Source organism: Pseudomonas sp. FIP_A4 (assembly GCF_036701605.1).
In the GTDB taxonomy this organism is placed as follows: Bacteria; Pseudomonadota; Gammaproteobacteria; order Pseudomonadales; family Pseudomonadaceae; genus Stutzerimonas; species Stutzerimonas phenolilytica.
Window position 1 is genome coordinate 220,644 of sequence record NZ_JAYDXP010000122.1, and the last position, 110,888, is coordinate 331,531.

115 protein-coding genes, 1 tRNA gene, 3 pseudogenes and 1 riboswitch (2 of these 120 cut by a window edge) are annotated in these 110,888 nt (G+C 65.0%); of the genes and pseudogenes, 54 read left to right on the forward strand and 65 right to left on the reverse strand.

The features are described from left to right. Positions 1-388, reverse strand: partial view of a TonB-dependent vitamin B12 receptor gene (gene btuB, locus U8L64_RS11080; protein WP_333397272.1) — the start only. It extends 1,475 nt beyond the left edge of the window; 388 of the gene's 1,863 nt are visible here — the first part of the coding sequence; it begins with the start codon at positions 386-388; the stop codon falls past the left edge of the window. Between the two features lie 117 nt (positions 389-505). Continuing rightward, a riboswitch (cobalamin riboswitch) is annotated at positions 506-719 on the reverse strand. 150 nt (positions 720-869) lie between these two features. On the opposite strand from btuB, the gene U8L64_RS11085 reads away from it, so the two are divergent. Further along, complete coding sequence (locus tag U8L64_RS11085) at positions 870-1,673, forward strand: metallophosphoesterase family protein (protein WP_054093750.1); 804 nt, start codon at positions 870-872, stop codon at positions 1,671-1,673. A 6-nt stretch (positions 1,674-1,679) separates the two neighbouring features. Here U8L64_RS11085 and U8L64_RS11090 read toward each other — a convergent pair whose 3' ends face one another. The 12 genes from U8L64_RS11090 to U8L64_RS11145 form a co-directional block, all read right to left on the reverse strand. Continuing rightward, entirely contained in the window at positions 1,680-2,195 is a 516-nt protein-coding gene (locus tag U8L64_RS11090) for a C40 family peptidase (RefSeq protein ID WP_043296011.1), read from the reverse strand. Between the two features lie 79 nt (positions 2,196-2,274). Continuing rightward, positions 2,275-2,901 (reverse strand): C40 family peptidase, encoded by a 627-nt coding sequence (locus U8L64_RS11095; RefSeq protein ID WP_043296382.1) that lies wholly within the window; start codon positions 2,899-2,901, stop codon positions 2,275-2,277. A gap of 210 nt (positions 2,902-3,111) precedes the next feature. Next, complete coding sequence (locus U8L64_RS11100) at positions 3,112-3,408, reverse strand: cyd operon YbgE family protein (protein ID WP_008568189.1); 297 nt, start codon at positions 3,406-3,408, stop codon at positions 3,112-3,114. Beyond that, positions 3,405-3,509: a cytochrome bd-I oxidase subunit CydX gene (gene cydX / locus U8L64_RS11105; RefSeq protein ID WP_003292563.1), complete on the reverse strand. Its 105-nt coding sequence runs from the start codon at positions 3,507-3,509 to the stop codon at positions 3,405-3,407. The genes U8L64_RS11100 and cydX overlap by 4 nt, the downstream gene beginning before the upstream one ends. Before the next feature lie 47 nt (positions 3,510-3,556). Beyond that, positions 3,557-4,699: a cytochrome d ubiquinol oxidase subunit II gene (gene cydB / locus U8L64_RS11110; RefSeq protein ID WP_333397287.1), complete on the reverse strand. Its 1,143-nt coding sequence runs from the start codon at positions 4,697-4,699 to the stop codon at positions 3,557-3,559. Positions 4,700-4,709: 10 nt separating this feature from the next. Beyond that, positions 4,710-6,293 carry a cytochrome ubiquinol oxidase subunit I gene (locus U8L64_RS11115; protein ID WP_043296008.1) on the reverse strand — a complete coding sequence of 528 codons (1,584 nt, stop codon included), beginning with the start codon at positions 6,291-6,293 and terminating at the stop codon, positions 4,710-4,712. Beyond that, entirely contained in the window at positions 6,290-6,469 is a 180-nt protein-coding gene (gene cydP / locus U8L64_RS11120; protein ID WP_138299437.1) for a cytochrome oxidase putative small subunit CydP, read from the reverse strand. The genes U8L64_RS11115 and cydP overlap by 4 nt, the downstream gene beginning before the upstream one ends. A gap of 294 nt (positions 6,470-6,763) precedes the next feature. After that, positions 6,764-7,318 carry a putative natural product biosynthesis protein gene (locus U8L64_RS11125; RefSeq protein WP_054093746.1) on the reverse strand — a complete coding sequence of 185 codons (555 nt, stop codon included), beginning with the start codon at positions 7,316-7,318 and terminating at the stop codon, positions 6,764-6,766. A gap of 106 nt (positions 7,319-7,424) precedes the next feature. Further along, positions 7,425-7,790 (reverse strand): DUF2946 domain-containing protein, encoded by a 366-nt coding sequence (locus tag U8L64_RS11130; RefSeq protein ID WP_333397295.1) that lies wholly within the window; start codon positions 7,788-7,790, stop codon positions 7,425-7,427. 58 nt (positions 7,791-7,848) lie between these two features. Then, complete coding sequence (locus U8L64_RS11135; protein WP_333397297.1) at positions 7,849-8,520, reverse strand: DNA-3-methyladenine glycosylase I; 672 nt, start codon at positions 8,518-8,520, stop codon at positions 7,849-7,851. Between the two features lie 214 nt (positions 8,521-8,734). Continuing rightward, the gene (locus tag U8L64_RS11140) at positions 8,735-9,826 is read right to left on the reverse strand and encodes a 3-deoxy-7-phosphoheptulonate synthase (RefSeq protein WP_234301994.1); all 1,092 of its coding nucleotides are present in this window, start codon (positions 9,824-9,826) and stop codon (positions 8,735-8,737) included. Positions 9,827-10,092: 266 nt separating this feature from the next. Next, positions 10,093-10,221 carry a hypothetical protein gene (locus U8L64_RS11145; protein ID WP_256203191.1) on the reverse strand — a complete coding sequence of 43 codons (129 nt, stop codon included), beginning with the start codon at positions 10,219-10,221 and terminating at the stop codon, positions 10,093-10,095. Between the two features lie 128 nt (positions 10,222-10,349). Here U8L64_RS11145 and U8L64_RS11150 point away from each other — a divergent pair, with 128 nt between their 5' ends. The 4 genes from U8L64_RS11150 (at position 10,350) to U8L64_RS11165 (ending at position 13,173) form a co-directional block, all read left to right on the forward strand. Continuing rightward, positions 10,350-10,904, forward strand: a complete 555-nt coding sequence (locus tag U8L64_RS11150) for a hypothetical protein (RefSeq protein WP_333397306.1) — start codon at positions 10,350-10,352, stop codon at positions 10,902-10,904. Between the two features lie 170 nt (positions 10,905-11,074). Beyond that, positions 11,075-11,497, forward strand: a complete 423-nt coding sequence (locus U8L64_RS11155) for a VOC family protein (RefSeq protein ID WP_003286946.1) — start codon at positions 11,075-11,077, stop codon at positions 11,495-11,497. Between the two features lie 116 nt (positions 11,498-11,613). Further along, the gene (locus U8L64_RS11160; RefSeq protein WP_333397311.1) at positions 11,614-12,579 is read left to right on the forward strand and encodes a ribonuclease Z; all 966 of its coding nucleotides are present in this window, start codon (positions 11,614-11,616) and stop codon (positions 12,577-12,579) included. 114 nt (positions 12,580-12,693) lie between these two features. Beyond that, entirely contained in the window at positions 12,694-13,173 is a 480-nt protein-coding gene (locus U8L64_RS11165) for a VOC family protein (RefSeq protein WP_003286949.1), read from the forward strand. A 17-nt stretch (positions 13,174-13,190) separates the two neighbouring features. Here the strand turns inward: U8L64_RS11165 and U8L64_RS11170 are convergent, their stop codons facing one another. Then, positions 13,191-13,580, reverse strand: a complete 390-nt coding sequence (locus U8L64_RS11170; RefSeq protein WP_003286950.1) for a GFA family protein — start codon at positions 13,578-13,580, stop codon at positions 13,191-13,193. Positions 13,581-13,731: 151 nt separating this feature from the next. On the opposite strand from U8L64_RS11170, the gene U8L64_RS11175 reads away from it, so the two are divergent. Then, a complete protein-coding gene (locus tag U8L64_RS11175) occupies positions 13,732-14,316 on the forward strand; it encodes a nitroreductase family protein (protein ID WP_333397317.1) in 585 nt (194 codons plus the stop codon). 16 nt (positions 14,317-14,332) lie between these two features. Here U8L64_RS11175 and rarD read toward each other — a convergent pair whose 3' ends face one another. The 7 genes and pseudogenes from rarD to fadD2 all read right to left on the reverse strand — a co-directional run bounded on the left by rarD (position 14,333) and on the right by fadD2 (position 27,002). Continuing rightward, entirely contained in the window at positions 14,333-15,235 is a 903-nt protein-coding gene (gene rarD / locus U8L64_RS11180; protein ID WP_333397320.1) for an EamA family transporter RarD, read from the reverse strand. A 39-nt stretch (positions 15,236-15,274) separates the two neighbouring features. Further along, positions 15,275-19,390, reverse strand: a complete 4,116-nt coding sequence (gene hrpA, locus U8L64_RS11185; RefSeq protein WP_333397323.1) for an ATP-dependent RNA helicase HrpA — start codon at positions 19,388-19,390, stop codon at positions 15,275-15,277. Positions 19,391-19,518: 128 nt separating this feature from the next. After that, positions 19,519-21,126, reverse strand: a complete 1,608-nt coding sequence (locus U8L64_RS11190; RefSeq protein ID WP_333397325.1) for a M28 family metallopeptidase — start codon at positions 21,124-21,126, stop codon at positions 19,519-19,521. 311 nt (positions 21,127-21,437) lie between these two features. After that, positions 21,438-22,238 carry a methyl-accepting chemotaxis protein gene (locus tag U8L64_RS20370; protein WP_442965287.1) on the reverse strand — a complete coding sequence of 267 codons (801 nt, stop codon included), beginning with the start codon at positions 22,236-22,238 and terminating at the stop codon, positions 21,438-21,440. Between the two features lie 57 nt (positions 22,239-22,295). Next, positions 22,296-23,132: pseudogene (locus U8L64_RS20375) on the reverse strand (cache domain-containing protein); the annotation flags it as partial. Between the two features lie 263 nt (positions 23,133-23,395). After that, complete coding sequence (gene fadD1 / locus U8L64_RS11200) at positions 23,396-25,087, reverse strand: long-chain-fatty-acid--CoA ligase FadD1 (protein ID WP_333397330.1); 1,692 nt, start codon at positions 25,085-25,087, stop codon at positions 23,396-23,398. A 226-nt stretch (positions 25,088-25,313) separates the two neighbouring features. Beyond that, positions 25,314-27,002 (reverse strand): long-chain-fatty-acid--CoA ligase FadD2, encoded by a 1,689-nt coding sequence (gene fadD2, locus U8L64_RS11205; RefSeq protein WP_043295993.1) that lies wholly within the window; start codon positions 27,000-27,002, stop codon positions 25,314-25,316. 269 nt (positions 27,003-27,271) lie between these two features. Here fadD2 and U8L64_RS11210 point away from each other — a divergent pair, with 269 nt between their 5' ends. Then, positions 27,272-27,742 carry a MaoC family dehydratase gene (locus U8L64_RS11210; protein WP_008568211.1) on the forward strand — a complete coding sequence of 157 codons (471 nt, stop codon included), beginning with the start codon at positions 27,272-27,274 and terminating at the stop codon, positions 27,740-27,742. Between the two features lie 145 nt (positions 27,743-27,887). Here the strand turns inward: U8L64_RS11210 and ccoM are convergent, their stop codons facing one another. The 4 genes from ccoM to U8L64_RS11230 form a co-directional block, all read right to left on the reverse strand. Continuing rightward, on the reverse strand, positions 27,888-28,004 hold the full coding sequence (gene ccoM / locus U8L64_RS11215; protein ID WP_008568212.1) for a cytochrome c oxidase subunit CcoM: 117 nt from the start codon (positions 28,002-28,004) through the stop codon (positions 27,888-27,890). 270 nt (positions 28,005-28,274) lie between these two features. Continuing rightward, the gene (locus U8L64_RS11220; protein ID WP_165595268.1) at positions 28,275-28,442 is read right to left on the reverse strand and encodes a hypothetical protein; all 168 of its coding nucleotides are present in this window, start codon (positions 28,440-28,442) and stop codon (positions 28,275-28,277) included. Next, positions 28,439-29,035, reverse strand: coding sequence for an alpha-ketoglutarate-dependent dioxygenase AlkB family protein (locus U8L64_RS11225; RefSeq protein ID WP_273526156.1), 597 nt, complete (start codon positions 29,033-29,035; stop codon positions 28,439-28,441). The genes U8L64_RS11220 and U8L64_RS11225 overlap by 4 nt, the downstream gene beginning before the upstream one ends. A gap of 39 nt (positions 29,036-29,074) precedes the next feature. Further along, positions 29,075-29,374 (reverse strand): aspartate-semialdehyde dehydrogenase, encoded by a 300-nt coding sequence (locus U8L64_RS11230; protein WP_234301990.1) that lies wholly within the window; start codon positions 29,372-29,374, stop codon positions 29,075-29,077. Positions 29,375-29,522: 148 nt separating this feature from the next. On the opposite strand from U8L64_RS11230, the gene rapA reads away from it, so the two are divergent. Continuing rightward, complete coding sequence (rapA, locus tag U8L64_RS11235) at positions 29,523-32,372, forward strand: RNA polymerase-associated protein RapA (protein WP_043295990.1); 2,850 nt, start codon at positions 29,523-29,525, stop codon at positions 32,370-32,372. A 47-nt stretch (positions 32,373-32,419) separates the two neighbouring features. Here rapA and U8L64_RS11240 read toward each other — a convergent pair whose 3' ends face one another. The 5 genes from U8L64_RS11240 to U8L64_RS11260 all read right to left on the reverse strand — a co-directional run bounded on the left by U8L64_RS11240 (position 32,420) and on the right by U8L64_RS11260 (position 37,869). Continuing rightward, positions 32,420-33,328: a CHAD domain-containing protein gene (locus U8L64_RS11240; RefSeq protein ID WP_156716381.1), complete on the reverse strand. Its 909-nt coding sequence runs from the start codon at positions 33,326-33,328 to the stop codon at positions 32,420-32,422. Positions 33,329-33,383: 55 nt separating this feature from the next. Then, positions 33,384-34,649 carry an Hsp70 family protein gene (locus U8L64_RS11245; protein ID WP_043295988.1) on the reverse strand — a complete coding sequence of 422 codons (1,266 nt, stop codon included), beginning with the start codon at positions 34,647-34,649 and terminating at the stop codon, positions 33,384-33,386. A gap of 89 nt (positions 34,650-34,738) precedes the next feature. Then, positions 34,739-36,085, reverse strand: a complete 1,347-nt coding sequence (locus U8L64_RS11250; RefSeq protein ID WP_333397344.1) for a spinster family MFS transporter — start codon at positions 36,083-36,085, stop codon at positions 34,739-34,741. A 120-nt stretch (positions 36,086-36,205) separates the two neighbouring features. Next, on the reverse strand, positions 36,206-36,988 hold the full coding sequence (locus U8L64_RS11255) for a hydroxypyruvate isomerase family protein (protein ID WP_102827382.1): 783 nt from the start codon (positions 36,986-36,988) through the stop codon (positions 36,206-36,208). Further along, positions 36,985-37,869: an NAD(P)-dependent oxidoreductase gene (locus U8L64_RS11260; RefSeq protein ID WP_054093731.1), complete on the reverse strand. Its 885-nt coding sequence runs from the start codon at positions 37,867-37,869 to the stop codon at positions 36,985-36,987. Before U8L64_RS11260 ends, U8L64_RS11255 begins: the two co-directional genes overlap by 4 nt. Before the next feature lie 124 nt (positions 37,870-37,993). Between U8L64_RS11260 and U8L64_RS11265 the strand changes: the two genes are divergently transcribed. From U8L64_RS11265 to phnE, 4 genes are read left to right on the forward strand one after another with little or no spacing between them, the layout of a single operon-like run. Continuing rightward, the gene (locus tag U8L64_RS11265) at positions 37,994-38,845 is read left to right on the forward strand and encodes a putative selenate ABC transporter substrate-binding protein (RefSeq protein ID WP_333397349.1); all 852 of its coding nucleotides are present in this window, start codon (positions 37,994-37,996) and stop codon (positions 38,843-38,845) included. Then, positions 38,842-39,645 (forward strand): phosphonate ABC transporter ATP-binding protein, encoded by an 804-nt coding sequence (locus U8L64_RS11270; protein WP_333397352.1) that lies wholly within the window; start codon positions 38,842-38,844, stop codon positions 39,643-39,645. The genes U8L64_RS11265 and U8L64_RS11270 overlap by 4 nt, the downstream gene beginning before the upstream one ends. Next, positions 39,639-40,469 (forward strand): PhnE/PtxC family ABC transporter permease, encoded by an 831-nt coding sequence (locus U8L64_RS11275; protein ID WP_043295982.1) that lies wholly within the window; start codon positions 39,639-39,641, stop codon positions 40,467-40,469. The genes U8L64_RS11270 and U8L64_RS11275 overlap by 7 nt, the downstream gene beginning before the upstream one ends. Then, positions 40,466-41,233, forward strand: coding sequence for a phosphonate ABC transporter, permease protein PhnE (phnE, locus tag U8L64_RS11280; protein ID WP_043295981.1), 768 nt, complete (start codon positions 40,466-40,468; stop codon positions 41,231-41,233). Before U8L64_RS11275 ends, phnE begins: the two co-directional genes overlap by 4 nt. A gap of 28 nt (positions 41,234-41,261) precedes the next feature. Here phnE and U8L64_RS11285 read toward each other — a convergent pair whose 3' ends face one another. Next, positions 41,262-41,579, reverse strand: a complete 318-nt coding sequence (locus U8L64_RS11285; RefSeq protein WP_008566728.1) for a DUF2288 domain-containing protein — start codon at positions 41,577-41,579, stop codon at positions 41,262-41,264. 198 nt (positions 41,580-41,777) lie between these two features. On the opposite strand from U8L64_RS11285, the gene U8L64_RS11290 reads away from it, so the two are divergent. The 5 genes from U8L64_RS11290 (at position 41,778) to U8L64_RS11310 (ending at position 46,791) form a co-directional block, all read left to right on the forward strand. Next, positions 41,778-42,896, forward strand: coding sequence for a branched-chain amino acid ABC transporter substrate-binding protein (locus tag U8L64_RS11290; RefSeq protein WP_043295980.1), 1,119 nt, complete (start codon positions 41,778-41,780; stop codon positions 42,894-42,896). 250 nt (positions 42,897-43,146) lie between these two features. Continuing rightward, positions 43,147-44,070, forward strand: a complete 924-nt coding sequence (livH, locus tag U8L64_RS11295; RefSeq protein ID WP_043295979.1) for a high-affinity branched-chain amino acid ABC transporter permease LivH — start codon at positions 43,147-43,149, stop codon at positions 44,068-44,070. Continuing rightward, positions 44,067-45,323, forward strand: coding sequence for a high-affinity branched-chain amino acid ABC transporter permease LivM (locus U8L64_RS11300; RefSeq protein ID WP_043295978.1), 1,257 nt, complete (start codon positions 44,067-44,069; stop codon positions 45,321-45,323). Before livH ends, U8L64_RS11300 begins: the two co-directional genes overlap by 4 nt. Next, the gene (livG, locus tag U8L64_RS11305) at positions 45,320-46,087 is read left to right on the forward strand and encodes a high-affinity branched-chain amino acid ABC transporter ATP-binding protein LivG (protein ID WP_102827390.1); all 768 of its coding nucleotides are present in this window, start codon (positions 45,320-45,322) and stop codon (positions 46,085-46,087) included. Before U8L64_RS11300 ends, livG begins: the two co-directional genes overlap by 4 nt. 2 nt (positions 46,088-46,089) lie before the next feature. Then, positions 46,090-46,791 (forward strand): ABC transporter ATP-binding protein, encoded by a 702-nt coding sequence (locus U8L64_RS11310; RefSeq protein WP_043295976.1) that lies wholly within the window; start codon positions 46,090-46,092, stop codon positions 46,789-46,791. Between the two features lie 57 nt (positions 46,792-46,848). On the opposite strand, the gene dcd is transcribed toward U8L64_RS11310, so the two are convergent. Then, complete coding sequence (gene dcd, locus U8L64_RS11315; protein ID WP_043295975.1) at positions 46,849-47,415, reverse strand: dCTP deaminase; 567 nt, start codon at positions 47,413-47,415, stop codon at positions 46,849-46,851. Positions 47,416-47,742: 327 nt separating this feature from the next. On the opposite strand from dcd, the gene U8L64_RS11320 reads away from it, so the two are divergent. Further along, positions 47,743-47,952, forward strand: a complete 210-nt coding sequence (locus U8L64_RS11320; protein WP_003282211.1) for a cold-shock protein — start codon at positions 47,743-47,745, stop codon at positions 47,950-47,952. A gap of 107 nt (positions 47,953-48,059) precedes the next feature. Here U8L64_RS11320 and apbC read toward each other — a convergent pair whose 3' ends face one another. Further along, positions 48,060-49,154, reverse strand: a complete 1,095-nt coding sequence (gene apbC / locus U8L64_RS11325) for an iron-sulfur cluster carrier protein ApbC (protein WP_333397387.1) — start codon at positions 49,152-49,154, stop codon at positions 48,060-48,062. A 182-nt stretch (positions 49,155-49,336) separates the two neighbouring features. On the opposite strand from apbC, the gene metG reads away from it, so the two are divergent. The 4 genes from metG to U8L64_RS11345 all read left to right on the forward strand — a co-directional run bounded on the left by metG (position 49,337) and on the right by U8L64_RS11345 (position 52,492). Further along, complete coding sequence (gene metG / locus U8L64_RS11330; RefSeq protein ID WP_333397390.1) at positions 49,337-51,376, forward strand: methionine--tRNA ligase; 2,040 nt, start codon at positions 49,337-49,339, stop codon at positions 51,374-51,376. 61 nt (positions 51,377-51,437) lie between these two features. Further along, complete coding sequence (locus tag U8L64_RS11335; protein WP_077683583.1) at positions 51,438-51,644, forward strand: cysteine-rich CWC family protein; 207 nt, start codon at positions 51,438-51,440, stop codon at positions 51,642-51,644. Next, a complete protein-coding gene (locus U8L64_RS11340) occupies positions 51,644-52,336 on the forward strand; it encodes a pseudouridine synthase (RefSeq protein ID WP_077683584.1) in 693 nt (230 codons plus the stop codon). The genes U8L64_RS11335 and U8L64_RS11340 overlap by 1 nt, the downstream gene beginning before the upstream one ends. An 82-nt stretch (positions 52,337-52,418) precedes the next feature. Continuing rightward, positions 52,419-52,492, forward strand: a tRNA-Gly gene (locus U8L64_RS11345). Positions 52,493-52,563: 71 nt separating this feature from the next. Here U8L64_RS11345 and pcaD read toward each other — a convergent pair. From pcaD to U8L64_RS11390, 9 genes are all read right to left on the reverse strand, one after another. Next, positions 52,564-53,352: a 3-oxoadipate enol-lactonase gene (gene pcaD / locus U8L64_RS11350; protein WP_043295971.1), complete on the reverse strand. Its 789-nt coding sequence runs from the start codon at positions 53,350-53,352 to the stop codon at positions 52,564-52,566. Between the two features lie 156 nt (positions 53,353-53,508). Beyond that, on the reverse strand, positions 53,509-54,714 hold the full coding sequence (gene pcaF / locus U8L64_RS11355) for a 3-oxoadipyl-CoA thiolase (protein ID WP_333397397.1): 1,206 nt from the start codon (positions 54,712-54,714) through the stop codon (positions 53,509-53,511). Beyond that, positions 54,711-55,499 (reverse strand): CoA-transferase subunit beta, encoded by a 789-nt coding sequence (locus tag U8L64_RS11360; RefSeq protein WP_273527785.1) that lies wholly within the window; start codon positions 55,497-55,499, stop codon positions 54,711-54,713. Before U8L64_RS11360 ends, pcaF begins: the two co-directional genes overlap by 4 nt. Next, positions 55,496-56,350, reverse strand: coding sequence for a CoA transferase subunit A (locus U8L64_RS11365; RefSeq protein WP_043295968.1), 855 nt, complete (start codon positions 56,348-56,350; stop codon positions 55,496-55,498). Before U8L64_RS11365 ends, U8L64_RS11360 begins: the two co-directional genes overlap by 4 nt. Positions 56,351-56,530: 180 nt before the next feature. After that, entirely contained in the window at positions 56,531-57,373 is an 843-nt protein-coding gene (gene pcaR / locus U8L64_RS11370; RefSeq protein ID WP_077683599.1) for a pca regulon transcriptional regulator PcaR, read from the reverse strand. Between the two features lie 122 nt (positions 57,374-57,495). Beyond that, on the reverse strand, positions 57,496-57,930 hold the full coding sequence (locus U8L64_RS11375) for a hypothetical protein (RefSeq protein WP_043295966.1): 435 nt from the start codon (positions 57,928-57,930) through the stop codon (positions 57,496-57,498). A 79-nt stretch (positions 57,931-58,009) separates the two neighbouring features. Beyond that, on the reverse strand, positions 58,010-58,162 hold the full coding sequence (locus tag U8L64_RS11380; RefSeq protein ID WP_333397406.1) for a hypothetical protein: 153 nt from the start codon (positions 58,160-58,162) through the stop codon (positions 58,010-58,012). Further along, positions 58,163-58,345, reverse strand: a complete 183-nt coding sequence (locus tag U8L64_RS11385) for a hypothetical protein (RefSeq protein ID WP_008566751.1) — start codon at positions 58,343-58,345, stop codon at positions 58,163-58,165. It abuts the gene before it with no gap. Between the two features lie 351 nt (positions 58,346-58,696). After that, complete coding sequence (locus U8L64_RS11390) at positions 58,697-59,452, reverse strand: GntR family transcriptional regulator (RefSeq protein WP_333397411.1); 756 nt, start codon at positions 59,450-59,452, stop codon at positions 58,697-58,699. A 422-nt stretch (positions 59,453-59,874) separates the two neighbouring features. On the opposite strand from U8L64_RS11390, the gene U8L64_RS11395 reads away from it, so the two are divergent. Both U8L64_RS11395 and U8L64_RS11400 read left to right on the forward strand, forming a co-directional pair. Next, the gene (locus U8L64_RS11395; RefSeq protein WP_442965285.1) at positions 59,875-61,236 is read left to right on the forward strand and encodes an NCS2 family permease; all 1,362 of its coding nucleotides are present in this window, start codon (positions 59,875-59,877) and stop codon (positions 61,234-61,236) included. A gap of 63 nt (positions 61,237-61,299) precedes the next feature. Further along, complete coding sequence (locus tag U8L64_RS11400; RefSeq protein ID WP_043295962.1) at positions 61,300-61,926, forward strand: LysE family translocator; 627 nt, start codon at positions 61,300-61,302, stop codon at positions 61,924-61,926. A 207-nt stretch (positions 61,927-62,133) separates the two neighbouring features. On the opposite strand, the gene uraH is transcribed toward U8L64_RS11400, so the two are convergent. Further along, the gene (gene uraH, locus U8L64_RS11405; RefSeq protein WP_333397417.1) at positions 62,134-62,487 is read right to left on the reverse strand and encodes a hydroxyisourate hydrolase; all 354 of its coding nucleotides are present in this window, start codon (positions 62,485-62,487) and stop codon (positions 62,134-62,136) included. Between the two features lie 289 nt (positions 62,488-62,776). On the opposite strand from uraH, the gene puuE reads away from it, so the two are divergent. From puuE to U8L64_RS11445, 8 genes are all read left to right on the forward strand, one after another. Next, entirely contained in the window at positions 62,777-63,709 is a 933-nt protein-coding gene (gene puuE / locus U8L64_RS11410; RefSeq protein ID WP_273527795.1) for an allantoinase PuuE, read from the forward strand. After that, entirely contained in the window at positions 63,706-64,221 is a 516-nt protein-coding gene (gene uraD, locus U8L64_RS11415) for a 2-oxo-4-hydroxy-4-carboxy-5-ureidoimidazoline decarboxylase (RefSeq protein WP_333397421.1), read from the forward strand. The genes puuE and uraD overlap by 4 nt, the downstream gene beginning before the upstream one ends. Before the next feature lie 64 nt (positions 64,222-64,285). After that, on the forward strand, positions 64,286-65,281 hold the full coding sequence (gene alc, locus U8L64_RS11420) for an allantoicase (protein ID WP_156716365.1): 996 nt from the start codon (positions 64,286-64,288) through the stop codon (positions 65,279-65,281). A gap of 59 nt (positions 65,282-65,340) precedes the next feature. Next, complete coding sequence (locus U8L64_RS11425) at positions 65,341-65,844, forward strand: ureidoglycolate lyase (RefSeq protein WP_077683605.1); 504 nt, start codon at positions 65,341-65,343, stop codon at positions 65,842-65,844. A gap of 48 nt (positions 65,845-65,892) precedes the next feature. Further along, a complete protein-coding gene (locus U8L64_RS11430; protein WP_077683606.1) occupies positions 65,893-67,122 on the forward strand; it encodes a urate hydroxylase PuuD in 1,230 nt (409 codons plus the stop codon). 134 nt (positions 67,123-67,256) lie between these two features. Then, positions 67,257-68,588, forward strand: coding sequence for a nucleobase:cation symporter-2 family protein (locus tag U8L64_RS11435; RefSeq protein ID WP_333397426.1), 1,332 nt, complete (start codon positions 67,257-67,259; stop codon positions 68,586-68,588). 139 nt (positions 68,589-68,727) lie between these two features. Then, complete coding sequence (locus U8L64_RS11440) at positions 68,728-70,308, forward strand: cation:proton antiporter family protein (protein ID WP_333397429.1); 1,581 nt, start codon at positions 68,728-68,730, stop codon at positions 70,306-70,308. A 381-nt stretch (positions 70,309-70,689) separates the two neighbouring features. Then, on the forward strand, positions 70,690-71,514 hold the full coding sequence (locus U8L64_RS11445; protein WP_054093696.1) for an outer membrane protein OmpK: 825 nt from the start codon (positions 70,690-70,692) through the stop codon (positions 71,512-71,514). A 208-nt stretch (positions 71,515-71,722) separates the two neighbouring features. Here U8L64_RS11445 and U8L64_RS20380 read toward each other — a convergent pair. Both U8L64_RS20380 and U8L64_RS20385 read right to left on the reverse strand, forming a co-directional pair. Beyond that, positions 71,723-72,268, reverse strand: a pseudogene (locus U8L64_RS20380) (methyl-accepting chemotaxis protein); the annotation flags it as partial. A gap of 309 nt (positions 72,269-72,577) precedes the next feature. Then, positions 72,578-73,654: pseudogene (locus U8L64_RS20385) on the reverse strand (HAMP domain-containing protein); the annotation flags it as partial. Positions 73,655-73,952: 298 nt separating this feature from the next. Between U8L64_RS20385 and U8L64_RS11455 the strand changes: the two are divergent. After that, on the forward strand, positions 73,953-74,402 hold the full coding sequence (locus U8L64_RS11455; protein WP_054093695.1) for a DMT family transporter: 450 nt from the start codon (positions 73,953-73,955) through the stop codon (positions 74,400-74,402). A 276-nt stretch (positions 74,403-74,678) separates the two neighbouring features. After that, complete coding sequence (locus tag U8L64_RS11460; protein ID WP_167136249.1) at positions 74,679-75,305, forward strand: TetR/AcrR family transcriptional regulator; 627 nt, start codon at positions 74,679-74,681, stop codon at positions 75,303-75,305. Positions 75,306-75,315: 10 nt separating this feature from the next. Here U8L64_RS11460 and U8L64_RS11465 read toward each other — a convergent pair whose 3' ends face one another. Further along, on the reverse strand, positions 75,316-77,331 hold the full coding sequence (locus U8L64_RS11465) for a TonB-dependent receptor (RefSeq protein WP_333397439.1): 2,016 nt from the start codon (positions 77,329-77,331) through the stop codon (positions 75,316-75,318). Positions 77,332-77,554: 223 nt separating this feature from the next. Here U8L64_RS11465 and U8L64_RS11470 point away from each other — a divergent pair, with 223 nt between their 5' ends. The 5 genes from U8L64_RS11470 to cmoB all read left to right on the forward strand — a co-directional run bounded on the left by U8L64_RS11470 (position 77,555) and on the right by cmoB (position 80,703). Then, positions 77,555-77,779 (forward strand): DUF3203 family protein, encoded by a 225-nt coding sequence (locus U8L64_RS11470; RefSeq protein WP_043295949.1) that lies wholly within the window; start codon positions 77,555-77,557, stop codon positions 77,777-77,779. 73 nt (positions 77,780-77,852) lie between these two features. Further along, a complete protein-coding gene (locus tag U8L64_RS11475) occupies positions 77,853-78,257 on the forward strand; it encodes a protease inhibitor I42 family protein (RefSeq protein WP_043295948.1) in 405 nt (134 codons plus the stop codon). Positions 78,258-78,368: 111 nt separating this feature from the next. Beyond that, on the forward strand, positions 78,369-78,938 hold the full coding sequence (locus U8L64_RS11480; protein ID WP_008566773.1) for a hypothetical protein: 570 nt from the start codon (positions 78,369-78,371) through the stop codon (positions 78,936-78,938). A 62-nt stretch (positions 78,939-79,000) separates the two neighbouring features. Beyond that, positions 79,001-79,744 (forward strand): carboxy-S-adenosyl-L-methionine synthase CmoA, encoded by a 744-nt coding sequence (gene cmoA, locus U8L64_RS11485; protein WP_043295947.1) that lies wholly within the window; start codon positions 79,001-79,003, stop codon positions 79,742-79,744. Next, positions 79,741-80,703, forward strand: a complete 963-nt coding sequence (gene cmoB, locus U8L64_RS11490) for a tRNA 5-methoxyuridine(34)/uridine 5-oxyacetic acid(34) synthase CmoB (protein WP_043295946.1) — start codon at positions 79,741-79,743, stop codon at positions 80,701-80,703. Before cmoA ends, cmoB begins: the two co-directional genes overlap by 4 nt. Positions 80,704-80,745: 42 nt before the next feature. Here the strand turns inward: cmoB and pdxJ are convergent, their stop codons facing one another. The 12 genes from pdxJ to rpoE form a co-directional block, all read right to left on the reverse strand. After that, positions 80,746-81,492 (reverse strand): pyridoxine 5'-phosphate synthase, encoded by a 747-nt coding sequence (gene pdxJ / locus U8L64_RS11495; protein ID WP_043295945.1) that lies wholly within the window; start codon positions 81,490-81,492, stop codon positions 80,746-80,748. Then, entirely contained in the window at positions 81,485-82,186 is a 702-nt protein-coding gene (gene recO, locus U8L64_RS11500; protein WP_333397450.1) for a DNA repair protein RecO, read from the reverse strand. Before recO ends, pdxJ begins: the two co-directional genes overlap by 8 nt. Positions 82,187-82,255: 69 nt before the next feature. Then, positions 82,256-83,167 (reverse strand): GTPase Era, encoded by a 912-nt coding sequence (gene era, locus U8L64_RS11505; protein WP_043295943.1) that lies wholly within the window; start codon positions 83,165-83,167, stop codon positions 82,256-82,258. Then, the gene (rnc, locus tag U8L64_RS11510) at positions 83,160-83,849 is read right to left on the reverse strand and encodes a ribonuclease III (RefSeq protein WP_043295942.1); all 690 of its coding nucleotides are present in this window, start codon (positions 83,847-83,849) and stop codon (positions 83,160-83,162) included. Before rnc ends, era begins: the two co-directional genes overlap by 8 nt. Continuing rightward, entirely contained in the window at positions 83,846-84,223 is a 378-nt protein-coding gene (locus U8L64_RS11515; protein WP_054093690.1) for a DUF4845 domain-containing protein, read from the reverse strand. The genes rnc and U8L64_RS11515 overlap by 4 nt, the downstream gene beginning before the upstream one ends. Before the next feature lie 90 nt (positions 84,224-84,313). Continuing rightward, positions 84,314-85,168 carry a signal peptidase I gene (gene lepB, locus U8L64_RS11520; RefSeq protein WP_043295940.1) on the reverse strand — a complete coding sequence of 285 codons (855 nt, stop codon included), beginning with the start codon at positions 85,166-85,168 and terminating at the stop codon, positions 84,314-84,316. 1 nt (position 85,169) lies between these two features. Then, the gene (lepA, locus tag U8L64_RS11525) at positions 85,170-86,969 is read right to left on the reverse strand and encodes a translation elongation factor 4 (RefSeq protein WP_043295939.1); all 1,800 of its coding nucleotides are present in this window, start codon (positions 86,967-86,969) and stop codon (positions 85,170-85,172) included. Positions 86,970-87,144: 175 nt separating this feature from the next. Next, a complete protein-coding gene (locus tag U8L64_RS11530; RefSeq protein WP_333397457.1) occupies positions 87,145-88,554 on the reverse strand; it encodes a DegQ family serine endoprotease in 1,410 nt (469 codons plus the stop codon). Positions 88,555-88,588: 34 nt separating this feature from the next. Further along, positions 88,589-89,044, reverse strand: a complete 456-nt coding sequence (locus U8L64_RS11535; RefSeq protein ID WP_043295937.1) for a SoxR reducing system RseC family protein — start codon at positions 89,042-89,044, stop codon at positions 88,589-88,591. After that, positions 89,041-89,973 carry a MucB/RseB C-terminal domain-containing protein gene (locus tag U8L64_RS11540; RefSeq protein ID WP_054093688.1) on the reverse strand — a complete coding sequence of 311 codons (933 nt, stop codon included), beginning with the start codon at positions 89,971-89,973 and terminating at the stop codon, positions 89,041-89,043. Before U8L64_RS11540 ends, U8L64_RS11535 begins: the two co-directional genes overlap by 4 nt. A gap of 8 nt (positions 89,974-89,981) precedes the next feature. Then, entirely contained in the window at positions 89,982-90,578 is a 597-nt protein-coding gene (locus U8L64_RS11545) for a sigma-E factor negative regulatory protein (RefSeq protein WP_043295935.1), read from the reverse strand. Positions 90,579-90,609: 31 nt separating this feature from the next. Beyond that, complete coding sequence (gene rpoE / locus U8L64_RS11550) at positions 90,610-91,191, reverse strand: RNA polymerase sigma factor RpoE (RefSeq protein ID WP_008566789.1); 582 nt, start codon at positions 91,189-91,191, stop codon at positions 90,610-90,612. Positions 91,192-91,541: 350 nt separating this feature from the next. Between rpoE and nadB the strand changes: the two genes are divergently transcribed. Further along, positions 91,542-93,158 carry an L-aspartate oxidase gene (nadB, locus tag U8L64_RS11555; RefSeq protein ID WP_333397466.1) on the forward strand — a complete coding sequence of 539 codons (1,617 nt, stop codon included), beginning with the start codon at positions 91,542-91,544 and terminating at the stop codon, positions 93,156-93,158. Here nadB and U8L64_RS11560 read toward each other — a convergent pair. Next, positions 93,127-93,582: a protein YgfX gene (locus U8L64_RS11560; RefSeq protein WP_138299397.1), complete on the reverse strand. Its 456-nt coding sequence runs from the start codon at positions 93,580-93,582 to the stop codon at positions 93,127-93,129. The two genes, nadB and U8L64_RS11560, sit on opposite strands and share 32 nt — an antisense overlap. Beyond that, positions 93,566-93,820 (reverse strand): FAD assembly factor SdhE, encoded by a 255-nt coding sequence (locus tag U8L64_RS11565; RefSeq protein ID WP_003287075.1) that lies wholly within the window; start codon positions 93,818-93,820, stop codon positions 93,566-93,568. The genes U8L64_RS11560 and U8L64_RS11565 overlap by 17 nt, the downstream gene beginning before the upstream one ends. Positions 93,821-93,978: 158 nt before the next feature. Between U8L64_RS11565 and ygfZ the strand changes: the two genes are divergently transcribed. Beyond that, positions 93,979-94,926, forward strand: a complete 948-nt coding sequence (gene ygfZ / locus U8L64_RS11570) for a CAF17-like 4Fe-4S cluster assembly/insertion protein YgfZ (RefSeq protein WP_333397473.1) — start codon at positions 93,979-93,981, stop codon at positions 94,924-94,926. Positions 94,927-95,007: 81 nt separating this feature from the next. Beyond that, positions 95,008-95,844 (forward strand): HDOD domain-containing protein, encoded by an 837-nt coding sequence (locus U8L64_RS11575; protein WP_333397476.1) that lies wholly within the window; start codon positions 95,008-95,010, stop codon positions 95,842-95,844. A 20-nt stretch (positions 95,845-95,864) separates the two neighbouring features. On the opposite strand, the gene ung is transcribed toward U8L64_RS11575, so the two are convergent. Beyond that, positions 95,865-96,560 carry a uracil-DNA glycosylase gene (gene ung / locus U8L64_RS11580; RefSeq protein WP_043295930.1) on the reverse strand — a complete coding sequence of 232 codons (696 nt, stop codon included), beginning with the start codon at positions 96,558-96,560 and terminating at the stop codon, positions 95,865-95,867. Between the two features lie 254 nt (positions 96,561-96,814). On the opposite strand from ung, the gene U8L64_RS11585 reads away from it, so the two are divergent. Beyond that, positions 96,815-98,059, forward strand: coding sequence for an ABC transporter substrate-binding protein (locus U8L64_RS11585; RefSeq protein ID WP_333397481.1), 1,245 nt, complete (start codon positions 96,815-96,817; stop codon positions 98,057-98,059). A gap of 133 nt (positions 98,060-98,192) precedes the next feature. Then, positions 98,193-99,011: an enoyl-CoA hydratase gene (locus tag U8L64_RS11590; RefSeq protein WP_333397484.1), complete on the forward strand. Its 819-nt coding sequence runs from the start codon at positions 98,193-98,195 to the stop codon at positions 99,009-99,011. Positions 99,012-99,027: 16 nt separating this feature from the next. Here the strand turns inward: U8L64_RS11590 and U8L64_RS11595 are convergent, their stop codons facing one another. Continuing rightward, entirely contained in the window at positions 99,028-99,390 is a 363-nt protein-coding gene (locus U8L64_RS11595) for a hypothetical protein (RefSeq protein ID WP_043295928.1), read from the reverse strand. 203 nt (positions 99,391-99,593) lie between these two features. Between U8L64_RS11595 and rsxA the strand changes: the two genes are divergently transcribed. The 8 genes from rsxA to U8L64_RS11635 all read left to right on the forward strand — a co-directional run bounded on the left by rsxA (position 99,594) and on the right by U8L64_RS11635 (position 106,962). Further along, a complete protein-coding gene (gene rsxA / locus U8L64_RS11600; protein ID WP_043295927.1) occupies positions 99,594-100,178 on the forward strand; it encodes an electron transport complex subunit RsxA in 585 nt (194 codons plus the stop codon). Then, complete coding sequence (gene rsxB / locus U8L64_RS11605) at positions 100,175-100,750, forward strand: electron transport complex subunit RsxB (RefSeq protein ID WP_043295926.1); 576 nt, start codon at positions 100,175-100,177, stop codon at positions 100,748-100,750. Before rsxA ends, rsxB begins: the two co-directional genes overlap by 4 nt. Further along, positions 100,747-103,449, forward strand: a complete 2,703-nt coding sequence (rsxC, locus tag U8L64_RS11610; RefSeq protein ID WP_333397488.1) for an electron transport complex subunit RsxC — start codon at positions 100,747-100,749, stop codon at positions 103,447-103,449. Before rsxB ends, rsxC begins: the two co-directional genes overlap by 4 nt. A gap of 78 nt (positions 103,450-103,527) precedes the next feature. After that, the gene (locus tag U8L64_RS11615) at positions 103,528-104,556 is read left to right on the forward strand and encodes an RnfABCDGE type electron transport complex subunit D (RefSeq protein ID WP_156716355.1); all 1,029 of its coding nucleotides are present in this window, start codon (positions 103,528-103,530) and stop codon (positions 104,554-104,556) included. A 1-nt stretch (position 104,557) separates the two neighbouring features. Continuing rightward, positions 104,558-105,316 carry an electron transport complex subunit RsxG gene (rsxG, locus tag U8L64_RS11620; RefSeq protein ID WP_333397492.1) on the forward strand — a complete coding sequence of 253 codons (759 nt, stop codon included), beginning with the start codon at positions 104,558-104,560 and terminating at the stop codon, positions 105,314-105,316. Then, positions 105,313-106,026, forward strand: a complete 714-nt coding sequence (locus tag U8L64_RS11625) for an electron transport complex subunit E (protein WP_043295923.1) — start codon at positions 105,313-105,315, stop codon at positions 106,024-106,026. The genes rsxG and U8L64_RS11625 overlap by 4 nt, the downstream gene beginning before the upstream one ends. Before the next feature lie 10 nt (positions 106,027-106,036). Beyond that, complete coding sequence (nth, locus tag U8L64_RS11630) at positions 106,037-106,675, forward strand: endonuclease III (RefSeq protein ID WP_333397496.1); 639 nt, start codon at positions 106,037-106,039, stop codon at positions 106,673-106,675. Positions 106,676-106,782: 107 nt separating this feature from the next. Continuing rightward, the gene (locus U8L64_RS11635) at positions 106,783-106,962 is read left to right on the forward strand and encodes a PA3496 family putative envelope integrity protein (protein ID WP_003287094.1); all 180 of its coding nucleotides are present in this window, start codon (positions 106,783-106,785) and stop codon (positions 106,960-106,962) included. 4 nt (positions 106,963-106,966) lie between these two features. Here the strand turns inward: U8L64_RS11635 and gloA are convergent, their stop codons facing one another. The 3 genes from gloA to U8L64_RS11650 all read right to left on the reverse strand — a co-directional run bounded on the left by gloA (position 106,967) and on the right by U8L64_RS11650 (position 109,636). Next, positions 106,967-107,359 carry a lactoylglutathione lyase gene (gene gloA / locus U8L64_RS11640; protein WP_003287095.1) on the reverse strand — a complete coding sequence of 131 codons (393 nt, stop codon included), beginning with the start codon at positions 107,357-107,359 and terminating at the stop codon, positions 106,967-106,969. Positions 107,360-107,446: 87 nt separating this feature from the next. Next, positions 107,447-108,667, reverse strand: a complete 1,221-nt coding sequence (locus U8L64_RS11645; protein WP_333397500.1) for an argininosuccinate synthase — start codon at positions 108,665-108,667, stop codon at positions 107,447-107,449. Positions 108,668-108,742: 75 nt separating this feature from the next. After that, on the reverse strand, positions 108,743-109,636 hold the full coding sequence (locus tag U8L64_RS11650) for a flagellar protein MotY (protein ID WP_054093674.1): 894 nt from the start codon (positions 109,634-109,636) through the stop codon (positions 108,743-108,745). Positions 109,637-109,798: 162 nt separating this feature from the next. Between U8L64_RS11650 and pyrC the strand changes: the two genes are divergently transcribed. Beyond that, positions 109,799-110,842 (forward strand): dihydroorotase, encoded by a 1,044-nt coding sequence (gene pyrC / locus U8L64_RS11655; protein ID WP_333397503.1) that lies wholly within the window; start codon positions 109,799-109,801, stop codon positions 110,840-110,842. Then, positions 110,839-110,888: the 5' portion of a ribonuclease T gene (gene rnt / locus U8L64_RS11660; RefSeq protein WP_009867781.1), read on the forward strand. Its footprint extends 625 nt past the window's final position; 50 of the gene's 675 nt are visible here — the first part of the coding sequence; it begins with the start codon at positions 110,839-110,841; its stop codon lies off the right edge, out of view. Before pyrC ends, rnt begins: the two co-directional genes overlap by 4 nt.

Here is a 110,888-nt window from a genome sequence, read left to right on the forward strand (position 1 = left end):
CGATCTCGATGCGCTCGATCTGCTCGACCGGGATGCTTTGCAGCGCGGCACTGCCAGACGTCGCCGAGCCGACGCGGATACCGTCGATCAGCACCAGCACGTGCTTGTCGCTGGTGCCACGAATGGACACCGAAGTGCTCTTGCCACGGCCGCCATTGCTGGTGACGCTGACGCCGGCCAGGCGCTGCAGCAGCTCCGGCACGCTGCCGGCCTGCTGGCGCTCGATCTCCTCGCGGGTGATGACGCTGCTCGCAGCGATGGCAACCGGCGAAGCGCCGGTCCGGCTGGCGGTGATCACCTGCTGGCCGAGCAACAGGGCGCCCTCGTGGGCCAGAGCAACGGAAGGCACGCCCAGCAGGACGGCAGCCAGGGAAAGGGAGTTGCGCATTGGATCAGGGTTCTCCGTCGTGCCCACCCGCACGACCAAAAGTCGCTGGAGACAGACGGCAGAACCCGCAGGAAGGAGGCACCCGAAGGTACGCACCCGCTCAGCGCCCGCCGCACTGTCAGTGAAATGCGACAGGCCGGTCTCCGGGCTTGCGAGCGGATGCCTGGCATCCCGAAACCGCGCCTTCCCGTGCGTGAGCACAGTGGCCGTTGCGGTTTCTCGACTCGCCTACCGTTGCGGGGGCAGCGCCGGAATCGTCATTGCGACTGGACCGGCTTCCCTGTTTCACCTCCTGACCAAGTCAGGGGGCACCTGAAGCGACGCGCAGGTTAGTCCAAGGCCGGAAGGGACGCAATCGCGAACATGTCGCAGTCAGCGGCAAACTCCGCTTGCAGTTTGGACGCACCGGCCCGGAACGGCGGACGGCGAACGGCTTCGAATGCCACAATGCCCCCTTCGCCAGGACCGACGACAGCGCCCCATGACCAGCATCGTGCAGATCTCCGACACCCACTTCGGCACCGAACAGCCCGCGGTAGTCGAGGCCCTCGAACAGCATGTCCGCGAGCATCGCGCCGATCTGCTGGTGTTCTCCGGCGACATCACCCAGCGCGCACGCCGCGCCCAGTTCGCCGCGGCGCAGGCCATGGTGCGGCGGCTGGAGGCCGATGGCGTGGGCCGCAGCCTGGTGATTCCGGGCAATCACGACATCCCGCTGTACAACCTCGCGGCGCGCCTGTTCAGCCCCTACGGCAATTACCGCCGCTACTTCGGCGAGCAGCTGGAGCCGGTGTTCGAGAACGAGCGGATGCTGGTAATCGGGCTGAACACCACTCATCCGCGGCGGCACAAGGACGGTCGCGTCACCCCGCGTCAGGTGGACGCCGTGGCGCGACGGCTGGCCGCCAGCGACCCGGCCAAGCTGCGCATCGTGGTGGCGCATCAGCCGTTCGGCGCGATGGTGGAGAGCGATCTGCGCAATCTGCAGCACGGCGCCACACCCGCGCTGCAATGCTGGGCCGAACACGGGCTGGATCTGGTAATGGGCGGGCACATCCACCTGCCCTACGTGCTACCGCTGTCGCGGCAGTATCCGGACCTGGCCCGGGAAATCTGGATGGTGCAGGCCGGCACCACGCTGTCGACGCGCCTGCGCGGCACCTCGCCGAACTCGCTGAACCGGCTGAAGCTGCAGTCGGGAGCCGAGAAAGGGGTCTGCGTCGAACGCTGGGATTTTTCCGACGGGCGCTTCGTACCCGCTTCGCACTTCACCCTCGGCTGGTGAGCCCCGTCACGGATTGCGCGCCAGTCGCTCATCCTCGAGAACGCGCTTGGCACCGAGATACGTCTTGGCCCAGTAGCGATTGCCCAGGCTGTCGAGGCGGACCGTACCGCCGGACGACGGCGCATGGACGAAGCGCCCTTCGCCGACGTAGATAGCGGCATGACTGACGCGGCGCCCGCCATCGGTGGCGAAGAACAGCAGATCGCCGGCCTGCAGCGCGTCACGTCCTACATTGGCCGAGCGCATGCGGCTCATCTCCACGGTGGTTCGCGGCAGCGCCACGCCCGCCGCGCCACGGTAGACGTAGCCGATCAGGCCGCTGCAATCGAAGCCGCTATCGGGTGTGTTGCCACCGTAGCGATAAGGCGTACCCACCAACCCGAGTGCACTGAACAGCACATCCTCGGCCATCGGCGAGGCAGCTTGGGACGGCGCGGTGATTTCGGGAGTGGGCGTACGACCGGCGCAGGCAGTCAGCAGCGCGGTCAGGACAAGCAGCGAGAGGCGAGCCGGAAAGGGCATGGCAGAGCGATCCTGGCGGTCGAAGTGTCACTCTGCCGGCACGCGGGGCGTTGCGCAACCCCGCGGCAAGGTCGGTCGATCAGTTATGTGCGGTGGTATGTTCCGCCGGCGCGAGTGCCAATACCCGCTTGGCCTCCATGTAGCTGGCCCGCCAGTACTTGTCGTCCAGGCTGTCGACCCGCACGCCGCCGCTGCGGCTGCTGGAGGAATGGATGAAGCGGTCGTCGCCGATGTAGATGCCCGCGTGGGTGACGCGGCCGCGGCCCCGGTTGTTGAAGAACACCACGTCGCCCGGCTCCAGCTCGCTGCGCTTGACCACTGGCGCGTCGAGGTTGATCAGTTCGCGGGTCGAACGCGGCAGCTCGAGTCCGGCTTCCTTGCGGAACAGGAAACCGACGAAGCCGCTGCAATCGAAGCCGGTCTTCGCCGAATTGCCGCCATAACGATACGGCGTGCCAACCAGGGTGAAACCGCGTTCGAGGATGCTGTCGGCCAGTTGCGGCAGCTGGTAGGCGGTGTCGTCGGAGAATTCGCGCAGCTCCTGCTCGCCCGCTTCGGCGGTGTCGAAGTCGATGGCAGTCTGATCGAAAACCTGGCCGCTCGGGGCAGAGGTGTACGCGGTGTCCGGCTGGGTCTGCTGACCGGCGCAGGCCGTCAGCAGGGCGATGAGTGCGAGGGGCACGAGGGGTGCGAAGCGTTTGCGCATGGGCACGACCGTGTCGGGGAAATTGAAAGTGCCGGCGACTATGCCTTCAATCACCTCGATGCGCAAATTCAATTGACCGAAATGTGACGAATCCGCTGCGGCAAAACGTCTGACCGCCCCTCGCCGAGAGACCGGCCGCCCGCCGTTGGAAAACGCGCCGTTTTCCGCCGTTGCAAGCGCCGCGGTTGCATGGCACGCCCGCATCCGAGTTCAGCCCAGAGCGGGCGCCAGCAGAATGGAATACCCCAGCGCCAGCAACGGCCAACCGACCAACGGCCCCAGCAGCCAGCGCCACAGCCACAGGCGCGGCACGAAACCGACCCCATGCACGAAACCGGCGCTGACGCCCCACATCACCAGCATCAGCTGCGGATGGCTATAACCGCCCTGCCCGTCCAGCATCGCGGCCGGGTGAATCAACAGCACCAGCGCCAGCGGCGCGGCCAGCAGCAGCGACAGCGTGCGACTGGCCGTCCCGTAAAGCCGTCCGGCGCCTACGTTGGTCACGGTTCGGCGTCCAGGTCCTGCGTGGCTTCCAGCCAGAGCGCATTGATGATGCCGAAGCTGCACGCCAGCAGCACACCGAGAATCCAGGTGAAGTACCACATCGTCATTCTCCCAGGCGAAGCGGGCGCGACGGCCCGCTCGCGCATGTTCAGTACAGGCCGTGAGGGTTCGCTTCGATCGTCTTCTGATTGATCCGGCCCCACATGCGGATATAGCTCCACAGCGTGTAGCAAAGGATCAGCGGCACGAAGATGCAGGCCACGACAAACATGATGCCCAGCGTCTTGCGGCTCGACACGGCGTCCCACATGGTCAGGCTCGATGCCGGATCCAGGCTCGACGGAAAGACGAAGGGAAACAGCGCGAAGCCCGCGGTGCAGATGGCTCCGACGATCATCAGGCTGGTGCCGAGGAAGCTCAGCCCGCCACTGTTGCGGCTCGCACCGAACAGCGCCAGCAGCGCACCGAGGATGCCCGCCAGCGGCGCGATCAGCGTGATCGGATAGCGACCGTAGTTGCCCAGCCAGCCGGCATTGTCCTGCGCCACCTGCTTGTGCAACAGCGGATTGAGCGCCGCGCCGGGATCGGTGACCGACACCTGAGTGAAGCCCTGGATGCCCAGCGCCAGCCACAGTCCGGCGGCGACGAAGCCGAGCAGGAACACCAGCGCACACCGGCGCGTCGCCTGGCGCGCACGCTCGCCCAGCGCGCCATCGGTGCGCAGCATCAGCCAGGCCCCGCCATGGGCGCAGAGCATGCTCAGACTGACGACGCCGCACAGCAGCGCGAAGGGGTTGAGCAGCGCGAAGAATGAACCGTGGTAGCTGGAGCGCATCAGCTCGTCGAGCTGGAACGGCAGGCCGAGGAACAGGTTGCCGAATGCCACACCGAACACCAGCGCCGGCACCGCGCCGCCGACGAACAGCGCCCAGTCCCAGGCACTGCGCCAGCGTGGATCCTCGACCTTGCTGCGGTAGTCGAAGCCCACCGGCCGACAGAACAGCGCGAACAGCACCAGCAACATCGCCCAGTACAGCCCGGAGAACGCCACCGCATAGACCATCGGCCAGGCCGCGAACAGTGCGCCGCCAGCGGTGATGAACCACACCTGATTGCCATCCCAGTGCGGGGCGATGGTGTTGATCGCCGCGCGCCGCTCGTGGTCGGTCTTGCCGACGAAGGGCATCAGCGCCATGGCGCCCATATCGAAGCCGTCGGTGAGCGCGAAGCCGATCAGCAGCACGCCGATCAGCACCCACCAGACCAGCTTGAGTACTTCGTAATCGAACATGGTGGTTTCCTCAGACGTGCGACGGGACGTGAGCCGCTGCGGCCGCGCCCCGCTCGAAGTGATAACGACCGGTGTGCAGGCTGCTCGGGCCGAGCCGTGCGAAGCGAATCATCAGGAACATCTCCACCACCAGCAGCAGGCTGTAGAAGGCCACCAGGGCGATCAGCGAACCCCAGATGTCACCGGCGGCCAGCGTCGAGGTGGACAGGTGTGTCGGCAGCACCTCGGCGATCGACCACGGCTGCCGGCCATGCTCGGCGACGTACCAGCCGGTCTGCGCGGCGATCCACGGCAGCGGCAGGCTGAACAGCGCGAATTTCAGCAGCCACGGCTTGCGCTCGGCATTGCGCTTGATCGAGGCCCAGCTCGCCAGGGCGAACAGCAGCAGCATCAGGAAGCCCGAGGCGACCATCACGCGGAACGTCCAGAACAGGCTGAACACGTCGGGAATGGTATCCAGCGCCGCCTGCCTGATCTGCTCGTCGCTGGCGTCCACCACGTCGGATGTGTACTTCTTCAGCAGCAGGCCATAGCCCAGATCGTCCTTGACCTCGTTGAAGGCGGCCTTGGCCTGCTCCGAGGTGTCGCCAGCGCGCAGCACCTGCAACCGCTCATAGGCGAGCATGCCGTTGCGGATGCGCAGCTCATGTTCGGCGATCAGATCCTTGATGCCCTTGACCTGCTCGTCCACCGAGCGGGTGGCGATCAGCCCCAGCACGTAGGGAATCTTCACCGCGTAGTCGGTGCGCTGCGCCTCCTGGTCCGGCAGACCGAACAGGGTGAAGCCGGCCGGCGCGGGATGGGTTTCCCACTCGGCCTCGATGGCGGCAAGCTTGGTCTTCTGCACATCGCCGATCTCGTAGCCGGACTCGTCGCCGAGGATGATCACCGAAATCGTCGAGGCCAGGCCGAACACCGCGGCGATGGCGAACGAACGGCGGGCGAAGCCGAGGTCACGCTTCTTCAGCAGATAGAAGGACGAGATCGCCAGTACGAAGATTGCCCCGGTGACGTAGCCGGCCGACACGGTGTGGACGAACTTGACCTGCGCCACCGGGTTGAACAGCAGCGCCCCGAAATCCACCAGCTCCATGCGCATGGTCTCGAAGTTGAACTCGGAGCCCACCGGATTCTGCATCCAGCCGTTGGCGATGAGAATCCACAGCGCCGACAGGTTCGAGCCCAGCGCCACCAGCCAGGTTACGGCCAGGTGCTGCACCTTGCTGAGGCGGTCCCAGCCGAAGAAGAACAGGCCGATGAAGGTGGATTCGAGGAAGAACGCCATCAGCCCTTCGATGGCCAGCGGCGCACCGAAGATGTCGCCGACGTAATGGCTGTAGTAGGCCCAGTTGGTACCGAACTGAAACTCCATGGTCAGCCCGGTGGTGACGCCCAGGGCGAAGTTGATGCCGAACAGCTTGCCCCAGAACTTCACCATGTCCTGGTAGACCTGCTTGCCGGTCATCACGTAGACCGACTCCATGATCGCCAGCAGGAACGCCAGCCCCAGGGTCAGTGGCACGAAGAGAAAGTGATACATCGCCGTCATGGCGAACTGCAGGCGTGACAGATCTACAACGCTTTCCGAGATCATCTCGGCCCTCCCTCGGGATTGGCATCCCGCGTATCAAGCAAATGCTCGGCGACCCGCGCCGAACCGTTCTCGGGAATGCTGGGAGCATCGAACCAGATGTTTTTTATGCTTATGAGGATCGCGACCTTGACCAGCAGCACCAGCACGATGTCTCGCGTGAGCGATGACTTGAACATGCGTTCCTCCCTGCTTATGCACCGACTGTCTCGATGACGGCGGGCAGCGGCACAGCCGCAAACCCAACGCGAGAGAGTCGGAAGAAGTGTCCCGCTCCGCCGGAGCCCTCACAACTGCGACGGCTTGCCTCAGCCCCCGGGTGTTGCGGCGCCTAGGCGCTTGCCGTCTCGCTTGTTCAGCGTAGCCCTTGGCGCATAACGCGCAGCGCTGCTGGCCGGCTCGGCGGGCGACGATTTCCCTGCGAGCCTCGGTTTCCGCATCGCACGGACGGCCCGCGCGGCAGACTGTCGCGCTCACGGCACCCGCAACCAGCGGCGAAAACCGTTGCCGGCGGTACTCGAAAGCGGGCTCCAGGCGAAATCCCAAGGCGGCGGCGGCAGTTCTTCCCGCTCGGCCGGCAGGAGGTGGGCGCTGCGTTGCACGCGCGGCTTCCAGTCGAACACCTTGTCGGCACTGCCCTGCCAGCCCAGCACGATGCCCAGCGCGGCGCTGTCATCGGTACCGGCCCAGCGCGCCGCCGCGGCCAGCATCATCGCCTCGATATCCTCAGCGCCGATCTGCGCGTGGTAGCGCGAGTTCAGCAGCCAGCGGCAGGCGCTCAGATGGAAGGTCCAGTTGAGCGCGAGCTGGCGCCGATAGGCCCAGGTCATGAAGTCCCGAAACAGCGTCAGGCCGTCCGGCGGGTCGAGCTTGAGCAGCCGCGGGCAGACGTCGAACAACGCGTGCCAGTACGGCAGCAGCTTGGCATCCAGGTGCACGAAGTTGCGTGCATTGCTGGGATAGTCCGGGAACGGCAGCCAGGGGGTGGCGCGGTTCTCGGTGCGGGTGAAGCGTTCCATCACGGTCATGCTGAATGGTCCTGAGCTGAGGTGCCGCCAGCTCGCGCCGGCAGAGGCCCGCCCCGCAGCGCACAGAAGGCTGCGGCCGGGCGGTTCGGTGGTCAGTCAGGAGGATTCAGGGCGCGCGGGGGTTGAGCGTGGGCCAGTGATGCCGTGGCCCGAGCCGCTCGGCGCGCCGCAGCGGAATACAGCGCGGCGTGCGCCGACCGGGCCAGATCAGCCCGAACAGCGCAACGAGCGCGACGAACAGCGAGCTGCACAGCGGGCAATCGAACGGCAGTGCCAGGGCAGCGACGGGATCGCCTGCAAGGTCGCCAGGCACGAAGTCACCATCGTCGCTGAGGCAGAACATCCCCTGCCCCATCGCCAGCTCGAAGCCGACGTGCGAGGCATGCTGCAGGCTGCAGGCGAAGCCGTTGAACAGCAGGCTGACCAGCAGCAGACAGCCGATCAACTGGCGGGAATTCTTGACGATGGTCATGTTTCGACTTTAGCACCGCAGCCCGCCGGCCCGGCTGCGCCAAACCGTCGCAACAGCCTCAGTGATTGACGGTGTACGCCAGCATTGCCGAGAGATGGCACAGCGGCCGGCCGCTTTCGGCCTGCCACTGGTTGAAGGCCGCCTGCATCGCGGCCTGGTCGCGCTGGCTGCTGGGTGCCTTGTCGATGACGCCCTGCGCCTTGAGCGCGGCCACCACATCGGTACTCGGCACGAAGGTGTCCTTGCCGGCCATGCGCAACAGACGCGGCGCGGAAACCCCGCCGAGCTGGCTGCCGTGCCGCGCCAGGTAGCGCCACAGACCGACGATGTTGCCGCCCGGCCAGTCGGCAAGCAGGTTGCCGAAACTGCCCTTCTCCTTCGCCACGTCGAGGACGAACTGGGCATTGCGCGGCACGCTCTTGAGCTTGCCCAGATGACGAATCAGCTGGGTGTTCTGCATCAACCGCTCGATGTGCTCGCCGCCCATCAGCACCACCTTGTGCGGATCGAAGCCGAAGAACGCCTGCTCGAAAGCGGGCCACTTGGCGTCCACCAGGCTGTGCTTGAGCCCCGCGCGGAAGATGCGCAGCGCGATCAGCGACAGGTAGCGGTCATCGGCTAGCGCACGTAACGCCTCGGCACTGCTCGGTTGCGGCAGGCGCGCTTCCAGCGCCGCCGCCGAACCGAAGCGGTTGAGGCAGTATTCGTGCAGCCATTTGTAGTCATGCATGGATGGGCCTTTCGGTTGCGCAAGCGACGGCAAAGGGTGCCGAGGATGGCGAGCGGCTGCAAGCTGGAGCATTCAGCTCCGGGGGGAACAATGCGTGGCGCGCTTGCCCGCCGACGTGGCATCCGCTGCGCCAGCGCGGTGGATGGCTGCGGCCATCCACCCTACGACCGATAGGCACTGCGTAGGGTGGAAAGCACGCGACGCCCGCCAGCCCTCAGCTGTGCAGCCGCCTGGCAGCCTCGCGCAACAGCTGCTCGGTACCGCTCCAGCCGAGGCAGCCATCGGTGATCGAGACACCGTAGCGCAGCTCGCCGGCAAGCGGCTGGCAGCCGTCGAACAGATGGCTTTCCAGCATCACCCCACGCAGGCTGGTATCGCCGGCCAGGCACTGGCTCAGCACGCTGTCGAGCACCGCCGGCTGACGCAGCGGATCTTTGCCGCTGTTGGCGTGGCTGCAGTCGACCAGAATGCGCGGCACGATGCCCTGCTTTTGCAGTGCGCGGCGAGCTGCGCCGACACTGTCCGCGTCGTAGTTGGGCGCACCGTGACCGCCGCGCAGCACCAGATGGGTGTCCGGATTGCCGCGCGTCTGCAGCAGCGCCGGATGACCGAGATCGTCGATGCCGAAGTGCTGATGCGGATGTTCCGCTGAACGCATGGCGTCACAGGCGATGCCCAGGCTGCCATCGGTGCCGTTCTTGAAGCCCACCGGCAGATCCAGACCGCTGACCAGCTCGCGGTGGATCTGCGACTCGCTGGTGCGCGCACCGATGGCGGCCCAGCCCAGCAGGTCGTCGAAGTAGCTGGCGGCCAGCGGTTGCAGCAGTTCGCTGGCGATCGGCAGGCCGCAGGCCAGGATGTCCAGCATCAGCCGGCGCGACAGCCGCAGGCCTTCGGCCATGTCGCCGCTACCATCCAGATGCGGATCGTAGACCAGCCCTTTCCAGCCGACCGTGGTGCGCGGCTTTTCCACGTAGGTGCGCATCACCAGCAGCAACTGGTCGTCGAGCTCGCGTGCCAGCTCGGCCAGGCGTTCGGCGTATTCCAGTGCCGCGACCGGATCGTGCAGCGAGCAGGGGCCGACCACCACCAGCAGGCGCGGGTCACGGCCATCGAGGACCGCGCGGATGGCGTTGCGATCGGTGTGGATACGGGCGGCGAGCGTATCGCTCAGCGGCAGGCGCTGGCGCAGTACGGCCGGACTGGGCAACGGCTGGGCGCTGCGACGGGGAGGGAGTGGATCGGCCGCGGATTTGCAAAGGGCGAGTGGCAGGGCGGCGTTCTGGGCAGTGGCGGATGCATTCATGATCGGGCGATTCCTTCTGCCGGCGCGGCAAGGCCGCGACGGCGCTAGTCGTGTGTTCGTTCGAGTGGTGTCAGGCAGGCGTCGAAGCGGCTAAATCGCCAGTCGTAGCGGTAATAACGATCGGTGCGGTAGTAAGTGGTCATGCTGCATTCCTCGTGACGTTGGGCCGTTGGCGGCCGGAAAAACAAAACCCCCGGTCGGGTGGCCGACCGGGGGTTCGAAAACTGTCTGGTGGCGACCCTGCTTGCTAGGGCGCCTGTGGGGTATCAGGCGCGCCCGTGGCTAAACCAGTACCCAAAGTAATAACCGGCAGCGACGACCAGCCGGGCACGCAGCACCGCGACGCGAGCGGCGGCGGTATGAGCGAGGGCGGAACGGTCGAGGCTGAACGGCATGCTGATCTCCAGAAGTGTCCGAACCATACTCCAGCGCCGCGGCAGGTTTCAACCTGCGTGTTGCGGTAGGCGAAACCGCGCGTGATCGGTATCTTCGCCACCTCCGTCACGCCAGGAACGCCCGTCACATGCTCCGTCCCGCCCTGCTCTACGCCTTCGCCCTGTATGCCGGCTGCGTTTCGGCGCAGGTGGAGGTCATGCCCGTGGAGCATCAGACCCAGGGCAAGATCCTCGTCGCGCGCGTCACCGAGCAGGTCGCTCCCGGCGACTATCAGGCGCTGCTGCGTGGTATCGCTGCACACCCCGGCAAGTACGCGCGCAAGCTGCTGATCCTCGACAACATCGGCGGCAGCACGCCCGAGGCGATGCGCATGGGCTACCTGCTGCGCGAAACCGGCTTCGACGCGCTGGTGCCGCCCGATGCGATCTGCCAGGGCAGTTGCATCTACCTGCTGGCCGCGGGCCGGCAGCGCACCGTGCGTGGCCACGTCGCGCTGCAGCGGCCCTATCTACCCAGCGGCGAATCGGCGCTGGCGGTCGGCCAGCTGCCGCGCCGCACGCCGCAGAACTACCTGCGCGACATGGGCGTCGACCCGCTGCTGGCGCTCGACATACAACTGCTCAACCCCGGGCAGCTGCGCATGCTCAAACCGCACGATCTGGCGCGCTACTGCCTCAAGTGATCCGTCGTCTCCAGCCGAAAACCCCGCCAGGCTGCCGCTGCGCAGGGCCAGCGTTCGACCGGTGATCGGAGCCGGCGGCAATCGCCGCAGGTCCGTCTAGGCTTTTTCCAGTCCCACGAACGAGCCCGCGCGAACCGGCTCCTCCGAACGATTGCGCCAAGGAGCGTGACATGAAACTTTCCACCTACCTCACCTTCGACGGTCAGGCCCGCGAAGCCTTCACCTTCTACCAGCAGGTGCTGGGCGGCACGCTGGAGATGATGACCTTCGCCCAGGCACCCGAAGCCGAGCACTTTCCCGCCGAGCATCGCGAACGGATCATGCACGTCTGTCTGACGCTCGATGACTACCGGCTGATGGCGTCCGACACCATGCCCGGCATGGACTGCGGCAGCGGCACGTACGAGGGCATCAAGGGCTGCTCGATCAGCCTGCATCCCGACAGCGTGGCCGAGGGCGAGCGCCTGTTCGCTGGGCTGTCTGCCGGCGGCCAGGTCGTCATGCCGATGGAAAAGACCTTCTGGGCCGAACGCTTCGGCATGTTCACCGATCGCTTCGGCGTGTCCTGGATGGTCAACTGCGAACACCCCTAAGGCCGACATGCCGGTGAGACTTGCGTCACCGGCGCAGGCGCATAGACTGCGCGTCGCGATGGCCCCTGTCCGTCGCCGGCCTCCGGCCGCCCCGTGAATCGAGGAGCGCACGCGCTGTGGATCTGGTCTTTCTCGGCACCTCCTCCGGCACGCCCACCCGGGCGCGCAACGTCACCGGCCTGGCCCTGCAGGAGGACGCCGGCAAGGCCTGGTACCTGATCGACTGCGGCGAAGGCACGCAGCACCGCCTGCTGCGCACGCCGCTGTCGCTGCACGACCTGCGCGCGATCTTCATCACCCATGTCCATGGCGACCATTGCTACGGCCTGCCCGGCCTGCTCGCCAGCGCCGGCATGATGGGCCGCCGGCATCCGCTGGAGATCATCGCCCCGGCGGGTATCGCCGACTGGCTGCAGGCGACGCTGCGCATGAGCCACGCCTGGCTGGGCTATGAGCTGGCCTTCCATGCCGTCGAAAGCCTCGGCGAGTGGCGCAGCCTGAACATGCGCGTCGCGGCAACCGCGCTGTCCCATCGCGTGCCCTGCTACGGCTACAGCTTCACCGAGGCACGCCCGGACCCGCGCTTGAACATCGAGCGGCTGGAGCGCGACGGCGTTCCGCGCGGCCCGCTCTGGGGGCAGCTGGCACGCGGCTTCGACCTCGAATATGAAGGTCGAACGCTGCGCAGTGAGGACTACCTGAGCTTCACCCGCGCGCCGCGGCGCGTCGTCATTGGCGGCGACAACGACCGTCCGCCGCTGCTTGCCGAGGCCTGCCGCGGCGCTCAGGTGCTGGTGCACGAAGCGACGTATAGCCAGACGCTGGTCGAAACCAGCGGCAATACCTTCGGCCACAGCAGCGCCGCTCAGGTAGCGGCCTTCGCGCAGCAGGCCGAGGTGCCGAACCTGGTGCTGACGCACTTCAGCGCGCGCTACCAGCCCGGCTCGCAGCGCGGACATTCCATCGAGGAGATCCGCCAGGAAGCGGCCACGGCGTATCACGGCCAGCTGTTTCTGGCGCGGGACTTCCTGCGGCTGCGCCTGGGCAAGGACGGCGTCCTGCACGAGGTGGAGCCGACCTGACCGGTACCGAATCCGGTGGCTCGTTCATCGGGTTCATGCTCGCCGTCGCACTCTGCGCTCGATGTCGGTCTAGGCTGTGGCGAGGCATCGATAACGCCTTCCCGGAGAACCCGCATGAGCAGCAAGAACCGGATCTGCCTGTGGTACGACGGCGCCGCGCTGGAGGCGGCGACCTTCTATGCCAGGACGTTTCCCGACAGCGCTGTCGGCACCGTCTATCGCGCGCCGGCGGACTATCCGGCGGGCAAACAGGGCGATGTGCTGACAGTCGAGTTCACGGTGATGGGCATTCCCTGCCTGGGCCTGAACGGCGGGCCGGCGTTCCCGCACAGCGAGGCGTTCTCGTTCCAGGTGGCCACCGACGACCAGGCCGAAACGGATCGCCTGTGGAACGCCATCGTCGGCAATGGCGGTCAGGAAAGCGAGTGCGGCTGGTGCAAGGACCGCTGGGGACTGTCGTGGCAGATCACACCGCGCGCGCTGACGGCCGCCATCGCCCATCCGGATGGCGCGGCGGCGCGGCGCGCATTCGAGGCGATGATGACGATGCGGAAGATCGACATCGCAGCCATCGAGGCCGCGCTGGCCGGTTGACCGACACGACCACCGCGCTATTCCTCTCGCCCGTTCCCGTCGCGATCACGTGTGTAGCGATGCGCGAGCGGGAACGTCGGCAGCCAGGCTTCGCGGCGCAGCGTCCAGCTTTCGTAGGTGGGCGTCAGCTGGTCGGGCGCATCCAGTGCGCCAAGGCTTACTTCGATCTCGTCCGCGCTGTGGGCGAACACCGACGAGCCGCAACGCGGGCAGAAGTGCCGCCCGGCGTACTCATGCGTCTCGCCCGTGATGCTCACCGCCGCCTGCGGAAAGATCGCCGCGGCGTAGAACAGGGCGCCGTGGTGCTTGCGGCAATCGAGACAATGGCACAGGCCGACCCGATAGGGCCGCCCGGAGGCCACGATGCGCACGCTGCCGCACAGGCAGCCGCCGGTGAATCGATCCATGCCGCGCTCCTGCAATCGAGTAGGTCAGCCATGAACGCTAGCACTCGCCGGGCGGATTGCGCGCCGAGCCGACCATCGCGAACCGCGCGGTGCTGGCAACGGACGGGTTTCGCCGGTTAAATCGGTTTTCCACCCTTCGCCAGGAGCATCCATGAGCAACGCACGCCAGGCCCAGCACCCCATCGCCTCGTCCTTCACCGCGCGCTGGTCGCCGCGCGCCTTCGACGGCCAGCCACTGAGCGAAGCGCGGATGCGCTCGCTGTTCGAGGCGGCCCGGTGGGCGCCCTCGGCCTACAACTTCCAGCCGTGGCGTTTCTGCTACGCGCTCGCCGGCACGCCGCACTTCGATGAATTCGTCGCCCTGCTGGTGCCGGCCAATCAGGCCTGGGCGCGGCATGCCGGTGCACTGGTGGCGGTGCTGTCGCAAAGCACCCGTACGGCTGCCGACGGCGCGGAACAGCCCTTCCCCAGCCATGCCTTCGATACCGGCGCGGCCTGGATGAGCCTCGCCATGCAGGCCTACGACATGGGGCTGGCCACCCACGCGATGGGCGGGTTCGATGCCGAACGCGCGCGACGCTATCTCCGGCTACCGGCGAATGTGGCGATTCACGCCTTCGTCGCCATCGGCCAGCGCGGCGACGCCAGCGCCCTGCCCGAGGCGCTGCAGGCCCGCGAGCAGGCCAGCGACCGCAACCCGCAGGCGGGCTGGGTGTTCGAGGGACCGATGGCCTGAGCGCGCAGCGTCGGGATCAGGCGGCGCGCTTGCTCATCTTGCGCAGCGCCCGCAGCCCTTCCAGCACCAACACCGCGATGGCCAGCCAGATCGCGCCGTAAGTCAGCCATTGCTGCGGCGCGATGCTTTCGCCGAGCAACAGCGACACCACCACCAGCAACACCGGCTCGACGTAGCTGAGCAGGCCGAACAGGGCAAGATTCAGGCGCTTGCCGGCGATGATCATCAGCGCCAGCGCCACCGCGCTGAGCGCACCTAGACCGAAGATCAGTACCAGCAGGCGCGGGCTCGCAGCCACCTGGCGCAGCGTCTCGCCATCGGCCAGGGCGAACGCGGCGGCGACCGGCAGGCTGATGACGAGGTCCAGCCACAGACCGCCGAGGTTGGCGGTACCGATCCAGCGGCGCAGGGCGAAGTAGCCGGGATAGCCGAGCGCGACCACTAGCACCGGCCAGGACAACGACGACGCCCGCAGCAGTTCGTTGCCGACGCCAACCGCCGCCAGCAGGCAGGCCAGCCGTTGCAGCCGGCTGATCGCCTCGCCGAACAGCAGTCGCCCGGTGAGCACCAGGGCCAGCGGCAGCAGGAAATAGCCGAGCGAAACATCCAGCCCATGACCGTTGATCGGCGCCCACATGAACAGCCACAGCTGCACGCCAACCAGCGCCGAGGACAGCGGCAAGCCCAGCCATAGCCGCGGCTCGGCGGGCAGCCGCGCCAGAATCGCACGCACCTCGCTCAGGCGCCCGAAACCGAGCAGCAGCAACGCCAGACACGGCGCGGTCAGCAGGATGCGCCAGCCATACACCTGCTGGCCATCCAGCGGCTGCAGCAACGTGGTGTAGTAGTAGAGCGTGGCGAACAATGCCGATGCACCGAGCGAACTGAGCACGCCGGGCAGGCTGTTGTGAGTGTGCATGAGCCTCCCGGCATCTGCGTGGAACGGTCGCCCCGGCGATCAGGGCTCGACCTGGCTCCACTGCTTGTTTAGGCGCTTGTCCGATACCGGCATCCGGGTTCCCAATTGCTGGGCCCACAGCGAGACGCGGTACTCCTCCAGCATCCAGCGGTACTGGCTCAGCTGCGGGTCGCGCTTGCCCTCCTGCTGGTGCTTGTGCAGCCGCGCCTGGTACTGCTCCCAGTAGCCGCCCAGCTCGCCGGACCAGACGCGATCACGCTGCAGCTGCGCGCCGATCTTCTCGAAGCGTTGCTCGATGGCCTTGAGATAGCGCGGGTATTCCTTCAGCCACTCGGCCGGCGTTTCGCGGACGAAGCCCGGATAGACCAGGTTGCCCAGCTGCGCCTTGATGTCGTTGAGCGCCACCGCCTGGGCCAGATCGATCTTGCCCTTGAAGCGCTTCTGCAGGCCGTGCCAGTGCTTGAGGATTTCCAGCGTCAGGCGCGCCAGCCGTTCGGCGTGCGCGGTCCAGTCGCCGCGCTTGCGCTCGGCCAGCGACGCCAGTGCGGCGCCGTCACGCGGTAGCTGGGCTTCGCCGTCGAGGATGCAACTGTCCAGGCTGGCCAGCAGGATGTCCTCGACCAGTGCATCGACCTTGCCCATGTCACGGTAGAGCAGGCCCAGCTCAGTAAGGCCCGGCAACTTGTTGCGCAGGTACTTGGCGGGTTCCGCCAGCTGCTGCAGCAACAGGCGCTGCAGGGCGCGGCGGTGCTGCCAGTCGGCCTCGACCTGGGTCGGGAAGCGCGCCTCCTTCACCACCCCGGCCTCCTCGACCAGCGCCGGGTAGACCGTCATCGACAAGCCCGCCATCTTCGCCTGGGCCTTTTCCGCGACCTGGGCAAAACCCTTGGCCTCGACCGGCTTCTGCTCGGCCTTCTGCTGCGGCGGCGCCAGCGCGGACTGGCTGGCCTCGGCGAAGCGCGCGGTCAGCTCGGCCAGGTCACGCCCTTCACCGAGGAACTTGCCGCGCGCGTCGACCACTTCGATGTTCATCTTCAGGTGGTTTTCCAACCCGGCGGCCGCCTCGGCCCAGGCTTCGTCCGCCACGCGGGCGCCGGTCATGCGCGTCAGTTCGCGGCCCAGCGCCTCGGGCAGCGCGCCGTCGCCGAAGGCGATCTTGGAAAGCGCCGCGCCGACGAAGTCCGGCACCGGCACGAAGTTCTTGCGGATCGCCTTCGGCAGGCCGCGCACCAGCGCGACCGCCTTGGCCTCGATCAGCCCCGGCACCAGCCAGTCGAGCCGCTCGCGCCGCAGTTGCGGCAGCAGCGGCGCCGGCACGCGCAGGGTCACGCCGTCGCGCGGGTGGTTGGGCTCGAAGTGGTATTCCAGCGGCAACTGCAGCTCGCCGATGCGCAGGTGGTCCGGGTACTGCGCGGCAGTGACCTCGCTGGCCTCGCGGGCGAGCACGTCCTCCTCGCGCATGATCAGGAGCTGCGGGTTCTTCTGGCTCTCGCGCTTGTACCAGTTCTCGAAGCTGGCGGTCTGGTAGATGTCCGCTGGCAGGCGCGCATCGTAGTAGCCGAACAGGGTTTCCTCGTCGGCGAGGATGTCGCGACGCCGCGCCTTGGCCTCCAGCTCGTCCATGCGTTCGAGCAGTTCGCGGTTGGCTGTCAGCGCGCGGGCACGGCTGTTGATCTCGCCACGCACCAGGCCTTCGCGGATGAACAGCTCGCGCGCCGCCGGAGGGTCGATGGGCCCATAGTGCACCGGGCGGCGGCCAACCACGATCAGCCCGTAGAGCGTCACCTGTTCGTAGGCCACCACCTGGCCGCGCTTCTTCTCCCAGTGCGGCTCGAAGTGGTTCTTCTTGATCAGGTGGCCGGCCAGCGGCTCGATCCAGTCCGGTTCGATCTTGGCCACCATGCGCGCGAACAGCTTGGTGGTTTCCACCAGTTCGGCGGCCATCACCCACTGCGGCTTCTTGCGGCCGATGCTGCTTCCCGGATGTATCCAGAAGCGCCGCTGGCGCGCGCCGAGATAATCGCCGTCCTCGGTCTTGTGACCGATCTGGCTGAGCAGGCCGGCGAGGATCGCCTGGTGCACGGCGGCGTAGCTCTTGGCCTTCTGCGCGGCCTCGCTGGCTTCGTGCTGCTGGCGGACGATGGCGTTGACCTTGGTGTCCTTGGTGGGCGCGGGTTGGGAGGCGGAATCGGCCGGACGCGTGGAAGAGGCTGCGCCGTCTTCCACCCTACGATGCTTGCCGACGTGGCCGTCCGGGGCATCGGTTTTGCCCTTGGCGTAGGGTGGATGGCCGGAGCCATCCACCGCCTTACCCGCGCCGAGCTTGAGCTCGCGAGCGATCAGCAGCAATTGCCGGTGCGCATCGCGCCACTCGCGCAGACGCAGGTAGTTGAGGAAGTGCTTGCGGCACCAGCTGCGCAGCGCGTTGGCGCCCAGCGCCTGGCGCTGCTCCTCGAAGCCGCGCCAGAGGTTGATCAGCGCGGCGAAGTCCGAATCCGGGTCCTTCCATTGTGCGTGGGCCTGATCCGCCGCCTGCTGGCGGTCGGCCGGGCGCTCGCGCACGTCCTGCACCGAGAGTGCGCTGGCGACGATCAGCACTTCGCTCAGGCTGCCAAGCCGCGCGGCCTCCAGCAGCATGCGGCCAAGGCGCGGATCGATGGGCAGGCGCGCCAGCTGGCGGCCCAACGGCGTCAGCTGGTTCTCGCGGTTGACCGCCGAGAGCTCCTGCAGCAGGTTGAAGCCGTCGCTGATGGCCTTGCCGTCCGGCGGCTCGATGAAGGGGAAATCCTGAATATCGCCGAGGCGCAGGTGCAGCATCTGCAGGATCACCGCGGCGAGGTTGGTGCGCAGGATTTCCGGATCGGTGAATTCCGGGCGGGAGAGAAAATCCTCCTCGCTGTACAGGCGGATGCAGATGCCCGGCTCGACCCGGCCGCAGCGGCCCTTGCGCTGATTGGCACTGGCCTGCGACACCGCCTCGATGGGCAGGCGCTGAACCTTGGCACGGTAGCTGTAGCGGCTGATGCGCGCGGTGCCCGAGTCGATCACGTAGCGGATGCCCGGTACGGTCAGCGAGGTTTCCGCGACGTTGGTGGCCAGCACGATCTTGCGGCCGGCTGCCGGACGGAAGATCTTCTGCTGCTCGGCCGGCGTCAGGCGCGCATACAGCGGCAGCACCTCGGTCAGGCGCAGGTTGGCCTTGCGCAGCATCTCGGCGGCATCGCGAATCTCGCGCTCACCGGGGAGGAACACCAGCACGTCGCCCGGGCGCTGGCCGACGCTTTTCTCGTGAGCGGCGATCTCGTCCAACGCGGCGAGGATGCCCTGATCGACGGTCAGATCGTCCTCGACCCGGTTGCCGTCCTCGTCGGTCTCGGCGGCCAGCGGGCGGTACCAGGTTTCCACCGGGTAGGTACGCCCGGAAACCTCGATGATGGGTGCACCGTCGAAATGCTCGGAAAAGCGCTGCAGGTCGATGGTCGCCGAAGTGATGATCACCTTCAGGTCCGGCCGGCGCGGCAGCAGCGTTTTCAGGAAGCCGAGCAGGAAATCGATGTTCAGCGAGCGCTCGTGGGCCTCGTCGACGATGATCGTGTCGTACTTTTCCAGGAAGCGGTCGTGCTGGGTCTCGGCCAGCAGGATGCCGTCGGTCATCAGCTTGATCAGCGTGCGCTCGGTGCTCTGATCCTCGAAGCGCACCTGATAGCCCACCAGTTCGCCCAGCGGCGCGCCCAGCTCCTCCGCCACCCGCGTCGCCACGCTGCGCGCGGCCAGCCGGCGCGGCTGGGTATGGCCGATCAGCCCATTCACGCCACGGCCGATCTCCAGGCAGATCTTCGGCAACTGGGTGGTCTTGCCCGAACCGGTTTCACCGGCGATCACCAGCACCTGGTGCTTTTCCAGCGCGGCCTTGATCTCGTCGCGCTTGGCGGCAATCGGCAGGGCATCGTCGTAGCGGATCGCCGGTACGCTCTGCCGACGCGCCTCGACCTTGGCCAGCGAGGCCTGGAAGCGCTCCAGCCACTGGGCGAACTTGCCTTCATCGGGCTTCTTGCGCAGCTCGTGCAGCTGCCGGCGCAAGCGATGGCGGTCGGCGCTGAAGGTCTGGTCGAGGTTGTTGAACAGGGTATTGAAGGCGGGCGTTGCGTCGGTCATGGACAGCCGTGGGGCAATTCGTGAAGGGCGCGATTGTCGCAGATTTCGCACGGTGCCGAACGACGAGCCGACAGCCCTTCAATCGCACCGCGCCGGCGAACCGGCGCGGTGGTCAGACGCTCAGACGATCAGCGCAGCCAGAGACCCCAGCGGGATTTCTCCTGCACCTTCTGCGCACGCAGGGTGGTGGCGCCCTGCGCGGCGCTGGCGGCGGCAATCTCGTCATCGATGGCCTTGGTCGACAGCGATAGCCAGCTGGTGGCGAAGGCCAGCGCATCGCCGTGCAGCTCGAGGGCTTCGCTGGAGATGTTGGCGAGATTGTCGCACTCGTTGTGGTAGCACGGGTCGAACGCCTGTCCTGCCGCACCGCCATAGCGCTGCGCCTGGGCCTCGCTCTTCACGTCCTCGGCGCCGGTGAACAGCCCGCCAAAGGCGATGCCATCCTCGAAGAACTGCGCATAGTCGGAACGGAAGTCGATTTCCGTGCCTTCGGAAGGCTGGTTGCGCAGATCGAAGTACGCACGCAGCAGCCGCTCGATGGCTGCCGAGCCGGGCGGGCCCTGCAGGCCGAAGTCCGAACCGTCGCCGTCATAGATGAAGTTGGCGAAGTTCGGCGAGCCGATCATGTCGGCGTTGAGGTAGGCCTTGATGCGCCGCTTTTCCTCGTCCGGCAACTGCGTGACGTAATGGGTCGAACCGACCAGACCGGACTCCTCCGCGCCCCACCAGGCGAAGCGCACCTTGTTCAACGGATGGGCCTTGCTCATCAGCAGCGCCATCTCCAGCAATGCAGCGCTGCCGGAACCGTTGTCGTTGATGCCGGGGCCTTCGGCCACCGAGTCCAGGTGCGCGCCGACCATCACCACGTTGTCCGGATTGCCGCGACGCGTCTCGGCCAGGACGTTGTAGGTTTCGGTCTGCTCGCGGATCACGTCGACCGTCATGCTCAATTGCAAGCCGGCGGTCTGCGCCCAGGCCGCACCGTTGTCGTAGGTGGCGAACAGCACCGGAATGCCGCCAGCGTAATCCGCACCGAGGGTGGCGCCCATCAGGCCCTTGCGGTCCTCGGTATCGCCCTGGTTGAAGATCACCACGCCGGATGCTCCCGCCGCGGCGGCCAACGTGGCCTTCTGGCCGAACGCGCAGGTGCCGCGCTGGATCAAGGCAATGGCGCCAGCGGGGAAGCCGGCGAAGTCTTCTGCCTCGCAACCGCTGGTGGAGGTGTTGCCGGCACCGAGCGCGACGTCCACCGCTACCACCTGGGCGGTGACGGTGCCGGGATCGCTCTGCTCCAGGTAGGTGAAGTCCTCTTCCCAGACGTAGTTCTGCTGCTGCGGCGCCAGCGCATTGAGCACGCCGGGGCCGGTCGGGTAGAAGGCGAGGAAGGGAAAGGCCTGTACTCGCACCCGGTAGCCGGCGCGCTCCAGCTTGCTGCGCACGTAATCCACCGAGGCTTGGTAGCCCGGCAGGCCGGAAGCGCGGTTGCCGTCGTTGAGGCTGGCGATGTCCTGCAGGCTTTGCAGGTGCTTGAGTACGTTGCCGGCCTGCAGACAGCGCGGCAGACCGAGCGGTGTGCCGACCATCAACGGCGAGCGGCAGACCGAGGCATCCGGTTTGCCGGGACTCCAGAAATCATCGAAACGTTGGGTCTCCACCGGTGGTGCGGCGAAAGCCGCGCCGGTAAAGGCCATTGCGAGAGAAGCGACTACCCGTAGTGCGTTGTTGTTCTTGTGCATGGGTGACTCATCCTTGCGACGTGATTGATGGGCAGGCCGCTTAAGGCTTACACCACCACTCCCCGGTATCGGGGACGCGGCCATAGGGAGCTAGACCCGGGGGCTCGCCGCGGCGTTCTTGCGGGGGCGCCAGGCGGTCATGCCGTCGGTCGGGTCAGCGGAACTCCGCGGCAACGCGACGGCGCGGCGTACGGGCGCGCACAGCTCACGCACCGGCCTGGTTGGCTGGAAGTGACGGCGGGGAGGTTTTCGGGAGGGAGTCGCAGGCAAGCCAAACGCAACGGCGGCATTGCGCCGCCGTTGCGTCACGATCAGACGCGGAACTGGCCGACCAGTTTCTGCAGGCGCTCGGCCACACCGCCGAGATCACGCGAGGTCTGCGCGCCTTGCGCGGCGTCGCTCGCCACGGTGTCCACCGCATCGGCGATGTGATGCACGCTGCGGTTGATCTCTTCGGCCACGGCGGTCTGTTCTTCGGCTGCCGCGGCGATCTGCGCATTCATCGAGTTAATGGTGCCAATCAACGCCGCGATGGCATCCAGCGATTCGCCGGCCTGGTTCGCCTGCTGCTGAGTGCTGTCGCCCTTCTCGCCGGCGCGCAGCATGGCGGTCACGGTGTGGCTGGTGGCGCTTTGCAGGCGATCGATCATGCCCTGGATCTCACCGGTGCTCTGCTGCGTGCGGCTGGCCAGCGCGCGCACCTCATCGGCGACCACGGCGAAGCCACGCCCGGCCTCGCCCGCCCGCGCCGCCTCGATGGCCGCGTTGAGCGCCAGTAGGTTGGTCTGCTCGGCGATGGCACGGATCACGTCGAGCACGCCGACGATGCCTTTCACATCCTGCTGCAGCCCTTCGAGCGACTCGCCGCTGCCGCGCAGCTCGACCACCAGCTCATGAATCTGGCGGATGCTCTGGTCGACCACCTGCTTGGCCGCCTGGCCCTGCTGGTCGGTTTCCTGCGCCGCTTCGGCGGCACGTTGCGCGCTCATGGCCACTTCATGGGCGGCGGCGGACATCTCGTTGATTGCGGTGGCGACCTGGTCGGTTTCGTGACGCTGGCTGGCCATGGCCTGCTCGGAACGCTGCGCCTGGCTGGCCACCGCGCCCACCATGCCGGTCAGCTCGGTGGTGGTACCGGCGACCTGGCGTACCAGCAGATGGATCTTCTCGACGAAGCGGTTGAAGGCGCCGGCCAGTTCGCCGAGCTCGTCCTTGCTGGTCACCGGCAGGCGATGGGTGAGATCGCCCTCGCCCTGCGCCATGTCGTCCAGACGGGCTTTTATCAGCAGCAGCGGCCGCAGTACGGCGTTGCTCATGAACACGGCGAGAATCGCCATCAGTACCAGCAGCGCCGCGGCCGAGCCGAGCATGATGGTCACCAGCACGTCGATGCGCTGCTGAAACTCGGCGCGCGCCTCTTCGACGTCGCGCTCGACGCCGTCGAGGTTGAGCGAGGTGCCGAATGCCAGCTTCCACTTCGGCAGGTACTCGGCATAGCCGACCTTGGGCACCAGGGTGCTGCTGGCGGCCAGCCCGAAGCTGTAATCGACGTAATGGCTGCCGTTCTGCGCCGCCGCTACCAGCTCACGGATGGCATAGACGCCATTCGGGTCGCGGAAGTCGTAGAAGCTCTGGCCGATCTTGTCGCGGGTGTTGCCCTGCAGAACGCGCACGGACTTGTCGTCGTAGCCCCAGAAATAGCCGTCCTTGCCGTACGACAGGCGCTCGAGGATCGCCACCGCCTGGTCGCGCGCCTGCATGTCGCCGTCGGCCGAGGCGTCGTAGATCGGCGCCAGCGCATTGCGCGCGAGCTGCACGTAGTTCTGCAGTTCGGCACGGCGGTCGCTGATCAGGCTCTGTCGGGTGTGCTCCTCCTGCTGCTCGGCGAGGTTGCGCAGCTCGTACACGGCGATGCCGCTGAGCATGATCGTCAGGAGCAGGATCGGCCCGAGGGCCAGTAGCAGGAGTTTCGCGCGAAGTCGAAGATTCGAAAGCATGGCATCCATCTCTAAAGTACTAGCGACCACCGACCAAAAGGTGATGGCACTTAGGTATTGCAAGAGCTTGTCGGCTTAATCCTCGGGTTACTTTACCCCTGCGACGAAAAAAACCTTTCAGCGTGAAGGGTCTCTCAGAAAACGCATGTCAGCGCTCGTCGGACGTGCCTCGCGCGGTGCTTCCAGCGTCGCTGGCGATCACCACCTCCGCCGCCCCCAAAAAAAGCCCCGCGCAGCGTGCAGCTGGCGGGGCTTCTTATCGTGCGGCTCGATCAGCTCGCTTCGGCGAGCTTCTTCAATTCCTGATCACGCAACTCCCGACGCAGGATCTTGCCGACGTTGGTGGTCGGCAGGCTGTCGCGGAACTCGACGTAGCGCGGGCGCTTGTAGCCGGTCAGGTTATCGTGCATGTGCTGCATGACCTGCTCGCGAGTCAGGCTCTCGCCCGGCTTGACCACCACGAACAGCTTGATCGCTTCGCCGGATTTCTCGTCCGGTACGCCGATGGCGGCACACTGCAGGACGCCCGGCAGCGTTGCCAGCACGTCTTCCAGCTCGTTCGGGTAGACGTTGAAGCCGGAGACCAGAATCATGTCCTTCTTGCGGTCGACGATGCGGATGTAGCCGTCAGCCTGGATCACGCCGATATCGCCGGTCTTGAAGAAGCCTTCGGCATCCATCACCTCGGCGGTGGCTTCCGGCCGTTGCCAGTAGCCCTTCATCACCTGCGGCCCCTTGATGCACAGCTCGCCGATCTCGCCCTGCGGCAGCTCCTGGCCGTCATCGTTGATGACCTTGAAACGTGTCGAGGGCACCGGGATGCCGATGGTGCCGAGCTGGATATGCGTGATCGGGTTGACCGAGGCTACCGGGCTGGTTTCGGTCAGGCCGTAGCCTTCGCAGATCGCGCAGCCAGTGACCTGCTTCCAGCGTTCCGCCGTGGCCAGCTGCAGCGCCATGCCGCCCGACAGCGTGACCTTGAGCGCGGAGAAGTCCAGCTTGCGGAAGTCCTCGCTGTTGCACAGCGCGACGAACAGCGTGTTGAGGCCGACGAAGCCGCTGAAGCGATAGCGGGCCAGGTCCTTCATCATCGCCGGCAGGTCGCGCGGGTTGCTGATGAGGATGTTGTGGTTGCCGCTGAGCATCATCGTCATGCAATGAAAGGTGAAGGCATAGATGTGATAGAGCGGCAGCGGCGCGATCAGCACTTCACGACCTTCCTCGAGGTTCGAGCCCATCAGCGCCTTGCACTGCAGCATGTTGGCGACGATGTTACGGTGCGTCAGCATCGCGCCCTTGGCGACGCCGGTGGTGCCGCCGGTGTACTGCAGCACGGCGACATCCTGGCCGTTCGGACTGGCGTCACGCACCGTCCGGCCGCGGCCCTGGGCCAGAGCATCGCTCAGACGCACCGCCGAAGGCAGACGGTAGGCCGGCACCATCTTCTTGACGTGCTTGACCACAGTGTTGACCAGCAGACGCTTGAGCGGCGCGAGCATGTCGCCCACCTCGGTGATCACCACATGCTTGATCCCGGTCTTGGGCAGCACCGCCTCGGCCAGGTGTGCCATGTTGGCCAGGCACACCAGCGCCTTGGCGCCGGCATCGTTGAACTGGTGTTCCATCTCCCGCGCGGTGTACAGCGGGTTGGTGTTGACCACGATCAGCCCGGCACGCATGGCGCCGAACACCACGATCGGGTACTGGAGCAGATTGGGCAGCTGCACGGCGATGCGATCGCCGGGTTGCAGATCGGTGTGATGTTGAAGATAGGCGGCGAAATCGCCGGAGAGTCGATAGAGGTCGCCGTAGGTCAGCGTCTTGCCGAGACTGCTGAAAGCCGGCTTGTCCGCGAAGCGCTCGCAGGACAGTTTCAGCACTGTCTGGATATTCTGGTACTCATCGGGATTGATCTCGCTGGCAACCCCAACAGGATATTTATCCTTCCAGAAGTTTTCGGTCATGACCCTACTCCTAAGCGACAGCCTTCTTCACTGCACACAATGGCAGCTGTTTTGTTGTGTTTTGTAAACTTTTGTGCCGTGGATAGCGGCAAGAAGTCGGCCGAGGTTAGCAGCTTTGAAACTGAGCGAATAGAGCCATTTATGTACAACCAAGGCACAAAGTGACCGAATATAACGATTCGGTCACTCGCCAGATAGGCCGCGCCAAAGCGCCTGACAGGCGGTTTCAGGCGATGTCGCGCAACTCGCGACGCAGGATCTTGCCCACCGGGGTCATCGGCAGCGAGTCGCGCAGGACGTAGTGGCGCGGCAGCTTGTAGCCGGTGAAATTCTCGCGGCAGTAGCGCTGCAGCTCCTCGACGGTCAGCCCTGGCTCGCGCGGCACGATGAACAGCTTGACCGCCTCGCCGGATTTCTCGTCGGGCACGCCGATAGCGGCGCAGCTGGCGACCTTGGGGTGCGCCATCACCACTTCCTCGATCTCGTTGGGATAGACGTTGAAGCCCGAGACGATGATCAGGTCCTTCTTGCGGTCGACGATCCGCACGAAGCCGTCCTCGTCGATGACGGCGATATCGCCGGTGCGCAGCCAGCCCGCCTCGTCGAGCACCTCGGCGGTCGCCTCCGGGCGCTGCCAGTAACCCTGCATCACCTGCGGTCCCTTCACACACAGCTCGCCACGCGCACCGAGTGGCAGCTCACGGCCGTCGTCGTCGATCACCTTGAGCACGGTGCCCGGTACCGGCAGCCCTACCGTACCCAGCCGCGAACGCTCGCCGTGCGGGTTGGCGCAGACTACCGGCGAGGTTTCCGTGAGGCCGTAGCCTTCGACCACGGTGCAGCCGGTCAGCTGTTGCCAGCGCTCGGCCACCGCCGAAACCAGTGCCGTGCCGCCGGAATTGGTGCCCTTGAGTGCGGAAAAGTCGATCCGGCGAAAGTCCGGATGGGACATCAGCGCGACAAACAACGTATTCAGGCCGAGGAAGCCGGAGAAACGCCAGCGCTGCAGCTCTTTGACGAAGCCGTTGATGTCGCGCGGGTTGGTGATCAGTACGTTGTGGTTGCCAGTCACCATCATGCACATGCAATTCACGGTGAAGGCGTAGATGTGATAGAGCGGCAACGGCGCGATCATCACCTCCTGCCCCTCGCGAATGACCGGGTGGCCCTTGTCATCCAGTTGCTGCATGTTGGCCCGTACCTGCTGCATGTTCGCCACCAGATTGCCGTGACTGAGCATCGCCCCCTTGGCCACGCCGGTCGTGCCGCCGGTGTACTGCAACACCGCAAGGTGCGTCTGGCTCAGCGGCACCGGCCGCAGGCTGTGGCGTGCGCCCTCGCGCAGTACCGTCTTGAACGAGACCGCCTGCGGCAGGCTGTAGGCCGGCACCATCTTCTTCACATGCCGGACCGCGGCGTTGACCAGCGCGCCCTTCAGGCCGGGCAGCAGGTCGCCGATCTTCGCCTCGATCAGGTAGTCGATGCGGGTGTCGGCCAGCACGTCCTGCACCTGCCGGCCGAAGGTATTCAGATATACCAGCGCACGCACGCCGGAATCCTGGAACTGATGGCGCATCTCCCGCACGGTGTACAGCGGATTGGTGTTAACCACCACCAGTCCGGCACGCAGCGCGCCGAACACAGCGATCGGATACTGCAGCAGGTTGGGCATCTGCACGGCGATGCGCTCGCCCGGCTGCAGGTCGGTGTGGTTCTGCAGCCAGGCCGCAAAAGCCGCGGAGTGGCGTTCGAGATCGCTGTAGGTCAGGGTGACGCCCATGTTGGTGAAGGCCGGACGATCCGCGTGCGCCTTGCAGGCACGCTCGAACACCTCGACCACGGAGCGGTAGGCGGACATATCGATATCGTTCGGCACGCCGGCGGGACGTTTGTCATTCCAGAATTCAGGTTGCATTGTTATTAGCCTCTTGACCTGAGAGTGTCTGGCCCGTGCGGGTATTCGGGCTGAGCCGAACTTAGCAGCTCATCACCAGGGTGCAAGCGCGCACCAGCCCCCATCACCGCTGTGAATCTTCCATCTCCGACCAAGCGCCCCGGACGTCGGGACAAGCTTCGCGTCAACCACTAGAATGCAGCGCACCTTTTTCAGCCCGACCGGTGCGCGCGCTCTTCCGAGCAGGCACGCCGCTTCCCCCTCTCTGCGACCAAGGACAGATACCGAGCATGAATACCATCAGCAGCACGCCCTACTCCGCGCTGGAAGTAGGTCAGACCGCGAGCTTCGAGAAAACCGTCGGCGAACGCGACATCCAGCTGTTTGCGGCCATGTCCGGCGATCGCAATCCGGTGCATCTGGACGCCGAGTTCGCCGCTGGCACGCTGTTTCGCGAGCGCATCGCGCACGGCATGTTCAGCGGTGCGCTGATAAGCGCTGCCGTGGCCTGCACCATGCCGGGGCCGGGCACGATCTATCTCGGCCAGACCATGAAGTTCACCCGCCCGGTGAAGATCGGCGACACCCTCACCGTGCGCCTGGAAATTCTGGAAAAGCTGCCGAAGAACCGCGTGCGCATCGCCACGCAGGTGTTCAACCAGAACGACGAGCAGGTCGTCGATGGCGAGGCCGAAGTGCTGGCCCCACGCAAGCACGAAACCGTGGAGCTGAAGGAACTGCCGCCGATCAGCATCGGCTGACCCCCCTCCCTGCCGCTCCGTGCCGTTGCGCGGGCGGCTCTTTGACCGAGGCCTCCCCAACCTCGGCCGTCGCATAAATCAAGAGCAAAAAAAAGGCGACCTAGGGTCGCCCAAATGCCTTGCGTGCTCTTTATATCGAGCGGGATCAGCTGCGCTTTTTCTTTTGCGCGTCCCGCCAGATGAAATATGCGAATCCACCGAGGAAGGCGACCATCAGGCCGACCGTGACCACCCCTGCGAGCACCACATTATCGACGAACATGAGACCTTCCCTCCGAAGCTGTTTTGCTGTCCGATGGGCGCACGTTAATGCGCTCTTCGGCGCACAAAATTGATCGATGTCAATAGCCGCAGATGGCCGACGAAAAGCGTGCCCGGCGACTGATCTGGATCAAGAAAGGAGGGGTGTTTCGAGACGAAATCGGCGCGTTGGCCGGGTATTGCGGCGTGAATACGGGGCTAACGGGAGAGGATCGGAGCGCCCGACCGGCCGTCGCAGCCGTGCTCGCCAGACGCTCGTGCATCGGCGAAATCAGCGTTTCTTCGGCTTCTTCTTGCTGCGACTCTTCTTGTCCTGCCCCAGCGGCAGCACCTGCTCGAAGGCTTTGCGCATCTGCGCGAGGCGCTTGTCGTTCTGCTCATGAATGCGCTTGTCGCGCTCAGCGCTGAAATCGATCAGCTTGTCGTCGTCACTGCTCATGCTCGGGTCCGTGGATGGATCAGGCGAAAGGTCAGGTTAAGCCGCGGCGTCCGGACCTTGCGGGTGCGGGCGATCTGGTGCTGCCAATGATGCTGGGTCGCCCCGCCCATGACCAGTAGCGAGCCATGTTCGAGGGCGATGGAATGCTCGATGCGCTGGCTGCCCTTGCGCCGCAGATCGAAGCGCCGAGTGGCGCCCAGGCTCAGTGACGCCAGCAGCGGCTCGTGCCCCAGCTCCGGTTCATCATCGCTGTGCCAGCCCATCGCGTCCTGGCCGTCGCGATAGTAATTGAGCAACACGCCGTTGAATGGTTGTCCGAGCTCGTCCTGCAAGCGCTCGCGTATCGCCGCGAGCAAGCGCGTCCAGGGAAGCGGCTCGTGCTGCAGGCCGGAATAGCGATAGCTCGCCTGCGCATCACCGTACCAGGCCACTTGCCGCGGGATCGCCACACGGCGGCCGTAAAGGCTGATCTGCGGCTGTTGCCACGGGGTTTGCTCGATCAGCTCGGCCAGCCACGCATCCGCCAGCGGCGCCGCGAGCCACTGCGGCAGATAGCGCAGATCGGCATCGGGCAAGGACAGCGGGTCGGTCATGCACGATCACCCGACCACCGCCACGGCACGTGGCACAGCTCAGACTTCGACATCCACCCACCGGCCCTGGCGCGGGCGCTCGTCTGCATCATCGCGGGCGTCGCCCTCGTTCGGGACGTCAGGAGCCTGCTCGCCCGGCGTCGATCCGCGCCGCTGCCGTCGACGCTGCTCATCGCGCAGCATCTGCTCGGTTTCCTGCGGGTGGCGGCGGTCCAGGGCGATGGCACTCTCCCCGGCGGCCGGTTCCACCGGCGCAACGGGCTGGATATCCGGCCGCGGTTTGACCGCGTCCTGCTGCGCACTGACCGGAAAGACGCCTGAGGGGATGGGTGGCAGCATGCGTGAGCCCTGTTGCGCATCGAGGTGGATCGTTGTTTGTCACTGTAGCAGGGCCGCTACACTTCCTGTGCTCGAAGGCCGTCGGTCGTCGTCGCTCTCGACGCGGCGTTCCGTTACCATAACCGGCTTTTTTCACAGCGGAGGCAGCATGGCGCAGCAGTATCTACCGGGGCAACGCTGGATCAGCGACAGCGAAGCCGAGCTCGGGCTGGGAACCATCCTGACCCACGACGGGCGAATGCTCACCGTGCTCTATCCCGCCACCGGCGAAACCCGCCAGTACGCCACGCGCAGCGCACCGCTGACGCGCGTGCGCTTCGCCCCGGGCGACGAGATTACCCATTTCGAAGGCTGGAAGATGACCGTGCGTGAGGTCGACGACGTCGACGGCCTGCTGGTCTATCACGGCTTCACCGCACAGAACGAAGCCCGCACCCTGCCGGAAACCCAGCTGTCGAACTTCATCCAGTTCCGCCTGGCCAGCGACCGCCTGTTCGCCGGCCAGATCGATCCGCTGGCCTGGTTCAGCCTGCGCTATCACACTCTGCAGCATCAAAGCACCCAGCTGCAGTCGTCGCTGTGGGGCCTGGGCGGCGTGCGTGCGCAACCCATCGCGCACCAGCTGCACATCGCCAAGGAAGTCGCCGACCGCATTGCCCCGCGCGTGCTGTTGGCGGATGAAGTGGGTCTGGGCAAGACCATCGAGGCCGGCCTGATCATCCATCGCCAGCTGCTCTCCGGTCGCGCCAGCCGCGTGCTGATCCTGGTGCCGGAGAACCTTCAGCACCAGTGGCTGGTGGAGATGCGCCGGCGCTTCAACCTGGAGGTCGCGCTGTTCGACGACGAGCGCTTCATCGAGAGCGACGCCAGCAACCCGTTCGAGGACGCCCAGCTCGCGCTGGTCTCGCTGGAATGGCTGAAGGACGACGAACGCGCCCAGGATGCCGCCTTCGCCGCCGGCTGGGACCTGCTGGTGGTCGACGAGGCGCACCACCTGGTCTGGCATCCGGACGGTGCCAGCGCCGAGTACCAGCTGGTCGAACAGCTGGCCGAAGTGATCCCCGGGGTGCTGCTGCTCACCGCGACCCCCGAACAGCTCGGTCAGGACAGCCACTTCGCGCGCCTGCGCCTGCTCGACCCCAACCGTTTCCATGACCTGGAGGCCTTCCGCGCGGAAAGCAGCAGCTACCAGCCGGTCGCCCAGGCGGTACAGGAACTGCTCGATGACGGTCGCCTGTCGCAGGAAGCTCACGAGACCATTCACACCTTCCTCGGCGCCGAAGGTGAGGCTCTGCTCGCCGCCGCCACCGATGGCGACATCGAGGCCAGCAGCCGGCTGATCCGCGAGCTGCTCGACCGTCACGGCACCGGCCGCCTGCTGTTCCGCAATACCCGCGCCGCCGTGCAGGGCTTCCCGGAGCGCCAGCTGCACCCCTACCCGCTGCCCTGCCCGGCCGAATATATGGAACTGCCGCTGGGTGAACATGCCGAGCTGTACCCGGAGGTGGCCTTCCAGAGCCAGCAGGACGATGGCGAGGCCGGCACGCGCTGGTGGCAATTCGACCCGCGCGTCGAATGGCTGATCGACACCCTGAAGATGCTGAAGAAGTACAAGGTACTGGTGATCTGCGCCCACGCCGAAACCGCGCTGGACCTGGAGGACGCGCTGCGCGTGCGCTCGGGCATTCCAGCCACGGTGTTCCACGAGGGCATGAGCATCCTCGAGCGCGACCGCGCCGCGGCCTACTTCGCCGACGAGGAGTTCGGCGCGCAGGTGCTGATCTGCTCCGAGATCGGCTCGGAGGGCCGCAACTTCCAGTTCGCCCATCATCTGGTGCTGTTCGACCTGCCGGCGCACCCGGACCTGCTCGAACAGCGCATCGGCCGTCTCGACCGTATCGGCCAGCAGCACGTCATCCAGTTGCACGTTCCCTATCTGGAAACCAGCCCGCAGCAGCGCCTGTTCCAGTGGTATCACGAGGCACTGAACGCCTTCCTGGCCACCTGCCCGACCGGCAACGCCCTGCAGCACCAGTTCGGCCCGCGCCTGCTGACACAGCTGGAAGAAGGCGACGACGAGGCGTTCCAGCGCCTGATTGACGAGGCCCGCGCCGAGCGCGAGCGCCTCGAAGCCGAACTGCACACCGGTCGCGACCGCCTGCTGGAACTCAACTCCGGCGGCGGCGAACAGGGCAAGGCGCTGGTCGAAGCCATCGAGGAACAGGACGACCAGTTCGCCCTGCCGATCTACATGGAGCAGCTGTTCGACGCCTTCGGCATCGACAGCGAAGACCACTCCGAGAACGCCCTGGTGCTGCGCCCCAGCGAGAAGATGCTGGATGCCAGCTTCCCGCTCGGCGACGACGAGGCGGTCACCATCACCTACGACCGCGAGCAGGCCCTGGCCCGCGAGGACATGCAGTTCCTGACCTGGGAACATCCCATGGTGCAGGGCGGCATGGATCTGGTGCTGTCCGGTTCGATGGGCAATACCGCGGTGGCGCTGATCAAGAACAAGGCGCTCAAACCCGGCACCGTCCTGCTCGAACTGCTGTTCGTCAGCGAAGTGGTGGCGCCGCGCGCGCTGCAGCTGAGCCGCTTCCTGCCGCCGCTGGCGCTGCGCTGCCTGCTCGACGGTAACGGCAACGATCTGGCGACCAAGGTGGCGTTCGATACGCTCAACGATCAGCTGGAAAGCGTGCCGCGCAACAGCGCCAACAAGTTCGTCCAGGCCCAGCGCGACGTGCTCGCCGCGCAGATCGCCGCCGCCGAAGCCAAGGTCGCGCCGCGCCACACCGAACGCGTCGCCGAGGCGCAGCGCAAGCTCAAGGCCGGACTGGACGAAGAACTTGCCCGCCTGGTCGCGTTGCAGGCGGTCAACCCGAGCGTGCGCGACAGCGAGATCGAAGCGCTGCGCCAGCAGCGCGAAGAAGGCCTGGCCGCGCTGGAAAAAGCCGCGCTGCGCCTGGAGGCGATCCGGGTCCTGGTGGCCGGCTGAGCTGAGGGCGGCGGGTTAGCCTGCCGCCCGCCGAAGGCTCCGGGCGTTCAGCCCTGCTCGCTGCGCGCGATGCGCCAGTAGGCATCGAAGCGCGTCACCAGCGCTTTCGGCTTCTCGGCAAACAGGCGATGCCCCAGGCGCCGCGCCAGTTGCTGCAGCTGCGCACGCCGACGCTCGATGCAACGCCGCAGTTGCTCGTGGGTTTGCGCCTCGCCGAACAGCTCGGGTTCGTGCTGCATCAGCTGCTGCATCACCGCCAGATCGTGATCGTCGCCCAGCGCGTCGGCGACCCGCTTGAGCTGTTCGCACCGCCGCTCCATCGCCTCCGGCCAGCACGGCGACAGCAACTGGCAGTGATACCAGTGATCCTTCACGCGCTTGCGCCACTCGTGCAGCAGTTCGTCGCTGCCGGCTTTCTCGGCACGCGCCAGGTCTCGCACGGCATCGGCATAGGTCCGCTTCAGCCCGTCGGCCAGCAGGGCGAAGCCCTTGCCCGCGAGTTGCCATTGTCTGGCGTCCGCGGTCAGCGCGCGCAGCTCGCCCAGCACCTGCGCGACCTCCTCCTCGACGCCGGCATGCACCTCGCCATCCGGTGCGGCTCGCTGCTGCAGCCGAACGCGCACCTGGCGCAACGCCTCGCTGCCGAACAGCCGCCGGTTGCGCCGCGCCAGCGCGTCCCAGCTTTCCAGCATGGCCGTGGCATCGCGTGATTCGGCCAGCCGCCGGCCCATGTCGCGCAGGCGCCGGTTGTCGGTCCCGAAACGCCGGCCCAGCGGCTCGCGCACCAGTCGCAACAATGCGCGCAGCTCCTTGAAGCGCTTGCGTGCCTGGTGAATGCCCTCGGCGCGCTCCGCCGGTGCGGCGCCGAGCGCCTGGATCGCCTTGTCGATGCGATCCAGCGCGGCCTTGCGCACCTCCTTGGCGGCATTGCGTGACGGGCGTATCCGGTAGGCCATGACGATCCCCCTGTGCGGCAGCCATCCGACCGAGCGGACGCCGCTCGGACTCGGATCAACCGTAGCGCTTGCGCGCCTCGATGGCCAGGCCGCTGCCGATGCTGCCGAAGCGGTTGCCCTGCGCGTGGCGCGCACCCGGCAGCAACTCGGCGACACACTGCCGCAGCGCCGGCACGGCACTCGAACCACCGGTGAAGAACACCGTGTCGACCGCGTCATGGCGCACACCGGCGTCCGCCAGCAAGCGCTCCAGCCCGCCAGCGACGCGTTCGAGCAGCGGCGCGATGGCGCGCTCGAAGCCGTCGCGGGTCAGCTCTGCACGCAGCGCCGGTTCGATGCGCTGAAAATCGATGGCATGGGATGTCTGCTCGGTCAGCGCGATCTTGCCATGCTCCACCTGCATCGCCAGCCAGTGCCCGGCACGCTGCTCGATCAGGCGGAACAGCCGGTCGATGCCGGTGGGGTCGACGATGTCGTAGCGCATGCTTTGCAGCGCCCGCTGCGAGGCCGGCGCATAGACCGCGTTAATGGTGTGCCAGGTGGCCAGGTTGAGGTGGGTGCTGGTGGGCATCGGCGCGTCGCTCTTCATCCGGCTGCCATAGCCGAACAGCGGCATCACCCCGTGCAGGCTGAGCTGCTTGTCGAAATCGGTACCGCCGATATGCACGCCCCCGGTGGCGAGGATATCCGCCTGGCGGTCATCGACCGCGCGCCGTTCGGGCGACAGCCGCACCAGCGAGAAGTCCGAGGTGCCGCCGCCGATATCGACGATCAGCACGCGCTCCTCGCGCTCGATGCGCGACTCGTAATCGAACGCCGCGGCGATCGGCTCGTACTGGAACGAGACGTCGCGAAAGCCGATCTTGTGCGCTGCCGCCGCGAGCATCTGCGCCGCTTCGCGATCGGCCTGCGGATCGTCATCGACGAAGAACACCGGGCGCCCCAGTACCACTTCCTCGAACGGCCGCCCGGCCACCGCTTCGGCACGCTGCTTGAGGGTGCCGAGAAACAACCCGAGGATGTCCTTGAACGGCATGGCGCTGCCGAGCACGGTGGTCTCGCTCTTCAGCAGCTTGGAACCCAGCAGGCTCTTGAGCGAGCGCATCAGCCGGCCTTCGTAGCCTTCGAGGTATTCGTTCAGCGCCTGGCGGCCGTAGACCGGCCGGCGCTCCTCGGTGTTGAAGAACACCACCGAAGGCAGCGTCGGCTGCTCGCCTTCCAGCGCGATCAGGGAATCGACATCCGGCCGCCACCAGCCGACCGTGGAATTGGAGGTGCCGAAGTCGATGCCACAGGCGCGGGCGGGCGAAGCGTTCTGCATGGTGCGTACCGGACTGCCAAAAAACGGCCGCGCAGTGTACTGGAGGCGGCGCGCCGATGCAGTCCGGCTGTCGTATCCGTACGCCCGTGCTAAGCCGGCACCGCCTCGCCTGCCGCGCCATCCTCGGCCATGCCCGCCGTCATCCGCCGCGCGTCCGCGCAGAACGTCCGCGACGCCTGGAACAGGAACAGCATGGTCAGCAGCAGCGAGGCAGGGATCAGGTACATCGCCGCGTGCAGCCCCTCGGCGCGGAACGTCTCGCTCATTTGCGCTGCACCTGCCGCCAGCATCGCCGCTTCGGCGAAATGATCCGAGAGCAGGCCCACCACCACCGTGCCCATGCCGCCACCGAGCAGATACAGCCCGGCGAAGAACAGCGCCATCGCCGTCGCCCGCAGTCGCGGTTCGACCACATCCTGGATGGCGGTGTAGACGCAGGTATAGAAGTTGTAGGAAAACAGCCAGCCGACGCTGAACACCGCGACGAACACGCCGACCTCGATGCGCCCGGCCAGCAGCGCGTAGCCGGTGGCGAGCGTGGCGACCAGCATGCTCAGCGCCGCGAAGATCAGCCGGCCGCGGGCGAAACGCTGGTGGATGCGGTCGGCGATCCAGCCGCCGAGGGTCAGACCGATCAAGCCGGTGAACCCGACGATCACCCCGGTGGCGACCGACGCCTCCACCAGCGGTACGGCGTGATAACGCATCAGCAGCGGCACCATGAAGGCGTTGCAGGCATAGGTGGCGAAGTTGAAGGCCAGCCCGGCCAGCACCAGCCACCAGAACGTGCGAATCGCCAGCACCTTGCGCATCGGCTGCTGCACCGGCGCCTGCGAGACTTGCACCGCCTCCGCGGCGCCGCGCTGCGGCTCGCGGATCAGGAAGATGAACAGCGCCAGCACCAGCCCCGGCACCGCGGCGATGAAGAACGGCGCGCGCCAGCTGTCGAACGCCTCGACCATCGAGCCGATGGTGAAGAACGCCAGGAGCAGCCCCAGCGGCAGGCCGAGCATGAAAATCCCCATCGCCCGCGCACGCTTGTGCGCCGGAAACAGGTCGCCGATCAGTGAGTTGGCGGCGGGCGCATAGCTGGCTTCGCCGATGCCGATGCCCATGCGCACCAGCAGAAAGCTCCAGAAGTTCCAGGCCAGACCATTCACCGCCGTCAGCCCGCTCCAGACGGTCAGCCCCCAGCCCATGATCTTGCGCCGCGAACCGAGGTCGGCCATGCGCCCCAGCGGCAGACCGGCGATGGCGTAGACGATGGTGAAGGCGGTGCCGATCAGGCCGAGCTGGAAGTCGTTGAGGCTCCATTCCAGGCGGATCGGCTCGGCGATGATCGCCGGAATGGTGCGATCGAAGAAATTGAACAGGTTCGCCAGGAACAGCAGGAACAGCACGCGCCAGGCGTTCGAAGCTTGGGTGGAAGGCTGCATGACGTCGGTCTCGATTGTTCTTGTTGTAACCGGCCAGACCAGCCGGGACTCGAACCTGACTCTAGAACCTGCCTCCCCCGTCGTCTGCAAACATCACCTGCGCTTATGCCGCGCGATGGCTCAGCGCGCCTGCCATTCGGCCAGCCAGGCCAGGCTCGCCGCGGTGCCCGCCTCGCCCGGCTTGTACTCGGCGCCGAGCCAGCCCGTGTAGCCGCTCGCCTGCAGGGCCTGCAGCGCGGCGCTGAAGTCGACTCCGCCACTGCCCGGCGCGCCGCGCCCGGGACAGTCGGCGAACTGCACGTGACCGATGCGCCCGCGCAGTTGTTCGACGCATCCGGCGAGGTCCAACCCCTGCCGCGCCATGTGATAGAAGTCCAGCTGCGCCTGGCAGTTGGGATGATTGACGCGCTCCAGCAAGACGGCGAGATCAGCGGCGCTGTTGATCAGGAAGCCCGGCATGTCCAGCGGATTGATCGCCTCGCACAGCACGCGGATGCCGAGCATGTCGAAGGCATCGGCGGCCATCCACAGATTGTGTTCGAGCGTCTCCAGCGCTTCCTCGCGCGCCACGCCGTCGGCCAGCCGTCCCGGCAGCACGTTGACGCAGGCCGGACGGACCATCAGCGCGTAGGTCAGGGCCTCCTGCAAAGCCGCCTCGAACTCGGCCTGACGCTCCGGCACCGCCGCCAGACCGGCGCCGCCCTGCATCAGATCGCCGGCCGGCAGATTGATCAGCACCAGCGGCAGGCCGGCACGGTCGAGCAGCCCCTTGAGCAACACGGCCGGCAGCTCATAGGGGAACTGGATTTCCACGCCGTCGAAACCGGCGACACGCGCGGCCAGCACCCGCTCGGCCAGTGGCAGTTCGCCGAACAGCAGCGACAGGTTGGCGGCGATTTTCATGACTCGTCCTCACGGTACAGCTGCACCAGCGTCGCCGGGTCGCGCTGCAGGTTGCCCTGACTGCCGTGCAGACGCATCAGCTGCGCGGCCAGGCCACTCATCGGCGTCGCCGAGCCCTGCTCGCGGGACAGTTTCACCGCGGTATCCAGGTCCTTGAGCAGCGTGCGCACGTGCCATTTCACCGGTTCGAACTCGCTCGCCGCCATCTGCGGCGCGAGGATCTGCAGCGGCCGCGAGTCGGCGAAACCACCGGCCAGCGCCGGCGCCAGCAGGCTGGCATCGACCCCGGCACGCTCGGCCAGCGCCACCACCTCGGCGATCACCAGCGCATTGCAGGCGACGATCATCTGATTGCAGACCTTGCTGACCTGCCCCGCACCGACCTCACCCATGTGCGTCAGGCGCTGACCGAGATGCATCAGCACTGGCCGCACGCGCTCGACATCCTCGACCCGGCCGCCGGCCATGATCGCCAGCGTGCCGTTCTCCGCCCCCGCGGTGCCGCCGGAGACCGGGGCATCGACCCAGCGCATGCCGCTGCGGAATTCCAGCTCGGCGGCCATGTCGCGCGTCGCGCTGGGTTCCAGGCTGGAATGATCGACCAGCAGCTTGCCCGGCTTGCCGCCTTCGGCGAGCCCGCCCTTGCCGAACACCACCTCGCGCACGGCGGCGGTATCGGCCAGGCACAGCAACACGATATCGGCAGCGCAGAGTTCGGCCGGCGTCGCCACCGCCGTGGCGCCGAGCGCAACCAGCGGCGCGCATTTGTCGGGCGAGCGGTTCCAGACCAGCAGACGGTAACCGGCCGCCAGCAGGCGGCGACACATCGGCAGGCCCATCAGGCCGATACCGGCGAACGCAAGGGTGGGCAATGTGGACACAGGACAGCTCCTCGGAGAACGGCGAAGGTGCCGATTCTAGGCGCGAAAACCGATCATGGCTAAGCGCGACCGTCCGCACCTATAATCGCCGCGCTTTTTCCGCCATTGAACCGGAGAACCCTCAATGCTCAAGCGCTCCCTGGCAGCCGTCGCCGGCCTTGCCCTGTCCCTGTCCGTCACCGCCCTCCATGCCGCCGAAACCCTGCGGGTCTCTGCGATCCCCGACGAAGCCCCGACCGAACTGATCCGCAAGTTCAAGCCACTGGGCGAGTACCTGGAGAAGGAACTCGGCATGCCGGTCAAATTCACCCCGGTATCCGACTACGCCGCCGTGGTCGAGGCGCTGGCCTCCGACCGTCTGGACATGGCCTGGCTGGGCGGCTTCACCTTCGTGCAGACGCGCCTGAAGACCGGCAATGCCATACCGCTGGTGCAGCGCGAGCAGGACGAGCAGTTCACCAGCAAGTTCATCACCGCCGATCCCGCGGTCAAATCGTTGCAGGATCTCAAGGGCAAAACCTTCGCCTTCGGCTCGGTGTCCTCGACCTCGGGCAGCCTGATGCCGCGCTATTTCATGCTCAAGGACGGCATCGAACCGGAACAGCTCTTCTCCCGCATCGCCTATTCCGGCGCGCATGACGCCACCGCCGCCTGGGTCGAGGCCGGCAAGGCCGACGCCGGCGTGCTGAACGCCTCGGTGTGGGACAAGCTGGTCGCCGCCGGCAAGGTGAACACCGACAAGGTGCGCGTCTTCGCCACCACGCCGACCTACTACGACTACAACTGGACCGTGCGCGGCACCCTCGAGCCGGCCCTGGCCGAGAAGATCAAGGCAGCCTTCCTCGCGCTCGACCCGGCCAACCCGGAACACAAGGCGATCCTCGACCTGCAGGCGGCCAGCCGCTTCATCGCGACCAAGCCGGAAAACTACGAAGGCATCGAGCAAGCCGCGCGCGCTGCCGGCCTGCTGAAGTGATCGTCAGCCTGAGCGGCGTAGGCCATACCCACGCCGACGGTCAGGCTGCGCTGTGCGACATCGAATTGCGGGTCGCCCAGGGCGAACGGGTGGCCATCATCGGACCGTCCGGCGCCGGCAAGACCACCCTGCTGCGCCTGCTGGCGACCGCGCTGAAACCGCAGTGCGGCGAGCTGGAACTGCTCGGCCAGCGCCCGTGGGCGCTATCCGTCGCGCAACGCCAGCGGCTGCGCGCGCGCATCGGGCTGATTCACCAGGCGCCGCCGCTGCCGCCGCGGCAGCGGGTAGTCACTGCAGTGCTCGCGGGACGCCTCGGCCAATGGTCGCTCGGCCGCAGCCTGCTCAGCCTGATCTACCCGCTGGACGCTGCCGGCGCCGCGGCCGAGCTGGGCCGGCTGGATCTGGCCGACAAGCTCTACATGCGCTGCGACCAGCTCTCCGGCGGCCAGCTGCAGCGCGTCGGCATCGCCCGTGTGCTCTATCAGGCGCCGGCGCTGGTCCTCGCCGACGAGCCGGTTTCGGCGATGGACCCGGTGCTCGCCAGCCACACCCTCGGCGTACTCAACCGCGAGGCGCAGCAACGCAACGCCACGCTGCTGGCCAGCCTGCACGCCGTCGAGCTGGCGTTGCAGCATTTCCCTCGGATCGTCGGCGTGCGCACCGGGCGCATCCTGTTCGACAAACCAGCCGCCGCGGTCACGGCCGAAGAGCTGGCGGCGTTGTATGCCAACGAGCAGCTGGCCCATTCGCCGATTCCGGCCACGGCCTTCGCGCCGCCCCTGCATATCCCGCGATGCTGAACCCCACTGTCACCCGCGACCCGGCGGCGCCGGCGCGCCTGCTGCTCACACTGCTGGCGCTGACGCTGCTGTGGCCGGGACTTTCGCTCAGCGAGCTGGACCTCGGCGTGCTGTTCGATGGCAGCAATGCGCAGACCATGGGCGTATTCCTCACCGGTTTCTGGCCGCCGGCGCACGACCAGCCATTCCTTGCACTGCTGGCGCAGGCCACGCTGGAGACCCTGGCCATCGCCACCGCCGGCATGGCGCTGGCGCTGCTGATCGCCCTGCCCGGTGCGCTGCTGGCCACGCGCGCGCTGTCGCTTTCGGCGCTCAGCCGAGGCGGCCGCCCGGCATGGTGGGCCCAGGCGCTGCGCTGGCCGGCGCGCGGCCTGCTGATCGTGCTGCGCAGCATCCCGGAAATCGTCTGGGCGCTGCTGTTCGTCCGCGCGGTCGGCCTCGGCCCGACCGCTGGCGTGCTGGCCATCGCCATCACCTACGCTGGCATGCTCGGCAAGGTCTATGCGGAAATCTTTGAGTCGGTCGATCCGCAACCGGCGCGGGCGCTGCTCGCCGCCGGCAGTTCGCGCCTGCAGGCGTTCTGCTATGGCGTGCTGCCGCAGGCGACCGGGGAGATGCTGTCGTACTCGGTCTATCGCTGGGAATGCGCGGTACGCGCCTCGGTGGTGATGGGCTTCGTCGGCGCCGGCGGGCTGGGTCAGCAGATGGACCTGTCGATGCGCATGTTCGCCGGTGGCGAGGTCGCCAGCATGCTGCTGACCTTCCTCGCCCTGGTGCTGTTGGCCGACCTGCTCAGCCGGCTGCTGCGCTGGAGGTTCGCATGAAGCTCCTGGCCCGTCTGCTGATTCCGCTGGCGCTGCTCGCGGCCGTGGTCGCCGCCTTCGCCTATCTGCACCTGGACACCGCCACGTTGTTCGGGCGCGAAGGGCTCGGGCAGATGGCCGCATATGCGGCGGGCTTTCTCGATCCCGACCTGTCACCGGCGCATCTGCGCGCCATCGGCCGGGGCGCGCTGGAAACCCTGGCGATGTCGGCCATCGGTACTTTGCTCGCCGCTTTGCTGGGCCTGCTGCTGGCGTTGCCCGCTGCCGGGCGCTTCGGCCGAGCCGCCCAGGCGGCGGCACGACTGCTGCTCAACGCGCTGCGGGCGATTCCGGAACTGGTCTGGGCGGCGCTGATGGTGCTCGCTGCCGGGCTCGGGCCGAATGCCGGCACCCTCGCCCTGGCCCTGCACACCGCCGGCGTGCTCGGCCGACTGTTCGCCGAGGCGCTGGAAAACACCCCGCCGGCACCGGCCGATGCGCTGCGGCTGAACGGCGGCGGACGCGTCGTCGCCTTCTGCTACGGCACCCTGCCCAGCCTGTGGCCGCAGCTGGTGGCCTACACGCTGTATCGCTGGGAAAACAATATCCGCATGGCGAGCGTGCTCGGCTTCGTCGGTGCCGGCGGCCTGGGGCAGATGCTGCACATGAGCCTCAGCCTGTTCCAGGAGGCCCAGGCCTCGACGGTGATCATCGCCATGCTGCTGATGGTGCTGGCGGTCGACGCCCTCAGCGGTTGGGCGCGGCAGCGCTGGGTGCGCGGATAATCGCCGCGTCCCCCACAGGCGCACCGTCTCAGTGCACGGCCGGCCGCACCCCCCGCTCCTGCGCCAGCACCCAGGGCGCGACGACCACCGCCCATAGCTGCGGATCGCGCTCCAGCCAGTCCTGCGCCTGCGGCGCATCCATTCTCAGCAGCTGACCGCCTTCCAGCCAGGCCGCAACCTTGGCGCGATCGTCCTGCGCCACGGCGAGCGCTACCTCGACCAGATCGAAATCGTTCGCGACCCGCAGGAGCGCGCCACGGGCGAAGAACGGCTGCAGTTCTTCCCAGGTAATCGGCGCCGTTTCGCCCAAAAGCTTGGCATAGAGAGTGCTTACATCGTCGGTCATGGGAGCTACCCGAGTGAGGGGGGGGCCATCATAACGCGGCGCCGTGTCGGTCAAAACGCCCAGTTCTGCCGGCTGTGCAAAGAGAGGAGACACTTCTACACTGTGCCGGTACAGTTGCCGCACCGTTCCGGGACGATCGGCCCGTAACGCCTCTGCGACATGCAGGATCCAAACAATAATGATGCAAGTGGAGCGCATATGAAGAGCAACCAGCGTCTGTCCAAACTCGTTCTCGCCCTCGTTTTGAGCGGCACCGCCAGTTACACGGTTGCGGCCGATACCATCCGGATCGCGATGGCCGGCCCGGTGACCGGATCGGTCGCGCAGTACGGGGACATGCAGTTCATTGGGGCCGAGATGGCCATCGAGCAGATCAACAAGGCCGGCGGGGTGAACGGCCAAAAACTCGAGGGCATACGCTACGACGACGCCTGCGATCCGAAGCAGGCCGTGGCAGTCGCCAACAAGATCGTCAACGACGGCGTGCAGTTCGTGGTCGGCCACCTCTGCTCCAGCTCCACTCAGCCGGCGTCCGATATCTACGAGGACGAAGGCATCCTGATGATTACCGCGGCCTCCACCAGCCCGGACATCACCTCGCGCGGCTATCAGCTGATCTTCCGCACCATCGGCCTGGACAGCCTGCAAGGTCCGACCGCCGGCAACTTCATCGCCGATCACGTCAAGCCGAAGAACGTCGCGGTCATCCACGACAAGCAGCAGTACGGCGAAGGCATCGCCACCGCCGTCAAGCAGACGCTGGAAAGCAAGAACATCAAGGTCGGCCTGTTCGAAGGCATCAACGCCGGCGACAAGGACTTCTCTTCGCTGATTGCCAAGCTCAAGCGCGAAGGCGTGGACTTCGTCTACTACGGCGGCTACCACCCGGAACTCGGTCTGCTGCTGCGCCAGGCGAAGGAAAAAGGCCTGAACGTGCGCTTCATGGGCCCGGAAGGCGTGGGTAACTCGGAAATCTCCGCCATCGCCGGCCCGGCTTCCGAAGGCATGTACGTGACCCTGCCGAAATCCTTCAACGAAGATCCGAAAAACCAGCAGCTCGTCGAAGCCTTCAAGGCCAAGAAGCAGGACCCGAGCGGTCCGTTCGTGTTCCCGGCCTACGCCGCAGTGCAGGTGATCGCCGAAGGCATCGAGAAGGCCGGCAGTACCGACACCGACAAGGTGGCCGAGGCGCTGCGCAGCAACACCTTCGACACCCCGACCGGCGCGCTGGAATTCGACGAGAAAGGCGACCTGAAGAACTTCAACTTCGTCGTCTACGAATGGCACCAGGACGGCACCAAGACCGAAGCCAAGTAATTTCCATCAGCCTCGCAAAGCCCACTTGCCGTGGGCTTTGTCTTAGCGGGCGGCCCTGCCACAAGCATCGGGCCGCCTTGCCATACCTGTAATCCGACGAGCGGCCTGAACCGCAGGCCCGCCTCGAACCGGCACCGCGCGTGATCCGCGCGTCGTCGTACCGTAGTAGCGCCGCGCGGGTGTGCGGCGTGTTCGATGTGGGCAGCGCAGCCAACCGGAATGAAATTGCAGGGACTTCGGGAGAGCAGTGATGCCTGAGCTTTACCATTACCTACAACAGCTGATCAACGGCCTCACCGTTGGCAGCACCTATGCCTTGATCGCCATCGGCTACACGATGGTGTACGGCATCATCGGCATGATCAACTTCGCTCACGGCGAGGTGTACATGATCGGCTCGTATGTTGCCTTCATCGCCATCATCGGCCTGTCCATGCTGGGTCTGGATGCCTTGCCGCTCCTCATGATCGGCGCCTTCCTCGCCAGCATGATCGTTACCAGCGCCTACGGTTACAGCATCGAACGGGTCGCCTATCGCCCGCTGCGTGGCAGTAACCGGCTGATTCCGCTGATCTCGGCGATCGGCATGTCGATCTTCCTGCAAAACGTCGTGCTGCTGGCCCAGGACTCCAAGGACAAGGCCATCCCCAATCTGATGCCGGGCAACTTCGTGCTCGGTGAAAGCACCATGAACGGCGTGACGATCTCCTACATGCAGGTGGCGATCTTCATCGTGACTTTCATCACCATGTACGGCCTGACGCTGTTCATCTCGCGCTCGCGGCTGGGACGCGCCTGCCGCGCCTGCGCGGAAGACATCAAGATGGCCAATCTGCTGGGCATCAACACCAACAACATCATCGCCCTGACGTTCGTCATCGGCGCGGCGCTGGCGGCCATCGCGGCGGTGCTGATCAGCATGCAGTACGGCGTGATCAACCCGCACATCGGCTTCCTCGCCGGCATCAAGGCGTTCACCGCCGCGGTGCTCGGCGGCATCGGCAGCATACCGGGCGCGATGCTCGGCGGTCTGGTGCTCGGCGTGGCCGAGGCCTTCGGTGCCGATCTGTTCGGCGACCAGTACAAGGATGTCGTGGCATTCAGCCTGCTGGTGCTCGTCCTGCTGTTCCGCCCCACCGGCATCCTCGGTCGCCCGGAGGTGGAAAAGGTATGACGCGCAATCTTCGTACAGCGTTTTTCAGCGCCCTGCTGGTAATCGCCGTCGCGGTGCCGGTACTTGGCGTGAAGCTCACCACGGTAGGTATCAAGGTAGAGGTGCATGGTGCGGACGCGCTGACGTTCTGGATCATCGCCGCGTGCGCCGTAGCGATGTTCTTCTGGCAGCTGGTGCGTACGCGCCTGCCCGCCGGCTGGGCGGCCAGCACGAGTCTGCCGAGCATTCCGGCCGGCACCGGCAACTTCCTCACCCTGCCCTCCACGCAACGCTACATCATCATCGGCCTGGTGCTGGTGGCGCTGGTGTGGCCGTTCTACGGCTCACGCGGCGCGGTGGACATTGCCACGCTGATCCTGATCTACGTGATGCTCGGCCTCGGCCTGAACATCGTCGTCGGTCTGGCCGGGCTGCTCGACCTGGGCTACGTGGGCTTCTACGCCGTGGGCGCCTATACCTACGCGCTGCTCTCGCACTACTACGGCGTCGGTTTCTGGACGGCGCTGCCCATCGCCGGGGCGATGGCTGCGCTGTTCGGCTTTCTGCTGGGCTTCCCGGTGCTGCGCCTGCGTGGCGACTACCTGGCCATCGTGACGCTCGGCTTCGGCGAGATCATCCGCCTGCTGCTGCGCAACATGACCGACCTGACCGGCGGCCCCAACGGCATCAGCGGCATCGACAAACCGTCGCTGTTCGGTCTGTCGTTCGAGCGCCGCGCCGCCGAGGGCATGCAGACCTTCCACGAGTACTTCGGGGTGGCCTACAACTCGGTGAACAAGGTGATCTTCCTCTACCTGATCGCCCTGTTGCTGGTATTGCTGACACTGTTCGTCATCAACCGCCTGCTGCGCATGCCGATCGGCCGCGCCTGGGAAGCGCTGCGCGAGGACGAAATCGCCTGCCGTGCTCTGGGCATGAATCCCACGGTGATCAAGCTGTCGGCGTTCACCCTCGGCGCCACGTTCGCCGGCTTTGCCGGGAGCTTCTTTGCCGCGCGCCAGGGGCTGGTGTCGCCGGAATCCTTCACCTTCATCGAGTCGGCGATCATTCTCGCCATCGTCGTGCTGGGCGGTATGGGCTCGCAGCTGGGCGTGATTCTCGCGGCCGTCGTGATGATCCTGCTGCCCGAGCTAATGCGCGAATTCAGCGAGTACCGCATGCTGATGTTCGGCGCACTGATGGTCCTGATGATGATCTGGCGTCCGCAGGGCCTGCTGCCCATGCAACGCCCCCACCTGGAGCTGAAGCAATGAGCCGCCCGATTCTAGAAGTACGCGGCCTGAGCATGCGCTTCGGCGGCCTGCTGGCCGTCAACAATGTGGCCCTGAGCGTAAAGGAAAGACAGGTGGTCTCGATGATCGGCCCCAACGGCGCCGGCAAGACCACCGTATTCAACTGCCTGACCGGCTTCTACCAGCCGACCGCCGGGGAGATTCTCCTCGACGGCACGCCGATTCAGGGCATGCCAGGCCACAAGATCGCCCGCCAGGGCGTGGTGCGCACGTTCCAGAACGTCCGCCTGTTCAAGGACATGACGGCCGTGGAAAACCTGCTGGTGGCGCAGCACCGTCACCTGAACACCAACTTCCTCGCCGGCCTGCTGAAGACGCCGGCGTTCCGTCAGAGCGAGCGGGAGGCCATGAACTTCGCCGCGCACTGGCTGGAGCAGGTGAATCTGACCGATATCGCCAACCGTCCGGCCGGCACCCTCGCCTACGGCCAGCAGCGCCGCTTGGAGATTGCCCGCTGCATGATGACGCGCCCGCGCATCCTCATGCTCGACGAGCCGGCGGCCGGCCTGAACCCGAAGGAAACCGAGGATCTCAAGGCACTGATTGCCCTGCTGCGCGAGGAGCACGGCGTAACCGTTCTGCTGATCGAGCACGACATGAAGCTGGTGATGAGCATTTCCGACCACATCTACGTCATCAACCAGGGCACCCCCCTGGCCGACGGTACGCCGGAGCAGATCCGCAACAATCCGGACGTAATCAAAGCCTATCTGGGGGAGGCGTGAGCATGCTGTCTTTCGATAACGTCTCCACCTGTTACGGCAAGATCCAGGCGCTGCATGACGTCAGCCTCAACGTCGAGCGGGGCGAAATCGTCACGCTGATCGGCGCCAACGGTGCAGGTAAGTCGACCCTGCTGATGACGCTCTGCGGCTCGCCCCAGGCCGCGAGCGGCAGCATCCGTTACGAGGGCGAGGAACTGGTCGGCCAGCAAAGCTGCGACATCATGCGCAAGAGCATCGCCGTGGTGCCGGAAGGACGCAGGGTGTTTGCGCGCCTGACCGTCGAGGAGAATCTGGCGATGGGCGGATTCTTCGGCAGCAAGGCCGACAACCAGCAGCAGTTGGACAAGGTGTTGCACCTGTTCCCGCGCCTGCAGGAGCGCCTTGCGCAGCGTGCCGGCACCATGTCCGGCGGCGAGCAGCAGATGCTGGCCATTGGTCGGGCGCTGATGAGCAAACCGAAGCTGCTGCTGCTGGACGAACCGTCGCTGGGCCTGGCGCCGATCATCATCCAGCAGATCTTCGACATCATCGAACAGCTGCGTGAGGATGGCGTGACGATTTTCCTCGTCGAGCAGAACGCCAACCAGGCGCTCAGGCTGGCCGATCGGGGCTATGTGTTGGAGAACGGGCGCATCGTCATGCAGGGCAGCGGCGAGCAGCTGCTGAACGACCCGAAGGTACGCGACGCCTATCTCGGCGCGTGAAGCGTCAATGAGAGCACCGCAGTCCGGGCGAGCGTCCCGGCTGCGGCGCCTCGTCCATCAGGCCTTGGGCAGGGTCACGCCGCGCTGCCCCTGATACTTGCCGCCGCGGTCGCGGTAAGACACCTCACAAGGCTCGTCGGACTGCAGGAACAGCATCTGCGCCACGCCTTCGTTGGCATAGATCTTCGCCGGCAGCGTGGTGGTGTTGGAGAACTCCAGCGTCACATGGCCTTCCCACTCCGGTTCCAGCGGCGTGACGTTGACGATGATGCCGCAACGCGCGTAGGTGCTCTTGCCCAGGCAGATCGTCAACACATCGCGCGGGATGCGGAAATACTCGACGGTACGCGCCAGCGCGAAGGAGTTCGGTGGAATGATGCACACCGGCCCCTTCACATCCACGAAGCTCTTCTCGTCGAAATTCTTCGGATCCACGGTGGCCGAATGGATGTTGGTGAACACCTTGAATTCATCGGCGCAGCGCACGTCGTAACCGTAGCTGGAGACGCCATAGGAGATCAGTCGCTCGCTGCCTTCGGTGCGCACCTGGCGCTCGACGAAGGGCTCGATCATGCCGTGATCCTGGGCCATGCGGCGAATCCACTTGTCCGATTTGATGCTCATGGCTGGCGTCCTGAATAGGTTAATGGTCCTGCGAAGAGGCGCATCTTACCGAGCCTGGCACGGGTGTTCAAAGCCTGGCTTCTGGCACGCCGCAACGGCCGTCACAGCCAGCTGCGGCCGCACGGCGAAGAAATCCAAAATAAAGCTCGCTTTGCTCCAGAAAAACGGTATTGTTACTGGGCTGCTGCTGCATGTGTCACCGTGAATCGCTACATGTTTAGATTTCGATCCAAATATCGATACGACTCCTATCTCCTTGCACACAGTGATGTTCGGGCCTTTTAGCCCGCACTTTATTCTTCAAAACTTGGTTCAAGGAGACATCAAATGTCCAATCGCCAAACCGGTACCGTTAAGTGGTTCAACGATGAGAAAGGCTTCGGCTTCATCACTCCGCAATCCGGTGACGACCTCTTCGTACACTTCCGTGCCATTCAGGGTGACGGCTTCAAGAGCCTGAAAGAAGGCCAGCAAGTCTCCTTCGTCGCTACCCGCGGCCAGAAAGGCATGCAAGCTGAGGAAGTTCAGGTTATCTAACCTGAAGCTTCTCTGAAAAAGCCCCGCTTCGGCGGGGCTTTTTTTATGCCTGCGATTTTCCTTCAGTCTGCGGGCGGCGGGCTGCCCCCCACCCGCAGACTGCCGGCTCAATCGTCAGACACCACGATCTTCGGCATCGACTGGGCAATGATCTGCCCGCTCTGAGCGATGCGAGCGCCGACGGTGCGGGCGATCTGCTGGTAGATCATGGCGATCTGGCTTTCCGGGTCGGCGATCACGGTCGGCGTGCCCGCATCGGCCTGGCTGCGGATAGCCATCGACAGCGGCAACGACGCCAGCAGGTCGACGTTGTACTGGGCCGCCAATTTCTCGCCACCACCTTCACCGAACAGATGCTCGGCATGGCCGCAGTTCGAACAGATGTGCACAGCCATGTTCTCCACCACACCCAGAACGGGGATATTCACCTTGCGGAACATCTCCACGCCCTTCTTCGCATCCAGCAACGCCAGGTCCTGCGGCGTGGTGACGATCACCGCGCCGGTCACCGGCACCTTCTGCGCCAGCGTCAACTGGATATCGCCGGTGCCCGGCGGCATGTCGATCACCAGATAATCCAGGTTGTCCCAGGCGGTCTGGGTGATCAGCTGCAACAACGCGCCGGACACCATCGGTCCGCGCCAGACCATCGGGGTCTTGTCGTCGGCCAGAAACGCCATCGACATCACCTGCACCCCGTGGGCCTGCAACGGCACGAAGGCCTTGCCATCACGAATCTGCGGGCGCGTGCCCTCGGCGATGCCGAACATGATGCCCTGGCTCGGCCCATAGATGTCGGCGTCCAGCATGCCGACACGCGCCCCTTCGCGGGCCAGCGCCAGCGCCAGATTGGCGGCGGTGGTGGATTTGCCGACGCCCCCCTTGCCCGAGGAAACGGCAATGATGTTCTTCACATTGGCCAATGCCGGTACTTGCTCCTGAGACTTGTGCGCGCGAATCACGCAATCGACCTGCACGTCGGCACGGGCGACGCCATCCAGCCCCTCGATCGCCATTGCCAACATCTGCGCCCAACCGCTGCGAAACAACCCCGCAGCGTAGCCCAGCTCGAGCTGAACGGCGACGCGCTCCCCCCCAACGTCGATCGAACGCACGCAACCGGCACTGACCGGATCCTGGTTCAAGTGGGGATCGGTGTACTGGCGCAGTACGTTTTCCACAGCTTCACGGGTGACGGACATGGCTACTCCCAAGAAAGACCGAGCAAATCAGGCAGGCATATTACCGCGCAGTCAGCCTCCAGCCCACCGCAGCAGAGCCGCAGCGGCCGCCGAGCGCTGCGTGCGCCGGCTGCGCGGATGAAAAAAACCCGACACACCTTTATAGTTGCAGCCTTTCTTTCGTAATTCCGAACGCAGATCCCATGTCCGAAGCCCGCCAGATTCTCGTTACCAGCGCCCTCCCCTATGCCAACGGTTCGATCCACCTCGGCCATATGCTCGAGTACATCCAGACCGACATGTGGGTGCGCTTTCAGAAGCTGCGCGGCAACCAGTGCATCTACGTCTGCGCCGACGATGCCCACGGCTCGGCGATCATGCTGCGCGCGGAGAAGGAAGGCATTACACCGGAACAACTGATCGCCAATGTACAGGCCGAGCACAGCGCCGACTTCGCCGACTTCCTGGTCGATTTCGACAACTTCCACTCGACCCATGCCGAGGAAAACCGCGAGCTGGCCGAGCTGATCTACACCCGCCTGCGCGATGCCGGGCACATCGCCACCCGCTCGGTGACGCAGTACTTCGACCCCGAGAAGGGCATGTTCCTCGCCGACCGCTTCATCAAGGGCACCTGCCCCAAGTGCGGCGCCGAGGACCAGTACGGCGATAACTGCGAAAAATGCGGCGCCACCTACGAGCCCACCGAACTGAAGGACCCGCGCTCAGCGATCTCCGGCGCCACCCCGGTGCTCAAGGACTCCAAGCACTTCTTCTTCAAGCTGCCGGACTTCGAGGCGATGCTCAAGGAGTGGACCCGCAGCGGCACGCTGCAGGAATCGGTGGCCAACAAGATCGCCGAATGGCTGGACGGCGGCCTGCAGGAGTGGGACATCTCCCGTGACGCGCCCTACTTCGGCTTCGAGATTCCCGACGAGCCGGGCAAGTACTTCTACGTGTGGCTGGACGCGCCGATCGGCTACATGGCGAGCTTCCAGAACCTCTGCAAGCGCCGCCCGGAGCTCTCCTTCGATACTTTCTGGGCCAAGGAATCGAGCACTGAGCTGTACCACTTCATCGGCAAGGACATCATCAACTTCCACACCCTGTTCTGGCCCGCCATGCTCGAAGGCGCCGGCTACCGCAAGCCGACCGCGGTCAACGTGCATGGCTACCTGACGGTGAACGGGCAGAAGATGTCCAAGTCGCGCGGCACCTTCATCAAGGCACGTACCTATCTCGAGCACCTCAATCCCGAATACCTGCGGTACTACTACGCCTCCAAACTCGGCCGCGGCGTCGACGACCTCGATCTGAACCTCGAGGACTTCGTGCAAAAGGTCAATTCCGACCTGGTCGGCAAGGTGGTCAACATCGCCAGCCGCTGCGCCGGCTTCATCCACAAGGGCAATGGCGGCGTGATGGTCGACGCCAACCTCGAACCGGAACTCTGGGCTGCCTTCCAGGCCGCTGCGCCGAGCATCGCGGAAGCCTACGAGGCGCGTGATTTTGCCCGTGCCATGCGCGAAATCATGCACCTGGCCGACCGCGCCAACGCCTGGATCGCCGACAAGGCGCCCTGGGCGCTGAACAAGGTCGAGGGCAAGCAGACCGAGGTGCAGGAAATCTGTGCGTGGGGCATCAACCTGTTCCGCCAGCTGGTGATCTTCCTCAAGCCCGTGCTACCGAACCTCGCCGCCGCCGCCGAACAGTTCCTCAACGTTGCGCCACTGAGCTGGAACGACCATGCCACGCTGCTGGCCAACCACCAGCTCAACGCCTTCACGCCGCTGATGACGCGTATCGAGCCGGCGAAGATCGAAGCCATGATCGAAGCCTCCAAGGAAGACCTGGCGGCCAGCGCGCCCGCCGCTCCCGCAGGCAACGGCGAACTGGTCAAGGAGCCGCTGGCGCCGGAAATCAACTTCGATGCCTTCGCCGCGGTCGATCTGCGCATCGCGTTGATCGAGAAGGCCGAGCTGGTCGAGGGCGCCGACAAGCTGCTGCGCCTGACGCTGGACATCGGCGGCGCCAAGCGCAATGTGTTCTCCGGCATCAAGAGCGCCTACCCGGACCCGAGCAAGTTGGAAGGTCGCCTGACCCTGTACGTCGCCAACCTGGCGCCGCGCAAGATGAAGTTCGGCCTGTCCGAGGGCATGGTCCTGGCGGCGGGCCCCGGCGGCAGCGAAATTTACTTGCTCAGCCCTGACGCCGGCGCCAAGCCAGGTCAGCGCGTCATGTAACCCGGCGTCGCCTGCCGGCCCGCCGCCGGCAGGCGACACCCGATGCTTCAACGGAAACGCCATGAGCGAGCCTGTCGAACCCTCCCGTTGCCCGCTCTGCGGCCAACCCAACCAGTGCGCCGAGTGCGATCCCGGTGCACAACAGCCGTGCTGGTGCATGTCTGCCACCATCGCCCAGGACGCCCTCGAACGCATCCCTCCTGCGCTCAGAAACCAGGCCTGCCTCTGCCCACGCTGCGCCCGCAGCGAAGACCTAGCCAAAGCCTGATGCGCCTGGATCGCTACCTCGCCGGCCGCGCGCGACTCAGCCGCCAGGATGTCCAGCGTCTGCTCGTCGAAGGTCGCGCGCGGGTGAATGGCGAGGTGATCCGGGCGATGGACCGGGAAGTGCGTCTGTTCGATCGCATCGAACTCGACGGTGCACTGCTACAGCCAGGAAAGACTGCCCGTTACCTGATGCTGCACAAGCCAAGCGGCTGCGTCAGCGCCACCCGTGATACGTCGCACCGCACGGTAATCGACCTGATTGACGAACCTGACAAGGATGACCTGCACATCGCTGGCCGCCTGGACTTCAACACCACCGGCCTGATGCTGCTTACCAATGATGGCCAGTGGTCGCGCCGCCTGACCCAGCCGAGCAGCCTGCAGAGCAAGGTCTACCTGGTCGACACCGAGGACGAGATCGACCCCGCCTGCATCGAGGCCTTCGCCAAGGGCCTGTACTTCCGCTTCGAGGGCCTCACCACCCAGCCGGCCCAGTTGGAACTGCTCGGCCTGCGCCGCGCCCGCCTGACCCTGCACGAAGGCCGCTACCATCAGGTCAAACGCATGTTCGGCCACTTCCGCAACCGGGTCACCGCGCTGCACCGTGAGCGCATGGGCCCCGTGCAACTGGACCCAAGCCTCGCGCCCGGGCGCTATCGCCCACTCACCGCCGAGGAAATCACCCAGATTTAGGGGAACCTGAGTGGCCCATCCTAGAAAAAGCTGCCACCGCGCTTCATTTCAGCGCGGCCTTCTGGTAAAAAGGCACCCTCAAGCGGGCGTCGTATAATGGCATTACCTGAGCTTCCCAAGCTCATGACGAGGGTTCGATTCCCTTCGCCCGCTCCAGATACGAAATAAAAAAGCCCTGTTTTTACAGGGCTTTTTTATGTCTTCAAGATGACCTTCTCTCCACTGTCTCACCCGCGCAGGAATTCCAATACGCGCTGGGTGAAGGCTTGCCCAGCTTCGACGTTCGAGAGGTGGGCGGCTTCGAAGGCTACCAGTTCCGCGCCGGCAACTTGTGCCCGGATGAACTGACCGTGCTCCACGGTCGTCACCGGATCCTTGGCGCCACAGACCACGAGGGTGGGCGCGGTGATGGCGGCTAGCTGCTCACGGAAATCGGCATCGCGCACGGCGGCGCAGTTGGCGGCGTAGCCGTCCGGTGAGGTGTTGGCGATCATGTCGGTGATACGGCTCGCGATGTCCGGGTGCTGCTCGGCGAAGCCAGGAGTGAACCAGCGTGCGACGGAGGCGTCGCGCATGTCGCGCATGGCTTGCTGCTGCCCCCTGAGTACCGTCTCGATGCGGTCGTTCCAGATTTGTTCGGTGCCGATCTTCGCGGCGGTGTTACACAGCACCAGGCGCTGCAGGCGCGGACCGGCATGGAGCGCCAGCCACTGGCCAATCAACCCGCCCATCGACAGTCCGCAGAAAGAAAAACTCTCAATTCCCAGCCCATCGAGCAAACCGAGCACGTCGCGGCCCAGCTGTTCGATGCTGTAGGGGCCGGGGCTGGCGCTCGATTCGCCGTGGCCGCGGGTGTCGTATCGCAGCACGCGAAAATGGTTGGCGAACACCGGAATCTGCTCATCCCACATGCCCAGGCTGGTGCCCAGCGAATTGGAGAGCACCAGGACCGGCAGGCCTTCGGCGCCATCGAAACGGTAGTTCAGACTGGCATCGGCCAATTTCAGGGTCGGCATGGTCATTCACTCTTTTCAAACGGGATGTTCGGCCGGCGTATCGTTCAACGATGCGGCCGGCCAGGATAAAAGAACGGTTCGAATCCTCGCTCGGCTGGGTAGGTATCCGGCCAGCCGTGAGCACTTACGGCTGCGCGGACTCTACCGTGCCTGCATTCAGATCCGCTCAACTGCCAGCGCCAGGCCCTGGCCGACGCCGACGCACATGGTCGCCAGGCCGAGCTTGCCGCCGGACTTCTCCAGCTGGTGCACCGCGGTCAGCACCAGGCGCGCGCCGCTCATGCCCAGCGGGTGGCCGAGGGCGATGGCGCCGCCATTGGGGTTCACGCGGGCATCGTCATCGGCCAGGCCTAGCGCGCGGATCACCGCCAGGCCCTGGGCGGCGAACGCTTCGTTGAGCTCAATCACATCGAACTCGTCCACCGCCTTGCCCAGGCGCTCGCAAAGCTTCTTCACCGCTGGCACCGGGCCGATGCCCATGACCCGCGGCGCGACGCCGGCGCTGGCCATGCCGAGCACCTTGGCGCGCGGCTTCAAGCCGTATTTCTGCACCGCCTCGGCGCTGGCGAGGATCATCGCCGCCGCGCCGTCGTTGACGCCCGAGGCGTTGCCGGCGGTGACGGTCTTGCCCTCACCGTTGACCGGCTTGAGTCTGGCCAGGGCCTCGGCAGTGGTGTCGGCGCGCGGATGCTCGTCGGTGTCCACCACGCTCTCGCCCTTGCGGGTCTTGATCACCACCGGGACGATCTCCTCGGCGAAGAAGCCGGCCTGCTGGGCCGCCGCGGTGCGCTGCTGGCTGCGCAGGGCGAAGGCGTCCTGGTCGGCCCGGTTGACGTGCCAGTCATCGGCGACGTTGTCGGCGGTCTGCGGCATGGCATCGACGCCGTACTGCGCCTTCATCAGCGGGTTGATGAAGCGCCAGCCGATGGTGGTGTCCTCGATCTTCTGGCCGCGGCCGAACGCCGTGTCGGCCTTGCCCATCACGTAGGGCGCGCGGGACATGGACTCCACGCCGCCGGCGATGGCCAGTTCCAGCTCGCCGCTGGCGATGGCGCGGAAGGCCGAGCCCACCGCGTCCATGCCCGAGGCGCACAGGCGGTTCAGTGTCACGCCCGGCACGCTGTCCGGCAGCCCGGCGAGCAGCGCTGCCATGCGCGCGACGTTGCGGTTGTCCTCGCCGGCCTGGTTGGCGCAGCCCATGAACACCTCGTCGATCGCCGCCGGGTCGAGTTCGGGGTTGCGTTCGAGCAGGGCCTTGAGCGGGATCGCCGCCAGGTCGTCGGCGCGCACCGCCGCCAGCGCACCACCGAAGCGGCCGATAGGCGTGCGCACGGCATCGCAGATGAAGACGTCGCGACTCATTCGTCACCTCCAGCCTGACCGTGGGCGGCGGCGGTGCGCGCTTCCAGGGCGCGCAGTGCAGCCAGTTCCTCGGCGCGCGGCGCCTCGGTGGTGGCGACCTCATCGGCGAAGCGAATCGCCCAGCCGGTGTTCTCGATCACCTGCTCGCGGGTCACGCCCGGGTGCAGCGCGGTGACGACGAACTCGTGGGTACCGGCTTCGGGCTCCATGATGCACAGGTCGGTGATGATCGCCACCGGGCCCTTGCCCGGCAGGCCGAGCTGCTTGCGGTGCTCGCCGCCCTCGCCGAAGCCGACCGAGGTGATGAAGGCCAGCTTGTCGACGAAGGTGCGGTGCGACTGCTTGAGGATGATCAGCACTTGCTTGGCGCTGCCGGCGATCTCCGGCGCGCCGCCGGCGCCCGGCAGGCGCACCTTGGGCTGGTGGTAGTCGCCGATCACCGTGGTGTTGATGTTGCCGTACTTGTCCACCTGCGCCGCACCGAGGAAGCCGACGTCAATGCGCCCGCCCTGCAGCCAGTAGCGGAAGATCTCGCCGGTGGGGACCACGGTGTCGGCGGTCTCGGCCAGTTCGCCGTCGCCGATCGATAGTGGCAGGACGTTCGGCTTGGCGCCAATCGGGCCGGATTCGTAGATCAGCACGACTTCCGGCGCATGGGTCAGCCGCGCCAGGTTGGCCGCCTTGGATGGCAGGCCGATGCCGACGAAGCAGACGCTGCCATTGCCCAGGCGGCGGGCGGCGGCGACGGTCATCATTTCATTGGTGCTGTAATCGTGAACGCTCATCGGATGGCCTCCCCTGCGAGCTTTTGCTTGAACTCGGCGAAATCGGCCGTGCCGCGGATATACGTGTCGATCCAGGCGCCGAACGCCGCGCGATCACGGGCGATCGGGTCCCAGGCCTGGTAGAAGCGGTTGTCGCGCTCGTAGTAGCCGTGGGCGTAGGATGGATGCGCGCCGCCCGGCACCAGGCAGACGGCAGTCAGCGCCCAGGTCGGCAGCACACAGGCGTTCATCGGCGCGTTGAGGTCATCGACGATTTCCTCGACGGTGACGATGCAGCGTTTGGCGGCCAGGGCGGCCTCCTTCTGCACGCCGAGGATGCCCTGGATCAGCACGTTGCCCTTGCGGTCGGCCTTCTGCGCGTGGATCACGGTGACGTCCGGACGCACGCTCGGCACGGCGGCCAGCACCTCACCGGTGAACGGACAGGTGACCGACTTGATCACCGGGTTGACCTTCGGCAGGTCGGAACCGGCGTAAGCACGCAGCACGGCGAACGGCAGGCCCGAGGCGCCGGCGACGTAGGCGTTAGCGAGGTCGGCGTGACTGTGCTCCTCGATCTCCAGCGGCTGCGGCCACTGCTTCTCCACCGCATCGCGCAGGCGGTGCAGCGAGCCGACGCCGGGGTTGCCGCCCCAGGAGAAGATCAGCTTCTTCGCGCAGCCGGCGCCGATCAGCAGGTCGTAGACCAGATCGGGCGTCATGCGCACCAGGGTCAGCTCCTGTTTGTTCTGGCGCACGATCTCGTGGGCCGCGGCGGTGGGGATCAGATGGGTAAAACCTTCCAGCGCGACGGTATCGCCGTTCTGGATGAAGCGCTCGACGGCTTCGCGGAGCGAGAGGAGTTCAGCCATGAGTCGGATCTCGTGTGGTTTTCATTACGCCGTATGCGTTGGAGAAAACGGTAACGGTCCAGCTCACACCTAACAATCCGATAATCGACATACCGTTCGATTATCGAACCAAATAGCGCCTTCACACCGCGCCAAGCGCACGACGCCACGCACCGGCTGCGAGGCCCGACCGATGCTGCGTCAATGAAACAGCCGCGTGCTCAGTTCGCGACTGGCTTCGAGCAGCACCGGCAGGAAACGCGTCTCCAGCTCCTGACGCGAGACACGTCCCGCATGGGTGCCGACGTTCAGCGCGGCCAGCACCTGGCCGGCGGAATCCTTGAGCGGAACCGCCAGCGAGCGCAGGCCAACTTCCAGCTCCTGGTCGACGATGACCCAGCCCTGACGGCGGATTTCCGCGATGCTCGCCCGCAGTGCCTCGGGCGTGTGCAAGGTGCGGCTGGTCTTGACCTGCAGGTCGGCGCGCTCGAGGTATTCGTCGAGCGCCGTGTCGTCCAGCGCCGCCAGCAGGATGCGGCCCATCGACGTGCAATACGCCGGCAGTCGGCTGCCCACTGACAGGTCCACCGAAATCAGCCGCTGTGGCGTGGCTGAGCGCGCGACGTAGAGCACCTCGTCACCTTCCAGCGTGGCCATCGAACAGGCTTCGTGCAGCTGCTCGCTGAGACGATCGAGGATCGGTTGCGCGGTCAGCGCCAGCGGCGTCGAGGACAGGTAGGCATGCCCCAGCGTCAATACCTTGGGCAGCAGCGAATAGGTGCGCCCGTCGGTGGTGACGTAGCCGAGCTTCATCAGCGTGTGCAGACAGCGTCGCACGGCGGCACGGGGTATTTCGGTGCGATGGCTGATCTGCGCGATGGTCAGGTGGCGCTTGCGTTCCTGGAAGGCGTGGATCACCGCCAACCCGCGCGCCAGCGAGGTCATGAAATTGGGATCGCCGGTCAGCGCTTCGATGCGCTTGGCCGGCGAGGCGACGATGGGCGGCGCCATCGCGGCGGGATGGAAGCGCGTGTCGTCGGTCATGGCGATGCTCCGGAAGGCGGCTGACGGTTGGGCGATTATCGACATCCTGCTCGATAATCGCCACCCCACTCACAGGGAGTCACCTGAGCCCGTCACGCAACGCCGACCGCTTTAGCGCGGCTTCAGTGTTCGCGTCGTCCGTCGCGCTGATGTTCACGCCAGCGGCCTTGCGGCTGCGCTTTATACAAGCCGGCACGGTGCGTCGGTTTACCCTGCGGTCTGGGCTCTGGCGCGCGGCTGTAAGACCTGGACGGGTGCCGTCTGTCGCCGTCGAAACGTCGGTCGTGCCGATCGTAGCGATAGTCGCCACGGTCGTGGCGACCGTCGTAACGACGGTCGTAGTGGCGCTCGTGACGGTCGTAGTAGCGAACCGACGGTGCATAGCGACGATAGTCGTGGCGGTCGTAGTAGTAGTAACGCGTCGGATAGCTCGAGTGGTGATGATCCTTGTAGCCACCGTAGTAATACGGCCGGTAATAGTCATGATCGCCGTGACCGTAAACCGTACAGCCACCCAGCAGGCTCAGCACGAGAAGCAACAGGGGGAGTCGGGGCATGATTGCCTCCTGAGAAACAAGGTCGGCGTAGCGACCCTGTCAGAGCGGAACGCGGCGGGCGAGGCGCCCGCCATCGGGGTCAGCAGTTGCCCTTCTTCGCTTGCCCTGGCGGACAATGCGGCGGGCCGCCATGCCCCACATCGCCGATATCGATACCGATACCCGGCAGACGCAGGCTGCAGCCGGACATCAACAGGGCCGCCAGCGCAACAGCAAGCAGGCGCGAGATCATTTAGCAGCTCCCTTTCATGCGATGGCCTGGCGGGCAGAAGCCACCACCGCCGTGACCATGACCACCGATATCCAGATGCACCGCGTCGGCATCGCCGATACGCGCATGCACACCCGGCGCGCTGAAACTGCAACCCGTCAGCCCCAGCGCTGCACTGAGCAATACCACTGTCCAGATTCTCATCGAGATACTCCTTGATTCTCAGCGGGCCATCGCCCGATCCACCCGCGCCCGCAATGCGGGGCTGGGCGAAGAATCAGACCGCAAACGAAACGGTCGCGTTCCGTTACGGGGTATTAATTCTTTCTCGATCAAGGGCGTGTTCGATTGCGTTTACCGATCACGGCACGCGCGCGAGGAACAGAGAGCCTGCTGCGTCTGCACGACTGGATATCTTGGAAGGGCACGCGCGGTTGTGCCGGTTATGAGCAACCACCGCGGCGGCAGGATGCGAACGGCGAACGGGCACACGCCGATCGGCCCCGGCCGCGAATCGGGCATGGGAACCGATTCGCGACGCGGCCGGTGAGGCCGTCAGCGCTTCTTCGCGGCTTTGCCGTTCTTGCCGAGGATGTGCGAGAACACCGCGTGCAGGTCGCCCGAGGCGCTGTCTTCTTCGAGGTTGAGCTTGCTGTCGATGTGATCCATGTGATGCAGCATCAGGCGCACGGCCAGTTCGGTATCGCGTGCGGCAATGGCATCGATCAGTTCGTTGTGCTCGTCGTAGGAGCAGTGCGAGCGGCTTCCGCTTTCGTACTGCGCGATGATCAGCGATGTCTGCGAGATCAGGCTGCGCTGGAAACTGATCAGCGGGGCGTTCTTTGCCGCCTCGGCCAGCTTGAGGTGAAACTCGCCGGACAGGCGGATGCCGGCGCCGCGGTCGCCGCGGGCGAAGCAGTCGCGTTCGTCGCTCACCATCTGTCGCAGCTCGGCCAGCTGGGCGCCGCTGGCGTGCTGTACCGCGAGCTCGGTGATCGCACGCTCGACCAACCGGCGGGCAAAGAAGATCTGCCGCGCCTCGTCGACGCTCGGGCTGGCCACCACCGCGCCGCGATTGGGCCGCAGCAGCACCACACCCTCATGGGCGAGTCGCGACAGTGCACGGCGAATGATGGTACGGCTGACGCCGAAAATTTCCCCCAGCGCTTCTTCGCTGAGCTTGGTGCCCGGGGCCAGCCGCTGTTCGAGGATGGCGTCGAATATGTGCGCGTAGACGATATCGTCCTGGGTTCCGGTCCGGCCTTTGCCCGCGCGTGTTGGTTTCTTCAGCGGCTGCAGTTGTTCGTTCATCGAGAGTTCGCATCCTGGTGTCGGCAGCGCAACTTTACTGTGTTCCGCGAGCCGCTGGCAGTTCGCCGAAGCAGATTGGCGAAAATGACGCACCCGACGATTGTGCACAATCTATCACACGAAATGCTCTGGAATGCGCGACGCGGTTCGTTGAATCACCCACTTTTCGGGTGCTCGAAACCGCCGCACGAGCCTGTATCAGTATCGTACCGTTGCGCTTCGCCCGAATATTCCACCTTTGGTTAGATGCGATCACGACATTCGACGCGAATTTTATAGCCAATCCGCGTTTGCTTTTTTTGTATACAACATCATAATCGCGACACGCCTTTCTGACCTCTCAGTCAACTTGAGACAGATCGAGCGCACCCATCACCCGCCCTCGGGAGCAGTCAGGCTCTGGGTGATCGACAACAAGAACGATGAGGAACACCCCAGTGGAAAACATCACGCAGGAACAGCGGGCCACCCCGGCGCAGCACCGGGCGCCCGGCCGACTCGATCGCTTCTTCAAGCTCAGCGAACACCGCACCAGCGTGCGTACCGAGCTGCTCGCAGGCCTGACCACGTTCGTCACCATGGCCTACATCATCTTCGTCAACCCGAACATCATGGCCGAAGCCGGCGTCGACCACGGTGCCGCCTTCGTCGCCACCTGCATCGGCGCGGCGCTGGGCTGCTTCCTCATGGGTTTGTACGCCAACTGGCCGGTCGGCCTGGCACCGGGCATGGGCCTCAACGCGTTTTTCACCTACACGGTGGTCGGCGAGATGGGCTACAGCTGGCAGATCGCGCTGGGTGCGGTGTTCATCTCCGGCGTGCTGTTCGTCTTCATGAGCCTGTCGAAGATCCGCGAATGGCTGCTCAACAGCATTCCGATGAGCTTGCGCTTCGCCATGGGCGCCGGCGTCGGACTGTTCCTCGGGCTGATCGGCCTGAAGACCGCCGGCATCGTGGTGGACAGCCCCGCCACGCTGCTGACGCTGGGTTCGTTCGGCGAGCCTTCGGCGCTGCTCGCCGGCATCTGCTTCCTGCTGATTGCCGTGCTCAGCCATCGCAACGTATTCGGCGCGATCCTGATCGCCATGCTGACCGTTACCGCCATCGGCTGGGCCTTCGGCCTGGTGGAGTACCGCGGTCTGGTGTCGATGCCGCCGAGCCTGGCGCCGACCTGGCTGGCGATGGATATCCTGGGTGCACTGGACGTGGCGATGATCAGCGTGATCCTCGCCTTCCTCTTCGTGAACATGTTCGACACCGCCGGCACGCTCATGGGCGTCGCGCATCGCGCCAACCTGGTGGATGACGAGGGCCGCATCAAGGACCTGTCGCGCGCGCTGAAGGCCGACAGCACCTCCAGCGTGGTCGGCGCGTTCGTCGGCTGCCCGCCGGTGACCAGCTACGTGGAAAGTGCCTCGGGCGTCGCCGCCGGCGGCCGCACCGGACTTACCGCGATCACGGTCGGGTTACTGTTTCTCGCCGCCATGTTCCTCGCCCCGCTGGCCGGCATGATTCCGGCCTACGCCACCGCCGGCGCACTGATCTATGTGGCCATGCTGATGATGAGTGGCATGGCGCACATCGACTGGAAAGATCACACCGACACCATCCCGGCCATCGTGACCGTGGTGATGATGCCGCTGACCTTTTCCATCGCCAACGGCATCGCGCTGGGTTTTCTCACCTACGCCACGCTGAAGCTGTTGACCGGCCAGCGCGATAAGGTGTCGATCAGCCTGTACGTGCTGTGCGTGATCTTCATCGCCAAGTTCGCGTTCCTCTGACGAGGTACGCATCACCGCCCCGTCGCATCGCGGCGGGGCTTTTGCATTTGTCAGGAGGAAATGATGAGTCTGGAAACCTGGTTGTTGTATGCGAGTGCGGCGCTGGTGGTGATTTTGATCCCCGGTCCGCTGTCGCTGTTGATGATCAGCAACAGCCTGAACTACGGCGTGCGCCGTTCGTGGCCGGCCTTTCTCGGCGGGGTCACGGCCTCGATCCTCCTGCTCAGCGCCTCGGCGCTGGGGCTCGGCGCCATCCTGCTGGCGTCGGAGCGACTGTTCAGCGCGCTGAAGCTGATCGGTGCGCTGTATCTGTTCTATCTCGCCTGGCAGAGCTGGCAGGAGGCACGCCAGGCCCCGGCCGCGCGAGCAATCGAAACCCCGGCGCTGGCACCGCGCTTCGGTCGGCTGTTCGGACGGGCGTTCATGCTGGGAGGCAGCAACCCGAAGGACATCCTGTTCTTCGCGGCCTTCCTGCCGCAGTTTCTCAGCGCCGGGCAGCCGTTGCTGCCACAGTTGCTGGTGATGATCGTGACCTGGGCGGTGCTCGATCTGTGCTGCAAGCTGGCCTACGGGCTGGGCGCGCAGGGCGCGGCGCGCTACCTGCGCACCGGGCGCGGGCACGTATGGTTCAACCGGACCAGCGCGGCGCTGTTTGGGGGGGCCGGGGCGGCGTCTCTGATGAGTCGGTGACCTGGCTGGCCGCGTAGCGGCGGCTCGGGCCGTGTGGAAAACGCTACGCGGTTTTCCGCACGACCCGAGCCGCCGACACCATAGGAAAGTAACGCCGAGCAACGCGCGATCTGTAGCCCACACTGCGCGCCTCCACCGCCCATAAAAAACCCGCCACAAGGGCGGGTAAAAAGGGACTCAGGGAGAGTCGTTGCACGGCAAACGGAATCAGCTACCCCGATAGGTGGAATAGCTGTACGGCGAAATCAGCAGTGGCACGTGATAGTGATCCTGCCCGGCATCGATGCCGAACCGGAGCACCACTTCATCGAGAAACGCCGGCGCTCCCAGCGTCACACCGCGGCGCCGGTAGTAATCGCCCGCCTGGAAATGCAGCTCGTAGACGCCCGAGCGGTAGTCGTCCCCTTCCAGCAACGGGCTGTCGCAACGGCCGTCGGCATTGGTTTCGCGGGTAGCGACCAACTCCAGGCCCTGCCCTTCGACGCGAAACAGCGTCACCTTGATGCCGCTGCCCGGACAACCGTGCGCCGCATCCAGTACGTGTGTGGTCAAACGTCCCACGAGCACCTCCGCTTGTTTGAAAGTGGCTTGAGAATAGCCAAGTCGACGCAAAACATTCAAGACAATATTCTTACTTTTTGTATACACAGTAGAAACATCACGCTTTCCACCGCCCGCCCTATCAGCCACCGCTCCGGCACCGCTAAAGATCAGCGACATATAGCAGACTGCCATAAGCCAGCGGGCGGCACGCTCGAAGATTTTTATGGTTTACATTGGGTAATCTATTTTGTATACAATCAGGTCATCCGGTCGCGCTGCTGCGACCCGCCATACAGGACCCATCGCCGTGAGCGCCGACTACCCCCGCGACCTAATCGGTTACGCCAGCAACCCGCCCCACCCTCAATGGCCAGGCGAGGCTCGTATCGCCCTGTCCTTCGTGCTCAATTACGAGGAAGGCGGCGAACGCTGCGTGCTGCATGGCGACAAGGAATCCGAGGCTTTCCTCTCCGAGATGGTCGCCGCGCAGCCGCTGCAGGGCGTGCGTAACATGAGCATGGAATCGCTTTATGAATACGGCAGCCGTGCCGGCGTCTGGCGCCTGCTCCGGCTGTTCAAGCGCCACGACATTCCACTGACCATCTTCGCCGTCGCGATGGCCGCCCAGCGCCACCCGGAAGTGATCAAGGCGATGGTCGCCGACGGTCACGAGATCTGCAGCCACGGCTATCGCTGGATCGACTACCAATACATGGACGAGGCCGAGGAGCGCGAGCACATGCTCGAGGCCATCCGCATCCTCACCGAACTGACCGGGGAACGCCCGCTGGGCTGGTACACCGGCCGCACCAGCCCCAACACCCGGCGCCTGGTACGCGAGGAAGGCGGCTTTCTCTACGACTCGGACACCTATGACGACGACCTGCCCTACTGGGACCCCGATTCGGCGCCGGTCAAGCCACACCTGGTGATCCCCTACACGCTGGACACCAACGACATGCGCTTTACCCAGGTGCAGGGCTTCAACAGCGGCGACGACTTCTTCAATTACCTGAAGGACGCCTTCGACGTGCTCTACGCCGAAGGCTGCGAAGGCGCACCAAAGATGCTGACCATCGGCATGCACTGCCGCCTGCTCGGGCGTCCGGCGCGCATGGCCGCGCTGGCTCGCTTCATCGACTACGTGAAGGGGCATGAGAAGGTCTGGTTCGCCCGCCGCGTCGATATCGCGCGCCACTGGCACACCACCCACCCCATGACTGCGGAGCGCAACGCATGAGCGCGTTCAAGACCATCAAGCCTTCGACTCTCGACCGCGACGCCTTCGTCGCCGCCTTTGCCGATGTCTACGAGCACTCGCCGTGGGTCGCCGAAACCGTCTACGACGCCGGCGTCGACGCCACGCTGGACGACATCGACGTCATGCACCGCCGCCTGTCGCAGGCCATGCTCGCCGCCGACCACGCCACCCAGCTGGCACTGGTCAACGCCCACCCGGATCTCGCCGGCAAGGCCGCCATCCGCGGCGAGCTGACCGCAGCAAGCACCAACGAGCAGGCCGGCGCCGGCATCCATGAATGCACCGCCGAGGAGTTCGCCCGCTTCACCGAGCTCAACGATGCGTACAAGGCCAGGTTCGGCTTCCCCTTCATCATGGCGGTCAAGGGCAGCGACCGGCACCAGATCCTCACTGCGTTCGAGGAGCGTATCCACAACAGTCCCGAGCAGGAATTCGCCCGGGCGCTGGCGGAAATCAACAAGATCGCCCGGTTCCGGCTGGAGGCGATGTAACAGGCAACACCGCAACACAGGCAACAAAGGCAGAAACCGCTCAATTCCAATCAGGGCAGATGACATGAAAGCTTACGCCGCACCCTTCGAAAAATACGTCAACCTGGCCGACGCCCGTCTGGGCACCCGTGCCATTTCCGTCACCGATGACTGGTTCGCCGATGTCAACCGGATGTTCCAGCCCGGTCCGGCCGTATGGAAGGAGGGCGTGTTCGATGACAACGGCAAGTGGATGGACGGCTGGGAGTCGCGCCGCAAGCGCTTCGAGGGCTATGACCACGCGGTGATCCGCCTTGGCGTGCCGGGCTGGATCAAGGGTGTGGACATCGACACCAGCTTCTTCCGCGGCAACGTGCCGCCGTCGGCCTCGCTGGAAGCCTGCTTCGTCGCCGAGGGTGACCCGCGCGAAGACACGGTCTGGACGGAAATCCTTCCGGCGGTGGACCTCAAGGGCGACAGCCACCACTACCACGAGATCGCCTGCGAGCAGCCGGTCAGCCACCTGCGTTTCAATATCTACCCGGACGGCGGTGTGGCGCGTCTGCGCGTGCACGGCATCCCCTATCGCGACTGGAGCAGCATCGGCGACAACGAACAGGTCGATCTGGCTGCCGCACTCAACGGCGGTCGCGCGCTGGCCTGCTCCGACGAGCACTTCGGTCGCATGAGCAACATCCTCAACCCGAACCGCGGCGAGAACATGGGTGACGGCTGGGAAACCGCGCGCCGCCGCACGCCAGGCAATGACTGGGTGATCGTCGCCCTCGGCCATCCGGGCGAGATCGAGCGCATCGTCGTCGACACCCTGCACTTCAAGGGCAACTACCCGGACAGCTGCACCATCCAGGCGGCCTACGTGAAGGGCGGCACCGACAGCCAGATCGAGACCCAGAGCCTGTTCTGGCGCGAACTGCTGCCGAGCCAGAAGCTCTCCATGCACGCCGAGCACGAGTTCGTCGAGCAGATCGCCAAGCTCGGCCCGGTGACCCACGTGCGCCTGAACATCTTCCCGGACGGCGGCGTCAGCCGGCTGCGCCTGTTCGGCAAGGTGGCGCGCTGAGTCACGGGCAGGGCGGCGCACGTCGCCCTGCCTCCCACCCCATTAATAACGAGATTGCCATGCGTACGCTGACCATCGAACCGCTGACCAAGGAAGCCTTCGCCCCCTTCGGCGACGTCATCGAGACCGAGGGCAGCGACTATTTCATGATCAACAACGGCTCCACCCGCCGCTATCACAAGCTGGCAACGGTGGAGACCGCACAGCCGGACGACCGCGCCATCATCAGCATCTTCGCCGCCGAAGCGCTCGAGATGCCGCTGGTCATCCGCATGCTGGAACGTCATCCGCTGGGCAGTCAGGCCTTCGTGCCACTGCACGGCAACCCCTTTCTGGTCGTGGTCGCGCCACTTGGCGATGCACCTGTACCGGGCCACGTCCGCGCATTCGCCAGCAATGGCAGGCAGGGCGTCAATTACCACCGCGGCGTCTGGCACCACCCGGTGCTGACGATCGAAAAGCGGGATGAATTCCTGGTGGTCGATCGCAGCGGTTCTGGCAACAACTGCGACGAGTTCTTTTTTACAGAGGATCAGCAACTCCTCCTCGACCCCCAACCCTAATAAGAAAGCCCGGCCCTCTCTGCGAAGGTCGGGAAGAGGTACGTAAAAATGGATGCTCATCTGACCGAATGGCTAAACCTGGGAATCCGCTGGATTCACATGATCGTCGGCATCGCCTGGATCGGTGCTTCGTTCTATTTCGTCTGGCTGGAGAACAACCTCAACCGCAGCAACCCGCGCGAAGGGCTATCGGGTGACCTCTGGGCCATCCACGGCGGCGGTATCTACCATCTGGAAAAATACAAGCTGGCACCGCCGCAGATGCCGGAGAACCTGCACTGGTTCAAGTGGGAGGCCTACACCACCTGGCTGTCGGGCGTCGCCCTGCTGCTGGTGGTCTACTACCTCAACCCGAGCCTGTACCTGATCGCACCGGGCGTCGAGCTGTCCCCCGCCGCTGCCGTGGCTATCGGCTTCGGTTCGCTGATCGTCGGCTGGTTCATCTATGACCTGCTCTGCGATTCACCGCTGGGCAAGACCCCGGCGCTGCTCGGTCTGGTGCTGTTCGTGCTGGTGATTGCCGCCTGCTGGGGCTACACGCAGATCTTCAGCGGCCGCGCAGCCTACATCCACACCGGCGCGCTGCTCGGCACCATCATGGTCGGCAACGTGTTCCGCATCATCATGCCGGCGCAGCGCGCACTGGTCGCCGCTATCGAGCAGAACCGCACGCCTGACCCGGTGCTGCCGGCCAAGGGCCTGCTGCGCTCGCGGCACAACAACTACTTCACCCTGCCGGTGCTGTTCATCATGATCAGCAACCACTTCCCGAGCACCTACGGCAGTCAGTACAACTGGCTGATCCTCGCCGGTCTGGCGGCACTCTCGGTCCTGGTGCGGCACTTCTTCAACACCCGCCACGACAGCAACCGCTTCGCCTGGGCACTGCCGGCAGCAGCCGTCGGCATGGTCTGCCTGGCCTTCGTCACCACGCCGAATCGCCAGCCGACCGCGCCGAACCTCGCCGCCACCCCGGCCGAACGCGCCAGCGCAGCGGCCGCCGCCCATGCGCAGGGCTCGATGTTCGAGGAGGTCAACGAGGTGATCCACGAGCGCTGCACCGTCTGCCATTCGGCCCAGCCGAGCAGCCCGATGTTCAGCGCCGCGCCGGCCGGGGTGATGTTCGATACGCCCGAGCAGATTCGCCAGCAGGCGGCGAAGATCCACGCGCAGAGCGTCGCCAGCCAGATCATGCCGCTGGGTAACATCACCCAGATGACGCAGGATGAGCGCGACCTGCTTGCCAACTGGATCGCCCAGGGCGCCAGCATCGAGTGACACTCCCGGGCCGTACCTCTTCGGGTACGGCCCGATCATTCCTATAAAAGCCAACGCTGCACGACGAAATACCCGGCCCCTCCTCGAGGGCGCTATCGCGAAAGCCAACAACAAGAATCGCCCGAGGTGTTTTGATGAACGACCAGAATCCGCCCGCCGAGCGGCGGTTGCCGCCCCTGCAACTGCTGCTGGTGAGCCTGCAGCACGTGCTGCTGATGTACGGCGGTGCCGTTGCCGTGCCGCTGATCATCGGCCAGGCGGCCGGCCTGTCGCGCGAGGAGATCGCCCTGCTGATCAATGCCGACCTGCTGGTGGCGGGCATCGCCACGCTGGTGCAGTCGCTGGGGATCGGCCCGGCCGGCATCCGCATGCCGGTGATGATGGGCGCCAGCTTCGCCGCGGTGAGCAGCATGGTGGTGATGGCCGGCATGCCCGGCGTCGGTCTCACCGGCATCTTCGGCGCGACCATCGCGGCCGGCCTGTTCGGCCTGCTGATCGCCCCCTTCGTCTGCAAGATCGTGCGCTTCTTCCCGCCACTGGTAACCGGCACGGTGATCACCTCAATCGGCCTCTCGCTGTTCCCGGTGGCGGTCAACTGGGCTGGCGGCGGCAGCGGCGCGACGCAGTTCGGCGCGCTGCACTATCTGGGCGTGGCGACTGCGGTGCTGGCCACGATCCTGCTGATCAACCAGTTCATGCGCGGCTTCTGGGTCAATGTCTCGGTGCTGATCGGCATGGCGCTGGGCTACCTGCTGGCCGGCATGCTGGGAATGGTCGATCTGTCCGGGCTCGCGCAGACGCCGGGGCTGCAGGTGGTGACGCCGAACCACTTCGGCGCGCCGACCTTCTCGCTCGCGCCGATCCTGTCGATGTGCCTGGTGGTGGTAATCATCTTCGTCGAGTCGGCCGGCATGTTTCTCGCGCTCGGGAAGATCACCGGCGAAACCGTCGATCCGCAACGCCTGCGCCGCGGGCTGCTGTGCGACGCCGGCGCAACCTTCTTCGCCGGCTTCATGAACACCTTCACCCACTCCTCGTTCGCGCAGAACATCGGCCTGGTGCAGATGACCGGCGTGCGCAGCCGCTATGTCACCGCGCTGGCCGGAGTCATCCTGATCAGCCTCAGCCTGCTGCCCAAGGCGGCGTTTCTGGTTGCCTCGATTCCGGCCGCGGTACTCGGCGGCGCCGGCATCGCCATGTTCGGCATGGTCGCGGCCACCGGCATCAAGATTCTTCAGGAAGCCGACATCGCCGACCGTCGCAATCAGCTGCTGGTGGCGGTGAGCATCGGCCTGGGCATGGTGCCGGTGATCCGTCCGGAGTTCTTCGCCCATCTGCCGCAGTGGATGGAGCCGATCACCCATAGCGGCATCGCCGTGGCGACCATCAGCGCGGTGACGCTCAACCTGCTGTTCAACGTGGTCGGCGGCACCGAGCGCAGCCTGCTCACCGGCGCGAGCCACTGACTACGCGATCCGTCGAGCATGAGGCCCGCCATTGGCGGGCTTCGTGCTTTTCGCGAAAACGAATTGCGATCGATCATCCACGGATTCGCCGGCTTGGCTAAAATGCGCGCCCCGCCATCGCCGCCGGACACCTTCCCCGATGATTGAAGCCAGCTGGATCGCCTTCGCCTTCACCCTGGGCCTGATCGCCCGCGCCATCGGCCTGCCGCCGCTGATCGGCTACCTGGGCGCCGGCTTCGCCCTGGCGGCGGTGGGCGAGCACGTCGGCGTCGGCCGCCAGGACGGCGTGATCCTGCAGCATCTGGCGCACCTGGGCGTGCTGTTGCTGCTGTTCACCGTCGGCCTCAAGCTCAAGTTGGGCAACCTGGCGCGCCGCGAGGTGATCGGCGGCAGCCTGCTGCACTTCGCCATTTCCAGCGTGCTGGTGCTGCCGGCGATCGTGCTGGTCTTCGATGCCAGCTGGCAGGAGAGCCTGCTGCTGGCCATCGCGCTGTCATTCTCCAGCACCGTGCTGGCGGCCAAGGTGCTGGAAGGCAAGCGCGAACTGAAGGCCTTCCACGGCCGGGTGGCGATCGGCGTGCTGATCATCCAGGACCTCATCGCGCTGGTGGTGATGAGCCTGGCGGCGGGCCAGGTGCCGTCGCCCTGGGCGCTGCTGGTGTTCCTGCTGCCGCTGCTGCGTCCGGCACTGTTCCGCCTGCTCGATCACAGCGGCCATGAGGAGCTGATGGTCCTGCTCGGCCTGATGCTGGCGCTGGTGGTCGGCGGCATGGGCTTCGAGGCGGTCGGGCTGAGTTCGGAACTCGGTGCGCTGGCCTTCGGCGCCATGCTCGCCAAGCACAAGCGCGCCACCGAACTTTCCAACTCGCTGTGGGCGATCAAGGAAGTGTTCCTGGTCGGCTTCTTCCTGCAGATCGGCATCGGCGGCCTGCCGGATACCAACGCGATGATCTTCGCCACGGTCGTGGCGCTGCTGCTGCCGCTTAAGGGCATGCTGTTCTTCTTCCTGTTCCTCAGCTTCCGCCTGCGCGCGCGCAGCGCGTTCCTCAGCGCCTCGAGCCTGACCAACTACAGCGAATTCGGCCTGATTGTCGCCAGTGTGGTGCTGCCGCAATGGCTGACGCCGCTGGCGATCAGCGTGGCGCTGTCGTTCGTGGTCTCCGCGCAGCTCAACCGCGTCGCCCACCCGGCCTACGAACGCCTGGCCAAATGGCTGATCCCGCTGGAACGCAACACCCGCCATCCCGACGAGCAGCCGGTGTCGCTGGGCGATGCGCAAATCCTGGTGATGGGCATGGGCCGGACCGGGCGCGCCGCCTACGATCACCTGCTGCGCAAGGGGTTTCGCCTGGTCAGCCTGGACTCCGACCCGGTGATGGTTGAGCGCAACGTCGCCGAAGGGCGCAACGTGTTCTTCGCCGACGCCGAGGACCAGATGTTCTGGCAGAACCTGCAGATGAACGACGTGCAGGCCGTGGTGCTGGCGATGAACGACGCCGAGGCCAAGATCATCTCCACCACCAAGCTGCGCTCGATCGGCTTCAAGGGCCTGATCATCTCCCACGCGCTGTACGAAGACATCGCCCAGCGCATCCAGGCAGCCGGCGCCGATCACACCTACCTGACCATGACCGAAGCCGGCACCGGCCTCGCCGAGAACGTCGCGCGGGAACTGCTGCCCGAAGAGGCGCGGCCCGCCGCCGAACGACTGGCCGGATGAACGGCAGGAATAATTGTGCACAATCCGCACATCTTGTTGTTTAAAATACTGTGCACAGGTTGTTATAGTCTGCCCATCCCGCGTTCCCTCTCGCTGTGCGGCGCGCGGGTGTTGGAGGCGCCGTGAAGCCTCTCAAGCCGAACAACAACAAATAAGGCAGGCTTAACCATGACCGCAATCCGCAGCGCTGCCGCTCGCCATCGCCGTACCGGCCGAGCAGCCCACGCCCACCCGCCCGATTCCGTCCACGCATCATCGTCTTCCGACGATGCGTTCGCGGCGCCATCGCTTCGCGCTCTTGCGCCGCCCGGCGCATCACCGACAATACGCGCCGCTCACTGCCCGGCTTCACGCACAAAGATTTCCACAGGGACCACCACCATGCATTTCAAGACCGCCCCGCTCTGCCTCGCCCTCGCCGGCAGCCTTCTCGCCGCCCCCGCGATGGCCGGTGACGCGCTGCTCTGGCAGGACAACAGCCTGACCTACCTGTACGGCAAGGATTACAAGATCGACCCGGACACCCAACAGACCGTCACCTTCGAGCACGCCAGCGGCTGGACCTGGGGTGACATGTTCCTGTTCGTCGACAACATCTGGTACAACGGCCCCAACGGCAACGACGGCCACACCTACTACGGCGAGTTCAGCCCGCGCCTGTCGCTGGGCAAGATCAGCGGCCGTGACCTGTCGTTCGGCCCGGTCAAGGACGTGCTGATCGCCGCCACCTACGAGCGCGGCGAAAGCCAGGCCGACGGCACACCGAACCAGAACTACCTGCTCGGCCCGGCGGTGGACCTCAACGTACCCGGCTTCGACCGCCTGGCGCTGAACCTCTATTACCGCAAGCCCGACGGCAGCACCGGCAAAGCCTCCGGCCAGTGGCAGTTGACCCCGACCTGGGCGATGACCTTCCCGGTGGGCAAGTCGGACATCCTCTTCGACGGCTTCATCGACTGGGTGATCAACGACGCCGGTTCCGAGCGGCGCGGCGACTTCATCTCGAAGAACCTGCACATCGTGCCGCAGATCAAGTACGACCTGGGCAAGGCGCTGGACTACACCCCGGGGCGGCTCTACGTCGGTATCGAGTACGACTACTGGTCGAACAAGTACGGCATCGAGGACGGCGGCTACGTGAGCCGCAACTTCGTCGGCAAGACCGATCAGAACACCTTCAGCGCCATCGTCAAGGCGCATTTCTAGGGTCTGATACAGGCCTGATGCGGTAAGAAAAAAGGCGACCTGCGGGTCGCCTTTTTCGTGGCTCGGCCAGTGCTGTCGCAGCGCCCGCGCTTTCCGGGTGGCGCCGGAACCCAGCTCCGGCGCACTCGGTAATCAGCGCGCTCTCAGGAAGTCGCAACGCACCGGCGTTCCGGCCTTCCAGTTCAATACCCCTTCCCTAAGCAACCGCTTACAGCCGAAAACTGCCCATCTGCCGCCCGAGGGCTTCGGCCAGTTGCGAGAGCGCCTGGCAGTCGCTGCGGCAGGCCTGCACATCGCGCGCCGTGGCCTGGGCCAGGTCGGCGATACCCTGCACGTTGCGGGTGATCTCCTCGGTGACGCTGCTCTGCTCCTCCGTCGCGGCGGCGACCTGGGTGTTCATGTCGCTGATCGCCTCGACCTGCTCGGTGATCGCGCCCAGCGACTGACCGGTGCGCTGGCTGGCCTGCACGCCGGTACCGGTGGCCGCCTGCCCGGCGTGCATCGAGGCAACCGCGTTGTCGGCCCCGCTCTTGAGCCGCTGGATCATCTGCTGGATCTCGTCGGTCGACCCCTGCGTGCGGCTGGCCAGCGTGCGCACCTCGTCGGCGACCACGGCGAAACCGCGCCCCATCTCGCCGGCCCGCGCCGCCTCGATGGCCGCGTTCAGTGCCAGCAGGTTGGTCTGCTCGGAAATGCCCCGGATGACCGCCAGCACCTGATCGATCGACGCCACCTGCTGCGCCAGTTCGGTCACCGAGCCGGCCGCCTCGCCGATCTCGCCGGACATCTTCTCGATATGCGCGATCGACTCGCCGACCACCCGGCGCGCCTGCACCGCCTCGTCGCGCGCCCCCTGCGAGGCCTGCGCCGCGCTGCTGGCATTGCGCGCGATCTCCTGCACGGTCAGCCCCATTTCGTGCACGGCGGTGGCCACCATGTCGGTCATCTCGTGCTGGCGGCCGGCGCGCGCGGCGGTGTTGTCGACCACCTGCGCGACCTGGCCGACGGCGTTGCGCAGCCGCTCGCTGGTCGTCAGCACGTCGCCGATCAGTTCACGCAGGCTGCCGAGGAAGCGATTGAAGCCGCGCGCCAGGTCGCCCAGCTCATCGGCGCGGCTTTCATCCAGACGCCGCGTCAGGTCACCACCGCCGCCGCCGATCTCCACCAGCGCCGCGGTTACCTGCCGGATTGGTCGCACCAGCCCGCGCGCCAGCAGCACGATCACGCCGAGGAACGCCAGTCCGACGGCCGCGCCGATCAGGCTGGTGACCCACAGCGTGCGCCGTGCTTCACCGAAGATCTCGGCTTCGGGCACCTCGCTGACCAGCCACCAGCCGAGCGCCTCCAGCGGCTGCGCCATCGCCAGGAATGCCTCGCCGTCGCGCTCGAAGCGCACCACCTTGCCGCCGCCGCTGCGCAGTTCGCCGGCCGCCGCATCGCCGGTCAGCTCGGCCAGCGCCACACGGTCGTTGTTCTCGTTGCGAGGATGCACCTTGACCCGGCCGTCGGCGCCGACCAGATACACCTCGCCGCGCTCGCCGAAGCGGAAATCGGCCACCAGCTCGGACATGCTGCTCAGGCTGTAGCCCAGTCCGGCGACGCCGAGGGTGCGGCCGTTGGCGCTGATGCGCTGGTTGATGAACAGCGTCGGCTGGCGGGTGGTCTTGTCGATGTCAATCTCGAAGCGTTTACCCACGCCGCCGTCGATCAGGCTGTAGAACCAGGCGTCGCCCGCCGCTGCGCGCGACAGCGTGCGGCTCAGGCCGGTCTCGGAATAGTAATTGCCGCTGTCGAGTACCGCGATCGAGGTCGTCAGCGCGTTCTGCTGCGTCTTCACGCCTTGCAGATAGCGGGCGATGGCTTGCCCCTCGCTCGCGTCCTCGCCGGCCGTGAGCCAGTCATGCACCAGGGTATTGCCGGCAATACCGGCCGTTGCGGTAACAGGCCCGCTGAGCGTGCGCTCGATATCGTTGCGGATGGCAGTGATGTTGGCTGGCAGGGCTTCGCCGATCAGGTAGCGCTCGGCAAGCCGGTCGACGGCCGAGGCATAGACCAGGATCACGATCAGCAAGCTGGCCAACAGGGCCGCGCCCATGCTGACAGCCAACTGCCATTGGATACTGCGTTGCATGAAGCGCATGGCATGACTCCGGGTTTTATAGGTATTAACGATTATTCTGTGGACAATCTTGTATACCGAGAGCACGACTCGGTAAGTCGCTATCGGCTTGCGCAGCCATTTACTTGATACCGCTCGTCCATTACAGAACCCGCATGCGACGGGACTGATCTGGCCTACCCGGTTCGCGCGCGTAGCACCTGCGGTGCGATGGCACGCTCGCTTGCAACGCCACCTGCGGGCGTTACGCAAGATGAATGGGAACCCCCCACGCAATTAATGTATACAATCTTTGAGAGCCTTGTCTGGAGAATTTACGATGCCGATGCTTGCCTGGTGGCTACTCGCCCTCCCCCTGATCGCCGGCGCGCTGTTGCCGCTGCAGGCCGGGATGAATGGCGAAGTGGCACGCCAGCTCTCCAGCGTGATGAACGCCGCGCTGGTATCGTTCGCAGTCGGCACGCTGGCGCTGTTGTGCATCGTGCTGGTTCAGCGCGACCCACCCACCCTGCAGGGATTGCGCGGAATCACCTGGTGGCACTGGAGCAGCGGCCTGCTCGGTGTCTTCCTCATCGCCACGGCGGCGTATGCCGCACCGCGCGTGGGCGCCTCGCTGTTCATGGCGCTCCTGCTGGCCGGGCAATTGCTGATGGCGCTGCTGCTCGACCAGTTCGGCTGGGCCGGCTATCGCCAGGCGCCGATCAGCCTGAGCAAGGTGGGCGGCATGCTGCTGGTGTTCACCGGCGTCTGGCTGATCCGGCGCGGATGATCGGACGACTCCGCATCCAGCACCTGCGTGCCGTGCTGGTATGCGGTGCACAACGCAGCGCATCGCCGGTCGCGCGAGGGTTCGTATCGCAGTGATCGATGAGCGAATAAAGCTGTACACCTGACTGAGCGCACTCGGGTGCCGAATCGTCCCTGCAGTTCACCCTTGTTGGAACCGCCCCGCTGCAGCAGAATTTCCGCACTTTTTGCCCAGCGCTCGTCATTGAGCAATCCCGGGTCGGTATCGACCGGCCCCGCCGCGGAAATCGAACAATCCATGTCCAGTATCCGAGAGCGCAACAAAGAACTGATCCTGCACGCCGCCAGCGAGGAATTCGCCGAGAAGGGCTTCGCCGCCACCAAGACCAGCGATATCGCCGCACGCGCCGGGCTGCCCAAGCCCAACGTCTACTACTACTTCAAGTCGAAGGAAAATCTGTATCGGGAGGTGCTGGAGAGCATCGTCGAGCCGCTGCTGGAGGCTTCGGCGCCGTTCAACCAGCCGGGTCAGCCGGCGGATGTGCTGCGCGCCTACATCCGCACCAAGATCCGTATCTCGCGCGATCACGCCTGCGCCTCGAAGGTCTTTGCCAGCGAGATCATGCATGGCGCGCCGCACCTGTCGCCGGAACGCATCGCCCAGCTCAATGCACAGGCGGCGCACAACATTGCCTGCATCCAGCGCTGGATCGATCAGGGCCTGATGACCCGGATCGACCCTCATCACCTGCTGTTCAGTATCTGGGCGGCGACGCAGACCTATGCCGACTTCGACTGGCAGATCAGCACCGTCACCGGCAAGGCGCAGCTCGACGATGCCGACTATGACGCCGCCGCCGAAACCATCATCCGCCTGGTCCTCAAAGGCTGCGAGATCGACGAGGCAGCCGCTCCGTCTGCGTGAGCGTCGAAGATCAGAATGCCAGCCGCACGCCCACGGTCAGGTTGCGGCCCGGCAACAGCACCTCGTCCTTGATGAAGGAGGTGTGCTGACGCGCCTTCTCATCGAGCAGGTTGTTGGCCTTCAGATAGAGCAGGTAGTCGGTCTGGTCTAGCGAGCCGCTGTAACCCAGGCTGGCGCCGAGCATGTTGTAGCCGCCGGTTTCGCTTTCGTAATCGGCCAGTTCGTCCTGTCGCTGCACGCGGTAGAACTCCAGCTGGCCGCTGAGCGCAGGGGTGAAGCTCTGGTCCAACCGCACGCCGAGGCGGTCGGCCGGAATGCGCGGCAGGTCGCCGCCACCATCGCGCAACTTGCCGCGCACATGGTCGCCGAACAGGGTGAAGGCGGTGGCATCGGTGGCCTGAAAACGCACCTCGCCTTCGGCGCCGGTAAGCACCGCATCCTGCTGGCGGTATTCGATTTCACGGTAGCCGCCGCCGATATCGTGGCCGGTGTCCGCGGCATAGATAAAGTCATCCACCTGATTACGGAACAGGCTGAAGCTGAAGGTGGTGCGCCCGGCGAATTTGCGCAGAGTGAGCTCGGCGTTGTGCGAGGTTTCCTCTTCCAGATCGAGATTACCCAGCTCGACGGTACGCGTGGCGGCATGCGGGCCGTTGGCGTACAGCTCCTCGGCGCTGGGCAGACGCTGCGAGCGCGACAGCGAGAAGCCCAGCGAGTACTGCGGGGTGAACGTCCACACCGCGCCGGCGGACATGGACGTGCCGCGGTGATCGGTATCCGGGCGGCCCTCGGCGTCGATGTCCTGCCATTCGTGACGCAGACCGAGCTCGTAACGCCAGGCCCCGGCGGTGTACTCCTCGAGCAGGAACAGGCCGTGGTTGCGCGTCAGCGTCTGCGGTATGTAGGCCTCCTCGCCGAGCGCCTCGAAGTCACGCCGCAGGGCCTGCGCGCCGAGCACACCGCGCCAGCCGAACAGCGGTTGGTGCGTGAGCTCCAGGCGCGCATCGGTGGCGTCATTGGTGAAACGGGTGCCCACTTCGCCGCCTTCGATCTCCTCGTGCTGATAGTTGCTGTGACCGACGCGCAGGCGTGCCAGCGCGAAGCCCGGCAGCGGGTCGCTGAGCTCGCCACGCAGGTCCCAACGTTTCTGCCGCATGTCGACGTAGGGCACCGCGCCTTCGTGATCATGGTCGTGCTCGTCGTCATGATCGTCATGGCCGCCGCAGTGCCAATCGCTGCCGTGGGTGTGACAGTCGGCATGCTCGTGAGCCAGCAGCCCGTAGCGGTTGTTCTGTTCGCCGTAGGCCGCGCCCAGATAGCCGCGCTCGCCGATGTAGCTGGCGCCCAGGGTGAAGCTGTCGGTGTCGTTGTAGGAGCCGGCCTGCTTGTTAGGCGATCCGGGTATCTCGTACTCGTCGGCCTGGCGCTTGGTGCCTTCGGCGCGCACGGCGAAGTTGCCGCTGCCAGCAGTGATGCCGAACACACCTGCACCTTCGTTTGCCACGCTGTTGGCGCGCAGTTCGAGCGCGCCTTCGTAGCCTTTCTCCGGGACGTAGATCGGAATCTTCCGGTCGATAACGTTGACCACGCCGCCGATGGCACCACCGCCGTACAGCAACGCAGCCGGCCCCTTGAGCACCTCGATTCGCTCGGCCAGCAGCGGTTCGCTGGACACCGCATGGTCGGGGCTGATGGTCGATGCATCGAGCAGCTCCACACCATCGCTCAGTACCTTGACTCGCGCGCCATCCAGCCCGCGAATCACCGGCCGGCCCACACCGGCGCCGAAGCTGCTGGAACGCACGCCGGGCAGGCTTTCCAACGTTTCACCGAGGGTCGCCTCGCGGCGCAGCACCAGTTCGTCACCCTCCATGACCGCGGCCGGCGTGGTCATCTCGTGGCTCTGTCTATCCAGCCCGCTGGCGCTCACCACCACCGGTTGCAGTTCGAGCGGATCGGCACCCCAAACGGACGCCGGCAGCGCCAGACCGATAGCCCAGGCCAGAGGGTGAAGCTTCGATTTCATGTGACTCTCCATACTGTGACGGTTGCTTGCAGAACCGCGAAAAGACGACACGCCGGCTCTTCCAATAGGCAGGCGCGTTGGTGTGGGCGGGAGAATCTAACATGTTATATCGTAACAACTCAGCATCTTTTTCCCTGACACATACAACCCGGCGCCGGGATCCACGGTCCGAAGAGAAACAGCCACGGTCCAATGCATCACCGGTCACCTGAGGAGACCCGATATGAGCGTTCAAATCGACACTACCAGCGGCACTTGCACCGCCGTGATCGCCGGCCACACGCACCGCTGCGCCATCGCCGATGCCCGTATCAGCACCGATCCGCAGGCGCGCATGTCGGTCCTGCACATCGACGGCACCAGCATCCATGTGCCCGAAGAACAGGCCGAACATCTGATCGCCGCAGGCGCAAAAGACGACCGCGCCAATCTGATCGCCGACGACTGACCCAGCGGCAGGGGGCTTGGGGCTGCATCGGCAGGACGGCTATCCTTGGCACCTCCATGTAACCGGTGCGTCCATGTCCTTTCTCCGTCGTGCATTCGTTCCCACCGCCGCGCTGCTGCTCAGCGCCTGCGCGCAGCAAGCACCCAGCACGTTGACGCTGGAGAACCATCCGAGCCACTGCCAGCCGCTGCGATTGAGCGCCGGCCAGGAGTTCAACCTGCGTCTGCCGAGCAACCCCACCACCGGTTTTCGCTGGACCGTGCGTGCCGACGGCGCGCCGCAGCTCAAACTGCTAGGTCCCGAGGTGTACACCGTGCCCGAGGACGCGGGCCTGGTGGGTAGCGCGGGCGTATCGACCTGGCGCTTCCGCGCTGTGACGCCTGGAGAGGCCCTGCTCGCCCTCGATTACGCCCGACCGTGGGAGATCGGTGTCGCCCCGGCCCGAACGCTGGACTGCCGCATCCACGTCAGCCAGTAGCCTGCCGCGCCAGACCATTACAGCCGTAAACCCCCCCGCTTCCGCCCGGCAGAAATCCTGAAAATCGCCTATACCAAACACAGGGATCGTCAGCTGTCGGGGGGAAGGGAAATGGACGGCTTCAGAGCGTACCCACTGTGCTGCGCACTGGCCCTGCTGGCCGGTTGCGGCAACCTGCTACCCAGCGAGCGAGCAGAGGTCAGTTCGACCTTCCGCGATTATCTGGACGCCGAAACCAGCTTCGAGCGCGCCATTCCCGGACGCACCACGCGCAGCGAGCTGTTCACCCTCGGCTTCGATCCGCAGCAAGGGGGCAATGGCCGTATCCTCTCGTTCCTCGACGTGCGCATGCTGTTCGTGCAGCCGAACATTCCCATCGACTACCTGCCGGACAGCCTGGTCCGCTGTCTGGAGGCCAAGGAGCGCTGTAACGGCTACGCCTTCGAGTTCACCCAGACAGACAGCCAGCGCGTCGGCAGCTTCTGGGCGGACGTGCTGAATTTCCGCAAGAATCGTCAGGTGCAAGGCTGGAATCTGCGTGCCGTGTTCGTTCTGGTGGACGACGTGCTGGTTCACAAGGTGAGCAACGGCGAACCGCAGATCCGCCGCTATCAGGTCCAACGCAACCCGTTGGGGCCGCTGCAGGGTGCCGGGGAGTTTCTTTCCGATCAGCTGAAATGAGCGAACGGGCGCTGCACTTGAGCTAAAATGCGCGCCTTTTTTGCTTCGCCCGGAAGGCAGCCGTGACGCAACTCCCCGACCGCATCTACGCCACCCCTCAGGCGCGGGTCGCTGATTTCGTGTTCAACGAGGACGTGGTGCGCGTCTTCCCCGACATGATCAAGCGCTCGGTGCCCGGCTATCCGGCGATCGTCGAGAACATCGGCGTGATCGCCGCGCAGTTCGCCCAGCCAAACACATGTCTGTACGACCTGGGCTGCTCGCTGGGCGCGGTAACCCAGGCGCTGCGCCGCCATGTGAAGGCCGACAACTGCCGGGTGCTGGCCGTGGACAACTCCGCGGCCATGGTCGAGCGCTGCCGCGAGTATCTGCATGCACAGGATTCGATGTTCCAGGAGCTGCTGCCAGTCGAGGTGATCGAACGCGACATTCTCGCGCTGGAATTTCAGCCGAGTTCGCTGGTTGCGCTGAATTTCACCCTGCAGTTCATCGCCCCCGGGCAGCGTCCCGCGCTGCTCGGCGCCATTCGCCAGACACTGATACCGGGCGGTGCGCTGATCCTCTCGGAAAAACTGCGTTTCGCCGATGAAGGCGAACAGCAGCTGCTCACCGACCTGCACATCGCCTTCAAACGCGCCAATGGCTACAGCGAACTGGAAATCGCGCAGAAGCGCAGTGCCATCGAGAACGTGATGAAGCCGGACAGCCTGGAAGTCCACCGCCAGCGCCTGCTGGATGCCGGTTTCTCCAAGGTTGTGCCTTGGTTCCAGTGTCTGAACTTTGCCTCGCTGATCGCCCTGCCATGAATCTCGACCTGACTCCCCTCGCCTGGCACCTGGCCGGTACTCCGCTGGCCGCCTGGGCCAATGGCGTGCAGCAGCAGCTGAATGCCAAGCTGGAAATCGGCCACGGCGACCTGCCGCGCTGGCGCCGCGCAGTCGACGCCCTGCCCGCGCTGACGCCTGCAACAATCGAACTGCGTGATGGCTTTTGTCTGGAGGCCAGTTGCGACGACGCCACCCGTCAGGCAACCCGCGAAGCCCTGATGGGGCTCTCGCCTTGGCGCAAGGGGCCGTTCGAGGTGTTCGGCGTGCATGTGGACACCGAGTGGCGCTCGGACTGGAAGTGGCAGCGTGTCGCGCCGCACCTGGATCTCGTCGGCAAGCGCATCCTCGATGTCGGCTGCGGCAACGGCTACTACATGTGGCGCATGCTCGGCGCCGGTGCCGACAGCGTCGTGGGCGTCGATCCCAACTGGCTGTTCTTCTGCCAGTTCCATGCGATGAAGCGTTACCTGCCAAAGCTGCCGGTGTGGCACCTGCCCTTCGCGCTGGAGGAGTTACCCGCGAAGCTCGAAGGCTTTGAGACTGTGTTCTCCATGGGCGTGCTCTATCACCGCCGCTCTCCCATCGACCACCTGCTCGATCTGAAAGATTGTCTGATCCGGGGCGGCGAGCTGGTGCTGGAGACACTGGTGGTCGACGGCGACGAAAACACCGCGCTGGTGCCCGAGGACCGTTACGCGCAGATGCGCAACGTCTGGTTTCTGCCCTCGGTGTCCGCGCTGGAACTCTGGCTGCGCCGGGCCGGCTTCGTCGACGTGCGTTGCGTGGATGTCAGCGTGACCCGCGTCGAAGAACAGCGCAGCACCGAATGGATGCGCTACCAGTCGCTTCCCGACTTCCTCGATCCGCAGGACCATGGCAGAACCCTGGAGGGACTGCCGGCGCCCATGCGCGCCGTGTTGCTGGCGCGCAAGCCGTAGACGGAAAACGAGCGACGCGCTTTTCCACCGCTGCGCACCGCCTCACCCCCGCGCGGCAGCCGCAAGTATCAACTGCTTCATTTCCGCTACCGCCTGCTTGAACCCGACGAACAGCGCATGCGCGACGATGGCATGGCCGATGTTCAGCTCGTTGATCCCGCGGATCGCGGCGATTGCCTCGGTGTTGTGATAATGCAGCCCGTGCCCGGCATTGACGATCAGTCCGTGGCTGAGCCCAGCCTCGACGCCTTCCCGGATGCGCGCCAGCTCGCAGGCGCGCTCGGCTGCGCCGTGCGCGTCGGCATAGCGGCCGGTGTGCAATTCGATTGCTGGTGCGCCGATGCGCGCCGCCGCCTCGATCTGCCTCGGCTCGGCATCGATGAACAGCGAAACCTCAGCGCCGCAGGCGTGCAAGCGCTCAACCGCGGCACGGATGCGCGCTTCTTGGCCAGCGACATCCAACCCACCTTCGGTCGTTAGCTCCTGGCGGGTTTCCGGCACCAGACAGACATGCTCCGGGCGCAGCTGCTCGGCAAAGGCGAGCATGGCTTCGGTGACGCCCATCTCGAAGTTCATCCGCGTCTGCAGAACGTCCTTCATCAGCAACACGTCACGTTCCTGGATATGCCGACGGTCCTCGCGCAGATGCACGGTGATGCCGTCTGCCCCGGCTTCTTCGGCATCCAGCGCCGCCTTGACCGGATCCGGGTAACGCGTGCCACGCGCTTGGCGCAACGTAGCAATATGATCGACGTTGACGCCGAGCAGAATTCGATTGGCTTCAGCCACGCGGGGCCTCCTTCAGATTCATGAACAGTTCGCGGCTGACCAACGGTCGACCGCCCAGATGCGGTGCCAGCGCCTGGCGCATCAGTCGCTTGGCGGCCGCGAGCGCACCGGACACCTGCCAATCGGCCTCGGCCATCGCCAGCAACTCGGCTCCGCTGAACAACCCTGGCTGGAACGACTCGACCGGTTCGAGCCCGGCGTCGGGCAGCAGCCGGTAGAGACGCTGCGGCTCGATCGGCCGGCCAGCGATATCGGTCTCGAGGGCGAAACCATAGCCCAGCTCGCCGAGCAGACGCCATTCGAACGCTCGCAGCAACGGTTCCAGCGGCCGGTGCGCCGCCAGCGCCGGCAGCGTGGCCACGTAATGCTGGAACAGCGCCGGATGGGCATCTTCGGCTGGCAGCAAGCGGATCAGCAATTCGTTGAGGTACAGCCCGCCGAACAACGCCTGACCATCGAGCCAGTGCGCCGGCCCGGCCCCTTCGAGGCGAGCGATGGTCTTGAGGTCGGATTTGCCACGCAGTTCCACCTCCAGCGAGACGAACGGGCGAATCATGCTGCCGGCCTTGCCACGGGCCGCGCGCATGACCGCGCGCAGCCTTCCCTGGGGCGTGAGCAGATCGACCAGCGCGCTGCTTTCCTTGTAGGGACGGCTGTGCAGAACGAAGGCAGGTTGGGGAGAGGTGAAATCCATCGGTCGGTGACGCTCGAGTCGAGCGGCAGCGGGCGCGCCTGCCGCGGGCGGAGGCTGGTCGCTACGGCGTCAGTTATAACCCAGCGAATGCAGCGCGCGCTCGTCGTCGGACCAGCCGCCTTTCACCTTGACCCACAGGTTGAGCATGACCTTGGAGTCGAACAGCACCTCCATGTCCTTGCGCGCTTCCTGGCCGATGCGTTTGATGCGCTCGCCCTTGTCGCCGATGATGATCTTCTTTTGTCCGTCGCGCTCCACCAGAATGAGCGCATGGATGTGCAGTACGGGACCTTCCTGCTTGAAGTCCTCGATCTCCACGGTGATCTGGTACGGCACCTCGGCGCCGAGCTGACGCATGATCTTCTCGCGCACCAGTTCAGCGGCAAGGAAGCGGCTGCTGCGATCGGTGATCTGATCTTCCGGGAAAAAGTGCTCGCTCTCCGGTAGACGCTCGGCTACGAGTTGCTCCAGCGTTTCAAGGTTCTGTCCGTGCTGTGCGGAAATCGGCACGATCTCGGCGTTCGGCAGCTGCTCGGCGAGCCAGCGCAGGTGCGGCAGCAGCTCGGCCTTGTCCTCGATACGGTCGGTCTTGTTCACTGCGACGATCAGCGGCCCGGTGACGTACTGTACCCGCTCGAGCACAGCCTGATCCTCGTCGGTCCAGCGCGTGCGGTCGACAACGAAGATGACCACGTCGACATCCTTCAGCGCCGAGGCGGCAGTACGGTTCATGTAGCGATTGAGCGCCGTCTCACCGTTCTTGTGCAGACCGGGGGTATCAACGTAGACCGCCTGCACGGCACCCTCCGTCTTGATCCCGAGCATGTTGTGGCGGGTGGTCTGCGGCTTGCGCGAAGTGATCGCCAATTTCTGCCCGAGGATGTGGTTCAGCAGCGTCGACTTGCCGACGTTCGGCCGCCCGACAATGGCTACATAACCACAACGACTGACATCTTCCGATTGCAGCTGCTGGTCAGTCATTTCCGTTCTCCACGCCGAGGGCGATCAGTGCGGCTGCCGCGGCAACCTGTTCAGCGATGCGGCGACTGGCGCCCTGTCCGCGCGTCTTGTCCACCAGCAGCGCCACCTGGCATTCCACGTAAAACGTTCGGCAGTGCGGCTCTCCCTGGATATCCACCACCTCGTAGCGCGGCAGCTCGCAGGCGCGGGATTGCAGGAACTCCTGCAGTCGCGTTTTCGGATCCTTGTTGGTATCGACCAAGGTTAGACCCTGCAACTCGTTGGCCAGCCAGGCGAGAACGCGCTCGCGCGCGGCCTCCATGCCGGCATCCAGGTAGATGGCACCGATCAATGCTTCGAGCGTATCGGCAAGAATGGATTCACGGCGAAAACCACCGCTCTTGAGCTCGCCAGAGCCCAGCCTGAGGTGGTCGCCGAGCTCGAAACCACGCGCCAGCACCGCCAGGGTCTCGCCTTTCACCAGTCGCGCCCGCAGGCGCGATAGCTGGCCTTCCCGCGCCTGGGTGAAGTGATGAAACAGCGCTTCGCCAGCGATGAAGTTGAGGATCGCATCACCAAGAAACTCCAGGCGCTCGTTATTGCGCCCGGCGTAGCTGCGATGGGTCAGCGCCAGGAGCATCAGCTCCTGATCCTTGAATTGGTAGCCGAGCTTGCGCTCGAGGCGGGCTAGCGAAGTGCTCACGGCATCCTTAGGCGATAGTGTTTGTCGAAGTTGGCCACCAGATCGAGATTGCGGATCAGCGGCTCGCGTTTTTCGTACTTCAGGTGCGCTCGGAATTCGTTTTCCTGGATCTCGACCTTGAGCACTTCTTTCAGATTGACGTCCTGAATACCGTTGACCTGCATGCCCTTGCTGACATGAGTATAGAACTCGCCCACGCTGCGGACTTCCGCTGCCGTATCGGTTTCCACGGACTGGATGATCTTGTCCATGGACATGTAGTCAAAGTAGTGAGGAAGCATCTTGAATGCCGTGCTGGCCAGAAATGCTACCAGCGCCAGCACCATGATCCAGCTGAGCATGGACAGCCCTTTTTGCGAATGCGCAAAGCTCATGTCGACCTCTATGTCGTTGCGATACCCACCGATCGGGGCAGCGCCACTATAAACAGCCATGCTGCTGGCGCGGAGGCCATAATTCACAGCTTAGTGAATCAGCCCCACGCGGGAGAAATGCGGCAGGTTGCTGAACTTTGGATCCGGCCAGCTCATCCACACCGCGAATGCCTTACCGACGATATTGCGATCCGGCACCATTCCGGCCAATGTCGTGGGGATCGCATCATCCTGCCAATAGCGACTGTCATTCGAATTATCGCGATTGTCGCCCATCATGAAGTAATGGCCTTGCGGGACCGTCCATTGGCGGCTGGGCTCCATCCGATATCGCCCCATTTCCTTACGGATCAGATGCTCTACCTCGCCCAGTTTCTCGCGATACAGGCGCGCACTGCCCAGACTGCCCGGCTCGTCGCCAATCAATGTCTCGGCCACGAGCTGATCGTTGACGTACAGCCGACGTTCACTGCTGTAGCGAATCACGTCGCCCGGCAAGCCGACCACCCGCTTGATGTAGTTGACGTTCGGATCGCTCGGATAGCGGAACACCATGACGTCGCCACGCTGCGGGTCGCTTACCTCGACGATCTTGGTATCAACCACCGGAAGGCGAATGCCATAGGCAAACTTGTTGACCAGAATGAAATCGCCCACTTCCAGTGTCGGCTTCATCGATCCCGAGGGAATCTGAAACGGCTCGACCAGAAACGAGCGCAGCACCAACACGATCGCCAGCACGGGGAAGAACGATTTGCCGTACTCGATCAGTACCGGCTCGCGGCTGAGCGCTTCGAGCGTAGCCGAATCGATCGCACCATTGCGCCCCTCATAACTGGCGATGGCGGCGCGACGCCTGGGCGCGAAGAACAGCAGGTCGCTCAGCGCCAGCAGCCCACAGACAATGACCGCAAGGACCAGCACCAGCGGGAAATTGATCGACATATCAGCTATCTACCTTCAGTACCGCGAGGAACGCCTCTTGTGGAATCTCCACGCTGCCGACCTGCTTCATGCGCTTCTTGCCCGCCTTCTGCTTCTCCAGCAGCTTGCGCTTGCGGCTGACGTCACCGCCATAGCACTTGGCGAGGACGTTCTTCCGAAGCGCCTTGACCGTCGAGCGCGCGATCACCTGCCCGCCGATGGCCGCCTGAATCGCCACGTCGAACATCTGCCGTGGGATCAGTTCCTTCATCTTCTCCACCAGCTGGCGCCCCTTGTACGCCGCGTTGTCGCGGTGGACGATCAGCGCCAGCGCATCGACTCGCTCGCCGTTGATGAGTACGTCCAGACGCACCAGATTGGCCGGCTGGAAGCGGTCGAAACCGTAATCCAGCGAGGCATAGCCGCGGCTGGCCGACTTCAGGCGGTCGAAGAAATCCATCACCACCTCGTTCATCGGCAGGTCATAACTGACCTGCACCTGGCTGCCGAGGAAATGCATGTCGCGCTGCACGCCGCGCTTCTCGATGCACAGGGTGATCACACTGCCCAGGTGGTCCTGCGGCACGAGGATGTTGGCGCGGCAGATCGGCTCGCGCATCTCGGCAATCGAGGCCAGATCAGGCAGCTTGGATGGGTTGTCGACGTAGACGGTGTCGCCGTTCTTCAGCACCACCTCGAACACTACCGTCGGTGCGGTGGTGATCAGATCCAGGTCGTACTCGCGCTCCAGGCGCTCCTGAATGATCTCCATATGCAGCATGCCAAGGAAACCAATACGGAAGCCGAAACCCAGCGCGTCGGAGCTTTCCGGCTCGTACTGCAGCGCGGCGTCGTTGAGCGTCAGTTTCTCCAAGGCGTCGCGAAAGTCTTCGAAATCATCCGAGCTGACGGGGAACAGGCCGGCATAGACCTGTGGCTTGACCCGCTTGAAACCCGGCAGCACCTCGACATCCGGGGTCGTGGACAGGGTCAGGGTGTCGCCCACCGGGGCGCCCTGGATGTCCTTGATGCCGGCGATGATGAAGCCCACCTCGCCAGCCTTGAGATCGGCGGTAGCAGTGTGCTTCGGAGTAAAGACGCCAACACTGTCGACCTGATGGATCTTGCCGGTCGACTTGACGAGGATCTTGTCGCCTTTCTTCACTCGCCCGTGGCGCACGCGGACCAGGGACACTACGCCGAGATAGTTGTCGAACCAGGAGTCGATGATCAGCGCCTGCAATGGCGCCTCGATATCTCCCTCGGGCGGCGGGATGATCTGCACAAGGCGCTCCAGCACATCCTCCACCCCCATGCCGCTCTTGGCGCTGCAGGCCACGGCGTCGGTGGCGTCAATACCAATGACGTGCTCGATCTCTTCCTTGACCCGCTCCGGCTCGGCCTGGGGCAAGTCCATCTTGTTCAGCACCGGCATGACCTCGAGGCCTTGCTCGATGGCTGTGTAGCAGTTGGCCACCGACTGCGCCTCGACGCCCTGACCAGCGTCCACCACGAGCAGCGCGCCCTCACAGGCCGCCAGCGAGCGGCTGACTTCATAGGTGAAGTCGACGTGACCAGGGGTGTCGATGAAGTTCAGCTGGTAGGTTTTGCCGTCCTGCGCTTTGTAGTGCAGAGTCACGCTGTGCGCCTTGATCGTGATGCCGCGCTCGCGCTCGAGATCCATGGAATCGAGGACCTGAGCCTCCATCTCGCGTTCGGACAGGCCGCCGCAGATCTGAATGAACCGATCGGCCAGGGTCGACTTGCCATGGTCGATGTGGGCGATGATGGAGAAGTTGCGGATATGACTCAGGTCACTCACAGCTGAACACTCGAAAAATGCCGCAGGCCGATTGCCCGCCGAAAATAGCCGCGAAGTTTAACTGATCAGCCCCGCGAGCGCCACGCGCCCAACCGGGTCGACACTCACTTGCATAACGCGGAGACAAGAAAAAGGGCGGCCATCGCCGCCCTTTTTCTTCAACATGACGCCCGCGTCATTCCGCCAATTTGAAGGTGATGAAGCTCGCGCGTCCCTGACGCAACACCCGCATCGATACCGAACGATTCTTAGGCAATTGGGCGGCCACCCGACCGAAGGTCTTGGCTGAATCGATGGCCTGGTTGTTCAGATGCGTGATCACATCCCCCGGACGCAGACCGATCATCGCAGCCGGACCATTTAGAATTTCGGTGATAACCACCCCGCCCTGCAGATCCAAGCTGGCGCGCTGCTCCGCAGTCAGCTCGGAAACCTTGACCCCCAGGCGGTTGTCGCTCTGCTCCGGCCCGGCGCCCGCCGCGGCGATTTCGTCGCCCTCTTCCGGCAGCGCACCGATCTGCACGTTGACCTCGCGCCGCTCACCCTCGCGTACGACTTCCATTCGAGCGGTACTTCCTGGCTTGAGCGCACCGACGAGGTGCGGCAGATCAGCCGACATGATGATGGGCTTACCATTCATACTCAGAATCACGTCACCCACGCGCAATCCACCGCGAGCAGCTGGGCCACCATCCATCACCTGGGCCACCAGAGCCCCGGCCGGACGCTCGAGGCCGAACGACTCCGCCAGATCCTTGTTCACTTCCTGGATGACCACGCCCAGCCACCCACGACTGACCTTGCCCTCTGTGCGCAGCTGATTGGCGACATCCATCGCCACATCGATCGGAATGGCGAAGGACAAGCCCATGAAACCGCCTGACCGGGTGAATATCTGCGAATTTATCCCGACGACTTCACCCGCGAGATTAAACAGCGGACCGCCGGAGTTGCCTGGGTTGATCGCAACATCGGTCTGAATGAACGGCACATAGCTCTCGTTCGGCAGACTGCGCCCGGTTGCGCTGACAATACCTGCGGTCACGGTGTGATCGAAGCCGAACGGCGAGCCAATCGCCAACACCCACTCGCCAACCTTGAGCGCACTGGAATCACCCAGTTTGACGGTCGGCAATCCCTCACCCTCGACTTTCAACACGGCAACATCGGTACGCGGATCGGCACCGACCAGCTTGGCTTCCAACTCACTGCGATCGGGCAGACGCACAATGATCTCGTCGGCGTCCGCAACGACATGATTGTTAGTCAGCACATAACCATCAGCTGAAATGATGAAACCCGAACCCAGCGATTGCGCCTCGCGCTGCTGGCCGCGACCGTCGGGTAATTGAGGAATACTGCGCTCGAAGAACTCCCGAAAGATCGGAGGCAAGCCCTCCAGATCGGGAATCTGCGCCGACGCGCCACGTGTCGGGAGTTTCTGCTTGGTGCTGATGTTGACCACTGCCGGGGATGCGCTCTCTACTAGCGGCGTGAAATCCGGCAGCGCCGCTTGCGCAACAACCGCCTGCCCCAGCAACGCCAGCCCCGCCAAAAAGGCGAAGCAGCTGTTTCGATTGAACATGAACTAGCCCCCACTGACGAACGAACGGAAAAACTCACTGCATGCCAGGCGAACCGGCGAGCATGGCCCGCAGTACCACGGGTTGCAGACTCGGATCGTTCGCCACGCGCCGGCTACGCAGGCGCACGATACCCCAGGCGATAACGAATCCACCCAACCCCGCCGCGATGATCCAAGGCTCGCTAGCCGACCACTGTGCCGCCGCTGCGGCGGCAATCAGCATCATGAGCAGGGGAAAAAGATAGACAAGGAGCGCCCCACGCAGCAATACGCGCTCCTCGATACCCAGCACGACGGCATCACCGACCTGCAGTTGCAGCGCCGACACCGCACGGACCAGCCCGCTTCGCTCGCGTACGTCCAGACGCTCCATCAGGCCCTGCCCGCAGCCATTTTTTGCAACGCATCCTGAACAAGTGCTGCGACGCTGCGTCTGAACCCAGACGGCGCCTGGTTCCACAGCGACAACGCGTCCCTGCTCTTCGATCATTGCGAGGCCGCGCGCATCGAAAGCGCCACGCGCTCTGCGGTTCCAAGCGGGATCTCACCCACGACAGTCACCATCACGTCGCCTTCCGGCGTGCTGATGCGCTTAGCAACCGACGCCGTCGGTCCCATCTGACTGCGAGCGTCACTGACCGTCGCGTCACCCAGCGGCTCGAGAAACACGGAAAAACTCGTCAGCCCGTCACTGTAGGACAGCCAGGAAACCGATTCGCTTGAAACTGGACTCGGCCGCACGTCCGCCCCCTGCAATACAAAACCAGGCGGTAACCAGTCGGAACGCCATGCCGTATCGACCTGATGAGGGGCGGCTTTGAGCGAGACATTTTCACATGCTGGGCCCTGACGCACTGACTGCGCATCGGCCGCGTCGGGTTCGAAACGAGTAAACTGAAACCGCTCAAGCAGCTGTCCTTTGTCGCTCAGCATGAGCGACTTGAGCGGTAGAGCCGTCTCGCGGTCGAGATGAAGCTCGAAGCTGTAACGATGCTGGTCTTTAGCCAGCACTCCCAGCGCAACCGCAGGTCGGCCGGCAACCCGGGACTCGCCCATCAGGCGAAACTCGTACCACTCCGAGAGCGCCTTTACGTCGAGGCGCCGATCATCCCAAGTGCCCTGGCGGTCGACCTGGGTCGTCAACCCGTCGGTAGCGCATTGCACCTGACCGTCGCGCCGTACAACCTCTATTGCCGGCCCGTCGAGCTGGAGCATGCGCTCCTGCAGATGCCCTTCCTCGACCCGTCGCCAGATCGCATGACTGGAAAAACTGCCATTGCGCTCGTAGACGAACGTGCCCATATAGTTCTGAGTCCGTTCCGCCTGGGCAAGCTTGCTCATCCACGTTCCGGCATCAACAGCGAAGGCCGGCATCGATAGCCAGCCTCCGAACATCACACACAGCGGTAAGACGCGCATGCTTCTCCCTAACGTTCTTCCATGCTCGCGGCACGCGCATACGGCAGTGCACCCTCTGCACCACTACCAAATGCGGCCTGCTGTGCGTGTTGACGCACGTAGGACGGCAGCCGCTCTTCGTGCCAGCGCTCCACAGGAGCCGTCTGAGCCGCCGTCTGCGCCGGCGCTTCAACCTGCCCTTCGCTGTAGCCGGCCAGAACCGCCGGGCCCTGCCCAACCTGCGGAACAGCGAGGACAGGCTGAGCAGCTTGTTGTTGTGCCATCTGCGGACCGGCAACTTCGCTCTGATTGTACAGACGAACACCCGCCAGAACGGCGACGGTAACCGAAGCCGCTACCGCCAGTCGCCCAAGGCCGCGCCAAGGCGAGCCCTGCGGTTTGACTGGCACAGCCTCGTCGGCCAGCGCTGCGGAGACGGCAGCTGCAATATCCAGGCGCGGCTCGAGCAACTCCTTGTGCATGGCAGCACGGGCAATCTGGTAGCGCGACCAGGTCGACCGCATCTCACCGTCATCACCTGCGGCGAGTACACGACGTAATTCCAACTCGTCCGCTTCGTTATCCATCACCGCGGACAGCGATTCATGCAGGGCTTCACGACTCATGGCGGTTCCTCTCTTGGCTGTCGCCGCTGTCTCAGGACTCATGCAACAAGGGTTGCAACGCTTTATCTATGGCTTCGCGCGCCCGAAAAATCCGAGAGCGCACCGTTCCTACGGGACACTGCATCACGCTCGCGATGTCCTCGTAACTAAGACCATCAAATTCACGCAACGTTAGAGCGGTGCGCAAATCTTCGGGAAGCAATTGAATGGTCCGATGTACCGTATCTTCGATTTCGTCCCGAAGCAGCGAGCGTTCGGGAGACTCGATATCCTTCAGGGCGTGATCGCCTTCGTAAAACTCGGCATCTTCGGAACTCACATCACTGTCCGGCGGACGTCTGCCACGCGCCACCAGATGGTTCTTCGCCGTGTTGATGGCGATGCGATACAGCCACGTATAGAACGCACTGTCACCGCGGAAATTTGCGAGTGCACGATAGGCTTTGATGAAAGCCTCTTGCGCCACATCTTGGGCCTCATGAGAGTCATGGACGAAACGCACGATCAGACCAAGAATCTTGTGCTGGTACTTCAGCACAAGGAGATCGAACGCTCGCTTGTCGCCCCGCTGCACTCGCTCAACCAGCTGCTGGTCCTGCTCCTGGGTCAGCATGTATACGCCTCCGTTCTACCGAAGGGGTATCGCTCACACCAGCAAACCGACCTGCCAGAATAGACACGGGCTCTACGCAAAAGTTCTCCCCCTACTAGCAAGCTATCCTGCAATACCTGACGGCGATTGCACCCTGGTGTCGCAATCGAAATTCGCGGTCTATGCCGCCCTGGTGTCCCTGGCAGACCGGACTGTCGTGCACCAAGAGTCCGGTCTGCATCCACAACTATTTATTGAGCGAATCGGACCCGAAAAAGTTCCACTGACTCAGCAACATATAAATCCGGCCACTGTCTCGTCGCGGGCCTCGCTCTATATACTACGAAACGATTTCTCCGCGGAACTCGCTCATGAGCCACCATCATCGGTACGACGTACTAGTCATCGGCAGCGGGGCCGCCGGCCTGACGCTGGCGCTGAACCTGCCAAGCCATTTGCGCATCGCCGTGCTCAGCAAGGGCGACCTTGCCAACGGATCGACCTATTGGGCCCAGGGCGGAGTTGCCGCCGTACTGGATGACACCGACACGGTGGAATCCCACGTCGCCGATACGCTGGTGGCGGGCGGAGGACTGTGTCGCGAAGAGGCTGTGCGTTTCACCGTCGAGCACAGCCGCGACGCTATCAAGTGGCTCATCGAGCAGGGTGTACCTTTTACTCGTGACGACACGCCGGACCGCGAGGATGGCAGCTTCGAGTTCCACCTGACGCGCGAGGGAGGCCACAGCCATCGGCGCATCATCCACGCTGCCGATGCCACCGGCGCTGCCATCTTCAATACCCTGCTGACTCGCGCGCAGGCCCGAAGCAATATCGAATTGCTGCAGCAGCGCGTCGCGGTGGACCTGATCACCGAGCGCAAGCTGGGTCTTGCCGGCAAGCACTGCCTCGGCGCGTACGTGCTGAACCGCAACAGCGGTGAAGTGGAGACCTTCCAGGCCCGCTTCGTCGCCCTGGCCACCGGCGGCGCCGCGAAGGTGTACCTGTATACCAGCAACCCCGACAGCGCCTGTGGCGACGGCATCGCCATGGCCTGGCGCGCGGGTTGCCGAGTGGGCAATCTGGAGTTCAACCAGTTCCATCCGACCTGCCTATACCACCCCCAGGCCAAGAGCTTCCTGATCACCGAAGCACTGCGCGGCGAGGGGGCGCTGCTCAAGCTGCCCAACGGCGAACGCTTCATGCCGCGCTTCGATCCGCGCGAGGAACTGGCGCCACGCGATATCGTGGCCCGTGCGATAGACCACGAGATGAAACGCCTTGGCATCGACTGTGTCTACCTGGACATCAGCCACAAACCGGCCGACTTCATCCGCGGCCACTTCCCGACGGTCTACGAACGCTGCCTGACGTACGGCATCGACATCACCCGCCAGGCCATCCCGGTGGTTCCAGCCGCGCATTACACCTGCGGCGGCGTGGTGGTCGACCAGCATGGCCGCACCGACATTCCGGGACTGTACGCGATAGGCGAAACCAGCTTCACCGGCCTGCACGGGGCGAATCGTATGGCGAGCAACTCGCTGCTCGAATGCTTCGTCTATGGGCGCGCGGCCGCTGAGGACATGCTCCGCCAGTTGCCGGAAATAGAGCTGGCGGGCAACCTGCCGGCCTGGGATGCCAGCCAGGTCACCGACTCCGACGAGGACGTGATCATCGCGCACAACTGGGACGAGCTGCGGCGTTTCATGTGGGACTACGTCGGCATCGTGCGCACCAACAAGCGCCTGATGCGCGCGCAGCATCGGGTCAAGCTGCTGTTGGATGAGATCGATGAGTTCTATTCCAACTATAAGGTCAGCCGCGACCTCCTGGAGCTACGCAACCTCGCACTGGTAGCGGACCTGATGATTCGCTCGGCGATGCAACGCAAGGAAAGCCGCGGCCTGCACTTCACCTTGGACTACCCCGAGCAACTGCCGGTGGCGGTCGATACTATTCTGCAGCCGCCCACCTATTGCGACTGAACTTCAGCCGCACCCGTAACCGCCGGTGGTCCCCCGCCGGCAGCGCATCGCGCGCAATGCAGAGACCACGGGTGACGCGCTGCCCCGGCAGACGAAAACGCAGCACTATCGCAATCGGCAATGCCAGGCTGTCGGGGCGCAACTGGATCGGCTGCCAGCCGGTGCGCTTCGACCACAGGCTCCAGCCATCATCATCGTGGCGCAGCCCGCGCCAGGCGGCAGGACTGTTCAGCAGAATGGACCTTGGCAGGACCCACCCCGCATGCGCGGCGCTGAACATCCACAACAGAGTCTTGAGCGACAGCGGCGCCGCGGACAGCCCGACACCGACCAGCGCCAGCCCCTGTAGCAACAGATAGAGTCCCAGCAGCAGGCGCGACGCCTGCCAGTGGCACTCGAAGGGCGCCTTACTGCGGCTGGACACGATCAAGGATCATGCGAACCATGCGGCGCAGATCCTCATCCTCGGGCTCGCCCCGCTGCATGAACCAGCCGAACAGATCCTGATCCTCGCAGCTCAACAGCTTGCGATAGCGCTGCTGATCCGCCTCATCCAGCCCCGGATAGACTTCCTTGACGAATGGCACCAGCAGCACGTCCAGCTCGAGCATGCCGCGACGGCTCTGCCAGAACAGGCGGTTGAGTTCAGATTGATCGACCATGCGACGGCTCCTTCGTAGGGGGCCGGCATTATAGCGACAGCCGTCGGCAAGCGGCACGCCGACGACCGTCTATTCGTACACCGCGGCCGTTGCGGGGCGGCTGCCTTTTCGCGGCCGCCTGCTATGATGGCCGCCCGGATTTCTCACGGCGACCGACCATGACCGACACAGCCTATTTTTGCGTCCTGTCGCATGAAGGCGTCCTTGCCGTACGCGGCCCAGACGCCAGCAAGTTCTTGCAGGGTCAGCTGACCTGCAACCTCAACTATCTCGATCACGCCACCTCCAGCCTCGGCGCCCGCTGCACCCCGAAGGGGCGGATGCAGTCGAGCTTTCGCATTCTGGCCGAAGGTGATGGCCTGCTGCTGGCGATGGCCAGCGAGCTGCTGCAGCCGCAACTCGCCGATCTCGGCAAGTACGCAGTATTTTCCAAGTCGCAACTGAGCGATGAAAGTGCGCTCTGGTGTCGCTTCGGCCTGAGCCAGGGAGACGGCGCCTTGGTCGGCCTCGGGCTCGAGTTGCCCCAGACCGCCGATCAGGTGGTACGCGGCAATGGTCTGATTGCGCTGCGTCTGGCCGACGGACGTGCCGAGCTGTGGTGCAAGGCGCAGGATGCCGAGCAGGTCCGCCTGCGTCTAGGTGCCCAGCTTGCCGAAGCCCCGCTCCAGCGCTGGCTGCTCGACCAGATTCGCGCCGGCGTGGGCCAGGTCTTCGGGACCACGCGCGAGCTGTTCATTCCGCAGATGATCAATCTGCAGGCATTGGGCGGGGTCAGCTTTAAGAAAGGCTGTTACACCGGACAAGAAATCGTTGCGCGCATGCAATACCTCGGCAAGCTCAAACGCAGGCTGTATCGCCTTGCCGCGGAAGGCGCGCAGAGCGAACTGCCAGCCGCAGGCGTCGAACTGTTCTCGCCAGTGCACGGCTCGAGCGTGGGCGAAGTCGTGTTGGCGGCAGCCGCCGGAAATGGCATGGAACTGCTGGCGGTGGTCCAGGAAGACGCCATCGCAGACGGCCGCATCTTCCTCGGTTCGCCCGATGGCATACCGCTGAATCTGCTTGACCTTCCCTACACCTTGAACGCCGACCAGGAAATCCAGCGCTGAAGCCCGTATAAACGGCGGTCACACGGCCGACAGCACATCGCGGCTGGCCATGACGCAGCACTCCACGACTGAAGGAATCGCATGAGCACCCTCGCCGACAAGGTTCAACGCGAACTGACCCACGCCATCGAGAACGACGAACTGATTCTTCCGACGCTGCCAGAAGTGGCGTTGCAGGTGCGCGAAGCCGCAGAAGACCCGGACGTCAGCATCCTCGCGCTGAGCAAGGTGATCGGCAACGACGCTGCGCTGACCGCTCGCATCATCAAGGTGGTCAACAGCCCGCTGCTGCGCACCAATCGCGAGATCACCGATCTGCAGATGGCGATCAGCCGCCTGGGCATCAATTACACCTGCAACCTCGCCACGGGCCTGGCCATGGAGCAGATGTTTCAGGCCACGACCGATGTGGTCGATCGCAAGATGCGGGAAGTCTGGAACAAGAGCACGGAGGTGGCGGCCATCAGCCACGTGCTGTGCCGGCACTACACGCGCCTGCTGCCTGATCAGGCGACGCTGGCGGGCCTCGTGCACCAGATCGGCATCCTGCCCATCCTCACCTATGCCGAGGAGCACGGCGAACTGATGGCCGATTCCATCAGCCTCAATCATGTGATCGACCGCATCCATCCCTTGCTTGGCGAAAAGATCCTGCGCGCCTGGGACTTTCGCGAGCCGATCGCGATCGTGCCCGGCCAATACAGCGATTTCACCCGAAACTCGCTGACGGTCGACTATGTCGACATCGTGCAAGTCGCCACACTGCAAAGCTACCTGGGCAACAATCACCCCTACACGCAGCTGGACTGGAGCCAGATTCCGGCGTTCACCAAGCTCGGCCTGGACCCAAGCACCCTGCTCCAGGAAGACGAGGACCTCTCGGCCGCAATGGACGCGGCGATGAGCATGCTTCAGTAAGCGGAACCGAGCTGTCCGCGCTAGACCTGCGCGGGCAGCTGCCAGTCGATCGGCTGCATGCCGTGCTGCCGGAGAAACTGGTTGGTGCGGCTGAAATGGCCATTACCCAGAAAACCGCGATGCGCCGAGAGCGGCGAAGGGTGCGCCGACTTGAGAATCAGATGGCGGGTTGGGTCGATCAGCCGCGCCTTGCTCTGCGCATGCGCACCCCAGAGCAGAAACACCAGATGCGGCCGCCGCTCGCTCACCACCTCGATGACCCGATCGGTGAAGCGCTGCCAGCCAGCGCCGGCATGCGAGCCGGCATTGCCCTGCTCCACGGTCAGCGAGGTATTGAGCATCAGCACCCCCTGATCCGCCCAATGCTGAAGATAGCCGTGACCCGGCGGATCAATGTTCAGATCACGCTTGAGCTCCTTGAAAATGTTCTGCAGCGACGGTGGCGGCGCAACGCCCGGCTGCACCGAGAAGCACAGCCCGTGGGCCTGGCCGGGCCCGTGGTAGGGATCCTGTCCGAGGATGACCACCTCGACCCGCTCCAGCGGCGTCGAATTCAGCGCATTGAAAATCAGCGGCCCGGGTGGGTAGATGACCTTGCCAGCCGCTTTCTCACGACGCAGGAAAGCAGACAGCTCATGCATATAAGGCTGATCGAACTCCTCACGCAGCGCATCCCGCCAGCTCGGTTCGAGCTTGATTCGATCGTCCTGGGTCATCGGTTCACCTTTGCTTGCGACGGAGCTGCCGCACCCTAGAAAAGCCGCGGCGCGCTGTCAACGCAAACCCCAGCGCCGTCTCCAACCGATGCGTTGCGCCGGGTCAACAAGGCGAAAGTCGAAACGCCATCAAAATGCTGCCGCAGTCACATTGGCGGCCGCGAAGCTTCCCCGAGGTAATGACGCCCGTTCCACGTCGGAGTAAAAAGCGGCAATTGCCAACAACCATAACAAGTAAGCAAGGAACTCCCGCGATGAAACGGACTACCCTCCTGGCGCTCATGCTGAGCTGCTGCGCTGCGGTCCAGGCAGCCGATCCCATCAAACTGGGTCTGAACTACCCCCGCACCGGCAGCTACAAGGAAGAGGGCCTCGCCCAGATGCGCGGCGCGCTGCTGGCCATCGACGAAATCAATGCCCGCGGCGGCGTGCTTGGTCGTCCGCTGGAGCTGATCAGCCGCAACAGCGCCTCGCGCCCGGAAAAGGCTGTCGCCAACGTCGACAAGATGGCCGACGAAGGCGTCGCGATGCTCTTCGGCGGGGTGTCCAGCGCCGTTGCCATCGCTGCCAGCAAGCGTGCCAAGGAACATGGCCTGCTGTACTTCGGCACCCTGACCTACTCCAACGACACGACCGGCAAGGACGGCCATCGCTATATGTTCCGCGAGTGCAACAACGCCTGGATGAGCGCTCAGGTGCTGGGGCAATACCTCAACCAGAATCTGCCGGGAAAACGCTATTTCTACGTCACCTCCGATTACACCTGGGGCCACACCAGCGAAAGTTCGCTGCGCCAGGCCACCGGCACCACTGACCAGAACAAGCACCCTGGGGTGAAGACCGCCTTCCCCGGCGCCCGGCTGTCCGACTATCGCAAGGCCCTGCAGCAGGCGGCCAGCAGTGACACCGAAGTGCTGGTGCTCGTACTGTTCGGCGAGGATCTGGTGCGCGCCATGCGCATCGCCGATGAACTCGGCCTGAACACCAAGATGCAGATCGCCGTGCCCAACCTGACCCAGAGCATGGTCGAGCTCGCCGGCCCGGACATCATGCGCGGCGTCCTTGGCACCGAGCCTTGGACCTGGCGCGTTCCCGAACTGGAGGGCTCCGAACGCGGGCAGGCCTTCGTTCGCAACTTCGACGAGCGCTACCAGACCCATCCGTCCAGCTCCGCCGCCTCGGCATACAGCATCGTGCATCAATGGGCCGACGCCGTCACGCGTGCCCGCAGCCTTGCCAGCGAGTCGGTGATCGCCGCGCTGGAAAACCATCACTACAAATTACTCAAGGATGAGCAGCACTGGCGCAGCTTCGATCACCAGAACGTGCAGACGGTGTATGCCGTACGCGTCAAGCCGCGCGAGGAAGTGCTCAGGGACCGTTTCAAGCAGGACTACTTCGAGATCGTCCATCGCCTCGATGGCGACCAGGCAGCGCCTACACTTGCCCAATGGCAGGAAGAGCGGCGCAGCGCCGGACAGGCCAACGCCCTGCAGTAAGCACCTCGGAAGCGGGTTGCCAGCACAGGCGGCCCGCCCTTAGCGGACGGGCTGCCGACGACTCGCGCTCCTCGCTGCCTTGATAGTAGCCGCCCCGCTGCGCATGCCGGCGGGCATCGCCGAGGACGACCACATGAGCACCGCACTCGAACCGTATCAGTCCGGGGTCTTCGACCTGACCCACAAACTGACCGTGGAAAAGCACGGTCACACCGCCCTCATCACTATCAACCATCCGCCGGCCAATACCTGGGATCGCGAATCGCTGATCGGCCTCAAGCTGCTGATCGAGCATCTCGACCATGACGACGCCATCTATGCGCTGGTGATTACCGGCCGGGGTGCCGAATTCTTCAGCGCCGGTGCCGACCTACAGCTGTTCGCCGACGGCGACCGCCTGCGCGCCCGGGAAATGGCGCGCCGCTTCGGCGAGGCCTTCGAGGCGCTGCGTGACTTTCGCGGTGTCACCATCGCGGCGATCAACGGTTTCGCGCTCGGCGCCGGGCTGGAATGCGCGCTGGCCTGTGACCTACGCATCGCCGAACAACATGCGCAGCTCGGCCTGCCGGACGCGGCGGTCGGCCTGCTGCCCTGCGCAGGCGGCACCCAGGCACTGGCGTGGCTGGTCGGCGAAGGCTGGGCCAAGCGGATGGTTCTTTGTGGGGAACGCATCACCGCCGAAACGGCACTGCGCATCGGCCTGGTCGAGCAGCTCGCAGAGTCCGGCGAATCACGTGGACATGCCCTGCTGCTGGCGGCTCGCATCGCCCGCCAGAGCCCGGTGGCAATCCGCGCGATCAAACCCTTGATCAATGGCGCTCGCCAGCGTCTGCCGAATACCTTCGCGGCCGCCGAGCGTGAAGCCTTCGTCGAACTGTTCGAGGCCGAGGACACGCTGGAGGGCATCAACGCGTACCTGGAAGAGCGAGAGCCACGCTGGCGTAATCGCTAATACCCACGCGGCGCGTTCAGTAGCGCTCGTAGCGATGGCGATAGTCGTAGCGGCGCTGCTGCAGCGAGCGATAGTCGCGCCCGTCGCGGATCAACGGCGGCCGCTGCTGGTAATGCCGATCCTGCCAGTAGTACGGCCGCCCCGTTTCCCAATGCCGCTGGTAATAGCGCGGCGGCAACTGCCCCTGATAGCGCGGGGGCAGATTGGGCTGATGACGCGGGTAATACGGATACGGACTGCGGGGCTCGTAACGATACGGCGGCACATCGCCGCGATGGATTGGCGTGTCCGCTGGCGCCCACACGCGATTGCCACGATCGGCCTGCGCTGGCGCCAGCCACACCAGACTGCACAGGAGCAACATGACACGAATGTTCATCTGTCACCTCCGAAGCGCATGGCACCCATCCGTCGGTTTGACCGCGGCCGGCGGCCGGCGGTCTCCGAATGCGGACGGGCAGTACGTCGCGATAGACGTGTTCGCCACCGCGACGGCCAGTCGCAGCTTGTTTGCCTGCGGTGGCTTCCCGATAATAGCGGCCCTTCAGCCTCATGGCTCCGCAGCGCGCGACGGAACTTCTGATGACCGAACTCGCCCTGATCATGGTTAGCGCCATCCTGGTCAACAATTTTGTACTGGTACAGTTTCTCGGTCTATGCCCGTTCATGGGCGTCTCGAAGAAGATCGAGACCGCCATCGGCCTGTCCCTGGCGACCACCTTCGTGCTCACACTGGCGGCGATGTGCAGTTACCTCGTGCAGCAGTATGTGCTCAAGCCGCTGGATCTGGAGTTTCTGCGAACCATCAGTTTCATTCTGGTGATCGCGGTGGTGGTGCAGTTCACCGAAATGGTGGTTAACAAGACCAGCCCGCTGCTCTATCGCGTGCTAGGGATCTTCCTGCCGCTGATCACCACCAACTGCATCGTGCTCGGCGTCGCCCTGCTCAACGCCAACAAGAGCGAGTTCACCTTCCTGACCGCCACCGTCAACGGGTTCGCCGCCGGGCTCGGCTTCTCACTGGTGCTGGTGCTGTTCGCCGCCATGCGTGAGCGCATCGCCATCGCCGACGTGCCCCGGTCGTTCCAGGGCGCCTCCATCGGCCTGATCACCGCCGGCCTGATGTCGCTGGCGTTCATGGGCTTCACCGGGCTGATCAAGCTATGAGCCTGGTGCTCGTGGCGGTTCTCGCCCTGCTGGCGCTCTGTCTGGCGTGCGGTGCGATTCTCGGCTTCGCCGCAGTGCGCTTTCGCGTCGAGGGCGACCCCATCGCCGAACAGATCAACGCCCTGTTGCCACAGACCCAGTGCGGCCAGTGCGGCTATCCCGGCTGCAAGCCCTACGCCGAGGCGATTGCCGCCGGCGACAAGATCAATAAATGCCCGCCCGGCGGCGAAGCGACCATCCAGGCACTGGCCGACCTGCTGGACGTCGAAGCCGAGCCGCTGGACGCTGAAGGCGGCGAGAAACCGCAGATGGTTGCCTTTATCCGCGAGGCCGAGTGCATCGGCTGCACCAAGTGCATCCAGGCCTGCCCGGTGGACGCCATCGTCGGCGCGGCGCGGCAGATGCATACGGTGATCGTCAGCGAATGCACCGGCTGCGACCTGTGCGTCGAGCCCTGTCCGGTGGATTGCATCGACATGATCGAACTGGGCAGCAACCTGCAAAGCTGGAAATGGGATCAGCCGCTGGCGCCCGGCCAGCTGATCGGCACGGATCGGGAGCAGGCCGCATGAGTGTCACGGCGAAGAACGACGCGGGCGTAGCACGCACAAGCCATGCGGATGCCACGAAAGTCTGGGACATTCCCGGCGGCATTCACCCGGCCGAGCACAAGGCGCTGTCCAACCGCACGTCGATCCAGCCGGCGCCGCTGCCCAAGCGGCTGATCGTGCCGCTGGCGCAGCACCTCGGCGCACCGGCCGAGCCGTGCGTGCAGCTCGGCGAGCGCGTACTCAAGGGGCAGAAGATCGCCGATGCTGCAGGCCTGATCAGCGCGCCAGTGCATGCACCGACTTCGGGCGTGGTCAGTTTCATCGGCCCACAGCCTTACCCGCACGCATCCGGCCTGCCCAGCACCGCAATCGTCATCGACAGCGACGGCCTGGAGCAGTGGACCGAACTGCATCCGCAGCCGCATTACCGCTCTGTCGAGCCCGCCGTGCTGCTTGAAATCATCCGCCAGGCCGGCGTCAGCGGTCTTGGCGGCGCGGGCTTTCCCGCCGCAGTCAAACTGGGCGCACGCACCACGCAGAAAATTCACACCCTGATCATCAACGGCACCGAATGCGAGCCGTACATCACCGCCGACGACCTGCTGATGCGCGAGCAGGCCGAACAACTGGTGGCCGGGATCGAGATTCTTGCCTATCTGATCGGACCCGAGACGATCCTCATCGGCATCGAGGACAACAAACCCGAGGCCATCGCCGCCGTGCGCGCGGCGGTCGGTGAGCGACCATTCACCGTCAAGGTGTTCCCGACCAAGTATCCGTCGGGCGGCGAGAAACAGCTGATCCAGATCCTCACTGGCGAGGAGGTGCCCAGCGGCGGCCTGCCGGCGGACATCGGCATGCTCTGCCAGAACGTCGGCACCTGCGTGGCCATCCACGACGCGGTGCTGCTCGGCAAACCGCTGATCTCACGTGTCACCACGCTCACCGGCGAAGCGCTGGCTCGCCCGATGAACGTCGAGGCGCTGATCGGCACGCCGGTGCGCGAACTGCTGGAGTTCGCCGGGCTCGACGCGTCCCGCCTCGACCGCCTGCTCATGGGCGGCCCGATGATGGGTTTCACCTTGCCCAGTCTCGACGTGCCGCTGATCAAGACCACCAATTGCTTGCTGGCCGTCACGGCCGCCGAGCTGCCGCCGCCCGCGCCGGCGCTGCCATGCATTCGCTGTGGCGAGTGTGCCGAAGCCTGTCCCGCCAGCCTGCTGCCGCAGCAGCTGCACTTCTTCGCGCTCGGCCACGAGCATGCGCAGCTGCGCGCGCACAACCTGTTCGACTGCATCGAATGCGGCGCCTGCGCCTACGTCTGCCCATCGAGCATTCCCTTGGTGCAGTACTACCGGGCGGCCAAGGCGGAAATCCGCGAGCTGGAGCTCAAGCAGCAGAAGGCCGAACACTCCAAGCAGCGCTTCGAGATGCGCCAGGAGCGCTTGCGCCGAGCCGAGGAGCACAAGGAAGCAGAGCGCAAGGCCCGCGCCGAGAAAGCCGCACGCGCCAAGGCAGCGCAGACGCCGCCCGCCGGAGCGCCAGCACAGGACGATGCTGTCGCCGGCAAGAGCAGCCCGTTGAGCGACGAGCAGAAGCGCCTGAAGATCGAGGCCAGTCTGGCCCAGGTCGCGCTGAAGAAGGCCGAAAAACAGCTGGCGGCACACGCCACTGAGGAACTGCAGGCGCAGGTAGCTGAACTGCGGCAAGCCGCCGAAGCCGCACAACGGGCGCTGGCCGCTGCCGTACCGCCGGCTGCGCCCCAGCCCGCGGGGGACGAAGCGCTGAAAAAAGCCAAGATCGAGGCCGCGATGCTCCGGGCGCAGATTCGCAAGCTGGAAAAAATCGAAGCCCCGGACGACGACCAGCAGACCGAACTCGCCCGCCTGCGCCAGCAGCTGCACGCAGCCGAGACGGCCCTGGCGGAAGCTGAAAGCGCCGCGCCCAGCGCACCCGCCAGCCCCGCAGGCGACGAGGCCCTGAAGAAAGCCAAGATCGAAGCCGCGATGCTCCGGGCGCAGATTCGCAAGCTGGAAAAAATCGAAGCCCCGGACGACGACCAGCAGGCCGAACTGGCTCGCCTGCGTCAGCAGCTGCACGCGGCCGAGACGGCCCTGGCCGCATCCGCAAGCGCCGCGCCCAGCGCACCCGCCAGCCCCGCAGGCGACGAGGCGCTGAAGAAAGCCAAGATCGAAGCCGCGATGCTCCGGGCACAGATTCGCAAGCTGGAAAAAATCGAAGCCCCGGACGACGACCAGCAGGCCGAACTCGCCCGCCTGCGCCAGCAGCTGCACGCAGCCGAGACGGCCCTGGCGGAAGCTGAAAGCGCCACGCCCAGCGCACCCGCCAAACCCGCGGGCGACGAGGCGCTGAAGAAAGCCAAGATCGAACTAGCACTCAAGCGCGCCGAGCTGAAGAAAGCCGAACAGGCGGGCTGCGCGGATGCTGAGCTGGCCCGCCTGCGCGACGCCCTCGCTGCCGCCGAGCAGGCCCTGCATGCCGCCGAGGCAGACTCCGGAAAGCCCGCACCGGTCCTGTTACGCACCAGCAAACCGGGCGTCGACGAACGCTTGCGCGAATTGAAGACCAACGTGGCGTTTGCCCGCGCCGACCTGCGCAAGCTCGAACGCGACCCGGCCAGCGCCGCAGCCAGTCTGGAATCGGCACGCGCCCGTCTGCAGGCCGCCGAGCGACGCCTGGCCGAGCACATGGACGGCTGACGAGGCCGCACCAAACACACCCTCATGGTCGCGCCGGCAGCGGCGCCACCGCACAAAACCACAGGAACCACAGCACCAATGGCCCTGCCCCGCATCACATCGCCCCATGCCCAGGGCGGCAACCGCACCCAGCGCGTTATGCTGCTGGTGCTCGCCGCGACGCTGCCCGGCGTGATTGCCCTGACCTGGCTGTACGGCGCCGGCACGCTGATCAACCTGTGCTGGGCCAGCGCAGTGGCACTGGCCTGCGAAGCGGCCGTCCTCCAGCTGCGCGGCCGTCCGGTGCGCTTCTTCCTGCGCGATGGCAGCGCACTGGTCACCGCCGTGCTGCTGGCGCTGGCGCTGCCACCCTACTCTCCCTGGTGGCTGACGCTCATCGCCACTGGCATCGCCATCGTCTTCGGCAAGCAGTTGTATGGCGGGCTGGGGCAGAACCCCTTCAACCCGGCGATGGTCGGTTACGTAGTCGCGCTGATTTCCTTCCCAGTGGAGATGACCACCTGGCCGGTGCCCCATGGCGTCGGCCTTCTGGATGGATTGCGGCAGATACTCGGTATCGGTTCGCTGCCCGACGGCTGGAGCCAGGCCACCGCGCTGGACGTGCTCAAACTCAACAACCGGCTGACCATCGAGGAGTTGTGGCGCAACCCCGCCTTCGGGCATTTCGGCGGCATCGGCTCGGAGGTGGTCAATCTCGCCTTCCTCGCGAGCGGCCTGTTTCTTCTGCATCGGCGATTGTTCAGCTGGCACGCACCGGTCGGCATGCTCGGCGCGCTGGCGCTGATGAGCCTGCTGTTCTGGAACGGCGCCGGCTCCGACAGCCACGGCTCGCCGCTGTTCCACCTGCTCAGCGGCGCCACCATGCTCGGCGCCTTCTTCATCGTCACCGACCCGGTGAGCGGCGCCACCAGCACCCGGGGCCGACTGATCTTCGGTGCCGGCGTCGGCGTCCTGGTGTATGTGATCCGCGCCTGGGGCGGCTATCCGGATGGCGTCGCTTTTGCCGTGCTGCTGATGAACCTCGCGGCGCCGACGATCGACTACTACACGCGCCCGCGCACCTATGGCCATCGCAAGGCCGAGCGCGGCTTCAAGCTGGGCGAATGACATGATGCTTCCGGAAATCAGCCGCTCGATGCTGAAGAACGCCGCCGTACTCGGCCTGTTCGCCATCGTCACCGTGGGCACCGTCACACTGCTGCAGCAGGGCACCGCCGAACGCATTCAGGCCGCCGAGCGCGAGGCGCAGGTTCGCGCGCTCGGCGAGATCCTGCCCCCGGGCAGCTACGACAATCATCTGCTCGACAACGTGGTCGAGGTGCATGATCGGCTGCTGGGCAACCGCCAGCCGCTGCCCGCCTACATCGCCCGCAAGGATGGCCAGCCGGTTGCGGTCATTCTCCAGGCCACCGCGCCAGACGGCTACAGCGGCGCCATCCGCCTGCTGGTCGGGGTGCTCGCCGACGGCCGCCTGGCTGGCGTACGCGTCCTCAGCCACCGGGAAACCCCGGGCCTGGGCGACAAGATCGAGCTGGCAAAAAGCAACTGGATCCATGCCTTTGCCGGCAAGTCGCTGAGCGACCCCGACGAAGCGGGCTGGGCAGTGAAGAAGGATCGAGGCGACTTCGACCAGTTCGCCGGCGCCACCATCACCCCGCGCGCCGTGGTCGGTGCGGTGCATCGCGCGCTGCAGTACTTCGATGCGCACAAGAGCGAACTGCTGCAGGGCACCGATACCGCTGCGGACGCCGCGGCCGCTCCGGTTGACCAGCCCGCCACCACCATCCACTCGCGCGCCGGCACGGCAACCAGCGACGAGCTGCGTGCCCGCGAGCCGGCCGTCACGCCGCAAGGGAGCACGCCATGAGCACACCCAGCTACCGCGAACTGACCCTCAACGGACTGTGGAAAAATAACCCCGGCCTGGTACAGCTGCTGGGCTTGTGCCCGCTGCTGGGCGTGAGCAACTCGGCCGTTAACGCGCTGGGCCTGGGGCTGGCGACCATGCTCGTGCTGGCCTGCTCGAACATTGCCGTATCGCTGGTACGCGGCGTGGTGAATACCGCCGTGCGCCTGCCGGCCTTCGTGATGATCATCGCCGCACTGACCACCTGCATCGAGCTGCTGATGCAGGCCTTCACCTACGAGCTGTACCAGATTCTGGGTATCTTCATCCCGCTGATCACCACCAACTGCATCATCCTTGGCCGCGCCGACGGCTTCGCCGCCAAGCACAAGCCGCTGGTGGCCGGCTACGACGGACTGGTGATGGGCCTGGGTTTCTGTCTGGTGCTGGTGGTGCTCGGCAGCATCCGCGAACTGCTTGGTACAGGCGCGCTGTTCGCCAACATGCAGCTGCTGCTCGGCCCGCTGGCGGCCAACTGGCAGATCACGCTGATCAAGGACTACCAGGGTTTCCTGCTGGCGATTCTACCGCCCGGCGCCTTCATCGTGCTGGGCCTGCTGATCGCGCTGAAGAACCGCATCGACGAACAACTCGCCGCCCGCGCCGCGGCGCGCGAACCGAAGGTCGCCGCAGCGAGCCGGCGGGTGCGTGTCACCGGGGTCATCGAATGAAGCTGCGTGAATGAATGCCACAAAACGCCGGGAGATCTTCCGACGCCTGCACGAAGACAACCCCGAGCCCAAGACCGAGCTGGCGTACAGCACACCGTTCGAGCTGCTGATCGCTGTGATTCTTTCGGCGCAGGCGACCGATGTCGGGGTGAACAAGGCCACCGCTCGGCTGTTTCCGGTAGCCAATACCCCGGAAGCGATCTACGCCCTCGGCTATGACGGGCTCTGCGAGTACATCAAGACCATCGGTCTGTATCCGAGCAAGGCAAAGAACGTCATCGAGACCTGCCGGATTCTGGTGGAAAAGCACGGCAGCCAGGTGCCGGACAATCGCGAAGACCTCGAGGCGCTGCCGGGCGTGGGTCGCAAGACCGCCAACGTGGTGCTCAACACGGCCTTTCGCCAGTTCACGATGGCGGTTGATACGCACATCTTTCGCGTCAGCAACCGCACCGGCATCGCGCCAGGCAAGAACGTGCTGGAGGTCGAGCGCAAGCTGATCAAGTTCGTGCCCAAGGAGTATCTGCTCGACGCCCACCACTGGCTGATCCTGCATGGTCGCTATGTCTGCAAAGCTCGCAAACCGCAGTGTGGGAGCTGTCGTATCGAGGACCTGTGCGAATACAAGTACAAGACCTCAGACGATTAAGTTCACCTGATAAATTCTTCTGTCACGATTGAAAAAATCTTTTTTACCGAGCCCGGTTTTGCCGCTATAAGGTGCGCCAAAGCGCCCAGTAGCCTTGGAGTGAACACGTGGCCGAGAAAGAAGATATCCAGATCGAAGACGATTTCATCGCCGAAGACGACGACGAAACCACCGATGCCCCTGCCGAAGTCGCCAAGACCAACCTGACCAAGCGCCGCATCATCGACAACCTGCTAGAAGAGCGACGCCTGCAGAAGCAGCTCAACGACTTCGATTTCGACCTGTAGAAGGTCAGTCGCGGCGCTGCGGCGAGAGCAGCTCGATCTTGTAGCCGTCCGGATCCTCGATGAACGCCAGGATGCTCGAGCCATGCTTCATCGGCCCCGGCTCACGGGTGACCTTGCCACCACGGGCACGAATGTCCTCGCAGGCCTTGTAGACATCTTCGACCTCCAGGGCGATATGGCCGTAGCCATCGCCCAGCGCGTAATGCTCCACTCCCCAGTTCTGCGTCAGCTCGATCACGCTGTTATGCGCCTCGTCGCCATAGCCGACGAACGCCAGGGTGAACTGGCCATCCGGGTAATCCTTGCGGCGCAGCAGCGTCATGCCCAGCACTTCGGTATAGAAGGCGATGGATTTGTCCATGTCGCCAACGCGCAGCATGGTATGCAGCAGTCTCATGGGTAGGTTCTCCTCGCAGATACGGTGCATAAAGCAAGACCCCGGCGCAGGGCCGGGGTCGGGTCAGGCTCGGGTCCGCGCAGCTTATCAGAGCGGCGAACGGCCTTTGCCAGCGGCGATGCGCATGCGCAGGGCGTTCAGCTTGATGAAGCCACCGGCGTCGGCCTGGTTGTAGGCGCCGGCATCGTCCTCGAAGGTGGAGATGCGGGTGTCGAACAGGCTGTCGTCGGATTTGCGGCCGGTGATGATGACGTTGCCCTTGTACAGCTTCAGGCGCACCACGCCGTTCACGTGTTCCTGGGAGGCGTCGATCATGGTCTGCAGCATCTGGCGCTCGGGGCTCCACCAGTAGCCGTTGTAGATCAGGCTGGCGTACTTGGGCATCAGCTCATCCTTCAGGTGAGCGACTTCGCGGTCCAGGGTGATCGACTCGATGGCGCGGTGGGCCTTCATCATGATGGTGCCGCCGGGGGTTTCGTAGCAGCCGCGGGACTTCATGCCCACATAGCGGTTTTCCACGATGTCCAGGCGACCGATGCCGTTGGCGCCGCCGATCTCGTTCAGCTTGGCCAGCACGGTGGCCGGGGTCATCTCGACGCCGTCGATGGCGACGATGTCGCCCTTGCGGTAGGTCAGTTCGATGTAGGTGGGAACGTCAGGCGCCTTCTCTGGGGAGACGGACCAGCGCCACATGTCTTCCTCGTGCTCGGTCCAGGTGTCTTCCAGCACGCCGCCTTCATAGGAGATGTGCAGCAGGTTGGCGTCCATGGAGTACGGGGACTTCTTGCCGGCCTTGGCGAAATCGACCGGGATCTTCGCCTTTTCGGCGTAGGCCATCAGCGTTTCACGGGAAGTCAGGCCCCACTCGCGCCAGGGCGCGATCACCTGCACGCCCGGCTTGAGCGCATAGGCGCCCAGCTCGAAACGCACCTGGTCGTTGCCCTTACCGGTGGCGCCATGAGAGATGGCGTCGGCGCCGGTCTCGTTGGCGATCTCGATCAGGCGCTTGGCGATCAGCGGACGGGCAATGGAGGTGCCCAGCAGGTATTCGCCTTCGTAGATTGTGTTGGCGCGGAACATCGGGAACACGAAGTCGCGGACGAATTCTTCGCGCAGGTCGTCGATGTAGATTTCCTTGACGCCCATCGCCTGTGCCTTGGCGCGAGCCGGCTCGACTTCCTCACCCTGGCCCAGATCGGCAGTGAAGGTCACCACTTCACAGTTGTAGGTGTCTTGCAGCCACTTGAGAATCACCGAGGTGTCCAGGCCACCGGAATAGGCCAGAACCACCTTCTTAACGTCCGCCATGCCATCAGCTCCACGGTTGTACGGAAAACCGTGGATTCTACCGATCACGGGGCTGTATTTACAGGGGCGCGCGCCTCAGCTAGCCGGTGTCGTCGGCGCCGTCGCTGCGGTCTCGCTGACCGGTTCGCGCTCCAGACGCAGCGTCACGCGGCGATTCTTCGCCCGTGCCGCGGCGCTGTCGTTGCGTACCAGCGGATAGCGCTCGCCATGAAAGCGGAGGGTAATCTGCGCCTCCGGCACGCCGTTGGCCTGCAAGTACTCCTGGACCGCCACCGCCCTTCTGCGCGACAGATCGCGATTGGTCAGGCGGTTGCCGCTGTTGTCCGAATGCCCGTCGAGCACGATGCGATTGACGCTGGGATCGGCCTTGAGGAACTGCAGGATGATGTCCAGCTTGGCCCGAGCGACATCGTCCAGCACCACGTCGCCGGACGGAAAACCGACCTGCGACTGGCGCACCTGATCGTAGTTGACCGGCAGCAGCTTGGCCGCGCACGCGCGATAGTCTTCGTACGCCTTGGCGAATCGCGCCGGCAGCAGGCGCACCTCCAGCGTTTCGCCGCCGTGCAGGGTGCGGTGACGCACGACCGGGCTACGGCCTTCGAGCAGCCCGCTGAGCAGGCGTCCGGCCTGCAGATGCGAGCTGTTGAACGGAATCTCCCCGCCACCGACCGATACCACGCCCAGGTTGATATCGCCTCGCGCCGGCTGCCAGGGCGCCGCGGCCGCATAGAGCGTGGCCGCCCCCGCGCCCAGCCAGCGTTGCGGGGACTGCAGACGGAAGATCGCCTCCTCGCCGGCGCGCCGGACGAACTGCCCGCTGCCGAAACCGGCGATCGGCTGGCTCAGGCGGCACTCGAACTGATCCCCCTCGACATGCCATTGCACCCGCTCCAGACGGGTCTGGAAGGTGATAGCGTCGGCCGGGGAGGCCAACAGGCAGCACAGCACGAGCGGACGCAGGCGCACGGGAAACTCCGGAGAGAACGCATTCCTCCGGGGTATCGGAGCGATGCCACAAAACTTGAGTCGCTACCGCCCGCGCACGCTCCGGACTCCCGGGCGCGACACGTGCCGCCGGCAGGCTTTTCCGGTAGCATTCGCGCACGTTTCACCCGCCAGGAAACCCGCATGTCCGACCGAATCACCCTGCTGCGCCCCGACGACTGGCATATCCACCTGCGCGACGGCGCGGTGCTATCGCACACCGTGGCCGACGCCGCGCGCCAGTTCGCCCGCGCGATCATCATGCCCAACCTGGTGCCGCCAGTACGCAACGCCGATGAAGCCGCCGCCTATCGCCAGCGTATCCTCGCCGTCCGCCCGGACGGCAGTCGCTTCGAGCCCCTGATGGTGCTCTACCTCACCGACAGCACCAGCGCCGAAGACGTGCGCGCCGCCAAGGCCAGCGGCTTCGTGCACGCGGCCAAGCTCTACCCTGCCGGCGCCACGACCAACTCGGCATCGGGCGTGACGCGGATCGACAACATCTTCCCGGTATTGGAAACGATGGCCGAGGTCGGCCTGCCTCTGCTCGTGCACGGCGAGGTGACGCGCAGCGAAATCGACATATTCGACCGCGAGAAGCATTTCATCGACGAGCAGCTGAGCCGTGTGACCGAGCGCTTCCCGCAGCTGAAGGTAGTGTTCGAGCACATCACCACGCGTGATGCCGTGCAGTTCGTCGAGGCGGCCGGGGCCAATGTCGGCGCCACCATCACCGCCCACCACCTGCTGTATAACCGCAACCACATGCTGGTCGGCGGCATTCGCCCACATTTCTTCTGCCTGCCCATTCTGAAGCGCAACGTGCATCAGGAAGCACTGCTAGATGCCGCTACCAGCGGCAATCGGAAGTTCTTCCTCGGCACCGATTCGGCGCCACATGCCCAGCACGCCAAAGAATCCGCCTGTGGCTGCGCAGGCTGCTATACCGCGCATGCGGCCATCGAGCTGTATGCCGAGGCCTTCGAACAGCGCAACGCGCTGGACCGGCTGGAAGCCTTCGCCAGCCACTTCGGCGCCGACTTCTACGGCCTGCCGCGCAACACCGATCAGATCACCCTAGTGCGCGACGCCTGGGAAATGCCGGCCAGCCTGCCGTTCGGCGAGCAGCAGCTGATTCCGCTGCGCGCCGGGGAAATCCTGCGCTGGCGCCTGGAGGCAAGCCGATGAGCGACGAGCATTTCGACGACGAACTGGACACCAACCAGCCGGGCCG

Coding starts and splice junctions, on each gene's coding strand:
- U8L64_RS11480 (WP_008566773.1), top strand. CDS start 78,369: ATGGACGGCTTCAGAGCGTACCCACTGTGCTGCGCACTGGCCCTGCTG.
- U8L64_RS11390 (WP_333397411.1), bottom strand. CDS start 59,452: ATGAACGAACAACTGCAGCCGCTGAAGAAACCAACACGCGCGGGCAAA.
- rsxG (WP_333397492.1), top strand. CDS start 104,558: ATGATGCTTCCGGAAATCAGCCGCTCGATGCTGAAGAACGCCGCCGTA.
- U8L64_RS11360 (WP_273527785.1), bottom strand. CDS start 55,499: ATGAGCGTTCACGATTACAGCACCAATGAAATGATGACCGTCGCCGCC.
- U8L64_RS11150 (WP_333397306.1), top strand. CDS start 10,350: ATGCTCCGTCCCGCCCTGCTCTACGCCTTCGCCCTGTATGCCGGCTGC.
- U8L64_RS11250 (WP_333397344.1), bottom strand. CDS start 36,085: ATGCAGCCTTCCACCCAAGCTTCGAACGCCTGGCGCGTGCTGTTCCTG.
- U8L64_RS11535 (WP_043295937.1), bottom strand. CDS start 89,044: ATGATCGAAGAGCAGGGACGCGTTGTCGCTGTGGAACCAGGCGCCGTC.
- U8L64_RS11135 (WP_333397297.1), bottom strand. CDS start 8,520: ATGCATGACTACAAATGGCTGCACGAATACTGCCTCAACCGCTTCGGT.
- U8L64_RS11395 (WP_442965285.1), top strand. CDS start 59,875: ATGAGGAACACCCCAGTGGAAAACATCACGCAGGAACAGCGGGCCACC.
- U8L64_RS11155 (WP_003286946.1), top strand. CDS start 11,075: ATGAAACTTTCCACCTACCTCACCTTCGACGGTCAGGCCCGCGAAGCC.
- cydP (WP_138299437.1), bottom strand. CDS start 6,469: ATGTTCAAGTCATCGCTCACGCGAGACATCGTGCTGGTGCTGCTGGTC.
- gloA (WP_003287095.1), bottom strand. CDS start 107,359: ATGAGACTGCTGCATACCATGCTGCGCGTTGGCGACATGGACAAATCC.
- rpoE (WP_008566789.1), bottom strand. CDS start 91,191: ATGCTGACCCAGGAGCAGGACCAGCAGCTGGTTGAGCGAGTGCAGCGG.
- ung (WP_043295930.1), bottom strand. CDS start 96,560: ATGACCCAGGACGATCGAATCAAGCTCGAACCGAGCTGGCGGGATGCG.
- phnE (WP_043295981.1), top strand. CDS start 40,466: ATGAAGCTCCTGGCCCGTCTGCTGATTCCGCTGGCGCTGCTCGCGGCC.
- U8L64_RS11240 (WP_156716381.1), bottom strand. CDS start 33,328: ATGGCCTACCGGATACGCCCGTCACGCAATGCCGCCAAGGAGGTGCGC.
- U8L64_RS11115 (WP_043296008.1), bottom strand. CDS start 6,293: ATGATCTCGGAAAGCGTTGTAGATCTGTCACGCCTGCAGTTCGCCATG.
- U8L64_RS11615 (WP_156716355.1), top strand. CDS start 103,528: ATGGCCCTGCCCCGCATCACATCGCCCCATGCCCAGGGCGGCAACCGC.
- U8L64_RS11470 (WP_043295949.1), top strand. CDS start 77,555: ATGAGCGTTCAAATCGACACTACCAGCGGCACTTGCACCGCCGTGATC.
- U8L64_RS11130 (WP_333397295.1), bottom strand. CDS start 7,790: ATGACCATCGTCAAGAATTCCCGCCAGTTGATCGGCTGTCTGCTGCTG.
- U8L64_RS11245 (WP_043295988.1), bottom strand. CDS start 34,649: ATGCAGAACGCTTCGCCCGCCCGCGCCTGTGGCATCGACTTCGGCACC.
- dcd (WP_043295975.1), bottom strand. CDS start 47,415: ATGAGCATCAAATCGGACAAGTGGATTCGCCGCATGGCCCAGGATCAC.
- pcaR (WP_077683599.1), bottom strand. CDS start 57,373: ATGACCGACGACACGCGCTTCCATCCCGCCGCGATGGCGCCGCCCATC.
- U8L64_RS11375 (WP_043295966.1), bottom strand. CDS start 57,930: ATGCCCCGACTCCCCCTGTTGCTTCTCGTGCTGAGCCTGCTGGGTGGC.
- U8L64_RS11285 (WP_008566728.1), bottom strand. CDS start 41,579: ATGACCGACGATGTAAGCACTCTCTATGCCAAGCTTTTGGGCGAAACG.
- U8L64_RS11310 (WP_043295976.1), top strand. CDS start 46,090: ATGCTGTCTTTCGATAACGTCTCCACCTGTTACGGCAAGATCCAGGCG.
- hrpA (WP_333397323.1), bottom strand. CDS start 19,390: ATGACCGACGCAACGCCCGCCTTCAATACCCTGTTCAACAACCTCGAC.
- U8L64_RS11435 (WP_333397426.1), top strand. CDS start 67,257: ATGAACGACCAGAATCCGCCCGCCGAGCGGCGGTTGCCGCCCCTGCAA.
- lepB (WP_043295940.1), bottom strand. CDS start 85,168: ATGTCGATCAATTTCCCGCTGGTGCTGGTCCTTGCGGTCATTGTCTGT.
- U8L64_RS11090 (WP_043296011.1), bottom strand. CDS start 2,195: ATGCCCTTTCCGGCTCGCCTCTCGCTGCTTGTCCTGACCGCGCTGCTG.
- rsxA (WP_043295927.1), top strand. CDS start 99,594: ATGACCGAACTCGCCCTGATCATGGTTAGCGCCATCCTGGTCAACAAT.
- U8L64_RS11225 (WP_273526156.1), bottom strand. CDS start 29,035: ATGACCGACCCGCTGTCCTTGCCCGATGCCGATCTGCGCTATCTGCCG.
- metG (WP_333397390.1), top strand. CDS start 49,337: ATGTCCGAAGCCCGCCAGATTCTCGTTACCAGCGCCCTCCCCTATGCC.
- alc (WP_156716365.1), top strand. CDS start 64,286: ATGAAAGCTTACGCCGCACCCTTCGAAAAATACGTCAACCTGGCCGAC.
- cmoB (WP_043295946.1), top strand. CDS start 79,741: ATGAATCTCGACCTGACTCCCCTCGCCTGGCACCTGGCCGGTACTCCG.
- U8L64_RS11440 (WP_333397429.1), top strand. CDS start 68,728: ATGATTGAAGCCAGCTGGATCGCCTTCGCCTTCACCCTGGGCCTGATC.
- livG (WP_102827390.1), top strand. CDS start 45,320: ATGAGCCGCCCGATTCTAGAAGTACGCGGCCTGAGCATGCGCTTCGGC.
- U8L64_RS11125 (WP_054093746.1), bottom strand. CDS start 7,318: ATGACCGTGATGGAACGCTTCACCCGCACCGAGAACCGCGCCACCCCC.
- U8L64_RS11230 (WP_234301990.1), bottom strand. CDS start 29,374: ATGCTGCCACCCATCCCCTCAGGCGTCTTTCCGGTCAGTGCGCAGCAG.
- U8L64_RS11445 (WP_054093696.1), top strand. CDS start 70,690: ATGCATTTCAAGACCGCCCCGCTCTGCCTCGCCCTCGCCGGCAGCCTT.
- U8L64_RS11290 (WP_043295980.1), top strand. CDS start 41,778: ATGAAGAGCAACCAGCGTCTGTCCAAACTCGTTCTCGCCCTCGTTTTG.
- U8L64_RS11165 (WP_003286949.1), top strand. CDS start 12,694: ATGAGCAGCAAGAACCGGATCTGCCTGTGGTACGACGGCGCCGCGCTG.
- U8L64_RS11645 (WP_333397500.1), bottom strand. CDS start 108,667: ATGGCGGACGTTAAGAAGGTGGTTCTGGCCTATTCCGGTGGCCTGGAC.
- U8L64_RS11575 (WP_333397476.1), top strand. CDS start 95,008: ATGAGCACCCTCGCCGACAAGGTTCAACGCGAACTGACCCACGCCATC.
- U8L64_RS11210 (WP_008568211.1), top strand. CDS start 27,272: ATGAATACCATCAGCAGCACGCCCTACTCCGCGCTGGAAGTAGGTCAG.
- U8L64_RS11190 (WP_333397325.1), bottom strand. CDS start 21,126: ATGCACAAGAACAACAACGCACTACGGGTAGTCGCTTCTCTCGCAATG.
- U8L64_RS11275 (WP_043295982.1), top strand. CDS start 39,639: ATGCTGAACCCCACTGTCACCCGCGACCCGGCGGCGCCGGCGCGCCTG.
- U8L64_RS11595 (WP_043295928.1), bottom strand. CDS start 99,390: ATGAACATTCGTGTCATGTTGCTCCTGTGCAGTCTGGTGTGGCTGGCG.
- U8L64_RS11265 (WP_333397349.1), top strand. CDS start 37,994: ATGCTCAAGCGCTCCCTGGCAGCCGTCGCCGGCCTTGCCCTGTCCCTG.
- era (WP_043295943.1), bottom strand. CDS start 83,167: ATGACTGACCAGCAGCTGCAATCGGAAGATGTCAGTCGTTGTGGTTAT.
- rarD (WP_333397320.1), bottom strand. CDS start 15,235: ATGCACACTCACAACAGCCTGCCCGGCGTGCTCAGTTCGCTCGGTGCA.
- nadB (WP_333397466.1), top strand. CDS start 91,542: ATGAGCCACCATCATCGGTACGACGTACTAGTCATCGGCAGCGGGGCC.
- U8L64_RS11175 (WP_333397317.1), top strand. CDS start 13,732: ATGAGCAACGCACGCCAGGCCCAGCACCCCATCGCCTCGTCCTTCACC.
- pyrC (WP_333397503.1), top strand. CDS start 109,799: ATGTCCGACCGAATCACCCTGCTGCGCCCCGACGACTGGCATATCCAC.
- U8L64_RS11515 (WP_054093690.1), bottom strand. CDS start 84,223: ATGAGCTTTGCGCATTCGCAAAAAGGGCTGTCCATGCTCAGCTGGATC.
- U8L64_RS11460 (WP_167136249.1), top strand. CDS start 74,679: ATGTCCAGTATCCGAGAGCGCAACAAAGAACTGATCCTGCACGCCGCC.
- U8L64_RS11220 (WP_165595268.1), bottom strand. CDS start 28,442: ATGAGCAGTGACGACGACAAGCTGATCGATTTCAGCGCTGAGCGCGAC.
- ccoM (WP_008568212.1), bottom strand. CDS start 28,004: ATGTTCGTCGATAATGTGGTGCTCGCAGGGGTGGTCACGGTCGGCCTG.
- U8L64_RS11145 (WP_256203191.1), bottom strand. CDS start 10,221: ATGCCGTTCAGCCTCGACCGTTCCGCCCTCGCTCATACCGCCGCCGCT.
- nth (WP_333397496.1), top strand. CDS start 106,037: ATGAATGCCACAAAACGCCGGGAGATCTTCCGACGCCTGCACGAAGAC.
- U8L64_RS11380 (WP_333397406.1), bottom strand. CDS start 58,162: ATGATCTCGCGCCTGCTTGCTGTTGCGCTGGCGGCCCTGTTGATGTCC.
- apbC (WP_333397387.1), bottom strand. CDS start 49,154: ATGTCCGTCACCCGTGAAGCTGTGGAAAACGTACTGCGCCAGTACACC.
- cydX (WP_003292563.1), bottom strand. CDS start 3,509: ATGTGGTACTTCACCTGGATTCTCGGTGTGCTGCTGGCGTGCAGCTTC.
- U8L64_RS11400 (WP_043295962.1), top strand. CDS start 61,300: ATGAGTCTGGAAACCTGGTTGTTGTATGCGAGTGCGGCGCTGGTGGTG.
- U8L64_RS11625 (WP_043295923.1), top strand. CDS start 105,313: ATGAGCACACCCAGCTACCGCGAACTGACCCTCAACGGACTGTGGAAA.
- U8L64_RS11425 (WP_077683605.1), top strand. CDS start 65,341: ATGCGTACGCTGACCATCGAACCGCTGACCAAGGAAGCCTTCGCCCCC.
- U8L64_RS11455 (WP_054093695.1), top strand. CDS start 73,953: ATGCCGATGCTTGCCTGGTGGCTACTCGCCCTCCCCCTGATCGCCGGC.
- fadD1 (WP_333397330.1), bottom strand. CDS start 25,087: ATGACCGAAAACTTCTGGAAGGATAAATATCCTGTTGGGGTTGCCAGC.
- cydB (WP_333397287.1), bottom strand. CDS start 4,699: ATGTTCGATTACGAAGTACTCAAGCTGGTCTGGTGGGTGCTGATCGGC.
- U8L64_RS11565 (WP_003287075.1), bottom strand. CDS start 93,820: ATGGTCGATCAATCTGAACTCAACCGCCTGTTCTGGCAGAGCCGTCGC.
- U8L64_RS11320 (WP_003282211.1), top strand. CDS start 47,743: ATGTCCAATCGCCAAACCGGTACCGTTAAGTGGTTCAACGATGAGAAA.
- U8L64_RS11545 (WP_043295935.1), bottom strand. CDS start 90,578: ATGAGTCGTGAAGCCCTGCATGAATCGCTGTCCGCGGTGATGGATAAC.
- rsxC (WP_333397488.1), top strand. CDS start 100,747: ATGAGTGTCACGGCGAAGAACGACGCGGGCGTAGCACGCACAAGCCAT.
- U8L64_RS11530 (WP_333397457.1), bottom strand. CDS start 88,554: ATGTTCAATCGAAACAGCTGCTTCGCCTTTTTGGCGGGGCTGGCGTTG.
- fadD2 (WP_043295993.1), bottom strand. CDS start 27,002: ATGCAACCTGAATTCTGGAATGACAAACGTCCCGCCGGCGTGCCGAAC.
- livH (WP_043295979.1), top strand. CDS start 43,147: ATGCCTGAGCTTTACCATTACCTACAACAGCTGATCAACGGCCTCACC.
- U8L64_RS11085 (WP_054093750.1), top strand. CDS start 870: ATGACCAGCATCGTGCAGATCTCCGACACCCACTTCGGCACCGAACAG.
- uraD (WP_333397421.1), top strand. CDS start 63,706: ATGAGCGCGTTCAAGACCATCAAGCCTTCGACTCTCGACCGCGACGCC.
- U8L64_RS11465 (WP_333397439.1), bottom strand. CDS start 77,331: ATGAAATCGAAGCTTCACCCTCTGGCCTGGGCTATCGGTCTGGCGCTG.
- U8L64_RS11095 (WP_043296382.1), bottom strand. CDS start 2,901: ATGCGCAAACGCTTCGCACCCCTCGTGCCCCTCGCACTCATCGCCCTG.
- U8L64_RS11430 (WP_077683606.1), top strand. CDS start 65,893: ATGGATGCTCATCTGACCGAATGGCTAAACCTGGGAATCCGCTGGATT.
- U8L64_RS11540 (WP_054093688.1), bottom strand. CDS start 89,973: ATGCGCGTCTTACCGCTGTGTGTGATGTTCGGAGGCTGGCTATCGATG.
- U8L64_RS11365 (WP_043295968.1), bottom strand. CDS start 56,350: ATGGCTGAACTCCTCTCGCTCCGCGAAGCCGTCGAGCGCTTCATCCAG.
- pcaF (WP_333397397.1), bottom strand. CDS start 54,714: ATGAGTCGCGACGTCTTCATCTGCGATGCCGTGCGCACGCCTATCGGC.
- recO (WP_333397450.1), bottom strand. CDS start 82,186: ATGGATTTCACCTCTCCCCAACCTGCCTTCGTTCTGCACAGCCGTCCC.
- U8L64_RS11585 (WP_333397481.1), top strand. CDS start 96,815: ATGAAACGGACTACCCTCCTGGCGCTCATGCTGAGCTGCTGCGCTGCG.
- pcaD (WP_043295971.1), bottom strand. CDS start 53,352: ATGCCGACCCTGAAATTGGCCGATGCCAGTCTGAACTACCGTTTCGAT.
- U8L64_RS11300 (WP_043295978.1), top strand. CDS start 44,067: ATGACGCGCAATCTTCGTACAGCGTTTTTCAGCGCCCTGCTGGTAATC.
- U8L64_RS11335 (WP_077683583.1), top strand. CDS start 51,438: ATGAGCGAGCCTGTCGAACCCTCCCGTTGCCCGCTCTGCGGCCAACCC.
- U8L64_RS11340 (WP_077683584.1), top strand. CDS start 51,644: ATGCGCCTGGATCGCTACCTCGCCGGCCGCGCGCGACTCAGCCGCCAG.
- U8L64_RS11140 (WP_234301994.1), bottom strand. CDS start 9,826: ATGAATGCATCCGCCACTGCCCAGAACGCCGCCCTGCCACTCGCCCTT.
- rsxB (WP_043295926.1), top strand. CDS start 100,175: ATGAGCCTGGTGCTCGTGGCGGTTCTCGCCCTGCTGGCGCTCTGTCTG.
- U8L64_RS11255 (WP_102827382.1), bottom strand. CDS start 36,988: ATGAAAATCGCCGCCAACCTGTCGCTGCTGTTCGGCGAACTGCCACTG.
- U8L64_RS11475 (WP_043295948.1), top strand. CDS start 77,853: ATGTCCTTTCTCCGTCGTGCATTCGTTCCCACCGCCGCGCTGCTGCTC.
- ygfZ (WP_333397473.1), top strand. CDS start 93,979: ATGACCGACACAGCCTATTTTTGCGTCCTGTCGCATGAAGGCGTCCTT.
- U8L64_RS11590 (WP_333397484.1), top strand. CDS start 98,193: ATGAGCACCGCACTCGAACCGTATCAGTCCGGGGTCTTCGACCTGACC.
- rapA (WP_043295990.1), top strand. CDS start 29,523: ATGGCGCAGCAGTATCTACCGGGGCAACGCTGGATCAGCGACAGCGAA.
- U8L64_RS11385 (WP_008566751.1), bottom strand. CDS start 58,345: ATGAGAATCTGGACAGTGGTATTGCTCAGTGCAGCGCTGGGGCTGACG.
- U8L64_RS20370 (WP_442965287.1), bottom strand. CDS start 22,238: ATGGTGGGCGCGGTGGCCAGCCAGGCGCAGCGTTCCGAGCAGGCCATG.
- U8L64_RS11170 (WP_003286950.1), bottom strand. CDS start 13,580: ATGGATCGATTCACCGGCGGCTGCCTGTGCGGCAGCGTGCGCATCGTG.